Below are 111,381 nucleotides of genomic sequence, written 5' to 3'. Positions count from 1 at the left end.
CGAACTGGACGAGCTGGCCACGGACTCGGGCCTGGCCGACACCGGCGCCGGCGGGGACCAGCAGATCGTGGCCCGGCTGGACGCGGCGACCCGCGCCCGGGAGGGACAGCCGATCGAGCTCCGCGTGGACCTGTCCAAGGCGCACGTCTTCGACCCGAAGAACGGCGCCAACCTCACCCACCCGGAGAACTGAGCCCTCTCCGTACGGATCGCGCCGTACCGACCGCGCCGTCCGGGCCGCCCCGCGAGGGAGGTCCGGACGGCGCGGCGCGGTCAGATCACGCAGCCCGCGTGCGCCAGCGCCTGCTTCAGCAGCACCCCGTGCCCGCCCGGCATCTCGCTCTGAACCGCCCGCGACACGGCCTCCTGCGGGGTGAACCACACCAGGTCCAGCGCGTCCTGCCGGGGCCGGCAGTCACCGGTCACCGGCACGATGTACGCCAGCGACACCGCGTGCTGCCGGGGGTCGTGGAACGGCGTGATGCCCTGGGTGGGGAAGTACTCCGCGACCGTGAACGGCTGCAACGACGCCGGGACCCGGGGCAGCGCCACCGGGCCGAGGTCCTTCTCCAGATGACGCAGCAGCGCGTCACGCACCCGCTCGTGGTGCAGCACCCGGCCGGAGACCAGGGTCCGGCTGACCGTCCCGTCGGGCCCGATGCGCAGCAGCAGACCGACACTGGTGACCTCACCACTGTCGTCCACACGCACGGGGACGGCCTCGACGTACAGGATCGGCATCTGGGCGCGTGCCTGCTCCAGATCGTCGGAGGACAGCCAGCCCGGCGTGGTCTCGGTCATGTCAGACATTGCTTGATCATACTTTCGAGGGTCAGGGCTTCACGGCCACCGCGCCGTACTGCGGCACCACCGGATCGGCGCCGGGTTCGGCGCGCCACTGCGAGCAGGAGACCAGACCGGGCTCGACCAGCTCCAGTCCGTCGAAGAACGCGGTGATGTCCGCCGCGCCGCGGGCGGTGATCGGGGGAGTGGCGTTCGCGTTCCAGAACTCCATCGCCGGCACCTGGAGTTCCCCGCCCACCTCGGGGTCGAACGTGGGGTGGGTGAGCACCAGGAAGCTGCCCGAGGGCACCTCCGCCATGATGCGGCGCACGATCTCCCGGGCCTTGTCCGTGTCCAGCACGAAGTTGAGGATGCCGAGCAGCATCACCGCGACCGGCTTCGAGAAGTCCAGCGTCGCGGACGCCCGCTCCACGATGGCGTCCGGGTCGTGGACGTCCGCGTCGATGTAGTCGGTGGCGCCCTCGGACGTGCCGGTCAGCAAGGTCCGGGCGTGGACGAGGACGATCGGGTCGTTGTCGACGTAGACGATCCGCGCGTCCGGCGCGATGCGCTGCGCGATCTCGTGGGTGTTGTCCGCCGTCGGCAGTCCCGTGCCGATGTCGAGGAACTGCCGCACCCCTCGCTCGCGCGTCAGGTACGTCACCGCGCGGCCCAGGAAGTCCCGGTCCGCGCGGGCGATGTCCCGGATCACCGGGTTGATGGACGCGACGTGGTCACCGACCTGCTGGTCGACCTCGTAGTTGTCCTTGCCGCCGATCCAGTAGTTCCACACGCGCGCGTTGTGCGCCACACCGGTGTTCAGTCTCGCCGAGCCGCTCGTCGGGGTGTGGCTCTCACTCACGGTCTCTCCCTCTCCCTCGCCCGCGTCCTGCCCGTACGGGCCGACCCGGCCATTGTGCATCGCGGTGATCACCTTGTCCCGGGAACGGACCGGGTCGCCCCGTGAACAGGGGCGACCCCGTACGGAAGCTGAGCGAGGGTCAGCGGGACTCCGCTCTGCGCAGGGTGTCCTCGACGACGTCCTTGTCGAGCGCCGCGCGCACCAGCGCCGAGGACAGCACGGCCGGTTCCGTCCGGCCCGCGAGGCCGAGCAGCCGGTCCGGGTCCTCCGGCAGCCCGAGCCGCCGGGCGCCCTGCAGCGCCTTGGCGTCCACAAGCGGGGCCGCCTCGGGCCACACCGCCTGCACCTCGCGCAGGAAGATGGCCGCTCCGGTCGGGCCGATGCCGGGGAACTCCTGGAGCAGACGGCGCAGTTCGTCCACGTCACCGTCGGCCTCCGCGCGCAGCCGGCGCAGGTCGCCGCCCCAGCGGTCCAGCAACAGCTCCGCGGCCTCGCCGAGTTGGGTGGCGGTGCGCTCGTCGTAGCGCCGGTAGCCGCCCCGGCCGAGGGCGTCGACCCGCTCCTGCCAACGCGCGTCGGCCATCCGGCGGGGGTCGCGCAGCCCCGCCTCGTGCAGGGCACGGGCGGTGGCCACGGCGACCGACCCCCGGATGCGCGCGCTGAGCAGATGGGCCAGCACCAGCAGCCGGTACAGCGGCTGGGGCGTGTTCCGCAGGGCGATGCCCGCCTCGTGCGCGTACGTCTCGCCGTGCGCGTCGACGAGGACGCGCACCACGGCCCGTTCGTCGTCGCGGCCGGCCACGGTCACGCCTTGAGCGGGTCGTGGCCCAGTGTCATCAGACGGTGGCGGCGTGCGGTGTCCCCGGCCACCGGCTCGTTCTCCGGGTCCGTCTCCTCGGCGACGGCGTCGACGACCTCCTCCATCACCCGCAGGTCGTCCTCGGTGAGGTCGGTGCGGCGCTTCTGCAGGATGGCCAGGACGTGCTGTCCCGTCTCGCTGCCCGCCCGGTCCGGCAGAGGCTCCGTCGTCTCGCCGGCGTCACCGACCCGCAGCCAGGCGGCCAGCTCCGCCGACGTCATGTTCACCGCGCGGTGGAAGTCCTCCCACAGCGCGTCCATTTCGAGGGCGTCGGTCATCGTGTGCCCCTTCGTCCGCGTGCGTCGTGCGTCCGGGGATCCCTCAGGACTCCCGGGGGTGGTTCTCCGCCTCGAACATCCAGCGCTGCTTCTCCAGGTCGGCGGTGACGGAGATCAGCAGGTCCTGCGTGACCAGGTCGGCCTTCTCGGTGGCGTCGATCCGCTCGCGCAGCCGCGTGATGGCCGCGCCGAGGGCGTCGGTCATCACCTCGACGGCCTCCGAGTCGCGCAGCCAGCCCTCCGCGGGCGCCGGCAGGGCGAAGACCTTGGCGATCGTCTCCGGGCGGCCGTCCGGCGGCACGCCGATGGCCGAGGCGCGCTCCGCCACCGTGTCGGCGTGCGTGCGCGCGGCCGAGACCACCTCGTCCAGCTGCAGGTGCACCGAGCGGAACCGCGGTCCCACGACGTTCCAGTGCGCCTGCTTGCCGATCAGGGACAGTCCGAGCAGGTCGATCAGGGTCTCCTGGAGGGCCTCGCCGGAAATGCGGCGGGCCTCGTCCGGAAGCGTGCTCCTCACGACGGTCATGAAGTGGTGTTCCTCCCAGTTGATGCGCTCGTGGCGCGAGGGCGGGGCCCCGCGGGCGACGCCGGCGCGGGCCGCGCTCCGCGACCACTCCGTGAACGCGCGGGTGCCCCCGGCCTTCCGGGACAAACCCGGCCGGCGGTACGGCGGGACCGGCCGTGACCTCCAGATCTTCCCCGGGAGGGGTGGCGCGGTCTATAGTCCGAAACTAGCGGTGCTAATTAAGTGGGCCGCCGATCGGCAGCCCGGCCGTCGGCTCACGGATCAGGAGTTCCCGTTGCGTCCCGTCCACTTCGCGGCCGCCCGCCGCACCCCCATCGGCAAACTGCGCGGAGCCCTCTCCGGCGTACGGCCCGACGACCTCGCCGCCGTGGTGATCCGCGGCCTGGTCGCGGACGTGCCCGCGCTGGACCCGGCCCGCGTCGACGACGTCTACTGGGGCGCCGCCAACCAGGCCGGCGAGGACAACCGCAACGTCGCCCGCATGGCCGCCCTGCTCGCCGGCCTTCCCGAGTCCGTCCCCGGCGCCACCGTCAACCGCCTCTGCGCCTCGGGCCTGGAGGCGGTCACCACCGCCGCCCGCACCATCGCGGCCGGCGAGGCCGACATCGTCATCGCCGGCGGCTCCGAGTCCATGAGCCGCGCCCCCTTCGTGCTGCCCCGCCCGGACGAGGCCCTCCCGCACCGCATCGAGACCTACGACACGCGTCTCGGCTGGCGGCTCGTCAACCCGGCGATGAAGGAACTCCACGGCCTGCTGGCGATGGGCGAGACCGCGGAGGAGGTCGCCGGACGGTACGGCATCTCGCGCGAGCGGCAGGACGAGTTCGCGCTGCGCAGCCACCGGCGCGCCGCCGAGGCCCGCAGACACGGCCACTTCGACGACGAACTGCTGCCGGTGACCCGCCCGGACGGCGTGGTCGTCGACGCCGACGAGTGCGTCCGGGAGGACACCTCCCTGGAGAAGCTCGGCCGGCTCAAGCCGGTGTTCCGCGCGGGCGGCTCGGTCACCGCGGGCAACGCCTCCCCGATGAACGACGGCGCCGCCGGGCTGATCCTCGTCAGCGAGGAGGCCCTCGACGACCTGGGCCTGGAGTCCCTCGGCCGCTACGTCGCCGGCGGCTCGGCGGGCGTCCACCCGGACGTCATGGGCATCGGCCCCGTCCCCGCCACCCGCAAGGTGCTCGCCCGCGCCGGCTGGGACATCGGGGACGTCCAGGAGGCCGAGTTCAACGAGGCGTTCGCCGCCCAGGCCCTGGCCTGCGTCGACCAGCTCGGCATCGACCCGGAGCGGGTGAACGCGGACGGCGGCGCCATCGCGCTCGGCCACCCGCTGGGCTGCTCCGGCGCCCGCATCCTCACCACCCTGCTGCACCGCATGCGCCGCACCGGCGCGGGACGGGGCCTCGCCACCATGTGCGTGGGTGTCGGCCAGGGCAGCGCGGTGCTGGTCGAACGCGACTGACGGGCGGCCGTCGCGGCGCCCGCCCGAGCGGTCACCAGGTGGGACACGCCTTACCGGCGGCCGATGCATGCACGTAGCATCGGTCGCCGCATGAACACCATGACCCTCTGGGACCTCACCGGCTGGCAATTCGCCGCGCTGGCCTTCGCGGCTCTGCTCGTCGGGTTCTCCAAGACCGCCGTCAGCGGCGCGAACACGGTGAGTCTCGCCGTGTTCGCCGCCGTCCTGCCCGCCCGCGCGTCCACCGGCGTGCTGTTGCCCATCCTGATCGCCGGGGACGTCCTCGCCGTGCTGACCTACCGGCGGCACGCCCACTGGCCCACCCTGTGGCGGCTGTTCCCCGCCGTCGCGGCGGGCGTGGCCGTCGGCACGGTCTTCCTCATGTGGGCGGACGACGGGATCGTACGGACCTCGATCGGGGCGATCCTGCTGCTGATGGCCGGGGTCACGGTGTGGCGGCGGCGCCGCGCCGACACCGAGGACGAACCCGACGGGGTGGTCACCCGGGCCGGCCGCGTCAAGGCCCGCTCCTACGGCGTCCTCGGCGGCTTCACCACCATGGTCGCCAACGCGGGCGGCCCGGTGATGTCGATGTACCTGCTCTCCGCGGGCTTCCGCAAGCTGGGCTTCCTGGGCACGTCGGCTTTCTTCTTCCTCATCGTCAACACGTCCAAGCTGCCCTTCAGCGCGGGCCTCGGCCTGATCGACGCCGACTCGCTGCTGCTGGACGCGGCGCTGGTGCTGTTCGTGGTGCCGGGGGCGCTGCTCGGCACATGGGCGGTGACGCGGATCAACCAGCGGCTGTTCGAACAACTGGTCATCGCGGCGACCGTGGTGGGGGGACTGCAGTTGTTGCTGCGCTGAGTGCCCGGGATCCCACCTGGGCGGCTGCCTTGTCCGGCTGGACGGCGCGGCTCACGGGCCGGCCGGGGGTGTGGTCTCCCGGTGGTCCTCCGGCCTCCGCGGCCTGTGGCGGGGCCTGTGGAGGTGGGAGGGGGCCGCCGTGCGGCCTACCGTCGCGGCCAGTTTGCGGAGGCGGCGCCAGTCCAGGCGGGGTGGGCCGGGGATGACGCCCGGGCGTTTGCGGGGGACCCGGACGCGGAGGGCGCCCGGGGCGATGCGGCAATGGACCGGCGCGGCCAGCACCATCGCCTCGCCGTCGACGCCCGCCTCGATCTCGTCCCGGTCCGCCTCGACGACCACCTCCGGCGCGGTCAGCACCGTCAGCCCCGCGGGATCCGGGTTCAGCAGCAGCGCGGCCGCGCTGATCGCGCCCTCCACCCTCACCCCGAGGACGCCCAGCGTCCCCGAGTCCAGCCGCTCGCGCCGCCCGAGCCCGAACGGATCGCCCGTGCGGTACGGGTTGTTGCTGACCAGCACCGCCTGCGGAGCCGTCAGCGTGGTGTCGCCGGCACGGGCCACCAGCCGGGGTCCCTGCTGACCGGTGAGCAGGTCCGGCAGCATCTCCAGACTCGTGCCGATCTTGTCGTCCCGGTACGCGGGACTCTGCACGATCGCCGCGTACGCGCCGAACGACGCGTTGTTCACGAAGGGCTGCTCCCCGGCGAACCCCAGGTCGACCCGGAGCTCCACGCCATCCGTCAGCGCGTCCAGACACGCCGCCGGGTTTCCCCGGTCCAGGCCCAGATCGAGCGCGAAGTGGTTGCGGGTGCCCGCGCTGATCACCAGGAACGGGACGTCGTGCTCCGCGGCCACGGCCGCGACCAGCGCCTGGGTGCCGTCGCCGCCCGCCGCACCCAGCAGGTCCGCGCCGTCCGCGACGGCACGCCGGGCCAGCTCGGTCACGTCGTGCTGCTGCCCCGGCTCCAGCAGCACCACCCGCGCGCCCAGCCGCTCCGCCTTCTCCCGCAGCCGGAACCGCCCCACCTTGCCGCCGCCCGAGCGCGGATTCATGATCAGCACCGGCTTCCGGGGCGGCGGCAGACGCCGCTCCCGCACCGGGGTGTGCCCGCCCGTGCCGCGCAGCGCGTACCTGCCGCTCCACACCGCCAGAACCCACAGCGCCAGCGACACCAGCAGCGCCCAGAACAGCGTCACCGCGAACAACGCCAGCAGCGCCGCCGGCACGCACACGGCGATGAGCGCGGCCCCCCACCGCAACGGCCCGCGCAACGTCAGCGTCCACCACACGGCGGCCGCGCTGAGCCCCAGCCCCACCGCGCCCAGCATCAGCAGCAGGAGTCCGCGCAGCCCGCCGTAGACCAACGGGGCCGCCACGGCGAGCGCCGCCGCGAGCAGCGCCCCCCGCGCCGCCCACCGCTGGGCGTGATAGCCACGCCTGCTCCAGTCCACGCCCATGACTCCTTAGGTCGCCCGGCGTCATCGTAGGGCGAACAGCACAGGAGTGCGGGCCGACGGCGATCGGGGCACGGGCCGCCGTCGGGTGCAGCGTCCCCTCCCCGTACGCTCGCCGCATGCCCCCGCACGTGCTGATCCTCGGCGGCACCACCGAGGCACGCCGGCTCGCCGCCGCGCTGGCCGCCCGCCCCGCGACCCGGGTCACGACCTCGCTCGCGGGACGCGTGACCCGGCCGGGCGCGCTCGACGGCGAGGTACGCGTCGGCGGCTTCGGCGGCCCCGACGGACTCGCGGCCTGGCTCCGCGAGCGGCGCGTGGACGCCGTCGTCGACGCGACCCACCCGTTCGCCGCGACGATCACCGCGAACGCGGCCACCGCCACCGCCGCCGCCCGGGTGCCCCTGCTGGTGCTGCGCCGCCCCGGCTGGCGGCCCGGACCCGGCGACCGCTGGCACCCGGTCCCCTCCCTGGAGGCGGCCGCCGCCGCGCTGCCCTCACTCGGGCGCCGGGTGTTCCTGACCACCGGGCGTCTCGGCCTCGCGGCCTTCGCCGGGCTCACGGAGACGGCCTTCGTCGTACGGTCGGTCGAGCCTCCCGAGCCGCCGCTGCCCCCGCACACGCATGTCCTGCTGGCACGGGGCCCGTTCACCGTGGCCGACGAGACGGCCCTGCTGCGCGAGCACCGCGTCGAGGTGCTGGTGACGAAGGACAGCGGCGGCGCGGCGACATCGGCGAAACTCACCGCCGCCCGCGACCTCGGCCTCCCCGTCGTGGTCGTCCGCCGCCCGCCCCTGCCGGAGGGCCTGACCGCGCTCCCGGACGTGCGGGGGGTGCTGGACCGGCTGGACGAGGTCCTCGCGGGACCCTCCGGGCAGGCCTGGCGCCCGTCCGACCGGACGCCGCCGATGTGCGCCGCAAGGCGCTGACGCCCGTCGTCCGGCTTGACCGCCGGGCAGGCGTCAGCGCTCGCCGGGGGAGCGGCGCAGCAGATAGGTGTCCATGATCCAGCCCTTGCGCTCCCGCGCCTCCGCCCGCAGCCGTTCGATGCGCGGGGCGGCCTCGGCGACCGGACCGGAGACCAGGATCTCGTCCGGGGTGCCGATGTACGCGCCCCAGTAGATGTCGACGTCCTCGTCGGCGAAGGCACGGAAGCGCTGATGCGCGTCCAGCATCACCACCACGTCGTCCACGCCCTCCGGGAAGCCCTCCTCCGCGAGCCGCCGTCCCGTGGTGATCTGCACCGGGCGCGCCACCCGGCTGAGGCCCGTGCGGTGCCGGGCGACGAGGGCCGAGACGCTGCTGACGCCCGGGACGACGTCGTATGCGAAGGCGACCGTGCCCCGCTCCCGCACCTCCTCGAGGATGCCGAGCGTGCTGTCGTACAGCGCCGGGTCGCCCCACACGAGGAACGCGCCGGTCTCCTGCTCGCCCAGCTCCTCGGAGATCAGCCGCTCGTAGATGTCGGCGCGGGCGCTGCGCCAGTCGCCGACGGCGGGGGAGTAGGCCGAGCCGCCCGCCGAACGGTCACGCTCCGGGTCACGCGCCTCCACGACGCGGTACGCCCGGTCCGCCAGATGCGTCTCCAGCATGTCCCTGCGCAGCCGCGTCAGGTCGGCCTTCGCCTCGCCCTTGTCGAGCAGGAAGAACACGTCCGTGTCCCGCATGGCCCTGACCGCCTGCAGGGTGAGCTGGTCGGGGTCGCCCGCGCCGATACCGATCACATGAAGAGTCCGCACGCCCCGAGTCTGCCGCACGCCTCCGGCCGCCCCGCACCCAGGTCAGGTGACGCCCCGCAGCCGAGGCGCCCGCGCGCCCGCGTCCACCGAAGCGCCCTCCCCGCGCTCCACGTCCGCCGCCAGCTCCCGCGCCCAGGCGATCACCGACGGCAGGTCGATCCCGTGCGGCCGTAGCTCACCGCCCGCCGCCCATTCCTCGGCCGCGCCCGCCCCGCGCCGCAGCAGCCGCGCCCCGCCGGTCACGTTGCCGCGCGCGGCGTGGGTGAGCCCCACCGCCATCTGGGCCAGCCCCCGCCACAGCTCCCGCTCCTCCTCGGGACCCGACTTCCAGGCGTCCTCGAACACTTCGTGCGCGTGGAACGGCTTGCCCTCGTCCAGCAGCCGCTGCGCCTCGGCGACGCTCTCCTCCGGCCGCCGCACCACCCCTTCCGGCTGCCGGGGCACGCCCTCCTCGCCGTACGGCAGGGGCCGCCCGAGTCCGTCCCGCGGACGGGCGTTGCGCGCCCGGCCCTCGTCGTCGCGGTCCCGTCCGGCGGCCGCGCGGCCGGTGGACCGGTTGCCGGTGGATGTGCTGTCCGTGGTGCCCATACGGCCGATTGTGCCCCGGCCCGGCGCGCCCGCCCATGCCCAGGCCCCGGCCCGGCTTCGGTCCGGCGCCGGGTGTGCGGTAAAGTGCTCATCGCGCGATCACGCGGTTCACCCGCGCGACGCGCACCGGGACGTGGCGCAGCTTGGTAGCGCACTTGACTGGGGGTCAAGGGGTCGCAGGTTCAAATCCTGTCGTCCCGACTTGCGACAGAGCAGGTCGTCGGGCCGTATCGGAGTTTCCGATACGGCCTTTTCGCGTCCGCGCCTCAGTCGAGCGCGATCCGGGCCCGCACCGGCAGGTGGTCGCTCCCCGTGGCGGGCAGGGTGCCGATCCCGGCCACCGTCGCCGAGCGGGCCATCACCTGGTCGATCCGCACCAGCGGCAGCCCCGCCGGGAAACTGAACGCGAACCCGCGCCGCGGCACCTCCAGCCGGGACGTCAGCGGCTCCAGACCCCGGTCGCCGACCGTGCCGTTCAGATCGCCCAGCAGGACCACCCGCCCCACCGGCTCCGCCGCCACCTCCCGCCCCAGCCGTACGGCGCTCTCGTCGCGCCGGCCGGACGTCATCCCGCGCGGCACGATCCGCACCGACGGCAGGTGCGCCACGTACACCGCGACCTCCCCGTGCGGTGTGGCGGCCACCGCCCGCAGTCCCCGGCTCCACGGCCCGGTCAGGTCGGCCGGCTTGATGTCCAGGGTCCGCGCGCCGCTCAGCGGATGGCGCGACCAGAGCCCGACGGTGCCCCGCACCACGTGGTGCGGATAGCGCGGGGCGAGGACCCGCTCGTACGCGGGCAGCGCGTCCGGCACCAGTTCCTCCAGCGCGATCAGGTCCGCGCCGGAGCCCGCGAGGGCGCGGGCCGTGTCCGCAGGGTCGGGGTTGATGTCGGAGACGTTGTGCTGCACCACGACCAGGTCGCGCGGCCCGGCCGGGTCCGCGGGCAGGAGCAGGTCACCGAAGAGACGCGTCCACGCCGCGACGGGCAGCAGTACGGCCACCAGGACGACGGGCGTACGGCGCACCAGGCCGTACAAGAGCAGGGGGACGACCGCCAGGCCGAGCCAGGGCAGGAACGACTCCAGCAGGCTCCCCACCCGGCCCGGCGTGTTCGGCACCGTCCGGTGGAACGCGAGCAGCCCCGCCGTCAGCACCGCGAGAACCGCGGGCACCCGCCCCCGCGACCGCACCCCTCGGCACCACGCTCCCGCGGACTGCGCGGCTGCTCGCTCCACCCGTGTCTCCCGTCCCCTCGACCCGTCGTCCAGGACGCATCACGGGGCGGATCAGTTGCCGACGGCTCGATGAGCCCCGAGAGCGCTTGACTTGGAGCGCTCTTCAAGAGGAAGACTCCCGGTCCGTGCCCCGGAAGCGGGGCGGGAAACGGGAGGGATCAGGCATGAAGTACCGCACCATCGGCACCGGCCCGAACCGCCGCGAGGTGAGCGTGCTCGCGCTCGGCGCGATGCTGTTCGGGTCGGTGACCGACGAGAAGACCTCCTTCGCCCTGCTCGACCGCTACGTCGAGGCCGGCGGGAACTTCATCGACACGTCCGACAACTACGCCTTCTGGACCGACGGCGGCCAGGGCGGGCAGAGCGAGGAACTGCTCGGCCGCTGGCGCCGCAGCCGCGGAGCCGGCGCCGAGATCGTCGTCGCGACCAAGCTCGGCGCCCGCCCCCTCGCCCCCGGCACGAGCTACACGGACAACCCCGAGGGCCTGTCCGCGAAGGTGATCCGGGAGTCCTCCGAACGCAGCCGGGAGAAACTCGGCATGGAGCGGCTGGACCTGCTGTACGCGCACATCGACGACCACACCGTCCCCCAGCGCGAGACCGTCGAGGGCTTCGGGGCCCTGGTCGCCGAGGGCACGGTGGGGCTGCTCGGCGTGAGCAACCAGGCCGTCTGGCGGGTGGAGCGGGCCCGCGCCCTCGCGGCGGCGGCCGGACTGCCCGGCTACGAGGTCCTGCAGTACCAGCACAGCTACCTGCGGCCCCGCGCCGACGTCCCCGACGACCTCTTCCCCGACGGGAGCCTCGGCCACGCGGGCGCCGAACTGGCCGGCTACCTGCGCGCCGAGCCCGCGCTGACCCTGGTCGCCTACTCGCCGCTGCTCAAGGGCGCCTACGCCCGCCCCGAACGCCTGCCCGGCGACTACGACCACCCGGGCACCCCCGCCCGCCTCGCGGTACTGCGTGACGTCGCCCGGGAGACCGGGGCGACTCCGGGCCAGGTGGTGCTGGCCTGGCAGATCGGTCACGAACTGCCGATTCTGCCGCTGACCGGCGTGTCGTCACTGGCTCAACTGGAGGAGAATCTGGCGGCGGTGGACCTGGAACTGTCGGAGGAGCAGCGGGCCCGGCTGGACGCCGCGCACTGACCCGCCGCCCCCGCCTCACGGTCTGACCAGCAACTGGAAGTCGAAGGAGTACCGGGACGCGCGGTAGATGTGGCTGCCGTACTCCACCGCCCGGCCCGTGTCGTCGTACGCGGTGCGCTGCATGGTGAGCAGCGCCGCGCCCTCCTCCTCGTCCAGGCGGGACGCCTCCTCCGCGGTCGCCGAGCGGGCGCCGACCCTCTGGCGGGCGCTGTGCAGGGTGATGCCCGCCGCGCGCATCATCCGGTACAGGCCGGTCGCCTGCAGGCGGTCGCCGTCCAGGTCGAGCAGGCCCGACGGCAGGTAGTTGCCGAGCAGGGCGACCGGCAGGCCGTGGGTGCGCCGCAGCCGCTCCAGGACGATCACCTCGGCGCCCTCGGGCAGCCCCAGGGCGGCGGCCACACCGGGCGGCGCCGGGACGGTCTCGTTGCGGACCACCTCCGTGGTCGGCGCCTGCCCGGCCGCCTCCAGGTCGTCGTAGAGGCTGGTCAGCTCCAGGGAGCGGCGCACCTGGCTGTGCACCACCTGCGTGCCAACCCCGCGCCGCCGGACCAGCAGCCCCTTGTCGACCAGGGACTGGATGGCCTGGCGGACGGTCGGCCGGGACAGTCCGAGACGCACCGAGAGGTCCACCTCGTTGCCCAGCAGGTCGCCGGGCGCGAGCACCCCGCTGGAGATCGCCGTCTCCAGCTGCTGGGCGAGCTGGTAGTACAACGGCACCGGACTGCCCCGGTCCAGGGCGAAGTCCAGGGAGTGCGTCGCCGGTCCGGCCGCGGCGCGTGCGGGGTCAACGGTCCTCGCCATGGACGTGCCTTCCTGTCGGGGCTCCCGGTCGGAGCGCGGGGACGGGTTCACAGGTGGCGGCGGCGCCCGGCGACCTGGGCGTCGTACCGTTCGCGGGCCCGGACGGCGGCCTCGCGGGTGGCGACCTCCGCCACCGGCACGTCCCACCACGCCTCGGCCGGGGGAGCGGTCGGCGCCGGGTCGGTCTCGACGTACACGCAGGTCGGACGGTCCGAGGCGCGGGCCTCGGCGAGCGCGGTGCGCAGCTCCCGCACCGTCTTGGCGCGCAGCACGTCCATGCCGAGGCTGGCCGCGTTCGCCGCGAGGTCCACCGGCAGCGGGGCGCCGGTGAAGGAGCCGTCGGCGGCGCGGTGGCGGTAGGCGGTGCCGTAGCGCTCGCCGCCGGTCTCCTCGGACAGGCCGCCGATGGAGGCGTAGCCGTGGTTCTGGACGAGCACGACGTTGACCGGCAGGCCCTCCTGGACGGCCGTGACGATCTCCGTGGGCATCATCAGATACGTGCCGTCGCCGACGAGCGCCCAGACGGGCGTGCCGGGCGCGGCCTGCTGGACGCCGAGCGAGGCCGGGATCTCGTAGCCCATGCAGGAGTAGCCGTACTCCAGGTGGTACTGGCGGGGGCTGCGGGCGCGCCACAGCTTGTGCAGGTCGCCGGGGAGCGAGCCGGCCGCGTTGATCACCACGTCGTCGTCGCCGACCACCGCGTCCAGCGCGCCCAGCACCTGCGTCTGGGTCGGCACGGCGGTGTCGTCGTCGGCGCGCAGGGCCGCCTCGACGACCTCGTCCCAGCGCTCCTTTCCCTCCCGGTACTCCGCCTCGTACCTCTCGTCCACGCGGTACCCGGCGAGCGCCTCCCTGAGCCGCTCCAGACCGGTGCGCGCGTCGCACACGAGGCTTCGGGCGGCGAGCTTGTGGGCGTCGAAGCCGGTGATGTTGAGGTTCACGAACGTGACGTCCGGGTTCCGGAACAGGGTGCCGGAGGCGGTGGTGAAGTCGGTGTAGCGGGTGCCGACACCGATCACCACGTCGGCGTCGCGGGCCAGCGCGTCGCTCACCGCGGTGCCGGTGTGGCCGATGCCGCCCAGGTCGGCGGGGTGGTCGTGGCGCAGGGAGCCCTTGCCGGCCTGGGTGGAGGCGACGGGGATGCCGGTGGCGTCCACCAGCGCCCGCAGCGCGTCCTCGGCCTCGCTGTGGTGCACCCCGCCGCCCGCGACGACCAGCGGCCGTCGTGCCGCCCGTACGGCCGCCACGGCCGCGTCCAGCTCCACCGGGTCCGGGGCGGGCCGCCGCACCGTCCACACCCGCTCGGCGAAGAACTCCTCCGGCCAGTCGTACGCCTCCGCCTGCACGTCCTGCGGCAGCGCGAGGGTGACGGCGCCGGTCTCGGCGGGGTCGGCGAGCACCCGCATCGCGTTCAGCGCGGACGCGATCAGCGCCTCCGGGCGGGTGATCCGGTCGAAGTAGCGGGAGACCGGGCGGAGCGTGTCGTTGACCGACACGTCGGCCTCGACGGGGTGCTCCAGCTGCTGGAGCAGCGGATCGGCCGCGCGGGAGGCGAAGTAGTCGCCGGGCAGCAGCAGCACCGGCAGCCGGTTGATGGTGGCGAGCGCGGCGCCCGTGACCAGGTTGGTCGCGCCGGGGCCGATGGACGTGGTCACCGCCTGCGCCGAGAGGCGGTTGAGCTGGCGGGCGTAGCCGACGGCCGCGTGCACCATCGACTGCTCGTTGCGTCCCTGGTGGTACGGCATCGCGTCGCGATACTCGACGAGCGCCTGCCCGAGACCGGCGACGTTGCCGTGGCCGAAGATGCCCCAGGTGCCCGCGATCAGCCGGCGGCGCACGCCGTCCCGCTCGGTGTACTGCGCGGACAGGAACCGCACCAGGGCCTGGGCGGTGGTCAGTCGGCGGGTGGTGGCGCTCATGCGGACCTCTCCGGTGCGGTGTAGAGGGGGAGTCGGGGGTCGACGGGCTGCTCGGGCCAGGTGTCGCGGATCCAGGCGTGGTCGGGGTGGTCGCAGATCAGCCAGGCCCGCTCGGCCTCGGGTCCCGCCATGACGTTCAGGTAGTACATGTGGTGGCCGGGCACCGCCATGGACGGGCCGTGCCAGCCGTCCGGGATGAGGACGACGTCGCCGTCGCGCACCTCCGCCAGCACGTCCGTGTCGCGGCCGGGTCCGGACGGGGAGACCCGCTGGTAGCCGAGGCCCGGCGTGCCGTCGTGGGGGGCGAACTCGAAGTAGTAGATCTCCTCCAGCACCGACTCCTCGCCCGGCCGGTGCTCGTCGTGCTTGTGCGGCGGGAACGACGACCAGTTGCCGCCCGGGGTGAGCACCTCCACCGCGATCAGCTTGTCGCACTCGAAGACGCTCGCCGCGCCGAAGTTGTTCACCTGGCGGGAGCAGTTCCCGGTGCCGCGCAGCTCCACCGGCACGTCCGAGGCCGGCCCGTACCGCGCGGGCAGCCGCCGCGAGCAGCGGGCGCCGGTCAGCGCGAACCGCCCGCCCTCCGCCGAGGACACGGTGACCCGGGCATCGCGCGGCACATAGGCGAAGTCGGTGACGCCGTCGAAGACGCTGGTGCGGCCCGTCAGCGCGAACTCCTCGTGGCCGAAGTCGTCGTCCGAGGCGACCGTGCACGCGCCGGCCAGCGGCAGCACGATCCACTCGCCGTCCCCGGTGTCGAAGGTGTGCGAGCCGCCCGGCTCCAGCCGCAGCACCCGCAGCGAGGAGTACCCCCAGCCGGCGCTGTCCGGGCTCACGTCCACGGCGTACGGGCCGGCGGCGGCCTTGCCCGCGGGAAGGTGATGGGTCATGCGTGCCTCCGTCTGCGTGCGTCGTCGTACGGGCTTGTCACAACAGGCCGACGGCCGTGTCCACCGCCGTCTCCACACTGCCCTCGGCCGGGTAGAGCAGTGAGCGGCCGACGACCATGCCCTGCACGGTGGGCAGCCGCAGCGCCTTGCCCCACCGCTCGTAGGCCGCCTCCTGGTCGCCGACCTCGCCGCCGAGCAGCACCACCGGCAGCGTCGAGGTGCGCAGCACGTCGTCCATGTCGTCGACGTTCTCGGTGACCGGAAGCTTCAGCCAGGTGTAGGCGGAGGTGCCGCCGAGCCCGGAGGCGATCGCGATGGAGCGGGTGACGGCCTCGGCGGACAGGTCGTTGCGGACCCGGCCGTCCACCCGGCGGGAGATGAACGGTTCCACGAACACCGGCAGCCGGCGCGCGGCCATCGCGTCGACGGCGCGGGCGGAGGCCTCCAGGGTGGTGAGCGAGCCGGGGTCGTCGTAGTCGATGCGGACCAGCAGCTTGCCCGCGTCGAAACCGAGCCGCTCGATGTCCTCGGCGCGGTGGCCGGTGAAGCGGTCGTCCATCTCGAAGGACGCACCGGCCAGGCCGCCGCGGTTCATCGACCCCATGACGACCTTGTTCTCCAGCGCGCCCAGCAGAAGCAGGTCCTCGAGGATGTCGGCGGTGGCCAGCACCCCGTCCACGCCCGGCCGGGACAGCGCGACGCACAGGCGTTCCAGCAGGTCGGCCCGGTCCGCCATGGCCAGGCGCCGGTCGCCTATGCCGAGCGCGCCCCGCGCGGGGTGGTCGGCGGCCACGATCATCAGCCGTCCGCTGTCGCCGATCAGCGGACGGCGGGCCCGGCGGGCGGCCGCCTCGGCGACGGCCTCGGGATGCCGGGCGCGGACCGTGGTGAGCTCGGGGATGCTGAGTTTCAAGGAAGGGCTCCGTTCAGGACTGGCTCGGCCGGCCGGCCGCGTCCGGCTGCGCGTCACGTGCGAGGAGGTCCGCGACCTCCGGCATGGTCGGCATCGCGGACGAGCAGGCGAGGCGCGAGGCGACGAGGGCGCCGGCCGCGTTGGCGTGGCGCATGGTCCGCTCCAGGTCCCAGCCGGAGAGCAGACCGTGGCAGAGCGAACCGCCGAAGGCGTCGCCGGCGCCGAGGCCGTTGACCACCTCGACCGGCACCGGCGGCACCTCGGCGCGGCTGCCGTCCCGGTGCACGGCCAGCACACCCCGGGGGCCCTGCTTGACCACGGCCAGCTCCACGCCCGCCGCCAGCAGCGCCTCGGCGCACGCCTCCGGCTCGCGCATCCCGGTGGCGACCTCGCACTCGTCGAGGTTGCCGACCGCGACCGTGGCATGGCGCAGCGCCTCGCGGTAGTACGGGCGGGCCTGGTCCGGGTCCTGCCAGAACATGGGGCGCCAGTCCAGGTCGAAGACGGTGGTGCCGGCCTTGGCGCGCGCCTCCAGGGCGGCCAGCGTGGCGGTGCGGCTGGGCTCCTCGCTCAGGCCGGTGCCGGTGATCCAGAAGATGCCGGCCGCGCGGATCGCCGGCAGATCCAGCTCGTGCGGGTGGATCTCCAGGTCGGGGGCCTTGGGGCGGCGGTAGAAGTAGAGGGGGAAGTCGTCCGGCGGGAAGATCTCGCAGAAGGTGACGGGGGTCGGGTAGGCGGCCACCGGGGTCACCCAGCGGTCGTCCACGCCGAAGTCCTTCAGCGCCTCGTGCAGATAGGCGCCGAAGGGGTCGTCCCCGGTGCGGGTGATCACCGCGGTCGAGCGGCCGAGCCGCGCCGCGGCGACCGCGACATTGGCGGCGGAGCCGCCCAGGAACTTCCCGAACGTCTCCACCTGCGACAACGGCACCCCGGTCTGGAGGGGATAAAGATCGACCCCGATGCGACCCATGGTCACCAGGTCGAAATACTGTGGTGTGTCGGCCATTGAGCGACGCTCCTCGAGCTGCTGGGGATGCGGGGCCCAGGACGCCCTGCCACGGTGGGGACGTGCTTCCGGGGACCTGCCGCTTCCCAGGTGTAGGTCTCGAGGGGCGGCGGTGTCAATAGTTTGTACTTACATTCGGACGAGCGCGTGAAATGATGTCTTAACAAAGTATTGACAGCAGGCGGTTTTCGGGGATTGGATCGCGTCCCAGCACAACCGCCGTGTGTGATGGCACACACCCCGGACTCCCGAGGTTCCGGGCACCGGACTCTCGGACTCCTCGCCCCCTTTTCCCCGTGAAGCACAGTGAGGTGCAGGACTGATGGACCGCTCTTCCCACCCCCGCTCCCGCAGAGTCGCCCCCTTCGTCGCGGCCGCGGCGGCAGCCGCCCTGGCCCTCGCCGGCTGCTCGAGCAGCAGTGGCGGCAAGAAGTCCGAGGAAGGCGGAGCGGACGCCTCGGCCGGCAAGGCCTCGACGCCGCAGATGACGGTTGCGCTGGTCACCCACCAGGCGCCCGGCGACACCTTCTGGGACATCGTGCGCAAGGGCGCGCAGACGGCCGCCGACAAGGACAACGTCAAGCTGATCTACTCGGCCGACCCGAACGCCGGCAACCAGGCCAACCTGGTGCAGAACGCCATCGACCAGAAGGTCGACGGCATCGCGGTCACCCTCGCCAAGCCGGACGCGCTCAAGGGCGTCATAGCCAAGGCCACGGCGGCCGGCATCCCGGTCGTCGGCCTGAACTCCGGACTGAGCGACTGGAAGGACCTCGGGCTGCTGGAGTTCTTCGGGCAGGACGAGACCGTGGCGGGCGAGGCGTTCGGCAAGAAGCTCAACGAGGTCGGCGCGAAGAACGCGGTCTGCGTCGTCCAGGAGCAGGGCAACATCGGTCTCACCCAGCGCTGCGCCGGCCTGGAACAGACCTTCGAGGGCAAGACGCAGGTCCTGAACGTCAACGGCACCGACATGCCGTCGGTGAAGTCGACCATCACCGCCAAGCTGAAGCAGGACTCCTCCATCGACTACGTCGTCACCCTCGGCGCGCCCTTCGCGCCGACCGCGGTGCAGTCCGTCGAGGAGGCCGGCAGCAAGGCCAAGGTCGCCACCTTCGACCTGAACAAGGAGCTGACCGGCGCCATCCAGGACGGCGACATCCAATTCGCGGTCGACCAGCAGCCCTACCTCCAGGGTTACCTCGCCGTCGACGGCCTGTGGCTCTACAAGAACAACGGCAACTACAGCGGCGGCGGCGAGCAGCCCGTCCTGACCGGTCCGGCGTTCGTCGACAAGTCCAACGTCGAGGCGGTCTCCCAGTTCGCCGCGAAGGGCACCCGGTGATGAGCATGGCCCAACAGGCTGAGCCGGCGGCGGCCACGCCGCCGGCCCCCGGCCCCGAGAAGCAGAAGGACGGACGCACCGCGCGGCGCCCGCTGGCGCTGCGGCTGCTCGCCCGGCCCGAGGTCGGCGTGTTCCTCGGCGCGGTGGCGGTCCTCGTGTTCTTCCTGTTCGCCGCCCCGCCGGTGCGCGACGGCAGCTCGATGGCGAACATCCTGTACCAGTCGTCGACCATCGGGATCATGGCGCTGCCCGTGGCGCTGCTGATGATCGGCGGCGAGTTCGACCTCTCGGCCGGCGTCGCCGTCGTCACCTCGGCGCTCACCGCGAGCATGCTGAGCTACCAGCTCACCCTGAACGTGTGGATGGGCGTGATCGTCGCCCTCGTGGTGTCCCTCGCCATCGGCTTCTTCAACGGCTGGATGCTGGTGAAGACCGGGCTGCCGAGCTTCCTCGTCACCCTGGGCACCTTCCTGATCCTCCAGGGCGTCAATCTCGCGGTGACCAAGCTCGTCACCGGCAACGTCGCCACCGACAGCATCGCCGACATGGACGGCTTCGACCAGGCCAAGGCGCTCTTCGCCTCCAGCTTCGAGGTCGGCGGCGTCCAGGTGAAGATCACCGTGGTCTGGTGGCTCGTCTTCGCCGCGCTGGCCACCTGGGTCCTGCTGCGCACCAAGTACGGCAACTGGATCTTCGCGGTCGGCGGCAACAAGGAGAGCGCCCGCGCGGTCGGCGTCCCCGTCACCTTCACCAAGATCTCCCTGTTCATGCTGGTCGGCCTCGGGGCCTGGTTCGTCGGCATGCACAACCTGTTCTCCTTCAACACCGTGCAGTCCGGCGAGGGCGTGGGCCAGGAGCTCATCTACATCGCCGCGGCGGTCATCGGCGGCTGTCTGCTGACCGGCGGCTACGGCTCGGCGATCGGACCGGTTTTCGGCGCCTTCATGTTCGGCATGGTGCAGCAGGGCATCGTCTACGCCGGCTGGAACCCCGACTGGTTCAAGGCCTTCCTCGGCGTGATGCTGCTCGGCGCCGTCCTCATCAATCTGTGGGTCCAGCGCACGGCGACCCGGAGGTGACCGCAATGACCGACAAGACGACCGGCACCGACGGTGCCGTCCGCACGGACACCCCGGCCGACGGGGACCGCCCCCTGGTCGAGCTCCGCGCCGCCGGCAAGTCCTACGGCAACATCCGCGCCCTGCACGGCGTCGACCTGACCGTCCACCCGGGCAAGGTGACGTGCGTCCTCGGCGACAACGGCGCCGGCAAGTCCACCCTCATCAAGATCATCTCGGGGCTGCACCAGCACACCGAGGGCGAGTTCCTCGTCGACGGCGAACCGGTGCGCTTCTCCACCCCGCGCGAGGCCCTCGACAAGGGCATCGCCACCGTCTACCAGGACCTCGCGGTCGTCCCGCTGATGCCGGTCTGGCGGAACTTCTTCCTCGGCTCCGAGATGACCAAGGGCCCCTGGCCCCTGCGCCGCCTCGACATCGAACGGATGAAGAGGACCGCCGACGAGGAACTGCGCAACATGGGCATCGTCCTGGACGACCTGGAGCAGCCCATCGGCACGCTCTCCGGCGGCCAGCGCCAGTGCGTCGCGATCGCCCGCGCCGTCTACTTCGGCGCCCGCGTCCTCATCCTCGACGAGCCCACCGCCGCCCTCGGCGTCAAGCAGTCCGGGGTCGTCCTGAAGTACATCGCCATGGCCCGCGACCGCGGCCTCGGCGTCATCTTCATCACCCACAACCCGCACCACGCCTACATGGTCGGCGACCACTTCAACGTGCTGCGCCTGGGCACCCTGGAGCTCAGCGCCGGCCGCAGCGAGGTCGGTCTCGAGGAGCTGACCAACCACATGGCGGGCGGCGCGGAACTGGCCGCGCTCAAGCACGAGCTGGCGCAGGTCCGCGGCGTCGACACGGAGGGCCTGCCGGAGTCCGGCGACCTCCGGGCACCCACGGCCGCAACCCCGGAAGGGAAGTCCTGACATGGCAGTCGCCCTCGACCGCATCCGGGTCGGTTCCGCGCCCGACTCCTGGGGCGTCTGGTTCCCCGACGACCCCCAGCAGGTGCCCTGGCAGCGCTTCCTCGACGAGGTCGCCGAGGCCGGCTACTCCTGGATCGAACTCGGTCCCTACGGCTATCTGCCGACCGACCCGGCCCGCCTCACCGACGAGGTGCAGAGCCGCGGCCTGAAGGTGTCCGCCGGCACCATCTTCTGCGGGCTGCACCGCGGACCGTCCGAATGGGACGCCACCTGGGAGCAGGTCAGCCGCGTCGCCGCGCTCACCCAGGCGATGGGCGCCGGCCACCTGGTCGTCATCCCGTCGTTCTGGCGGGACGACAAGACCGCCGAGATCCTGGAGCCCCCGGAGCTCACCACCGAGCAGTGGGGCCACCTCACCCGGGGCATGGAGCGCCTCGGCCGCGAGGTGAAGGAGACGTACGGGCTCGACATCGTCGTCCACCCGCACGCCGACACCCACATCGACACCGAGGAGCACGTCGAGCGCTTCCTCGACTCCACCGACCCGGGTCTGGTCAACCTCTGCCTCGACACCGGTCACTACGCCTACTGCGGCGGCGACAGCGTCAAGCTGATCGAGACCTACGGCGAGCGCATCGGCTACCTGCACCTCAAGCAGGTGGACCCGGAGATCCTCGCCGACGTCGTCAAGAACGAGATCCCCTTCGGGCCCGCCGTCCAGCGCGGGGTGATGTGCGAACCGCCGGCCGGTGTGCCGGAGCTGGGCCCGGTGCTGACGGCCGCGCAGAAGCTGGGCGTGGACCTGTTCGCGATCGTCGAGCAGGACATGTACCCGTGCGAGCCGGACAAGCCGCTGCCCATCGCGGTGCGCACCCGCAAGTTCCTCCGCTCCTGCGGCGCCTGACCACCACCCGGACCGGGAGGCGACACACATGAACCGGCGCGAGCCCCTCGGGATCGCCGTGATCGGCGCCGGCAGGATGGGCGCCGACCACGTGCGGCGGATCGACCGGGTGACCAGCGGGGCACGGGTCGCCGCGGTCGTCGACATCGACGAGGAACGGGCGAAGACCGTCGCGGCCGGAATCGACGGCTGCACCGCCCACACCGACGCGGACGAGGCGATGAGGTCGGCGGACGTCGACGCCGTGCTCATCGCCTCGTCCGGGCCCGCCCACGAGGAGGCGCTGCTCACCGCGTTCGCGCACGACCTGCCCGTCCTGTGCGAGAAGCCGCTCACCCCCGACGCGGCCTCCGCGCTGCGCGTCATGGAGGCCGAACAGGCCCTCGGCCACCGCCGGGTGCAGGTCGGCTTCATGCGCCGCTACGACACCGAGTACGTCCGCCTCAAGGCGCTGCTCGGAACCGGTCAGCTGGGCCGGCCGCTGATGCTGCACAACCGCCACCGCAACGTGGCCAGCCCGCCCTTCTTCACCAGCTCCATGCTGATCAGCGATTCGGTCGCCCATGAGGTCGACGTCACCCGCTGGTTGCTGGGCCACGAGATCGCCGCCGTGACGGTGCTGCGGCCGGCCCCGTCCTCCGGCGCCCCCGGCGGTCTGCGCGACCCGCAGTTCGTCGTGCTGGAGACCGACGGTGGCGCGCTCTCCGACGTCGAGATCTTCGTCAACTGCGGCTTCGGCTACCAGGTGCAGGCCGAGGCGGTCTGCGAACGCGGCACCGCCCGCATCGGCGACGGCCACCAGCTGGTCACCAACATGGCCGGACGCTGGGGCGGCACCATCGCCCAGGACTGGACCGAACGCTTCGCCCAGGCCTACGACGACGAGGTCCAGGCGTGGGTCGACGCCACCCGCCGCGGAGAGGTCACCGGACCCGGCGTGTGGGACGGTTACGCCGCTGCGGCCGTCTGTGAGGCGGGGGTCCGGTCGCTGGAGGAGGGTGGCCGGGTCGAGGTCGAGCTCGCGGAGAAGCCGCCGCTGTACGGGGCTGAGGTCTGACGCCTGCGGCGCATCGTTCTGTCCGGTGGGGGTTGCTGTAGCGCCTGGGGGCGGTGGGTGGTGCGGGGCCGGGGTGGGGGCGGGCGTCCTCGGTCCGGCGCGAGAGTGCCGGCTGGAGAGGTGCGGGGCGTTGACGCGCCGGCCGCTGCGGGCGCCCGCCCCCACCCCGTCCCCTCCCCGCCGCGGGCGGCTGCAGCGACACCGGTGGCGGGCGGCCGCCGCGGGCGGCTGCAGCGACACCGGTGGCGGGCGGCGGCCGCGTGGCGCCAGGTGCGCGAACGTCCCCGGCCCACACCGGCACCGGTGCCTGTTGTACTCAGCGCTCCGTACGGGGCCGTGGGCCCAGCCCGGCCGCCTCATAGCACGCGTCCACCAGACGCATCGTCTCCAGCGCGTCGTCCGCGGACAGAGGAAGCGGCGTCCCCAGGCGCACCCGTGCGGCGAACGCCTCCAGCTGGTAGGCGTGCGACGACCGCGTGCCCAGGTGCTCCGTGCGCTCGCCGTCGGCGGTGCGGACGACGACCCGGTCGTCCTGGTGCGGCAGCACGAAATTCGGGGCCGTCGCCTCGCCCCGCGTGCCGACGATCCGCAGGCTCATCTCCAACCGGTCGTACGCCATGTGGCACCGCGCCGTACCCGTCGCGCCGTCCACGGCCCGTGCAGCCCGTTGGCGAGGGGGTTGTAGACCACCTCGACCTCGGGGTCGGCGAGCAGCTCGGCGTACGAGCCGTGGGTCCGCTCCACACCGTGCGCGGCGGCGAAGGCGTCGGCGCGGGACCGGTCGCGGGCGGCCACCGCGACCAGGCGGTGCCCGCCGGACCGGGCCGGGGCGACGAGGGCGCGCCCGGTGATCCGCGCGGCCCCCAGGATGCCGATGCGCAGCGGCTGCGGAGCGGACTCGCTCATGCCTGCCGTACCTCCTCGAGGGTGACGGGACGGTGCTCGTGCAGCGACAGTGTGCACGCCTCGGCGATCCAGCCGGCCTCCAGGGCGTCCTCGATCGTGCACGGGGACGGTCGGGAACCCGCCACCACCTCGGTGAACGCCAGCAGTTCGGCGCGGTAGGCGTCGGTGAAGCGGTCCATGAAGAAGTCGTGCGGCACGCCCGCCGGGAAGGTGACGCCGGGTTCGACGGAGCGAAGCGGCAGCTTGTCCTCCAGGCCCACGGCGATGGAGTCGGTGAAGCCGTGGATCTCCATGCGGACGTCGTAACCCCGGGCGTTGTGGCGGCTGTTGGACACCACGGCGATGGTGCCGTCGTCCAGGGTGAGGATCGCGCCCGTGGTGTCGGCGTCCCCCGCCTCCTTGATGAAGTCGGCGCCCCGGTTGCCGCCGGCCGCGTACACCTCGGTCACCTCGCGCCCGGTCACCCAGCGGATGATGTCGAAGTCGTGCACCGAGCAGTCCCGGAAGATGCCCCCGGACGCGGCGATGTACGCGGCGGGCGGGGGCGCCGGGTCCAGTGTCGTCGAGCGTACGGTGTGGAGTTTGCCCAGCTCACCGGAGTGGACGGCCGCGCGGGCGGCGACGAAGCCGGCGTCGAAGCGGCGGTTGTAGCCGATCTGCACCGGCACGTCCCGGCCCGCGACGGCCTTCAGCACCTCGACGCCCTCGGTCATCGTGCGGGCGACGGGCTTCTCGCAGAAGACGGGAACGCCCGCGTCCACGCAGGCCGTGATCAGCCCCGGGTGGGCGTCGGTCGCGGCGGCGACGACCACGCCGTCCACGCCGGCCGCGAGCACCGCCTCGGGGGAGTCCGCGACCTGCGCGCCGAAGCGCTCCACGGCGGCCTTCGCGGCGTCCGCGAACGGGTCGGAGACAACGAGGGACTCGACGGCGTCGAGCCCGGACAGGGTCTCGGCGTGGAAGGCGCCGATGCGGCCGAGGCCGAGGATTCCGATGCGCATGAGGTGGTGCTCCTTGGGTGCGGGTGGTGGGGTGGGGGAAGGTCAGTCGAGGCCGCCCAGGACGTTCTGGTCCCAGTCGATGACGGACCCCGTGACCACCCCGGAGCGGTCGGAGAGCAGCAGGACCACGAAGTCGGCGATCTCGTCCGGCCGGCCGAGCCTGCCCATCGGCAGCCGGGCCGCGGCCCGCTCCCGCCAGTCGTCGCCGGCGCCGTGGAAGGTGCGCTGCGTGGCGTCCTCGCCCTCGGTCGCGGTCCAGCCGATGTTCAGGCCGTTGATGCGGATCCGGTCCCAGCGGTGGGCGTGCGCCGCGTTGCGGGTCAGGCCCATCAGGCCCGCCTTGGCGGCGACGTACGGGGCGAGGAACGGCTGTCCGCCGTGCGCCGAGGAGGTGATGATGTTGACGATCGTGCCGGGCTCGGCGCGCCGCACCATGTCCGCCACCGCCGCCTGCATGGCGAAGAACGGCGCCTTGAGGTTGATCGCGATGTGCTGGTCGAACAGGTCGGGCGTGGTGTCCAGGAGCGTCCCGCGTGAGGTCAGTCCGGCGGAGTTGACCAGGCAGTCGATACGGCCGTACGCCTGCACGACCTGGGCGACCGATCCCTTGGCCTGGTCGGGGTCCGCCAGGTCGGCCCGTACGAACATGGCCTTGCCGCCCTGCCCGGCCAGTTCGGCGACCAGCGCCTCGCCCGGCTCCGGGCGGCGGCCGCTGACCGCCACGACCGCGCCCTCGCGCACCGCGGCCCGTGCGACGGCGGCACCCACGCCCTGGCTGCCGCCGTTGACGAGGACGACCTTGTCGTCGAGGAGTCCCATGATGTCCTTCCGGTTCTTCAGGTCTTCGGGTCAGCTCGCGCGCCGGGCCGTGGCGGCCCGCAGTGCGTCGCGCAGGGTTCGGGGGGTCCAGCCCTCGCGCAGCGCCCTGCGCACCACGTCGGCCTGGGAGAGCGGGGCGAGTCCCTCGACCGGCGGGTCGTTGTCCAGGTTGGTGGGGAACGGGTAGCCCTCGGCGCTCGCCGCGATCACGTTCTCCAGCCACTGCTCCGAGGCGCCCTCGGTCTTGCGGGCCAGCAGCACCGGGTAGACGGCGCCGGCCACGGCCTCCCGGTCCACGGTCTCCATGGCCCGCCCGAAGGCCGAGGACACCTGGAGCAGGTTGGCCGCGCGCCGGATGTCCGCCGAGCGGTTGGCCCCGGCCGCGTGGAACAGCGCCGGGTTGAAGAACACCGCGTCGCCCTTGGTCAGGGGAAGCTGGATGTGGTGGTCGTCGAAGTACGCCTCGAACTCGGGCAACCGCCAGGCGAGGTAGCCCGCCTCGAACTTCTGCGAGTGCGGCAGGTACATCGTCGGCCCCGACTCCACCGGCATGTCGCAGTGCGCGACGGCGCCCTGGAGGGTGAGCACGGGGGAGAGGCGGTGCACGTGCGCCGGGTAGGCGGCGGCCGTCTCGGCGGAGAGGAAGCCCAGGTGGTAGTCGCGGTGCACGGTTTGCGCCGCGCCCCCCGGGTTCACGACGTTGACCTGGGAGGTCACCTGGTAGCCGGGGCCCAGCCAGGCCGTGGAGACCAGGGCGATCATGTCGTTCGCGTAGTAGTCGGCGAACGCCTCCGGGTCGTGCAGCGCGGTCTTCTCCAGGGCGTTCCACACCCGGTCGTTGGCGCCCGGCTTGGCGAAGTGGTCACCGGCGGTGGCGCCCGACGCCCGCTGCTGGGCGATCAGGGCGTCGAACACGGCCGTGGTCCGGTCCACCACCGAGGTGTCGGGGAAAGCGCCGCGGATCACCACGATGCCGGGACCGTCGGCGAGGGCGCGGACCAGCTCCGCCTGAGCGGTGCGGCGGTCGGCGAGCGCGAGCCGCTCGGCGTCGTAGAGCAGCACGTTCCGCTCGACGGCGGAGGCCAGCGGGTACGAGGAGGCGTCGGTCGGCTGCTCGACCAAGGCGCGGAAGGCGTCCAGATCACAGTCCCGCTCCGACAGCCAGGCGGCCGGCGCGGGGGTCTGCACGGAAGACGATGCGGACATGGAATCGTCCCTTCGGGTCACGGAGCGACGCGGGTGATGTCATTCTTGTCAGAACAAACCCCTCGCACCACCATCAGGAACCCATCAAAAACCCCTCAGGAGCAGTCGCATGGGGCACCCTTTCCCGATCCGCGAAATCGCACGTCAGGCCGGATTGAGCGAGGCCACCGTGGACCGGGTCCTCAACGGCCGGGGCGGGGTGCGGGAGAGCACCGCGCGTGAGGTGCACCGGGCCATCGCCGACCTGGACCGGCAGCGCACCCAGGTCCGCCTGGTCGGCCGGACGTTCATGGTGGACATCGTCATGCAGTCCCCGGAGCGCTTCTCCACGGCCGTCCGCGCCGCCCTCGAGGCCGAACTGCCGTCCCTGCACCCGGCGGTGGTGCGCTCCCGCTTCCACTTCCGGGAGACCGGCCCCGCGGAGGAACTGGTCGCGGTCCTCGACCGGATCGCCCGCCGCGGCTCGCAGGGCGTGCTCCTCAAGGCGCCCGACGTCCCCGAGGTCACCGCCGCCGTCGGGCGGCTCGCCGCGGCCGGCATACCGGTCGTCACGCTGGTGACCGACCTGCCGGTCAGCGCCCGCATCGGCCATGTCGGCAGCGACAACCGCGCGGCCGGGGCCACCGCCGCCTACCTCATGGGCCAGTGGCTCGGCGACCGGCCGGGCAACGTGCTCACCAGCCTCTCCAGCGGCTTCTTCCGCAACGAGGAGGAGCGCGAGATGGGCTTCCGCAGCACCATGCGCGCCCGCCGGCCCGGGCGCACCCTCGTAGAGATCGCCGAGGGCCAGGGTCTGGACGCCACCCAGTACGACCTCGTCCGCGCCGCCCTTGCACGCGACCCGGAGATCCGCGCGGTCTACTCGATCGGCGGCGGCAACATCGCCACCCTGCGCGCCTTCGAGGACGCCGGACGCGAGTGCGCCGTGTTCATCGCCCACGACCTCGACCACGACAACACCCGGCTGCTGCGCGAGCACCGGCTGTCCGCCGTCCTCCACCACGACCTGCGCCACGACCTGCGCGAGGCCTGCCACATGGTGATGCGCGCGCACGGAGCGCTGCCGCCCGCCGGACCCACTCTGCCGTCCGCGATCCAGGTGGTCACGCCCTACAACATGCCCGCACCGGCCGTGGCCGGGTGACCCGCCTGGCGTGTAGCGCCCCGCTCCCGGCCGGCCGTGCCTACCGTCGGGCGCATGAGGAAACCGACCACGGAAGGCGGGCCCGACCGGCTGCTGGCGCTCTCCGACGGCGTCTTCGCCATCGCCATCACCCTGCTGGTCCTCGACATCTCCGTGCCGCAGGACCTGGACCCGGCGCGTTTCCACCAGGCGCTCGCCGACACCCTGCCCAACCTGGGCGCCTACGCGGTCAGCCTGGCGGTGCTGGGCGGCTTCTGGCGCGACCACAGGGCCATCTTCCGCCCGGTGCGGCAGGTCGACCCCGATGTGATCGGACTGACCCTTCTCGGCCTGGGCCTCGCCGCACTGCTGCCCTTCCCCACCGCGCTGGTCTCCGAGTACGGCCACGAACGCGTCTCGGTCGTCATCTACTCGGCCACGGTGGCCGCTCTCGGCGCCGTCCACCTCGCACTCGCCGTCGTCGTGGCCCGCCGGCCCTGGCTGCGCGACGGCGCCGACCCCGTCCGGGACGAGTTCCTCTACGCCGTCGACCTGGGCGTCACGGTGGTGGTGTTTGTGGTGACCATTCCGCTGGCCCTGGTCGTGGGGCCCGCCGCCATGTGGTGGTGGCTGGTGCTCTTGCCGGTCAAGGTGTGGCTGGGACGGAAGGAGGACGCGGCGGCGGCCGAGTGAGGGTGCGAGGGCTCACGGACCGGTGTCACGCGGACGCGGGCGTCACGCGGACGCGGGCGTCACGCGGACGCGTCCACCGTCACCCACGCCCGGTCCTCCGCCGACCGCACCATCGCGTCCAGCACGGTCGCGCTGCGCACCGCGTCCGCGACGGTGGCGCCGTACGGGACGCCCTCGGCGACCGACCGCAGGAAGCGGTACGCCTCGATCACCTTCAGGTCGTCGTAGCCCATGGCGTTGGCCGCGCCGGGCTGGAACGCGCCGAACTCGCCGTCGCCCGGCCCGACGTACACCGTGCTCACCGGCTGGTCCTGGTAACCGGTGCCGCGGCTGACGCCCAGTTCGTTCATCCGGCGGAAGTCCCAGAACACCGCCCCCTCGGTGCCGTGCACCTCGAAGCCGTAGTTGTTCTGCTCGCCCACGGAGACGCGGCAGGCCTCCAGGACGCCCCGCGCGCCGGACGTGAACCGGAGCAGACAGCTCACGTAGTCCTCGTTCTCCACCGCGCCCAGCTCGCCGCCCGAGGCGCGGGAGTGACCGGCGGTGGCGCCGGCCGGGCGGGCGCGCTCGGGCAGGAAGACGGCCGTGTCGGCGGTCAGCGAGGCGATGTCGCCGAGCAGGAAGCGGGCCAGGTCGGCGCCGTGCGAGGCGAGGTCGCCCAGCACGCCGCTGCCGCCGCGCTCCCGTTCGTAGCGCCAGGTCAGCGCGCCCTCCGGGTGGGCCGCGTAGTCGCTGAACAGGCGGACGCGGGCGTGCGTGACCTTGCCGATCCCGCCGGAGGCGATCAGCTCACGGGCGGCCTCCACGGCGGGCGCGTTGCGGTAGTTGAAGCCGACCGCGCCCTGGACGCCGGCCTTGGCGACCGCGTCCGCGACCGCCCGGGCGTCCTGCGCGGTCAGCCCGACCGGCTTCTCGATCCAGATGTGCTTGCCGGCCTCGGCCATGGCCACGCCGATCTCGCGGTGCAGGAAGTTCGGCGCGGTGATGCTGACCGCGCCCACCCGGGGATCGGCGGCCACGTCACGCCAGTCGCGGGTCGTCGAGGCGAACCCGAACTGCGCGGCGGCCTCCTCCGCCCGCCCCGGCACCTCCTCGGCCACGGTGACCAGTTCCGGGCGCAGCGGCAGCCCGGGGAAGTGGTGCGCCACCCGGGCGTAGGCCTGGGTGTGCACCCGCCCCATCCAGCCGAATCCGACGACGGCGACGCCCAGCGCATCCACCATGACTGCCTCTCTCCGGCCTGGTCCTGTTCCGCCCGCCCACCTTCGGGCCCGGCACGGTGTCCTGTCAACCGTTTGACAGGACAAATGTAGCCTCGTCGGCCGCGAATCCCGGCTCGCTCGCGCCTCCGCATACGGTAGGGTTGACCTGCGAGATCACGCGGTTCGCCGCGGGAGCCGCATCGGGACGTGGCGCAGCTTGGTAGCGCACTTGACTGGGGGTCAAGGGGTCGCAGGTTCAAATCCTGTCGTCCCGACGATGCGAGGTCAGGGGCCCGCCGGACATCCGGCGGGCCCCTGACGCATGCACGGGGAATCCGGCGGCGGGTGACGGGTGTCGCGCAGGACGTGACGACGCGACCGGGACCTCGCCCCCCTTTCCGGTGAAGCCCTCTCACAGCGTGACCACCCCGGGACCGGCTGACGCGCGCCGTCCCGGCAGGATCACGCGGAGCCCTGCGCCGGACCAAGGTCGTCTTCTAGGGTCGTGCGTATGACGACCGACACGGGGACCACCACCGGCCTGCTCTTCGAGGCCCTGCGCGAGGGCGCGCTCACCAGTGCGGAACAGCTGCGCGAGCTGTACCCGCAGCCCAACGAGAACGCGGTCCGCAAGGAGATCGACCGTCTCACCGACGAGACACGGGCGTTGATCGCCTGTGCCTCGCTGGTCTTCGTCGGCAGCGCGGACGCCGAGGGCCGGGCGGACGTGACCCCGCGCGGCGGCCCGCCCGGGTTCGTCTCCGTGCTGGACGACCGGACGCTGGCGATTCCCGACGCGACGGGCAACAAGCGGCTCGACACCCTGCAGAACGTGGTGCAGACCGGGCAGATCGGCCTGCTCTTCGTCGTCCCCGGCCGTACGACCACGCTCCGCGTCAACGGGCGTGCCTTCGTCTCGGCCCGTCCCGAACTGCTCAACCAGCTCACCGCCGTGGGCAAGCCGCCCGTCTCCGCGATCGTGGTGCGGATCGAACAGGCCTACCCGCACTGCCCGAAGTCGCTGATGCGCGGCAACGCGTGGAAGCCGGAGAACTGGGTGCCCGCCGACGCCCAGCCGAGCAGCGCCCAGGTGACGCTGGCGCAGCTGAACCTGCCGGGTCTGACGGTCGAGCAGATCGAGGAGGTGGAGCGGGAGTCGCTGCGCACGCGCTACGAGTGAGCACGGGGCCGCCCGGCTTGCCCCGGGGTCAGGAGGGACGTTCCAGCAGGGGATCGGTGACCGCCCAGATCGCCACGGGGGTACGCGCGGCCGCTGCCGCTGCCGTTCCCGCCGGCCGTCGCGCCCGCGCGCCCACCCGGCGCTCCCCGCCGGCGCCCCGTGGAGGACCGAGAAACCCCAGCCGGCCCGTACGGACCCGCCCTCACGCCGCTCCGAACGCCGTGAAGGCCCACCCCGTCGCCCGGTGCAGGGCGTCGTCCGGCATCGCCGCCCGCGCGTCGCGGAGAGCCTCCGGGAGGGGAAGACCCGAGGCCAGGCCTTCGTGCAGGGCGAGCATCAGGGGGACGACCGCCGCGTCGTTGACCGGCGCGCTGCACGCCACCACGCCCGCCGTGCCCAACGGCAGCAACGCCGTGACCAGACCGAGGAGTTCGTCCGCGCCGACCGTGGCGAAGCGGGCCGTGTCGCAGCAGGACAGGATGATGCGGTACGGGCTGCGGCCGAGCCGTTCGAAGTCGTGCACGATCAGCGGGCCGTCCGCCATCCGCAGCGAGGAGAACATCGGACCGTCCGTGCGGAACGTGCCGTGCGCCGCGATGTGCGCGAGCCCCGCCCCGTCCAGCTCCGCGAGCACCCGCGGCACCGACGCGTCGCGGTGCTCCAGCACCGTCGCCCCGTCGTACCGGTCGGCCAGCCGGGTCACCTCCGCGCCGCCCGTGGCCAGACCGGGCCCGCGCACCAGCACCTTGCGTCCGCCCCACGGCGGCCGCGTCTCCCGCGCGCGCAGCCAACTGCCCGCCGACGGCGACACGCTGACGACCCGTTCCCGCAACGACGGCAGCAGCGCCCACGGCACCCGGTGCAGCCGCCCCGGCGGCACGATCACCACCGGCCCGTCGCCCAGGTGCGCCGCGGCGGGCCCCAGCAGCAGCTCCTCGAGACGGCGGCCCGCCGCCTCCACCACCGGCAGCCGCGCCTCTGCCCCCGGATGGGCCAGCCGTCGCAGCCCCGCCTGGACATGCTCGGCCTCCGTCTCGGCCGCCGCCAGCCACCCCGCCTCGAACCTGCGCACCCGGCCCTGCCCGCACAGCAGCACCTGCACCCGCCCGTCGACCACCGCCAGCTCCACCAGACGTACACCGTCGCCCAGTTCCTCCAGCAGCCGGCCCGCGTCGAAGCGGGTGTCGTCCCCGTGCGCCTCACCCCGCATGTGCAGGGTGCGGGAACGGATCGCCTGCTCCAGACGGCGCTGCTCCCGCTCCAGCGCCGGCACCGGCCTGCCCTCCATCCGGGTCTCCTCGGCGCGTGCCGCGATCTCCCGGTACGCGGTCATGTGGCTCAGCAGCTCCGGGTCGGCGGGCGGTCGCGTCGGCGGCGCGGACAGCGCGGTGGCCCGCCAGCGTTCGCTCCACACCAGCAGCCGCCGCGGCCCGCCCGACCGCAGGGCGGCCTGCTGCGCCAGCGCCGCCAGCTCCGCGCCCTGTGCCGTGGCGCGCGCCCGCAGCTCCGACGCGCCCAGCGTCATCCGGTGGTCGTCCAGCACGCCCAGCCCGCGCCGGCACGCCTCCAGCACGCCCCGCGTGGAACCGGCCGCCCGCGCGCGCAGGGCCTGCGCCGCCCAGCCCGTCATGCGCGCGAGCGGAGGCCCGTTGTGCCGGCTGCGCGCGGCCACCGCCAGATGCCGCTCGGCGTCCGCGGTCCTGCCCAGGTCCAGCGCGATCCGCCCGGCCAGCAGGAACGCCTCGGGGGCGGCCGGCGCGCCGAGCTCCGCCAGCCGCTCCGCCACCGCCGCCGCGTCCCGGACCAGCCGGCCCGACCTCTTCCCCGCCGCGTGCCGGGCCCCGATCAGCACCAGCCGGGCGTGCGCCTCCCACCAGGTGCGCCGCTGCCCCGCGAAGAGCCGCACGGCCAGCCCCGCCCGCGCCGTCGCCGTCGCCGGGTCGTCCGCCTGCCGCGCGGCCCGCGCCGCTGCCAGCAGCAGCTCCGCCTTCCGCGTCGACTGGCCGCCGATGGAGTCCAGTTCGGCGATCGCCGTGTCCGCCTCGGCCAGCGCCTCCGCCGCGAGACCCGCGGCCATCAGCACCTCGCAGCGCCGGATGCTCAGCATGAACGTCGGCGTGCCCAGCTTCGCGTACCGCTCCTCCGCCTCGTCCAGCAGCCGCAGCGCCGCCGGGACGTCACCGGAGCGGTAGGCGGCCAGACCGCGGCTCTCCACCGCGTCGGCCTTGTCGTGCTCCTGGTCCGTGACCGCCCACAGATCCTCCGCCGACGCGAAGTCCGCCTCCGCCCGCTCCACCGCGCCCAGCGCCAGATGCACCGTCGCCCGCAGCGTCAGCGCCCGGGCCGTCCAGATCACGTCCCCCGCCTGCCGCAGCACCGGCACGGCCCGCCGTACGTCCTCCAGCGCCTCCTTGTGATGGCCCAGCACCCACCACGAGTACGCCCGCCGGAACAGCACCCGGGCCCGGGTGTGGCCGGTGCCGCGCCGTACGCCCCGCCCCAGGGCGTCCAGGCCCTGCCGCGTGCGCCCCGAATGCACCAACGCGACCCCGAGGGTGGCGAGGACGTCCGCCTCCCGGTCCGCCGAACCCGCCCGCGCCGCCCAGTCACGCGCCCTGCGCAGATGACGCAGGGCGAGCCGCATGTCCCCGAAGTCCCGCTGCCAGATGCCGATCACCTGATGCGCCACCGAGGCGTGCAGGGGCTCGGGGCGGTGCCTCAGCACGGACTCCGCCTTCGTCAACGCCTCGTTCGGGGCGGCGAACACCAGCGGAAGGAGGTCCTGCACCGCGTCGCTTCCCGCTGTCACCTCCACGATGGTAGTGGTCCGCAACCACACCTCACAGGGACGGCGTTGTATCAAAGGAGCACCCGGAAGCTCTCCATCACGACAGCTCCGCGGCTCCGGCCCCGTCGCCCCAGTGGAGGACCACGCCATGCCACCCCAGCGCTTCCGTGAGCAGTTCCGGCAGATCCAGCGCTCCATGCCCGACGTGCCGCTGGCCATGGGACCCGACGACGCGGGGGAGTTCCTCTACGAGAAGGGCGTCGTCCTCGCCCGCGAGGGGGAGGAGGCGCAGGTCGTCGAGGACACCGTGCGCGGTCACTTCCGCACCTTCGCCGCCGGAGCCCCGGAGGGCGTGCGCCGCCTCGGCCCCGCCGGCAACCGCTCCGGCGTCGTGCGCATCCGGGTGTCCGATCCCGGCGAGGGCGACGCCGGCGGCGACCCGGCCGTCGCCGGGGCGCTGCGCTCACTCGCCGCGGTGGAGGGGCGCGCCGGACGTCGCATGGTCAGCCGCAACCATGTGGTTCACATCGCCGTCAACGCCTGCCCCGGCGACGAGCCGGTGCCCGTGGCACGCGACGCCCGGCCCAACCCGGCCGTCGCCGAGACCGACGGCGAACCCGGCGAGGACGCCGCCCGGGTCCTGGTCGTCGACACCGGCCTGATGCGGGACTACCGCTCCTACGCGCCGCTCGCCCGCACCCACGGGGACGCGCAGGTCGCCGAGTGCGACGACGACGGGATCCTCCAGCAGTACTGCGGACACGGCACGTTCATCGCCGGACTGGTCGCCGCCGTCGCCCCGCACACCGACATCACCGTCAGCGGCGCCCTCAACGACGCGGGGGCGGTGCTGGAGCACGAGTTCGGCGAAAAGCTCTTCGACGCCGTCGACGCGGGCGGCTGGCCGGACGTCCTCAGCCTCTCCGCCGGCACGTCCAACGGCCGCACCGACGGGCTCCTCGGCGTCGACGCCTTCATGCGCGAACTGCGCGAGCAGCGCACGCTCCTGGTCGCGTGCGCGGGCAACAACGGCAGCGCCACGCCGTTCTGGCCCGCCGCCTACGCCGACCTGCCCGGCTACGAGGACGCCGTGCTGTCGGTCGGCGCGCTGCGCGCGGACGGCGAGTCCGTCGCCTGCTTCTCCAACCACGGCGGCTGGGTGAAGGCGTACGCGCCCGGCGAGCGGCTCACCAGCGCCCTCACGGGCTTCGAGACGCCCGTCCCGTACGTGTACCAGCACTCCACCTACGACACCTGCCGCTACGGCTTCAGCTACGCCTGCACCTGCCACCACCCGCGTCACACCGGCGTGCTGAGCGAGGACGGCGGGTCCGCCAAGCCGGACCAGGTGATGTTCGAGGGGCTCGCCCAGTGGAGCGGCACCTCGTTCGCGGCCCCCGTCGCGGTCGGCATGGTCGCCTCCTTCATGGCGGCGCGCGGGGAGCGCGACCCGCGCGCGGCCCGACGGCAGCTGATCGACGCCGTCGACGAGTTCGTGGACGTACGCGGGGCCCACAAGCCCGCGCTGCTGCCCCCCACCTGGCGTCCCGTGCGCGTCCCCGCGCCCACCGCGCGGCCATGACGACCGGAACCATCCCCTCCACGGCGTACCATGACGTGCCGTACACGAGGGGTGGCACCGTGGAGCGTTCGGAAGTCGGCGCGTTGGTCCGGTCCGCTGTCGACGGAGACGCGGCGGCCTGGAAGGCGATCGTGGAGGGCCTGGGCCCGCTCGTCTGGTCCGTGGTGCGCGCGCACCGGCTGTCCGACGCCGACGCCCACGAGGTGTACCAGACCGTCTGGTTCCGCTTCACCCAGCACCTGGACCGCATCCGGGAGCCGGAGAAGGCGGGCTCCTGGCTGGCCAGCACCGCGCGCCACGAGTGCCTGAAGGTGCATCGCCAGGCGCGGCGGCTGGTCCTGACGGACGACCCGCAGATGCTCGACACGGTCAGCGAGGACGGAGGGCCCGAACAGACGCTGCTGGAGACGGAGGACGCCGCCGCGCAGGGGGAGCGGGTGCGGCGGCTGTGGCAGGCGTTCGAGGAACTGGGCGAGCGGTGCCGGCAGTTGCTGCGCGTACTGATCGCGTCCCCGCCGCCCAGTTATCAGGAGGTGTCCGCCGCGCTCGACATCGCGGTGGGCAGCATCGGGCCGATGCGCCAGCGCTGTCTGCGCCGGTTGCGGGCCCGGCTGGAGGCACGGGGGACGGTATGAGTGACGACATCAGCGGCGGCACGGGCTTCGACGACGGTCCCGGCGTCGAGGAGGAACTGCTGGAGGAGGAGCTGCGGCAGGCCGCATCCCTCCTGGACCCGGTGCCCCCGGCACTGCTCCAGACCGCCGTCGACGCGTTCGCACTGCGCGACCTGGAGGCGCGGGTCGCCGCACTGACCTTCGACTCGCTCGTCGACGCGATTCCCGTGCGGGGCGCGGCGGCGGCCCCGCGCATGCTGACGTTCGGCGCGGGCGGGACGACGCTGGACGTCGAGCTCACGGACGAGGGCCTGATCGGCCAGGTCCTCCCCCCGTCCCCCGCCCGCATCGAGATCCTCACGGGCCCCCACCCGGCCACGACGACCACGGCCGACGACATGGGCCGTTTCACGGCGGCGGTGACTCCGTCGGGCCCCTTCGCCCTGCGCCTGCACACGACGGACGAGGTCGTGATGACGGAGTGGCTCCGCGCCTGACGCACTCGCCCGTGCGGGGGCTTCACACCGGGCGCCCGCGCCGACGGGAACGGGTCGACCCGGCCGGCTTCCGCCGGGCCGTCCTCTCGGAGGCACGCCGCAGTCCAGGCCCCCGGGCCGCGCAGGGCCTCACCGCCATGCGGCCCGCAGTCGTCTCACACCGCGTCGATCAGCGACGCCAGCGCCGACGCCAGACGCGTCACGCCGTCGTGGGCCGGACCGCCCGGTTCCGTCATGTACGTGTCGCGGCGGATCTCCACCATCAGGGCCGTCACCTCCGCCCGCTCGCCGTAGTACCTCAGCGGGACGTACGTGCCCGCGAACGGGCTGTCCAGGCCCGTCCCGCCGCACCGGGCGAACGCCTTCCGCGCCGCGTCGAGGAGGGCGGACGGGGTGTGGAAGGGGTCCGTGCCGAGGCACACCGGGGGGCGGGGGCCGTCGGCGTGGAGTTCGTAGGGGAGCGGCGAGGCCGGGTACGAGTGCACGTCGACGATCACGCAGCGTCCCGTCGCCGCGAGCCGGTCCGTCACCGCCTCCGTCATCGCCGACGCGTAGGGGTGGAAGTACCGCTCGATCAGAGGGCCGGCGTCGAAGCCGTCGGGGCGGAGCACGTCCTTGTGCGTGGTCCGCGTGTAGACCGCGCCCATGCCGACGGCGAGCATCTCCTCCCGCTCGTCCGGGAACCGCTCGGGATCCACGACGAGCCGCGACAGCCGGTTCACGAACCGCCACGGCGTGGCCCCGGCCGCCCGGGCCGCCTCCTCGGCGATCACCGCGGTGTGCGCGTCGGTGATGTGGTCCAGCTCGCGCTGCAGCGCGGCGTCGTCCAGGACGATCCCGGACCGCACGTCGTCCGGGATCTCCCGCGCCGAGTGCGGCACATGGAGGATCACGGGGGAGGCGGGGTCGCCGGGGAGGAGGTCGAACGAGGGCGGCACGACGGTCATGCGCTGCTCCAAAGGTGCTGTCGGTGAAGTACGACGATCAAGGTGCCACACCCCACTGACAACGGCCCCGGACGCCCCCGTCAGGCTCCCGGACACGGCTCCGCCCCGGCCGGGCAGGTTGCCGGCCGGGGCGGAGCTCACGGTCGTCCGGTTCAGCTCAGGGACGCCAGTGCCTCGTTCCACGTGGTGGACGGGCGCATGACCGCGGAGGCCTTCGCCGGGTCGGGCTGGTAGTAGCCGCCGATGTCGGCCGGCTTGCCCTGGGCGGCGATCAGCTCCTCGACGATCTTCGCCTCGTTGGCCGCGAGGGTCTCGGCGAGCGGCGCGAACGCCTTCGCGAGGCCTGCGTCCTCGGTCTGCGCGGCCAGCTCCTGCGCCCAGTACAGGGACAGGTAGAAGTGGCTGCCGCGGTTGTCGATGCCGCCGACGCGACGGGTCGGGGACTTGTCCTCGTTGAGGAAGGTCGCCGTGGCGCGGTCGAGGGTGTCGGCGAGCACCTTGGCGTGCGCGTTGCCCGTGGTGGCGGCGTACTGCTCGAACGACGGCACCAGCGCGAAGAACTCACCGAGGGAGTCCCAGCGCAGGTAGTTCTCCTTGACGAGCTGCTGCACGTGCTTCGGCGCCGAGCCGCCCGCGCCCGTCTCGAAGAGGCCGCCGCCCGCCATCAGCGGGACGACCGACAGCATCTTGGCGCTGGTGCCCAGCTCCAGGATCGGGAACAGGTCGGTCAGGTAGTCGCGCAGCACGTTGCCGGTGACCGAGATGGTGTTCTCGCCGCGGCGGATGCGCTCCACCGACAGCTTGGTCGCCTCCACCGGGTTGAGGATCCGGATGTCCAGGCCCTCGGTGTCGTGCTCCGGCAGGTACTGCTTGACCTTGGCGATCAGGTTGGCGTCGTGCGCGCGGGTCTCGTCCAGCCAGAAGACGGCAGGGTCGCCGGTCGCGCGGGCCCGGGTGACGGCCAGCTTCACCCAGTCGCGGATCGGGGCGTCCTTGGTCTGGCAGGCGCGGAAGATGTCACCGGCGGACACGGCCTGCTCGATGACGACGTCGCCGTTCCGGTCGACGAGGCGGACGGTGCCGGTGACGGGGATCTCGAAGGTCTTGTCGTGGCTGCCGTACTCCTCGGCCTTCTGCGCCATCAGACCGACGTTCGGGACCGAGCCCATGGTGGACGGGTCGTAGGCGCCGTTGGCGCGGCAGTCCTCGATCACGGCCTGGTAGACGCCCGCGTAGGAGGAGTCCGGGAGCACCGCGAGGGTGTCGGCCTCCTGGCCGTCGGGGCCCCACATGTGACCGGAGGTGCGGATCATGGCCGGCATGGAGGCGTCCACGATGACGTCCGACGGGACGTGCAGGTTGGTGATGCCCTTGTCGGAGTCGACCATCGCCAGGTCCGGGCCCTCGGCGAGCTCGGCGTCGAAGGACGCCTTGATCTCCGCGCCCTCGGGCAGGCTCTCCAGGCCCTTGTAGATGCCGCCCAGACCGTCGTTCGGGGTCAGACCGGCGGCGGCCAGCTTGTCGCCGTACTTCGCGAACGTCTTCGGGAAGAAGGCGCGCACCACGTGGCCGAAGATGATCGGGTCGGAGACCTTCATCATCGTGGCCTTCAGGTGCACGGAGAACAGCACGCCCTCCTGCTTGGCGCGGGCGACCTGCTGGGTCAGGAACTCGCGCAGCGCGGCGACGCGCATCACGGAGGCGTCCACGACCTCGCCCTTGAGCACCGGCACCGACTCGCGCAGCACGGTGGTGGAGCCGTCGTCGCCCTTGAGCTCGATGCGCAGCGCGCCGTCCTCGGCGATCACGACGGACTTCTCGGTGGAGCGGAAGTCGTCCTGGCCCATGGTGGCGACGTTCGTCCTGGACTCGGGGGTCCAGGCGCCCATGCGGTGCGGGTGGGCCTTGGCGTAGTTCTTCACCGAGGCGGGGGCGCGGCGGTCGGAGTTGCCCTCACGCAGGACCGGGTTCACGGCCGAGCCCTTGACCTTGTCGTAGCGGGCCTGGATCTCCCGCTCCTCGTCGGTCTTCGGGTCGTCCGGGTAGTCCGGCAGCGCGTAGCCCTTGCCCTGCAGCTCGGCGATCGCGGCCTTGAGCTGCGGGATCGACGCCGAGATGTTCGGCAGCTTGACGATGTTGGCCGAGGGCGTCTTCGCCAGCTCACCGAGCTCGGCGAGGGCGTCCGGGATGCGCTGGTCCTCGGTGAGGTACTCCGGGAACACGGCGATGATGCGCCCGGCGAGCGAGATGTCCCGCGTCTCCACGGCGACACCCGCCTGCGAGGCATACGCCTGGACCACCGGCAGGAAGGAATACGTCGCCAGGGCCGGGGCCTCGTCAGTGTGCGTATAGATGATGGTCGAGTCAGTCACCGGGTGCTCCGCTCCACGTCTGCAACATTGCTCGACATCAAGATATCTTGTGGCGGCCCCATGCTCGACAGGGGTCCACGCCCGGGCCCGGCAGGAGCGCCCCACAGGGGCGCGGGGAACTGCGCGAACGGGGCCCGGGGCGGAGCCCCGAAAACCCGCCGAAGGCGGGTGCGCCGGGCCGCTGCCACGGCCCGCCGCCGACCGTCAGACCGGCCGCCCGGTGGTCATGTCGTCCACCGCCGCCGCCCCGTCCCGCTGGGACGGAATCAGCACCGTCCCCTGCTGTAGGGCGACCGTCCGCGCCGGAGACGGGATCCGGATGCCCTCCTCGCGGTAGCGCCGGTGCAGCCGCTTGATGAACTCGTGCTTGATCCGGTACTGGTCGCTGAACTCCGCCACGCCCAGGATCACGGTGAACCCGATGCGCGAGTCGCCGAAGGTGTGGAACCGCACCGCCGGCTCGTGCTCCGGCACCGCCCCGGTGATCTCGGTCATCACCTCCGCTACGACCTCCTTCGTCACCCGCTCCACGTGCTCCAGGTCGCTGTCGTACGACACGCCGACCTGGACCAGGATGGTCAGCTGCTGCTGGGGCCGCATGAAGTTGGTCATGTTCGTCTTGGCGAGCTGGCCGTTGGGGATGACCACCAGGTTGTTGGACAGCTCACGGACGGTCGTCTGGCGCCAGTTGATGTCCTCGACGTAGCCCTCCTCGCCACTGCTCAGGCGGATGTAGTCGCCCGGCTGCACGGTCTTGGAGGCGAGGATGTGGATGCCCGCGAAGAGGTTCGCGAGCGTGTCCTGGAGCGCCAGCGCGACCGCCAGACCGCCCACGCCGAGGGCGGTCAGCAGCGGGGCGATGGAGATGCCCAGCGTCTGCAGCCCGATGAGGAAGCCGATCGCGAGGACCAGGATCCGGGTGATGTTCACGAAGATCGTCGCCGAGCCGGCCACGCCGGACCGGGACTGGGTGACCGAGCGCACCAGGTCCGCCACCACCCGGGCGCTCGCCACGGTCGCGACGAAAATCACCAGAAGGGTCAGCACCTGATTGGTCGTGTGCTGCACGGCCCGGGTCAGCGGCAGCGCCGCCGCCGCCGAGGCCGCCCCGCCCGCGACGGCCGCCCACGGAACCACCGTGCGCAGCGCCTCCACCATGATGTCGTCGCCGCGCCACGCGGTGCGCTCGGCGTGCCGCGCCAGCCAGCGCAGCAGCATGCGGAGCAGGAACGCCGCCAGCAGGCCGGCGGCGAGGGCGATTCCGGCGTGCACCAGGTCGTCCACGGTGAGGGAGCGGGTCACCGCCCACCTCCCGGGCACCCCTGGGCCGACGGCCGTCTCTCCTGGGCCGAGAGCCGTATGTGAAGTCGTGTCACGTGAAGTCACCTGCTCGAGGTATACGGGATCCACCGGTGCCGCACCCGCGTCGACCTGCGGGGGCACCGTCGCTCATCCTGCCGTATCCCGGGGGGCCGTTCGTACCACGCGGGACGCCGCGAGCGGTGACGCGCGCCATGCCGTACGCCCGACTCCCGCACGGACGGGGTGGTTTCACGTTCCGTCGAACGCCCCGTGCCGCCCCGCCCCGGACGCGAACCGGGCCGCTCCCTCCAGGCTCTCTGCCAACACGGCCGCGCCGTGCCGGAGTTCGGCCGCCAGCGCCTCCTCCTCGCCCAGCCCCTCCTGCTCCAGCACCGACGCGCGGTCGGACCGCAGGCACGCCTGCGGGAACCGGGCCAGGGAGGCGGCCAGTTCCTCCGCCTCCGCGCGGGCCCGCCCCACCGGCACCACCCGGTTGGCCAGTCCCATCGCGTACGCCTCGGCGGCCGGCACCGGGCGTCCGGTGAGGATCATGTCCATCGCCCTGCTCGTACCGATCAGCCGGGGCAGCCGTACCGTGCCGCCGTCGATCAGCGGCACGCCCCAGCGGCGGCAGAACACGCCGAACACGGCGTCCTCCTCGGCCACCCGAAGGTCGCACCAGAGCGCCAGTTCCAGACCGCCCGCCACGGCGTGCCCCGACACCGCCGCGATCACCGGCTTGGACAGCCGCAGCCGGGTCGGGCCCATCGGTCCGTCGCCGTCCTCGGCGACCCGGTTGGCGCGGTCCGTGCCCAGCGCCTTCAGGTCGGCGCCCGCGCAGAACGTGCCGCCCTCGCCCCACAGCACCGCCGCCCGCGCCTCGTCGTCGGCCTCGAAGGCGCGGAAGGCGTCGGCGAGTTCGGCGGCCGTCGGCCCGTCCACCGCGTTGCGCGCCCCGGGGCGGGAGAGCACCACCGTGGTGACGGCTCCCTGCCGTTCGATCCGTACCGGCATGACACGGTCCCTTCCGTGATGGGACCGGGACCCTACCCGCCGGACCGGCTGCCTCACCCCCTCACGCGCCGCCTCACCCGTCCCGCAGGTCAGATCACCTTCATCCGCACCAGTGCCGCCAGCGTCAGCGCGCCCGGCAGCAGCGGCAGCCACACCGTGAGCAGCCGGAACACCACCACGACCGCCGTGGCCGGCGCCGCCGCCCCGCCGGCCGCCACCAGTGCCACGACCAGCGCCGCCTCCACCGAGCCGATCCCGCCCGGCGTGGGCACCAGCGCCACCGCCACCGTCGCCGCCAGGTACGCCACCGCCAGGTGCGCGGACGGGACCGCGAGGCCGAACGCCCGCGCCACCAGCACGAGTACGCCCGCCTGGAGCGCCGGGAAGACCAGTGCCCCGCCCCACAGCGCCAGCGCCCGCGCGGGCCTGGCGTGCACCGACCGCGCCTCGCCCAGCGCCGTCCGCAGGAACCCGGCCACCACCGTCCGCACCCGCCGTACGGCGGCGAGCCCGCCCACCGCCGGCACCAGCACCGCACCCGCCACGAGCAACGCCCCGACCGGCGCCCCGTCCGGCAGCAGCGACCCGAACGGCAGCGCGTCGGGAAACGCCACCAGCAGCGCGGCAAGCAACCCCACCCGCCCGACGCTCTCCGCCAGCAGATACAGCGCCAGCGCGGCCGAGGACCGGGCCGTGCTCAGCCCGCACACCGTCATGAACCGCAGGTTGACCGCGCTCGCCCCGAGCCCCGTGGGCAGCAGATGGTTCGCCGCGCCCGCCGCGAACTGCGCGGCCACCAGCCGCCGGCCCGGCAGCCGTTCGAGCACGGCGCCCTGACGGGTGCACGCGGCGGCCGGCCAGGTCAGACACGTCAGACCGGCAGCGGCCAGCAGCCACGGCCACCGGGCGGTCGTCACCAGCCCCAGCCCCTCGGCCAGCACCTCCCGCTGCCGCACGGCGACCACGGCCACGAGCAGCAGCGGCAGCACGCACAGCACCCGGCGGATCGTCACCGTCATGTCCACGCAGGATGAACGACGCGCGCGAACGGAGAGTTGCGACGAGCCGGACACGGGGCGACGGCCGCGGCCCGCGGGCCGGGGCGGCGGAACGGGAGCGTCCTTGACCTCAATCATGGTTGAGGTCCTAGCGTCTCCGTCATGAGCATGGAGACCACCGCGTGGGCGCAACTGCGCAGCGTCATGACCGCCGAGACCGAGCGCCGGCCCGTCACCCGGGACACGCTGCGCCGCATCGGCGCCTTCGCCCGCCCGCACCGCCGCACGCTGATCCTTTCCCTGCTGCTCGGCACGGCGACCGCGGCGCTCGCCGTGGCCACTCCCGTGCTCGCCGGTCGGGTGGTGAACACGATCGTGTCCGGCGGCGACCCGGACGCGGTGGTGCGTCTCGCGCTGCTCATCGCGCTGATCGCGGTGGTGGAGGCGGCCCTCGGAGTGCTGGGCCGCCGGTTGTCGGCGGCGCTCGGCGAGGATCTCATCCTGGGGCTGCGGACGGCGGTCTTCGACCACGTGCAGCGGATGCCGGTCGCGTTCTTCACACGCACCCGTACGGGAGCGCTCGTCTCCCGTCTCAACAACGACGTCATCGGAGCCCAGCGGGCGTTCAGTTCCACCCTGTCGACCGTGGTCGCCAACGTCGTCACGCTGGTCCTGACCCTCGGCGTGATGCTCACCCTGTCCTGGCAGATCACCCTTCTGGCGCTGGTCCTGCTCCCCGTCTTCGGGATCCCGGCGCGGCGGATGGGCCGCCGGATGGCCGGCCTCCAGCGTGAGGCCGCCACGCTCAACGCGGCCATGGGGACGCGGATGACGGAGCGGTTCTCGGCGCCCGGCGCCACCCTGGTGAAGCTGTTCGGGCGGCCCGAGGAGGAGTCCGAGGAGTTCGCGGTACGGGCACGGCGGGTGCGGGACATCGGCGTACGGACCGCCACCGCACAGACGGTGTTCATCACCGCCCTCACCCTGGTCTCCGCCCTCGCCCTCGCGCTGGTCTACGGCCTCGGCGGCCGGCTCGCCCTCTCCGGCGCCCTCGACGCCGGCGCGGTGGTCGCGCTCGCCCTGCTCCTCACCCGCCTCTACGCGCCGCTCACCTCGCTGGCCGGGGCGCGGGTGGAGGTCATGAGCGCGCTGGTGAGCTTCGAGCGGGTCTTCGAGGTGCTGGACCTCGACCCGCTGATCCGGGAGAGGCCGGACGCCCGAGAGGTGCCCGAGGGGCCGGTCGCCGTGGAGTTCGACGACGTCCGCTTCGGCTATCCGTCCGCCGACAAGGTCTCCCTCGCCTCCCTGGAGGAGGTCGCCGCCCTCGACACGCGCGGCGGCGAGGAAGTGCTGCACGGCGTCTCCTTCCGCGCCGAACCCGGTCGGACCGTCGCCCTCGTCGGCTCCTCGGGCGCCGGCAAGTCGACGATCGCGTCCCTGCTGCCGCGGCTGTACGACGTGGACGCGGGGGCGGTCCGCGTGGGCGGGGTCGACGTACGGGACCTGAGCGCGTCGTCGCTGCGGGCCACGGTCGGGATGGTGACGCAGGACGGTCACCTCTTCCACGACACGGTCCGCGCGAATCTGCTGCTGGCGCGGCCGGACGCGGCCGAGGAGGAACTGTGGGACGCGCTGCGCCGGGCGCGCCTGGACGCGCTGGTGCGGGCGCTGCCCGACGGGCTCGACACGGTCGTGGGGGAGCGGGGGTACCGGCTCTCCGGCGGGGAGCGGCAGCGGATGACGATCGCACGGCTGCTGCTGGCCCGGCAGCGGGTCGTCGTCCTCGACGAGGCGACGGCCCACCTGGACAACACGTCCGAGGCGGCGGTGCAGGAGGCGTTGGGGGAGGCGCTGGAGGGAAGGACGGCGCTGGTGATCGCGCACCGGCTGTCTACCGTGCGGGCCGCCGACCTGATCCTCGTGGTCGAGGGTGGGCGTGTGGTGGAGCGGGGGACGCACGAGGAGCTGCTGGCGACCGGCGGGCGGTACGCGGAGCTGTACCGGACGCAGTTCGAGGAGGAGGACGCGCTGGCGCCGACCGGCCTGTGACGGGTACGCCCTGACTGCTCCCGCCGCGACGGAACGGGCCGCCGACCTCTCGGCGGCCCGTCACGCGGCCGGCGAAGCCGGCGGCTCCTCACGCGGCGGCGAGGTCAGCGGATCTCCGGCGGGAATCCCTGAGGGGCCGCGACCGGGGTGATCACGGAGGTGGCCCTGTCCATCTGCATGTAGCTCGCCGAGTACTCGACCCCCTCGGGCACGAGGTACTCGAGTTCGGCCGGATCGGCCGACATGCGCCCGTAGGTGCCGACGGTGAAGGCAACGCCGTACCAGACGGGCGAACTCGCGTTCGTCTGCGCGTGGTTCGCGCACGCCCACAGCATTCTCTTCAGCGGCTCCTCGAACCGGCGGTTGAAGTTCTGGTTCGTGCTGTCGGTCATGGGCGTCAGGTTCTCCGACACGCCGTGGCCGCCCAGGTTGTCGTTCCAGAGGTGCCCCTTGATCCAGCCGCCGCCGTCCCGCGCGTTCAGCTCGTTGACGAGCGTGCACTCGCCGGCGCCCGGGCGTGAACCCCCGTACGAGTTCGCCGGCGCGAGGACGCTCGGTCCCAGGGTCACCGTGACGCTGGTTCCGCCCATGCGCTTGAGGGGGCCGTTGTGCGCCGCAGGGCCGAAGCGGGCCTGCTCCCACACCGGGGGCTGCCGGTCCCAGGCCGGCAGCGGCAGGCTTCCCGTGGCGCCCCGTGTCGCCACGCGCTGGAGCGGAACATCCGTGTGCCGGCCTGTCCTCGTGTGCTCCTCCACCGGCGCCTCGGACCTCGCGGGCCCGTTCATCGCCCGGACGGCACTGGCCTCGGCCTCCCGCTCGAAGCGGTCGTCGGGGTCGGAGACCTTGAGGCCGTCGCCGTGGTCCGTGCCGGCGACCGGACCCCGGCGCTGCTGGATGACGTGGGTCAGCTCGTGGGCGAGGGTGTGCGGGTCACCGCCGCCCTGGCCGATCACGATGTGGTTGCCGCTGGTGTAGGCGCGGGCACCCACCTCGGCCGCGGAGGTGCGGGCGGCCGTGTCGTCGTGGATGCGGACGTCGGAGAAGTCCGCGCCGAGCCGGGCCTCCATGTCGGTGCGCGTGGGGGCGTCCAGGGGCCGTCCGGGCGCGCGCAGCACGTCGTGCACGGCGGAACGCTGCACCGTGGCTGCCGCCTCATTCCGCTCGTGGCCGCAGCCCGCGGTGTGCTGGTGCTGTTCCTGAGCCCAGGGGTGTCCTGCCTGCCGGAGCATCTGGACGACGGCGGCGTTGCCGGCGGCGGCCCGCAGCCCCTGCGGCGCGGGCCGCTGTGTGGGGCGCACGGCCCTGCGGCCGTTCCCGGTGTCCCGGCTGTTCTCCTGATCACGCAAGGGGGCCTCGCCTCCGGTGTGCTTCCTCGACCCCTCGTGCATACGCGGTACCGGGCCGCCGGCACCAGGTCCGCAGGGGCAAGGTCCCCCGCCCGACCGGGCAGGGCGGGGGGCCGGCGGGGTAGCACGGGGACGCTCTCCTCCGACGAACGCACGGGGCGCCCGCCGTGGCCGCCGACGGCCCGAACCGCGCCCGCGGCCTGGCGCACGCACCGCGCATCAGGGCAGGGGCTACCGTCACACGCCTGAGCCGCGTTCCCGCGCGCTGCTGGGACGATACGGGCCGGCTTTCCCCGGCAGGGACATCGCCGCCGGCCGGACCGCGCACCCGCCGCGGCCCGGACAGAGCGCGCGGGGTTCCTGGCAGGGACACCGCCGCGGCGCGAGCTGGCCCGACCGCGCACTCGCGGCCGCGCAGGCTGGGCGCGTGGGTCCTCCGGGGCGGGCACCCCGTCGGCCCGAGCCGCGCCCCCGCCCGTCGCCCGGGCAGGGCGCGCCGGGCTCCCGGCCAGGAACGCCGCCGCGGCTCCGGGCCGCGGCGGCGTTCCGCGGTGTCACGGGCGGCGCCCGCTCGTCGCCGTCGTCTCCTTGCGGCCGCCCGGGTCGGCCGGGGTTCGGCGGGACGGGACTCGGCCACGGGGACGGCCGCCCGTCCTCGCGTCCAGCTCGATCGCGAGGGGCGACGCGGTGAGGACGGAGGAGTACGTGCCGACGACCATCCCGATGAGCAGCGCCAGCGCGAAGTCCGTCAGGGAGTCACCGCCCAGCAGGGCCAGCGCGGCCAGGATGAAGATCACGCCGATGCCCGTGTTCACCGTCCGCGGGACCGTCTGCAGGATCGCCCGGTTGGTGACCTGCGCGAGCGGCGCCTTCGCGTCCTTGCGCCACAGTTCGCGGATGCGGTCGAAGACCACCACGGAGTCGTTCACCGAATAGCCGATGACGGTGAGCAGCGCCGCCAGGAACACGCCGTCGATCGGCTTGCCCAGCCAGGCGAAGATCCCGGTGAGGATCACCACGTCGTGCGCCAGCGCGGCCACCGCGCCCGCGCCGAACATCCACCGGAACCGCACGGCGAGATACAGCAGCTGGGCGAGGAGGGCGAGGCCGAGCGCGAGCAGCGCGTTGCGCCGCAGCTCGTCGCCGAGGCTCGGGCCGATCAGCTCGTCGCGGACCTTCTCCGCGCCGCCGCCGACCTCGGCGACGGTCTCGGCGACCTCCACCGCCTCCTCGTTGGTCAGCTCCTCGGTGCGCACGGTCAGGCCGTTGTCGCCGGAGGACTGCACGACGGCCTGCGGGAAACCGGCGTCGGCGAGCGCGGCACGGGCCCGGTCGGGGTCGACGGTCTGCTCCGTGGAGTACTCGATCAGCCGGCCGCCGGTGAACTCCACGCCGAAGTTCAGGCCCCGTACGACCGTGCCCGCGGCGGCGACGGCCAGGACGACCGCCGACACGGCAAGCCAGCGGCGGGGCCGCCGCATCAGCTGCGGGTCACGGCGGGTGAGGTAGGCGCGGACCCGGCCCACGGAGGCCAGGCCCGTGACTGCGGGACGCCGGTGCACCCAGCGGCGCGCCACCGCGAACTCGGCGAGCACCCGGGTGATGACCAGGGCGCTGATCATGGACGCCAGCACACCGATGCCGAGCGTGACGCCGAAGCCCTTCACCGGGCCGGACGCCAGCACGAACAGCAGCGCCGCCGCGATCAGCGTGGTCACGTTGGAGTCCGCGATCGCGCTGAACGCGCCCTTGAAACCGGCGGTCAGGGCCGAGCGGCCGCTGGGCCGGTTGCGCTTGGCGTACTCCTCCCGGGCGCGTTCGAAGACCAGCACGTTCGCGTCCACGGCCATGCCGATGGCCAGCACGAAACCGGCGAGGCCGGGCAGCGTCAGCGTCGCGCCGAGGGCGGCGAGACCGGCGTAGGAGATCAGGCCGTAGCAGAGCAGGGCCACGATGGCGAGGAGGCCCATGAGGCGGTAGACGACGATGACGAACAGCGCCGTGAGGGCGGTGCCGACGACGGCGGCCCAGGCGCTGGCGCGGATGGCCTCGGCGCCCAGCGTCGGACCGACGGTCCGCTGCTCCACCGTCTCCACCGGCACCGGGAGCGCGCCGCCGTGCACCAGCAGCGCGAGCTCCTTCGCCTCGTCGCTGGTGAAGGAGCCGGTGATCTGCGTGGACCCGCCGGTGATGCCCGCGCCGCACGCCACGGACGGGTCGACCTGCGGCGAGGAGATGATCTTGTTGTCGAGGACGATGGCGACGCGGCGCTGCGGGTCGCCCGCCGGGTGGCAGGCGGCCTCACCGGTCAGCCGGGCCCAGCCTTTTCCGTCCTCGAAGTCGACGGTGACGTGCCAGCCGGCTCCGCTCTGCGGGTCGAAGCGGGACTCGGCGCTCTTGACGTCCTGGCCGCTCAGCGCGGCCTCGCCGAGGTGCAGCCGCTCGCCGGACTCGTCGGGCAGCACCCGCTCACCCTGCGGCAGCTTCTTCGCGTCCCCCGTGCCGGGCCCCTTCACCGGGTGCACGGAGAGCTGCGCGGTGCGGCCCAGCACGTCGGCGGCCTTCCGCGGGTCCTGCACGCCCGGCAGCTCGACGATGATCCGCTGGTCGCCGGAGCGGACGATGGTCGGCTCGGCGACGCCGAGGGCGTCGATCCGGCCGCGCAGCACCTCCAGGGTGCGGTCGGTGGCCTCGGCGTCGGCCTTCAGGGTCTCGGTGGAACGGGTCTCCAGCACGATCTGGGTGCCGCCCCGCAGATCCAGTCCGAGACGGACCGGGACGGTGACGGCGACGAACACGGACACGGCGATCACGGCGAGCGCGAACAACGCCCTGACGCGGGCGGGACGTTTCACAGATGCCTCCAGCAAGGCACACGTGCCCGTCGGCGGGCACGCGGAAAGGGGGAAATGGACGGCTCAGGTGCTGGAGGCGGCGGGCGGCGCACGTCCCAGGTCCGCCGGGACGTGCGCGGCGGCGGGCGGCGCGTGACCGGCCGAGGGCGCGGGGCGCGCGGGCCGGGGCGGGACGCGCGGGGTGTGCGCGGGCGTGAACAGGAGGGGACCGGCGGCCGTGTCCTGTCTGCCGGTGTCCCGCTCCGGCCGGGCGAGCACCGTACGGGCGGCGACGTACGCCTCGTCGCTGTGCGGCTGCGTCCCGGAGGAGTACGTCGGCGTGCCGGGGGACGCCGGGACGTAGGCGGGCGGCGACGGGAACCGGGCGGGGGCGGCCGGGCCCGCCGCGACGGCCGACGCGGGAGCCGCGCCGGAGGTGAAACCAAGGGTCAGCAGCACGGCCGCGAACGCGGCCAGGACGGCCGCGGCGGCCCTCAGCGGAAGCCGGGCCGTACGGCCCGGGGCGCGGGTGGTCAAGGCTCCACGAGCCCCGCGCGGATGGCGTACCGGGTCAGCTCGAGCCGGTCCCGCAGCCCCAGCTTGTGCAGCAGGTTCTCCCGGTGCCTCTGCACCGTCTTGACGCTGATGAACAGCAGCTCCGCGATCTCCTTCGAGGAGTGCCCCTCGGCGACCAGCTTCAGCACCTCCTCCTCGCGCGGGGTGAGCAGCTGCTCGGGCGCCTCCTCGCCGTGCCGTACCCGGTCCAGGTAGTTGCGGATCAGGGCGGTCACCGCCCCCGGGTACAGGAACGGCTCGTCCCGCATGGCCGCCCGGCAGGCGGCGACCAGGTCACGGTCGGCGACGGACTTCAGGACGTAGCCGCCCGCCCCGGCCTTCAGCGCCTGGAACAGGTACTGCTCGTTGTCGTGCATCGTCAGCATCAGGATGCGCAGCCCCGGCCTCAGGGCGGTCAGCTCCCGCGCCGCCTGCAGACCGGTGAGCCGCGGCATGGCGATGTCGAGCACGGCGAGGTCCACGTCGTGGGTGCGGGCCATGGCGATCGCCTCGGCCCCGTCGCCGGCCTCCGCGACCACCTCCAGGTCCGGTTCCCGGTCGAGGATGAGGCGGACGCCGCGCCGCACCAGCGCGTGGTCGTCGGCGAGGAGGATGCGGATCTTCTCCGCGTGGCGGTCGGCGTGGATGTCCTGGTCGTTCATGACTGCTTCCTGACGGCCGGCACGGTCAGCCGGATGCGGGTACCGGTTCCTGTCGCGGAGACCTCGTCCGGGCTCCAGATGTCCAGCGTGGCCCCGATCAGCAGCGCCCGCTCACGCATTCCGCGAAGTCCCGCTCCCTCCCGGGCGGCGCCGATGCCGCGCCCGTCGTCGGCCACCTCCAGCACGACGGCGTCCTCGGCGGCGCGCAGGGTCACCTCCACCCGGCGGGCCTCGGCGTGCCGGGCCGCGTTGGTGAGGCCCTCCTGAGCCACCCGGTAGATCACCAGCTCCGCCTCCTGGTCCAGGGCGGGCAGGTCGGGGTCGAAGCGGCGCACCACACGCAGCCCGGTGTGCGTGGAGAACTCCGTCGCCAGCGACGTCACCGCGCTCACCAGACCGAGGTCGTCCAGCACGCCGGGGCGCAGCCTGCGCACCAGCCGCCGCACGTCGTCCAGGCTGCCCCGGGTGATCTCCTGGGCCTGCAGCAGCTCCTCGCGCAGCGGCTCCGACGCCTCGTCGGACGCCCGCTTCAGGGCCAGCAGGACGGCCGTCATGCTCTGCCCCACCTCGTCGTGCAACTCCTGGGCGATACGGCGCCGCTCACCCTCCTGGGCGAGGATCGCGCGGGCGCTGCTCGATGCGCGTTCCCCCTCCAGGCGCTCCAGCATCGCGTTGAAGGCGCTCACCAACCCGCCCACCTCGCCGCCGCCGCGCACGGGCAGCCGCTGCCCGGGGCGCAGCAGGTCGACGGTGGTCATCAGCCGGGTCACGCGGTCCAGCGGGGCGAGTCCGATGCGCAGCAGCGCCGCGTTGGCGACGAGCATCACGACGAGACCGCCGACGAGGATCACCGCCTCCGTCAGCAGCACCGGCACGGACACGGTCACCGGAGCCCACAGCAGCAGCGCCGTGGCGCTGCCGAGCACCACGGCGTTCAGACCGAAGATCCGCCAGTACAGGGACACGGAGGTCACGCCTTCCTCTTTCTCGTCTGCCTCTACTGTCGGTCACCGCGGCCCGTGATGCGGCAGCGACCCCCTGTCCCGGGCGGACACCGGCCAGCCTGCCCCGCCCGCCCCGGCCCGGTCGATGGGCCCCGCGCCCCATTTCCCGTCGGCCGGCGGACCCATGCCGCACGGGGTGGGTCCTCGGACCCCGGGGAGATGGGTCCCGCGCCCGATGGGAAGGCGGGCGGCCCCGGGCCATGGTGGAAGCGTCATCCCGTACGTCTCCCACGTCACCCATGTCTCCCAGGAGGAACACGTGTCGCTCGACCTGCCCCGCACCGACCCCCGCGCCGCGAACCTCGCCGCGGACGAGGTCCGCCGGCGTCTGGAGCACGCCCGAACGACCAGGCTCGCGCAACTCAAGGCGCTGGACGAAACGGGGGCCGCCCCGGGCGACCACCTGATGTCGAACCAGAAGGACGCCATCAAGCGGGTCCTGCGGGAGATCGACGAGGCCTTCGCACGCGTGGAGGACGGCAGCTACGGCACCTGCCTGGGCTGCTCGAAGCCGGTGCCGCCGGAGCGGCTGGAGATCCTGCCGCACACCCGGTACTGCGTCGGCTGCCAGCGCGCGGCCTGACCAACACCCCCGTCCGTCCGCCCCGCTCTGCCCGAGAGGTGCAGTGGTGACCCATCAGACCATCGGCGAGCACGACGAGATCCTCAGCGCCGAGGACCTCGCCGCGCTCCGTGAGAACCTGCACGAACAGCTGCTGTTCCGCCGGGAACAGCTGCGGCAGTTCGCCACGGCGAGCCGCGCCGACGACCGCCGCGTCCGCGAGGACGCCGCGCAGGTCGAGGTCGGCGTCAAGCTCGCCGCGTCGGCCCGCATGGTGCTCGCCGACGTCGAGGAGGCGCTGTCCCGGATGGACTCCGGTACGTACGGCGTCTGTCACCTCTGCCGTCGCCCGGTGGAACGCCACCGCCTGCTGATCGTCCCCCAGGCCCGCTACTGCGGGCGCTGCCAGCAGGTGCGCGAGGCCGGCCGGTGACCGTGATCCGGCACCCCCGGCCGGCTTCCCTGCGGTACCGGCACCGGACGCTGTGCAGGCGCTGCCCAGGTCTCGCCCTAGAACTGGGCAGCGCCCGCACCCGCGCGTTCGTCGCCGGACGGGGCATGGTCCTGGACGTGCCCACCGTGACGTTCCCCGGCTCGGGCGCCGTCCACCCCGTCCAGCGCGGCACCATCGTCGACGCCCCAGGCACCGCCCGCATGCTGGAGCGGCTGCTCGGCCACCGTCTGCCGAGGATCGGCCGCCCGCTGGTCGTCGTCACCTCCCCGGTGCTCGGCGGTCCCGCGTTCCGCGCCGCGGCCCGTACGGCCGTGGAGGTGCTCCGTCCGCGCGCCGTCCTGACGGTCCCCGGCGCGCGGGCGGTCGCGCTGGCCGCCGGCGCCGACCACGTCCGGCCGCTGCTGGTGGTCGACGTCGGCGCGCACCTCACCGAGGTGGTGCTCCTCGCCGACGGCGCGGTCACCGACGCCCGGCGCACCGCTCTGGGCACCGCCGACCTGTCCGACGGCACACCGCCCGAGCTGATCACCGAGGCGGTGATCGGCATGGTGACGGAGATGCTGCGGCAGGACCGCACCTCCCTCACCCGCACGGCGCTGCGCCGCGGCGTGCTGCTGGCCGGCGGGGGAGCGCTGCGTCCCGACATCACCGGCGGACTGCCGGGCGGACTCAACTGCGCGGTGCGGCCCGTGCCGTCCCCGCACACCGCCGCCGTCCGCGGCGCGGCGGGACTGCTGATCGCCGCGCACCGGCACCCGTCCGCCGACGGCGTGCTCTGAGCGACCTGTCACCGGCCGGCCTGTGTCCGGCCGCCCGGCCTGTTCCTGGCCGGCCGGTCTGTGTCCCGGCCGGCACACCTCCGCCTGCGACCGCTACCGGAAGGAGACGTGACGTGGCGGGCACCGTACCCGCGCCGCAGCCGCCCCCCGGACCGCCGCCGCGCCCCCTGTTCTGGCCCTGGCGTCCCAACCCGCTGCGCCGCCGCACCGACACCGCGCGGGCCTGGCTGGGGCTCGGCGTGCTGCTCGCCGTCCTGGCCGTGGCGCCCTTGGCCGGTGCCCTGGTGGGCGACGCCGCCCACCGCCACTACCAGGACGTCGCACGTCACCAGCAGCAGACGCGCCACCTCACCGACGCGACCCTCCTCCACGACGCGCCCCGGCACCCGGAGCCGGGCTCGGACGAGGAGAAGAAGACGCGCTACCCGGTCGAGGTCCGGGTCGTCACCCGCGAGGGACGGACCCGCACCACCCGCGCGGAGGTCCCGCCCGGCCTGACCGCCGACAGCGTCGTCGGCGTCTGGATCGACTCCGACGGCGAGGCGACCGACGCGCCCCTGACCGGCAAGGAGGTCCGCAGCCGCGCCGCCGGCTGGGCACTCCTCGCCGCGATCGGCGTCGCTCTCGCGGGGGCCGCCGTGCACGCCGTCACGGGTTTCGTGCTGCACCGCCGCAACCTCGCCCGCTGGGCCGCCGCTTGGGCGGAGACGGCTCCGCGCTGGACGACTCCGACGTGATACGAAACTTTCGTCTGCGTTTGATCGATCTTCGATGAGACGGCAAGCGACCTGTCATTGCATCGCAGCTCAACAATCTTGATGCGTCTGCTGAGCTGCTGGAACAGTGAAGTCTCGCAATTTTCGATCACGCGAACTTTTCGAAACTATCACCGAAACTGTTGACGCTTGACGCGCTCAGACCAACACTGTCACGGCATCGACCTCCCCGACGAGCCGTAACAGGAGGCGTCACCCATGCTTGTGTCCGCACCCCCCGGCGGCCGCAGACGCGGCCGACTGATCATGAGCGTGAAGAGCGTCTGGACGATCGCTCTCGCCGCGCTCACCGCCCTGCTCCTCACCGCCGGCACCGCGACCGCCGCCCCCGTCATCTCCACCAACCAGACCGGCACCAACAACGGCTGGTGGTACTCCTTCTGGACCGACTCCCAGGGCACGGTCTCCATGGACCTGGGCTCCGGCGGCAGTTACAGCACCCAGTGGCGGAACACCGGCAACTTCGTGGCCGGCAAGGGCTGGAGCACCGGCGGCCGCAAGACCGTCAACTACTCCGGCAGCTTCAACCCGTCCGGCAACGCGTACCTCACGCTGTACGGCTGGACCACCAGCCCCCTGATCGAGTACTACATCGTCGACAACTGGGGCACGTACCGGCCCACGGGTGAGTACAAGGGCACGGTCACCACCGACGGCGGCACGTACGACATCTACAAGACCACCCGGTACAACGCCCCCTCCATCGAAGGCACCCGCACCTTCGACCAGTACTGGAGCGTGCGGCAGCAGAAGCGCACCGGCGGCACCATCACCAGCGGCAACCACTTCGACGCCTGGGCCGGCAAGGGCATGAACCTGGGCAACCACAACTACATGATCATGGCCACCGAGGGCTACCAGAGCAGCGGCAGCTCCAACATCACCGTGAGCGAGGGTTCCGGCGGTGGCGGCGGTGGCGGCGGTGGTGGAGGCGGTGGCGGCGGCAACGGCGGCTGCACCGCGACCCTGTCGGCCGGCCAGCAGTGGGGCGACCGTTACAACCTCAACGTCTCCGTGAGCGGCTCGAGCAACTGGACCGTGACCATGCGGGTCCCGTCCCCCGCCAAGGTCTCCGCCACCTGGAACGTGAGCGCTTCCTACCCCGACGGGCAGACCCTCGTCGCGCGGCCCAACGGCAGCGGCAACAACTGGGGCGCGACGATCCAGACCAACGGCAACTGGAACTGGCCCACGGTTTCCTGCAGCGCAGGCTGACACCCCCCTACGAGGAGGACCCCCACACATGAGCACCGGAAAGCGCCGGACCGGCACCCGGCACCTGGTCCCGGGCGTGGTCGCCGCCGCACTGACCGTGGCCGCGACCCTGACCACGGGCGTCGGCGCCGCCCCCGCCGAGGCGGCCGCCTGCAACGGCTACGTCGCCCTCACCTTCGACGACGGCCCGTCGACCGGCAGCACCATGAACCTGCTCAACGCGCTGAAGCAGAACGGCCTGCGGGCCACCATGTTCAACACGGGCCAGAACGCCGCCGCCAACCCCTCGCTGGTCAAGGCCCAGGTGGACGCGGGGATGTGGGTCGCCAACCACAGCTACACCCACCCGCACATGACCCAGCTGAGCCAGGCCCAGATGGAGTCGGAGATCTCCCGCACCCAGCAGGCGATCGCGAGCGCCGGGGGCGGCACACCCAAGCTGTTCCGCCCGCCCTACGGCGAGACCAACTCCACCCTGCGCTCGGTGGAGGCCAAGTACGGTCTGACCGAGGTCATCTGGGACGTCGACTCGCAGGACTGGAACAACGCGAGCACCGACGCCATCGTGCAGGCCGCCTCCCGGCTGAACGCCGGACAGGTCATGCTGATGCACGACTGGCCGGCGAACACCATCGCCGCCGTCCCGCGCATCGCGCAGAACCTCGCCTCGCGCGGGCTGTGCGCCGGCATGATCTCCCCGCAGACCGGCCGCGCGGTGGCCCCCGACGGCTCCGGCGGCGGGGGCGGCGGAGGCGGCGGCAACGGTTCCTGCACCGCCACCCTGTCCGCGGGCAGCAGCTGGGGCGACCGGTACAACCTCAACGTCGCGGTGAACGGCTCCGACAACTGGACCGTGACGATGAACGTGCCGTCCCCGGCGAAGGTGCTGAGCACCTGGAACGTCAGCGCCTCCTACCCCAACAGCCAGACGCTCGTCGCCAGGCCGAACGGGAGCGGGAACAACTGGGGGGTGACGATCCAGACCAACGGCAACCGGAACTGGCCCACGGTCTCCTGCAGCACGAGCTGAGCACCTCGGGCGAGCCGCGCCGGCCCTCCCGGCGCGGCTCGCCGCCCTCACGTCAGATGCTCGCCGAACCACCCGGCGGCCAGCTCCGCGACCCGCTCCAGCGCGCCCGGCTCGCCGAACAGGTGCGTGGCGCCGGGCACCACGTCCAGCCGGTGCGGCGCGGACAGCCGCCGCGCGGCCTCATGGTTGAGGTCCAGCACCTGCTTGTCCGCACCGCCCACCACCAGCAGCACCGGGCACGCCACCAAGGGCAGCGCGTCACCCGCCAGGTCGGGGCGTCCGCCCCGCGAGACGACCGCCGACACCCGCCGCGGCCGCTCCGTCGCCGCGACCAGGGCCGCCGCCGCTCCCGTACTGGCCCCGAACAGGCCCACCGACAGGTCCACCGCGTCCGTCCGGTCCTCCAGCCAGTCCACGGCGTGCGCCAGGCGGCCCGCCAGCAGACCGATGTCGAAGCGGTGCCGGCCCGTCGCCGCGTCCTCGTCCTCCTCCGCCGCGGTCAGCAGGTCCAGCAGCAGCGTGCCGAACCCCGCCCTGCGCAGCACTCCGGCGACGGCCCGGTTGCGCGGGCTGAGCCGCGAACTGCCGCTGCCGTGCGCGAACAGCACCACACCGCGCGCCCCCACGGGGATCTCCAGATCACCGCGCAGGGCCGCGGCTCCCGACGGAACCGTCACCGACGCGCTCACCATGCCCGGCCACCTCCTCCGGCCACTGAGGTCCGGCCCACCGGGTACCCGTGCGGGACGGGTCGAGACGACAGCGGTTTGCCGGCCGCCACGGGGTTACCCGGTCCGGGACACGAGGTGAAGGAGGTGCGTGGACGTGCCCGACAGCCGTACCGGCTCCTCGCCCCACGAGCCTCGCGCCGGCTCCGGCGGCCGCGAGCCGGTCCCCCGTGCCCGCTCGGGGATGGTCGGCCGCAGGTACCCGCGGACCGGCACCGAGCCGGTCACCGCGCGCAGCCCGCTCGGGCTGCGGCTGCTGCTGGCCTCCGTCTTCCTGCCCCTCTTCGTCGCGGGCACCGTGCTGTTCGCCGTGTGGGCGGCGGGTTCCGACGAGGGGGACAGCCCCGGCAGCGGTCCGCTGACGCTCCTCGCCGTGGTCTGCGGTGTGCTCGCCCTGACGGCCGCGCTGGACCTGGCTGTCGTGGTGCGCCGCCTGCGCCGGGAGCGCGGCTCCGCGCAGTGACTCGCGATTCGCCCACCGGACCCTGCCCGTCGTGTCGAGGCCCGGCGCGGTGAAGGGCGTCAGGGCTCCAGCGGAGCCGTACTCTGCCGCACCACCAGATGTGTGGCCAACTCGATCCGCTGGGCCGAGGCGCCCGGGTCGTCCGGGCGCAGCAGCATGCGGGAGGCCTCCTCGGCCATGTGCCGCAGCGGCTGGTGGACGGTGGTGAGCGGAGGGCTGGACCACTGCGCGAGCGGTACGTCGTCGTAACCGACCACCGACAGGTCCTCCGGCACCCGGAGCCCCTTGACGCGGGCCGCCTCCAGCACGCCCAAGGCCTGCAGGTCGCTGCCGGCGAAGATCGCCGTGGGCCGGTCGGGGCCCTCCAGCAGCTCCATGGCCTGCTCGAAACCGCCCTGGACGTGGAAGTCGCCGAAGCGCGTCAGCCGCGGGTCCGCCTCCAGGCCCGCCATCGCCATGGCCGAGCGGTAGCCGTCGAGGCGCGCCAGCGAGCACAGCATGTCGCCCGGGCCGGTGATGATGGCGATGCGCCGGTGGCCGCGCTCGGTGAGGTGGCGGGTGGCGGCGAGGCCGCCGGCCCAGTTGGCGGAGCCGACCGAGGGCACGTCCGGGTCGGGGTCGCCTGCCGGGTCGATGACGACGAACGGGATGGCGGCCGCCCGCAGTTGGCGCTTGATGTCCTGCGGCAGGCTGGAGAAGACCAGCACCACGCCCAGCGGCCGGCGCTGCAGCACGCCCGGCAGCCAGTCCGGGTCGGGGGTGTGCCGGGTGCCGCTCTCGGTGAGCACGACCGTCGCGCGATTTTCCTTTGCGACGTTCTCCACGCCCCGTATCAGCTCCATCGCCCACACGCTCTCCAGCTCGTGGAACACGATCTCGATGAGCGGATAGCGGGTGGCGGGCTGCACCCGTCGCCGGTAGCCGTGCAGGTCGAGCAGCCTCTCCACCTTCGCACGCGTCGCGCGTGAGACATCCGAACGGCCGTTGAGCACCTTCGAAACTGTCGGCATCGAAACCCCGGCCTCTTTCGCTACCGCAGCCAGGGTGACACGCCCGGTCGCCTCGTCGTCTTCACGCATACCCGCAGGATAGAGCACCGCGTGTCGATAACGTTTCGGGCGAGTTGCGACCCGACCGTTGACCCCAACTCCCGTCTGACCTACTGTCCCTCGGCATGGACTTTCGGCGATGATGCCGAAACTTTCGAAAGGCGAACGATGAAGACACGTGCGCGCTTGCCCAGACTGATCGCCACCGGTGCGACACTGGCCCTGGCCCTGAGCCTGTCCGCCTGCGGTGACGGCAACGGCGGGGCGTCGGCGGACGACGGCAAGATCCATATCCTTGTCTACGGGGACGCCACCAACAAGATCGAGAAGCAGGTCGTCGACAAGTTCAACGAGACGTCCGACGTCAAGGCGGTCCTCGACACCATCCCCGGTGCCGACTACCAGAAGAAGCTTCAGACGATCATCAGCACCCCGCAGGCCCCGGACGTCTTCTTCAACTGGGGCGGCGGCAGCATCAAGCCCTTCGTCAAGGCGGACCTGCTGCTCCCGCTGGACGACTTCATCAAGAAGAACCCGGAGCTGGAGAGCAAGTTCCTCCCGTCCGTCTTCAACAACGCCGTGGTCGACGGCAAGCCGTACGGCATCCCCATGCGCGGCACGCAGCCGGTGCTGCTGTTCCACAACAAGAACGTCCTCAAGAAGGCGGGCGTCCAGCCGCCGAAGACCTGGGACGACCTGCTCGACGCCGTCGAGAAGCTGAAGGACGAGGGCGTCACCCCGATCGCGCTCGGCGGCGGCGACGTCTGGCCCACCCAGATGTGGTTCCAGTACCTCTACGACCGCATAGCCGGCCCGGAGCTCTTCGCGAAGGCCCTCGAAGGCGACAAGAGCGCCTGGGAGGCCCCGGAGAGCAAGAAGGCCCTGAAGATGATCAGGGAGCTGGTCGACGCCGGCGCCTTCGGCAAGAACTACGACTCCGTCAAGTACACCAACGGCGGCTCGGTCGCGCTGGTCGCCCAGGGCAAGGCCGGCTTCGAGCTGATGGGCTCCTGGTACTACTCCCAGCAGCTCACCGACCACCCGGACTTCGCGGAGAAGGGCCTCGGCTACTCCGCCTTCCCGGCCGTCGCGGGCGGCAAGGGCGACCCGAAGAACGTCGCCGGCAACACCAACAACTACTACTCGGTGCTGAAGAAGACCAAGCACCCCGAGGCCGTCGCCAAGTTCCTCGAGCTCATGTACTCCGACGAGTTCGTCAAGGCGCAGCTCGACGTCGGCAACCTCACCACCACGACCAACACCGACGAGTTCATCGAGACGTCCGCGACGCCCGAGTACTCCCGCTTCCAGTACGACCTGGTGGCAGACGCCCCGTCGTTCCAGCTCTCCTGGGACCAGGCGTACCCGCAGTCGGCGGCCTCGGACATGCACAAGGCCATCCAGCAGTTCTTCAACGGACAGCTCGACGCGGACGGCTTCATCAAGGCCATGCAGGCCCTCCCGACCGAGTGACGAACGGCTCATGACCACAAAGATCACGAGCGCCCCGCCCGCCGCCGGGCTCCGCAAGGAGTCCCGGCGGCGGCCGGCCGCCTCCCCCTCCATATCCACGGTGGGCCGCCCCGGCTTCGCCTGGGCGCTGCCCGCCGCCGTGTTCTTCACGCTCTTCGCCATCGTCCCGCTCGTGATGGTCGCGGTGCTGTCCTTCATGAGCTGGAACGGTCTCGGCTCGCCCCAGTGGGTCGGCACCGACAACTGGTCGCGCCTGTGGGACGACCCGGTGATGCTGAAGAGCGTCTGGCTCACCCTGCTGCTGACCGTGCTCGGCGTGGTCATCCAGACCCCGCTGAGCATCCTGCTCGGCGTCTGGGCGGCCGGCTACCAGCGCAACCGCGCGGTGCTGTCCGTCATCTACTTCATCCCGCTGCTGCTGTCCGCCACCGCCGTCTCCGTGCTGTGGCGCGCGCTGCTCGACCCGAACTTCGGCATACCGGCCGACGCCTCCTGGCTGTTCGGCGACGGCAACCTGTTCGGCGAACAGACCACCGCCATCGGCGTACTGGCGTTCGTCAGCACCTGGCAGTTCACGCCGTTCCACACGCTGATCTACCAGGGCGCCGCCCGCTCCATCCCGCAGGTCCTCTACCAGGCCGCGGAGATCGACGGCGCGGGCCGCTACCGGCAGTTCTTCCACATCACGCTGCCGCAGCTCCGCAACTCGATGATCACGTCGATGATCCTGATGATCGTCGGTGGCCTCACCACCTTCGAGACCGTCCTCATCCTCACCCAGGGCGGCCCCGGCACCGACACCACCATCAGCGCCTACTACATGTACGACAAGGCCTTCAAGGGCTTCGACTTCGGCGCCGGCTCCGCCATCGCCCTCGCCCTGGTCGTCGCCGCCACCGTCATCTCCCTGGTCGTGGTGAAGGTCTCCGGCTACGACAAGATGCGCAGCTCCATGGAAGGTGTGTCATGAGGCGCCGCCCCAACTACCTGGCCGGCGCCGGGTCGATGGTCTGGCTGTTCCTGGTCGGCCTGCCGCTGTACGTGATGCTCGCGGCGACCCTGCGCACCCGGCAGGACTACGCCCAGAACGGCCCGGTGTCGTTCCCGGACACCTTCACCCTGGACAACTTCACCGGCGCCTTCGACTCGGGCTTCGGCCGGTACTTCCTCAACACGCTCGTCGTCACCGCCTGCGTGATCGGCATCGTGCTGCTGCTGGTCCCGCCGCTCGCCTACGCCATCGTGCGCAGCCGGGGCAGGACCACGTCGGCGATCTTCCGGCTGTTCCTGCTCGGCCTGGCGATCCCCGCCCAGGCCGTCATCGTGCCGATGTTCTACCTGATCAGCGAAGCCGGGCTGTACGACAACCTGCTCGGCGTCATCCTGCCCACGGCCGCGTTCTGCCTGCCGATGTCCGCGCTCATCCTCAGCGGCGCCATGCGCGACATCTCCCCGGAGCTGTACGAGGCCATGGCCATGGACGGCGCCACCCCGCGCCGGATGTTCTTCCAGCTCGTGCTGCCGCTGTCCCGGGGCGGACTGTCCACCATCGTGGTCTTCTCCGCGCTCCAGGCATGGAACGGCTTCCTGTTCCCGCTCGTACTGACCCAGTCCGACGCCACCAAGGTCGTCACCCTGGGCCTGTACGACTTCCAGACCGAACACGGCATCGACATCCCCGGGCTGCTGGGAGCCGTGGTGCTGTCCATGGTGCCCATCCTGCTCGTCTACCTGTTCGCCCGTCGCGCCCTGGTCCAGGGTCTGATGGGCGTCGGAGGAAAGTGACCGCGAACGTGGCCGTAGAGACCACCCCCGAAATCCCCCTCTGGAACGACCCCTCCCACCCCGTCTCCGCCCGGGTCGACGCACTGATCGGCGCCATGACCCTCCAGGAGAAGATCGCCCAGCTGTACGGCGTGTGGGTCGGCGCCTCCGCCGACGGCGGCGAGGTCGCCCCGCACCAGCACGACATGGAGGAGGCCGTCGAGCTCGACGAGCTCCTGCCGTCCGGCCTGGGCCAGCTCACCCGCCCCTTCGGCACCGCCCCCGTGGACCCGGCGCTCGGCGCGCTGTCCCTGCTGCGCACCCAGACCCGCATCACCTCCGCGAACCGCTTCGGCATCCCCGCCGTCGCGCACGAGGAGTGCCTGGCCGGCTTCGCCGCCTGGGGTGCCACCGCCTATCCCGTCCCGCTGTCCTGGGGCGCCACCTTCGACCCGGACGTGATCCGCAGGATGGCCGCCGCCATCGGCCGCGACATGCGGTCCGTCGGCGTCCACCAGGGCCTCGCGCCCGTCCTGGACGTGGTGCGCGACGCCCGCTGGGGCCGTGTCGAGGAGACCATCGGCGAGGACCCGTACCTCGTCGGCACCATCGGCACCGCCTACGTCCAGGGCCTGGAGTCCGCCGGGATCGTCGCCACCCTCAAGCACTTCGTCGGCTACTCGGCCTCCCGCGCCGGACGCAACCTCGCCCCCTCGTCCGTGGGGCCGCGTGAACGCGCCGACGTGCTGCTGCCGCCGTTCGAGATGGCCGTCCACGAGGGCGGCGCGCGCTCCGTCATGCACGCCTACACCGACATCGACGGCGTGCCCTCCGCGGCGGACGAAAGCCTGCTCACCGGGCTGCTCCGCGACACGTGGGGCTTCGACGGCACGGTCGTCGCCGACTACTTCGGCATCGCGTTCCTCAAGACGCTGCACGGCGTCGCGGGCGACTTCGCCGACGCGGCCGGGGCCGCGCTGAAGGCGGGCGTCGACATCGAACTGCCGACGGTCAAGACGTTCGGCGCCCCGCTCCTGGAGGCCGTCGCCGAGGGCCGGGTGCCGGAGTCCCTGATCGACCGCGCCCTGCGCCGCGTCCTCACCCAGAAGGCGGAGCTGGGCCTGCTCGACCGTGACTGGAGCCCGGTGCCGCCCGTGTTCGACGGCGCCGACCTGGACGACCCCGACGCCCTGCGCGGCAAGGTCGACCTCGACGGACCCGAGAACCGCGACCTGGCCCGCGAGATCGCCGAGAAGGCGGTCGTCCTGCTCAGCAACGACGGCACCCTGCCGCTGGACCGGCCCCGCCGGATCGCGCTCGTCGGCCCCAACGCCACCGAGCCGTCGGCCGTCCTGGGCTGCTACTCCTTCCCGCAGCACGTGGGAGTGAAGTACCCGGACATCCCCGTCGGCATCGAACTGCCCGACCTGCGCGAGAGCCTGACCGCCGAGTTCCCCGACGCCGAGATCACCGTCGTCCGCGGCACCGGAGTCGACGACGGCGACCTCTCCGGCATCGCGGAGGCCGTGGACACCGCGCGTGACGCCGACATCGTCGTCGTGGCGCTCGGTGACCGCGCCGGCCTGTTCGGCCGCGGCACCAGCGGCGAGGGCTGCGACGCGGAGTCCCTGTCGCTGCCGGGCGCCCAGCAGCAACTGCTGGACGCGCTGCTGGACTCCGGCACCCCGGTGGTGACGGTCCTGCTCGCGGGCCGCCCCTACGCGCTGGGCCGCGCGGTGTCGGAAGCGGCGGCGATCGTGCAGTCGTTCTTCCCGGGCGTCGCGGGCACCCGCGCCATCGCCGGCGTGCTCAGCGGCCGTACGGCCCCCTCCGGCCGCCTCCCGGTCAGCGTCCCGCGCACCCCCGGCTCCCAGCCGACCACGTACCTCGGCGCCCGGCTCGCCCAGGCCAGCGAGGTGTCCAACCTCGACCCGACGCCGGCGTTCGGCTTCGGACACGGCCTCACGTACACCACGTTCGCGTGGAGCGACCTGACCGTGGACGCCGAAGAGGCGGCGACGGACGGGGAGTTCACCGCGTCCCTCACCGTGCGCAACGCGGGGGAGAGGGCCGGCACGGAGGTCGTCCAGCTCTACCTGCACGACCCGGTCGCCTCCGTGGTCCAGCCGGTCCAGCGCCTGGTCGGCTACGCCCGCCTGAACCTGGAGCCGGGCGAGGAGCGCAGGGTGCGGGTCACGGTCCCGGCGGACGTGGCGTCCTTCACCGGCCGCGACGGCCGCCGGATCGTCGAACCGGGCGAGCTGGAACTGCGCCTGGCGGCGTCCAGCACGGACACCCGCCTGACGGCCACGGTCACCCTGACGGGGCCGGTGAGGGAGGTGGACCACACGCGGCGGTTCCACGCGGAGTTCTCGGTGGAGTAGCCGCACAGTGCGGGGGAGAGGGCGGTGCGGGACCCGGAGTCGGGTCCCGCACCGCCCTCGTTCCCCGAGGAGGGTGACAGCGGATCCAGCCGTGTGCCCTACCACCGGTCCCGGTGCACCACCTCCGCGACCGATCGCCGCCGGACCGGGCCGAACGTCCCCAGCGGCCACCCCACCGGGATCGCCGCGAACGTGTTCATGTCCTCCGGGATGCCGAGTGCCGCCTTCCACTCCGTCTCGAGGAACAGGTGCCAGATGGTGATGTTGGCCGCCAGGCCCAGCCCGCGCGCGGCGAGCAGCAGGTTCTGGACGCCCGGGTAGACGCAGGAGCCCTCCGCGAGGGCGGAGAACCGCTCCTGGATGCGGCCCATCCGCTCCGTCGCCTCCGCGCCCAGCGCCTCTGCGTAGATCCGCAGGCCCTCCTCCTCGATCCGCGGCGGCGGGAACTGGTAGCAGGGGATGATCAGCGCGGGGGTGTCGGCGAAGTGGTCGCGCTGGTACTCGATGGCGGCGACCATGCGTCCGTACGCGGCCTCGTCCATGCCCTCGGGCGCGTACTTGCCGGTCGTGGCCAGGTACGCGTCCACGCACCGCTTCCACAGCGGCGCCAGCTCGGCCATCACCGCCCGGTCGGTGACGACGACGTACTCGTAGCGCTGCATGTTGCCGCCGCTGGGGCCCCATACGGCCGCCTGTATCAGCCGGTCGAGCAGCTCGTCCGGCACAGGGTCGGGCCGCAGGCGGCGCATCGCCCGCATCGTGGACATGGTCGCGAAGAGGGACGGCTCGCCGGTGGCGTCGGCCACGGCCCCGGCGGGACGGGTTTCAGTTGTCATGATCGGGAGTGTAGGGACTGTGAACTTCCCGTGGAGCGGCTCTAGTTGAATGCGAGACCATCGGCGCCGCATTTCCCGCGCATGACGCTCCGCCCGGCGCGGTACTCGGCCCGCACTGCGGAAGGGAGCGGATCATGGCGATCTGTGAAGTGTGCGGGAACGACTACAGCCTCTCCTTCGAGGTGCACACGGTCGACGGCTCCGTCCATACGTTCGACAGTATCGAGTGCGCCGCCCACAAACTGGCGCCCATCTGCGACAACTGCGGCTGCAAGGTGCTCGGCCACGGTCACCAAGTCAGCGGCCAGTTCTTCTGTTGCGCCCACTGCGCCCGCGCCCAGGGGCACGCCGAGCTGGCGGACAGCGCCTGACCGTTACGCTCCGTGAGAGTAGCGGGGCGCCATACGGCTGCCCGACCCGGCGCGCAGGTTCAGCTCCGCCTCCGCCAGCCGGGCCAAGGCCTCTGCGTCCCTCAGGCCGGGCACGCACACCACCTCACCGACCTCCAGCCCGGCCAGGGACGCGGTCACCACGTCCGCCGCGGGCATGCCGCCCTCGTCGTGGACGCGCCGCTCCCCGCTCACCGGGGTGTCCCCGGCGCCCAGGTGGAACTCGGTCGCCGTGAGCCCGGGGCACACGACCTGCACCCGAACCGGAGTGCCGGCCAGCTCGGCGGCCAGGGTGCGGGTGAACGTCACCGCGTACCCCTTGGTCCCGGCGTAGACGGCCCGCCGGGGGAGCGGGTCCGGCGGCAGGTCACCGGCGAAGGCCAGCAGCGACGCCACATTGACCACCGCGCCCCGGCCGCGCGCCAGCATGCCGGGCACGGCGGCACGGGTGAGCGCCGTGAGCGCCACGACGTTCACGTTCACCACCCGGGTGAGGAGGTCCGGGTCCACCTCGGCGAACGTGCCGTAACCGTTGATGCCCGCGTTGTTGATCACGAGGTCCACGTCGCCCCCGGACGCCCGCTCCACGACACGGGAGAGGTCCTCAGGGCTCCCCAGGTCCGCCACCAGCGTCTCGACGCCCGCCGCGCCCTCCTTGAGCGCCTCTTTCGCGAGGACGTCCAGCCGCTCGGCCCGCCGGGCGACCAGCACCAGCCCCCAGCCCTGCCCCGCCAGCCGGGCCGCGTACTCCCACCCGATACCGGACGAGGCCCCCGTGACGACGGCCGTGCCGGGTGCGTCGTGCGAGGTCATGAGCCTGATCCCTCCGTCGCCGTGTGCTGCCGGAAGGCACCGCCGTCCGACCTGCGCCGGGTGTCCCGGCGGAGCGCGCACGAAACGCGGTGACAGCCGTCCGGCGGGCGTCACAAAAGGCATGGAACGGCACCGTGCCTCCCCCCTACGCTGACCCCCATGCCTCCCGCCAAGACCTCCTTCGTCTGCCTGCCGTGCCGGGCCTCCTACAAGCAGCCGCATCCGGCGCGGACGCGGGACGGCGAGACCGAGCGGCGGGTCTGCCCGCGCTGTGCCGGCACGCTGATCCACGCCGGCTCCGCCTTCGCCCCGCCGCCGCGCCGGCACACCGAGGGCTGGAGGGTGCTGTCCGTGCTGTTGCACGCCGGTGTCCGCTTCCACAAGAGCTGCTGCTCCGGGCCGGGGTACCGTCCGCGCACGCTCCGCGAGGTGCGCGAGCGCATGGCGTACGCCCGGCGTACGGGAGAGCCGATCGCGAAGGCGCTGGTACGTCCCGACCTGCCCTGACGCCGCCGCGGACGCGCCCGTACCGCCACGGGAGGGGCGTGGGAGGCTGGAGGTATGGACACGGGACGGGCGGCGCGCTCCGCCGGCGAGGCGATACCGGCACCGGTACTGGGTGGTGGCCGTGCGCTCCGTACCGAGCGCGCCGACCCCGTGCCGTTCACCCCGGACACCCTCCTCTGGGACATGGCCGGCGACATCCGCGTCCTGCTGTACCTCCCCGCCGCCCTCGTCCTCCAGGTCGCGCACCCGGCCGTCGGCGCCGGGGTCGACGAGCACTCCGTGTTCCGCACCGACCCCTGGGGCCGCGCCCGCCGCTCGCTGGACTCGCTGCAGCTGTGGGTCTACGGCGGTGACCGCGCCGTCGAGGAGGGGCGCCGGCTGCGCCGGCTGCACCGGGACATCAAGGGCACCGACACCCGGGGGCGGCCGTACCACGCGCTGACGCCCGCCCCCTACGCCTGGGTGCACGCCACCGGCTTCCCCGTCTTCCTGCGGGCCGCCGAGTATCTGTTCCGCCCGTTCGACGAGGCGGGGGAGCGCCGGCTGCACGCGGAGGCGCGGCGGCTCGGGCGCATCCTCGGCATCCGGGAGCGCGACATGCCGGGCTCCGTGCAGGAGTTCTGGCTCTACTTCGACGCCGTCGTCCGCGACGAGCTGGAACGGACCGTCGTCGTCGAGGAGTTGCTCGATCCGCGCCGGTCCGTGCCGCCGCCGGACGGGGCGGGGGCGGTGCTGAGGCTGCTCTGGCCCGTTCTGCGTCCCGCCCTCCTGCGGCTCCAGGTCTTCGTCACCAAAGGGTTGTTGCCGTCCGTCGCCCGTGAGCGGCTGGACGTTCCCTGGACACCACGTGACGAGCGGCGGCTGCGGCTGCTGGGCCGCGTCGTCCGCACCGTCGTTCCGCGCCTGCCGGAACGGCTCCGCTACCTGCCCGCCGCCTACGCCGCCCGCCGCGCCGCCCGCGCCTGACACGGTCGTCCTCGGCGGCGTTCGGGCCGCCGACGCCTGGCCCGGCCCCCGGCCAGGCACCTCCGTCAACCCGCTGATCGGCCAGGCGATGGTGCGGCCGCTCACAGGGGTCCGGTGCGTGGTACGGTGACGCTTTTGCCGGGCCTTCCTCGGCACGTCCCCTGCGGAAGGCTCCCCCGATGACCCACCCCGAAGCCGTGACGCCCGCCCCCGCGCCGGACGGCTCCTTCGCCGCCCTGGGGCTGCCGGAGAGCGTGCTGCGTACCCTGGACCGGCTCGGAGTGCGTGAGCCCTTCCCCATCCAGGCCGCCACGCTGCCCGACGCCCTCCGCGGACGCCACGTCCTGGGGCGCGGACGCACCGGCTCCGGCAAGACGCTCGCCTTCGGCCTCCCCCTGCTGACCCGCACGGCGGGGCGCCGCGCCGAACCCAAGCAGCCCCTCGCCCTGGTCCTGGTACCCACCCGCGAGCTGGCCCAGCAGGTCACCCAGGCCCTGGAGCCGTACGCCGAGGCGCTTCGGCTGCGCATGGCGACCGTCGTCGGAGGCCTGTCGATCAGCCGCCAGATCGCCGCGCTGCGCCAGGGGGCCGAGGTGGTCGTCGCCACCCCGGGGCGTCTGCACGACCTCGTCGAGCGCAGCGCCTGCCGGCTGGGACGGGTGAGGATCACCGTCCTGGACGAGGCCGACCAGATGTGCGACCTGGGCTTCCTCCCGCAGGTGTCCGGACTGCTCGCCCAGGTGCGTCCCGACGGTCAGCGCATGCTGTTCTCGGCCACCCTGGACGGCGACGTCGGGCAGCTGGTCCGCGACCACCTCCACGACCCCGTCGTCCACTCCGTCGACCCGGCCGGCGCCGCCGTCGCCGGCATGGAGCACCACCTCCTCGTCGTCCACGGCCCCGACCGCTACGCCGTCACCACCGAGATCGCCGCCCGCGACGGCCGCGTCCTGCTGTTCCTGGAGACGAAGCACGCCGTCGACCGGCTCACCCGTCACCTGCGGGGGAGCGGGGTGCGTGCCGGGGCCCTGCACAGCGGCAAGTCCCAGCCGCAGCGCACCAAGACCCTGGCCCAGTTCAAGGAGGGCGGCCTCACTGTCCTCGTCGCGACCGACGTCGCCGCCCGAGGCCTGCACGTCGACGACCTCGACCTCGTCGTCAACGTCGATCCGCCCGCCGACGCCAGGGACTACGTGCACCGGGCGGGCCGCACCGCCCGCGCCGGCGCGTCCGGCCGCGTGGTCACGCTCGTCGCGTCGGGCGGGCGCCGCGAGACGCTCCACATGCTGGCCGAGGCCGGCATCAAGGCCACCGTCACCCCGGTGCGCTCCGGCGAGGCGGCACTGACCCGCATCACCGGGGCCAAGGCCCCCTCCGGCGTCCCCCTCGACGGCGGACCCGCCGCGCCCCGCCCGAAGAACGTCAACGCGCCTTTCCGCGGCCTGGGCACCAGCAAGGGCGCCCCCCGCGGCGGCTCCGGCGGCAAGTCCCGCAAGGCCGGCGAGGCGCGCAAGCTTGCCGAGGCACGCCGGGCCGCGCAGGTGCGCCGCGGCGGCTGAGCGGCACCGCGCCGCGATATTCGCTGCCCGCACGGTGCCCGGCGTGACAAGCTGTGCTCGCCCGTCCGTCCCCGAACCCAGGAGGTCACCATGACCGCAGAACCCCCCGCCACGGAAGGTTCGGAGCCGGCCGACGCCGCGACGCCCCCGGTCACACCGGAGGCCGACGGCACCTACGACCTCAAGCGCAAGTTCCGCGAGGCGCTGGAGCGCAAGCGCGGCGCGCAGGCGGAGGCGTCCGAGGCCGCCGGCAACCCGAACGCGTCCAAGGTGCGTGCCACGCACGGACCGGCGACGAGCCAGCGTTCCTTCCGCCGCAAGAGCGGCTGAGCCAGGTCCGTCCCGTCCGGCCCGTGACGCCTGCGCGTCACGGGCCGGACGCGCTCACCACCGGTTGCGGGCCTCCTCCGCCCAGCCGGTGAGCACCCCTGCGCACCTCACCCCTGCGCGACCACCGCCGCGAACATCCCCGCCTGGTACGAGCCGCCCTTCTGGTGGGTGATGACCGCCAGCCGGTTCGCCGCGTTGATCATCCCGACCAGGCAGACCAGCGCGGCCGTCTGGTCGTCGTCGTAGTGCTTGCGCACCAGCGCCCAGGTCTCGTCGGACACGCCCTGGTGGGCGTCGGCGAGGCGGGTGCCCTCCTCGGCGAGCGCGAGGGCGGCCCGCTCCGCCTCCGTGAAGACGGTGGTCTCGCGCCACACGGCGACCAGGTGCAGCCGGACATCGCTCTCCCCGGCCGCGGCGGCCTCCTTGACGTGCATGTCGACGCAGTGGCCGCAGCCGTTGATCTGGCTGGCGCGCAACGACACCAGCTCCTGCACGGACTTCGACAGCGGCGAGTCGTGGAGCACCAGCGCCGCGCCGGCGAACCGCTTGGCGAAACGGGAGGCGATGTCGTTCTCGAACAGGTTGAAACGGGCGTCCATCGTGAAGTCCTCACTCGTGGTCGTGTTCGGGACACCCACCAGATGCCGGACGGCCGTACCGTGTGACGGGCTGCCGGAGTGAGGTGGACCACACGCCGCCGCTGTCACAGAACCGGGCCGGCCGGCGTCCTGTGCGTATGACTGTGATCGGGAGCCGGGACCAGGGAGCGGATGTGACCAGCGGGGACGGAAGCGGCGGCGGGCGAGTCAGGGGAGCGGGGCCCGCCACCGAGGACTTCCTCGCCCATCGGAACCTGCTGTTCACCGTCGCCTACGAGATGCTCGGCTCGGCCGCCGACGCCGAGGACGTCCTGCAGGAGACCTGGATGCGCTGGGCCGGCGTCGACCTCGCCGAGGTGCGGGACAGGCGCGCGTACCTGGTGCGCATCACCACCCGCCAGGCCCTGACCCGGCTGCGCACGCTGGGCCGCCGCAAGGAGTCCTACGTCGGCTCCTGGCTGCCCGAGCCGCTGCTCACCTCGCCCGACGTCGCCGAGGACGTCGAACTGGCCGACAGCGTGTCGATGGCGATGATGCTGGTGATGGAGACCCTCGCGCCGACCGAGCGCGCCGTGTTCGTGCTGCGCGAGGTGTTCGACGTCGGCTACGACGAGATCGCGGAGGCCGTCGGCAGGTCCCCGTCGGCGGTGCGGCAGATCGCGCACCGGGCCCGCGCCCATGTGGCGGCCAGGCGCCCGCGCGGGGACGGTTCGCCGGAACGCACCCGTGACGCCCTGGACGCGTTCCGGCGGGCCGTGGAAACAGGCGATCTGCAGGAGCTCCTGGACGTCCTCGCGCCGGACGTCGTCCTGCTCGGCGACGGCGGGGGGATCAAACAGGCGGTGCTGCGGCCCGTCGTCGGCGCGGACAAGGTGGCCCGGCTGCTCGAGGGCGGGCTGCGGAAGGTCCCCGCCGAGGTGACGCTGCGGCCGGCCCTCGTCAACGGCGGTCCCGCGCTGGTGCTGCACCTGGACGGCGAGCTCGACAGCGTGCTCGCCGTCCGCGTCGACGACGGCCTCGTCACCGGCCTGTACGCGGTGCGCAACCCGGAGAAGCTGTCGCACATGGACCGGGAGACGGTGCTGCGCCGGTGAGCACGGCCGCCTTCAGGAACTGCGGCCGTCAGGCCTGCTCGCGCTCCGCCCTGCGGGCGCCCTTGCGGCGCAGCCGCAGCGGCAGCACGTACCAGCACAGCCCGAACCACAGCATGACGCCGCCCACCAGGACCTCGGCGAGCACGCCCGGCACCACGAACCGCAGGATCAGCAGCAGCGTGCAGCCGATGGTGAGCGCGAGCAGCACCATCCCGCACATCATCAGACGTCCGGCCGTCTTCACCACCTCGTCCTTCATCCGCTGCCCCGACAGGAAGCGGTGGATGGAAACGGGCGCTATCAGCGACCCGGTGGCGGAGGCGCCGAACACCACGGTCATCACGTAGATGACCTTGTCCGGAGTCTCCAGCTCACGGAACAGCGGGGTGAACGCCACGCTCAGCAGGAAGCCGAAGAGGATCTGGACACCGGTCTGGGTGACACGCGTCTCCTGAAGCACCTCGTTCCAGCGGCGGTTGACCCGCTCACGCGCCGGCTCGGGCGGCTCCGCGCCGGGCCGCCCGGCATGGTCCTCGTGGCGCGCGCAGCAGGCGCCCTCCTTCTCCCTCGGCTCGGCCGGCTGCTCCGTCATCGTCATGGTGTCCTCCCCGGTTCCAGGCGAACCGTTTGCCCCGATCAGCGCCGGTCATGCCGCAGCCGGGACGGACGAGGGCGAACACACGGGCCCGCTCCCGGGGGTCGTCACACGGCGACCGACGTGTGGTCGGCCGCCGGGGACACCTCGGCCAGCGCGCGCAGCAGCGCCCGGGCCACCGCGTCGTTCTGCCGGAAGCCCGGCGAGTCGGTGCGGGGCCGGGCGAACGCGGCGACGGCACGGCTGTTGGTGGGCGCCCCCAGCGCGACCCGCCGCGGGTGCGGTGCGCCCAGTGACGGGTCGACGAGCCGCCCGTCCGTGGGGGAGACGGTGAGCAGTCCCGAGCGGTGGGTGAACGCCGGGTCCCTGACGACCTCTTCGGCGAGCGACCCCGAGCGGTGCAGGTCGCGCAGCAAGGGGTCCTCGGTGCGGTCGAGGCTGGGGCCCGGCAGGTACGCCTCGATCAGGGCGGTGGCACGGGTGGTGTGGCCGGGGACGGTGGGGCTGGTCGCGGTGAAGGTGCCGGTGGACTCGTCGGCGGCGATCCGGACGTCCGCGCCGAGGAAACGGACCACGCCCGCCTCGGACAGCGCGAGGAGCTGACGCAGCCGGAAGCCGGGCGGGCCCGAGGCGAGGAAGCTGAAGAAGCCCTGCCACCACCCGTCGAGCTGCTCCGCCACGGACCGCGCGGTCAGCCGGCCCGACTCCACCAGCCGCGGCAGCTGCCCGTAGAGGGACAGCAGGGCGAGGAACGCGCCGAGGTCGGCGCTGAACTGCGGGTTCTCGCGGCGGGCGACGTCCCTTGCGATGTACGTCCGCAAGTGGTCCTGGAAGGCGTCCGGTGACGCGAAGGCCAGTCCGTCCAGCGGCCGGTCCAGCGCCTCGAAGTCCAGCCGGTCCGCCGGGTCCGGCACCGCCGAGGCGACGAGCTGCGTCATCTCGAGGTCGTACCAGCCGAGTCGGTCGTAGGCGCCGGCGAAGTCCGCCCAGGGGAGCGCGGTCCGGCCGGGGTGGGCGTGGAACAGTTCGTGGTAGTGGCCGTAGCCGATCTCCTTCGCCATCAGCGGCCACACGTCCCGACGCAGGTCCAGCGGGCGGTCCTCGGCGAGCAGCGCGTCCACCGCTCCGGGGCCGAAGTACCGGGGCAGCGCGGGGCGCGGCCCCTGGAGCCGGTAGCGGGTCTTGGAGTGGTACGGCACGCCGCGACGCGACCCGACGTGCAGCACGGGTTCCCGGCCCGACGGCAGGTAGTGGAGACTGCCGTCGGGACGGGTGCGGAACCGGCCGCCGCGCCCCTCCGTGAGCAGGGACATCAGGTCGACGAAGGCCAGCCCGAAGCCACGCAGCAGGACGTGCTCGCCGGGCCGCAGCCCGGACAGGTCGGCGTCGGCGGAGAACTCCGGCGGCAGGTGGAAGCGGCCGTGCCGGCGGGCGAAACCGGCGAACGCGCGGTGCTCCGCGGCCGGTTCGGCGCCGATGTGCCCCTGGGCGAGGACGACCAGGTCGGCGGTGAGCGGAGCGTCCCTCCCGTCCAGGCGCACCCGCTGCGGGCCGTCCGGGGGGCCGGTGACCGACGTCGCCGTGGTGCGGTGCCACTCGACGGTGACCGACGGCGGCAGCTCGGTCAGCACCCGGCGGAACACCCAGTCCAGGTAGGCGCTCTGGGCGCGGCGGGTGGGGAAGTCGGCGGGATCCAGCGCGCGCAGCTCGGCGAGCACCTCCGGGTCGGCGGGCTCGGCGTACGGCGCGTGGCGCGGGCCCCGGCCGGAGAACTGGGCCGCCCACTCGGCCAGCGACGGGCCGGGCCGCACCGGGCCTTCGACGGTGGACGACTCGTCGGTGAACATCGTGACGTCCTCCGCCATCGAGTTCATCCGCAGCAGCCCCGACTGCTCGTGCCGCCATATCCGCCCCGGACCCGGCGGATGCGGGTCGATGAGATGGATGTGCAACGCCCGGGCGCCGTCCCAGAGTTCGGGCGCGTTGGCGGCGATGCGCTCCAGCAGTCCGGTGGCGCGCGGCCCCGCGCCGACGACGGCCAGCACCGCGGGCGCGGAGGTGCCGCTCACCGGTCACCGCCGATCGCCGGGCGGGCGTCGGCCGCGGTCGCCCTGCGCAGCCACAGGCGCAGCGCGGTCAGCCGGCGGCGCAGCCGTTGCAGCGGAGTGGGCGGCAGGGAACGGGAGCCGCCGCGCGCGTAGTGCCGCTCGACGTAGAACTGGGCGATGCTCAGCGCCGTGGTGACCGCGATGTACCACAGGGTGGCGACCATCAGCAGCGGGATGATCTGGTACGTCTGGTTGTAGATCAGCTGCACCGAGTACAGCAGGTCGTGCACGGCGAGCACGCTGACGATGCTCGTGCCCTTCAGGGTGCCGATCAGCATGTTGCCCGCGGTGGGCACGATGGAGCGCATGGCCTGCGGTACCACGATCCGGCGCAGCGTACGGCGCCGGCTCAGCCCCAGGGCCTGGGCTGCCTCGGTCTGCCCGGAGTCCACCGACAGGATGCCGCCGCGCACCACCTCGGCCGCGTACGCGCTCTCGTGGAGGGTCAGCCCGATCACGGCGGTCAGCGTGGGTCCGAGCAGGTTGACCGTCTGCACGGTGACGAACTGCGGGCCGAACGGGATGCCGAGGCCGAGCGTCGGGTAGAGCGCGCCGATGTTGAACCAGAACAGCAGCTGCACCAGCAGCGGCGTGGACCGGAAGATCCATATGTAGCCCCAGCTGAGCGTGCGCAGCACCGGGTTGCCGGAGAGCCGCATCACCGCCAGCACGGTGCCGGTCAGGAACCCCAGCACCATCACCACGGCGGTCAGCCACAGCGACAGCAGCAGTCCGTCCAGCACGGCGGAGGTGGTGAAGTACCGCCCCACCACGCTCCATTGGAAGGCGTCGTTGCGGACGACGGAGTTGAGGAGCATCGCGAACAGCAGCAGGGCGAGGCCGGCGCCGATCCATCGGCCGACGTTCCGGCGCGGCACGATCCGCGGGGCGTCCGTGTCGGGGGCGGGGGAGGGGGCGGGGGCGTCCGGCTGTTTTCTCGGCGGGACCGCGGCAGGGGCCGGCGTGACGCCGGAAGGCATGACCATCGAAGGAATCTCCGGGGGAGGGGCGCGGGCGTGGATGACGGCCCGGCGGCACCTCTGGCCCAGGGCGCGGCAGTGGCTGTCCGCGCGGGCACGGTGCGCCGGGGTCCGGCGTCGTCACATGCGCCGCGTCCCTCAACGCGGCCGGAGCGGACACCCGTTTTACACGGGCGGTCCGTCCGCCGCCGATCGTAAGCGCCCGTGGCCACGCCGTGTCAACAGCGCGTCCCGATGCCCGCCGGCGGTGTCCCGGCATCCGGGCGCCGCTTGACGTGCGGCGCGATGTACTGCTCAATAAGTCGCATGAATGCCCAGCAGCGCTTGGTGTCGCGCGATCACATCGACTTCGGTCGAGTGTGGTCCGCCGCGTGTTGCGCCTGACTCGGCAGCGGGCCGTCTGACCGGCCCTTCCCTCCCTCGGTGACCCCGTCGCGGGCCGAGCTCTTCTCCCACGCGCGCTGCCGCACCCCCGTATCTCCCGACGCCCGGCGTCGTCACGCATCCCTTCACCCGTCCGTCTGACGGTTCGTCATGCCCAGTCGCCACGCCGTGGTTCAGCCATGCGCGTGTGCGGCCGGGAAGCCCCGAGAGGTCACGCCCATTTTCGCCCAAGTGACGCCTGAAGAAGCCGAGTTCACGTTCGTCGAAGTGCCGGTGTCCGACCCCCGGGTGCGCCCGCTGCTGCGGGAACTCGGCGACGAGTACTCCTCCCGCTACGGCCGCGACGCCCACGCCGAGCTGTCCCGCTACCCCGACGAGGAGTTCACCGCGCCGCACGGCGGCGTTCTGCTGCTGCTCCTGGAGCGGGGCGAGCCGGTCGCCGGCGGCGCCTTCCGCCGCTACGACGCGCACACCGCCGAACTCAAGCGCATCTGGACGCACTCCGCCCACCGCCGCCGCGGCCTCGCCCGCCGCGTGGTCGGCGAGCTGGAGCGCGTCGCCCGCGCCCGCGGCTACCGGCGCGTCCACCTCACCACCGGACCGCGCCAGCCCGAGGCCCGCGGCCTCTATCTGGCCACCGGATACACGCCCCTGTTCGACACGGACGCCGACCCGGAAACCATCGGCCCGCTGCCCTTCGAGAAACACCTCGCCCACCCGGCACGCCCCGAGCGCGCCGCGACCCCGCCGCACACCCGAAAGGCCTCCCGCCCGTGAAACTCGGAACCCGACTCCGCCGCGCCGCCGCGCTCGCCCTGCTTCCGCTGCTGGCCCTCACCGCCTGCGGCTCCGGCGACACCGACGGCACGGCCCCGGCGGGCGCCCAGGCCGCTCCGAAGGACGACCCCGTCGCCGACGTCCGCAAGGTCGACGCGGTCGCCGCCCTGCTGCCCGCCGACGTCCGCAAGGCCGGCACGCTCCGCGTCGGCAGCTCCGTCGGCTTCCCGCCCGGCGCCTACTACCCCAACGGAACCGACAAGGACCCCGAGGGCCAGGACATCGACATCGCCGACGCCGTCGCCAAGGTGCTCGGCGTCGAACTCGAGCGGCAGGACGCCTCCTTCGAGACGATCCTGCCCGCCCTCGGCAGCGGCAAGTACGACGTGGGCACCGGCAACTTCGGCGTCACCGCGGAACGCCTCAAGACCATCGACTTCGTCACCTACATCAACGACGGCCAGGGCTTCGCCGTCCGCAAGGGTGACACCGAGCTCGGCAAGAAGAAGATCACCGACCTGGTCCAGCTGTGCGGCCTGACCATCGGCACCGGCGCCGGCACCACCTTCGAGGCCACCCTCACCGCCGAGAAGGGCGTCTGCGCCAAGGCCGGCAAGAAGCCGTACGACGTGAAGGTCTACGCCGAGAACGCCGCCACCCTCACCGCGCTCCAGCAGGGCCGCATCGACGTCATCATGTCGACCATCAACGGCCTGCGCCACCAGGCGTCGCAGCCCGCCTCGCAGACCGAGTTCCTCGGCGAGTTCCACCGTCTCGACGTCGGCTTCGCCTTCACGAAGGGCTCCCCGCTCACCAAGGCGTTCCAGGCCGCCGTCAACCAACTGATCAAGGACGGCACGTACACCCGGATCCTCGAGAAGTGGGGCACCACCGCCTCGGCGATCGACGCGTCCGAGATCAACCCGCGCGCACACCTCTGAGCCGAGCAGGAACCCCGCCATGGCATCCACCACCGACACCGCGCCACCCGGCCCGGCCGCCCCCGGCGCCCCGGCCCCGCCCGTACCGGACGACCCGGCCACGCTGAAGGTCGTCCCCGCCCGTCACTACGCCCGCTGGGTCGCGGCCGCCGCCGTGGTCGTGCTGGTCGCCCAGTTCACCCACGGCCTGGCCACCAACCCCGTATGGGAATGGCACGTCTTCCGGGACTACGTGCTGTCCGAGACGATCGTCCGGGCGGTGTGGGTGACACTCCAGCTCACCGCCTACGCCACCGTCCTCGGCTTCCTGCTCGGCACCGTCCTCGCCTTCATGCGGCTGTCCCGGAGCCCCGTGCTGCAGACCGTCGCCTGGACCTACATCTGGATCTTCCGGTCCATCCCGATGATCGTGCAGCTGGTGTTCTGGTTCAACCTGAGCGCCCTCTACGACCGGCTGGGCCTCGGCATCCCCTTCGGCCCGGTGTTCTGGTCCGTCGACAGCAACAGCATCATCGGCACCATCGGCGCCGCCGTCATCGGACTGACCCTCCACCAGGCCGCCTACGCCGCCGAGATCGTGCGCGGCGGCGTCCTCGCCGTCGACGAGGGCCAGCTGCAGGCGGCGGCCGCGCTCGGCATCCCCCGCCTGCGGCAGATCCGGCGCATCGTCCTCCCGCAGGCCATGCGCGCCATCCTGCCCACCGCCGGCAACGAGATCATCGGCCTGCTCAAGGGCACCTCGGTGGTCTACGTGATGTCCATCGGGGAGCTCTTCTACCAGGTGCAGGTCATCTACGGCCGCAACGGCCGGGTGATCCCCCTGCTGCTGGTCGCCACCGCCTGGTACGTCGTCCTGACCTCCCTGCTGTCGGTCGCCCAGTACTACGTGGAACGCCGCTACGCCCGCGGCGCCGACCGCACCCCGCCGCCCACCCCGCTGCGGCGCGCCCGCCGCTTCGTCCGCACCCTGCGCACGGCCGCGGCGCAGCGCCACCGGCCCGTTGTACCGATCAAGCCCCTGGGAGACATCCGATGAGCGACGTCATGGTGGACGTGCGCGGCGTCCACAAGAGCTTCGGCCCGCTGGAGGTGCTGCGCGGCGTCGACCTGAGGGTCCGGGCCGGCGAGGTCACCGTCGTCCTCGGCCCGTCCGGGTCCGGCAAGTCCACACTCCTGCGCACCATCAACCACCTGGAGAAGGTCGACCGGGGCTGGATCAGCATCGACGGCGAGCTCATCGGCTACCGCCGCTCCGGCGACCGGCTGCACGAGCTGAAGGAGAAGGACGTACTGAAGCAGCGGACCCACATCGGGTTCGTCTTCCAGAACTTCAACCTCTTCCCGCACCTCACCGTGCTCGACAACCTCGTCGAAGCGCCCGTCGCAGCCCTGCGCCGCCCGCGCAAGGAGGCCCTGGAGACGGCCCGGCGGCTGCTCGCCCGCGTCGGTCTCGCCGACAAGGCCGACGCCTACCCGCGGCAGCTCTCCGGCGGACAGCAGCAGCGTGTCGCCATCGCCCGCGCACTCGCCCTGGAGCCGAAGGTGCTGCTGTTCGACGAGCCCACCTCGGCCCTCGACCCGGAGCTGGTCGGCGAAGTCCTCGACGTCATCAAGGACCTGGCCCGCACCGGCACCACCATGATCGTCGTGACCCACGAGATCGGCTTCGCCCGCGAGGTCGCCGACACCGTGGTCTTCATGGACGGCGGAGTCGTCGTGGAGCAGGGGCCGCCCTCGGCCGTCCTGGACGAGCCGCAGCACGAGCGCACCCGCGCCTTCCTCTCCAAGGTCCTCTGACCGCCCCGCCCGTCCCTCACGCACGCAAGGAGCACCCCTGTGTCCCTCTCGACCCTCCGCCGCACCGCCGCCGCGCTCGCCCTGACCTCCGCCCTCGCCCTCTCCGCGTGCGGCAACCCCGACGACGGAGGCACCACCGAGGTCGACTCCGGCAACGGCGGCAAGACGAAGATCAACCTGACCGCCGACCAGGACCGCGTCCGCACCGGCAAGGTCGACGCCATCGCCGCCGAGGTCCCGGCGGAGGTACGCAGGAGAGGCACCCTGGAGGTGGTGAACTCCTCCGGCTCGGCCGCGCCGCTCACCTTCGTCGCCACCGACAACAAGACCGTCATCGGCGTCGAACCCGACATCGCCTCCCTGGTCGCCGACGTGCTCGGCCTGGAGCTGCGGCTCAACCCCGTCTCCTGGGAGAACATCTTCGTCGGCCTCGACAGCGGCAAGTACGACGCCGGCTTCAGCAACATCACCGTCACCGAGGAACGCAAGGAGAAGTACGACTTCGCCACCTACCGCGAGGACAACCTCGGCTTCGAGGCGAAGAAGGGCAGCGGACTGAAGATCGACGGCCCCGAGGACGTGGCAGGACTGACCGTCGCGGTCAGCAGCGGCACCAACCAGGAGAAGCTGCTCGTCGAGTGGAGCAAGGAGAACGAGCGGGCCGGCCGCGAACCGGTGGACATCAAGTACTACCAGAACGACAGCGACACCTATCTCGCCCTCCAGTCCGGCCGCATCGACGTCTACCTCGGCCCCAACCCCACCGCCGCCCACCACGCGGCGACCACCGGCAGGACCGAGGTCGTCGGGACGTACTCCGGCGCCGGCGCCGACCTCCAGGGCCTCATCGCCGCCACCACCAAGAAGGACAGCGGACTGGTCGAACCCCTCGCCGACGCGATCGACCACGTCATCGAGAACGGCACCTACGCCGAGGTCCTGAAGCGCTGGGGCCTGTCCGACGAGGCCGTCACCACCTCCGAGATCAACCCGCCCGGTCTGCCCAGGACCGCCGGCTGACCACCCCGGACCCGCTGCGCTGGGACGGCGCTCCCCGCCGTCCCCGCGCCCCTCACCCCGCCGCCGTCACGGACTTCCTGGAAGGCACCGACGTGTCCCCGACACCCGCATCACCCCTGCACCTCGCCGTCGCCCTGGAGGGCACCGGCTGGCACCCCGCCTCCTGGCGGGAGCCGGTGTCCCGCCCCCGCGAGCTGTTCACCGCCCGCTACTGGGCCGACCTGGTCGCGGAGGCCGAACGCGGCCTGCTCGACTTCGTCACCCTGGAGGACGGGCTCGGCCTTCAAACCTCCCGCTTCCTCGAACCCGACGACCGCACCGACCAGGTGCGCGGCCGCCTCGACGCCGTCCTCACCGCCGCCCGGATCGCCCCCCTGACCCGGCACATCGGCCTCGTCCCGACCGCGGTCGTCACCCACACCGAGCCGTTCCACCTCTCCAAGGCGATCGCCACCCTCGACCACGTCAGCACCGGCCGGGCCGGCGTGCGCGTGCAGATCACCGCCCGCCCCGACGAGGCCGCCCACTTCGGCCGCCGCCACATTCCGCGGATCGACGCCTATGACGGGCCGGCCGCACGGGAGACGGTGACCGACCTGTTCGACGAGGCCGCCGACTACGTCGAAGTGCTGCGCCGGCTCTGGGACAGCTGGGAGGACGACGCCGAGATCCGCGACGTCGCCACCGGACGCTTCATCGACCGGGACAAACTCCATTACATCCACTTCGAGGGACGGCACTTCAGCGTCAAGGGCCCCTCCATCACGCCCCGTCCGCCCCAGGGCCAGCCCCTGGTCACCGCCCTCGCCCATGACACGATCCCCTACCGCCTGGTCGCCCGCGCCGCCGACGTCGGCTACGTCACCCCGCACGATGCCGACCAGGCCCGGGACATCGTCGCCACCGTCCGGGAGGAGCAGGAGGCGGCCGGACGCGCCGGGGAGCCCCTGCACGTCTTCGGCGACCTCACCGTCTTCCTCGACGACGACCCGGCCGAGGCCACCGCCCGCCGCGCCCGCCTCGACGGCCTCGCCGGGGATCCGTACACGGCCGACGCCCGCGTCTTCACCGGCACCCCCGCCCAACTCGCCGACCTGCTGCTGGAGTTCCAGGCGGCCGGCCTCACCGGGTTCCGGCTGCGGCCCGCCGTCGTCGGCCACGACCTCCCGGCGATCACCCGCGGCCTCGTCCCCGAACTCCAGCGCCGCGGCGCCTTCCGCCGCGCCTACGAGGCCGGCACCCTGCGCGGCCTGCTGGGTCTGCCCCGGCCCGCCAACCGCTACGCCACCGCCTGAGCCGGAGGAACGACCACCGCCATGAGCAAGCCGCTGAAGCAGATCCACCTCGCCGCCCACTTCCCGGGCGTCAACAACACCACCGTGTGGAGCGACCCCGCGTCCGGCAGCCACATCGAGTTCAGCTCCTTCGCGCACTTCGCCCGCACCGCCGAACGCGCCAAGTTCGACTTCCTGTTCCTCGCCGAAGGGCTCCGGCTGCGCGAACAGGGCGGCAGGATCTACGACCTGGACGTGGTCGGCCGCCCCGACACCTTCACCGTGCTGTCCGCCCTCGCCGCCGTCACCGACCACCTCGGACTGACCGGGACCATCAACTCCACCTTCAACGAGCCCTACGAGGTGGCCCGCCAGTTCGCGAGTCTCGACCACCTCTCCGGCGGCCGCGCCGCCTGGAACGTGGTCACCTCCTGGGACGCCTTCACCGGCGAGAACTTCCGGCGCGGCGGCTTCCTGCCACAGGAGGAGCGCTACTCCCGCGCCAAGGAGTTCCTGGCCACCGCCCACGAACTCTTCGACTCCTGGCACGGCGACGAGATCCTGGCCGACCAGGGGACCGGCGTCTTCCTCCGCGACGCCAAGGCCGGCGCCTTCGTCCACCGGGGACAGCACTTCGACATCCACGGCCGGTTCAACGTCCCGCGCTCCCCGCAGGGCCGCCCCGTCATCTTCCAGGCCGGCGACTCCGACGAAGGACGCGAGTTCGCCGCGTCCGACGCCGACGCCATCTTCAGCCGCCACGCCACCCTCGAAGCCGGCCGCGCCTTCTACACCGACGTCAAGCGCCGCCTCGCGAAGTACGGCCGCCGCCCCGACCAGCTGCTCATCCTGCCCGCCGCCACCTTCACCCTCGCCGACACGGACGAAGAGGCGCAGGAGCTGGCGAAGGCGGTGCGCCGCCGGCAGGTGAGCGGCGCCACCGCCCTGCGCCACCTGGAGTTCGTCTGGAACCGGGACCTCTCCGGCTACGACCCCGACGGGCCGCTGCCCGACATCGACCCGGACGTCAGCAGCCGCCACATCGCCGAGGGCCGCGCCCAGGTCCGCATGTACCGCGACCCGCTGGCCACCGCCCGCGAGTGGCGCGAACTCGCAGCCGCCCACAACTGGTCCATCCGCGACCTCGTCATCGAGACCGGCAACCGGCAGAACTTCATCGGCTCCGCCGAGACCATCGCCCGCACGATCGACGAGTACGTCCAGAGCGACGCCGCCGACGGCTTCATCCTCGTCCCGCACATCACCCCCGGCGGCCTCGACGAGTTCGCCGACAAGGTCGTGCCGCTGCTCCAGGAGCGCGGCGTCTTCCGCACCGACTACGAGGGCCCCACCCTCCGCCACCATCTGGGCCTCGCCCACCCGGACGACCTCGGCGACCGGCGGGCCGCCTCATGAGGTTCCTCGCGGTCACCCTGATCGTCCACCGCCCCGACCCCGTCACCGGCGTGCTGAAACCGACGCACGACCGCTTCCGCGAGGTCCTCGACAACGCCGTCCTCGCCGAGGAGCTGGGCTTCGACGGCTTCGGCGTGGGGGAGCGGCACGAGCGGCCCTTCCTCTCCTCCGCGCCCGCCGTCGTCCTCAGCCACATCGCGGCCCTGACCCGCCGCATCCGCCTGTTCACCGCGGTCACCACGCTCAGCCTGCTCGACCCGGTGCGCGCCTACGAGGACTACGCCACCCTCGACCACCTCTCCGAGGGCCGCCTCGACCTCATCATCGGCAAGGGCAACGGCACCGCCCAGCGAGAGCTGTTCCAGGTCACCCCCGAGGACCAGTGGGACCGCAACGCCGAGAGCCACGACGTCCTCCGCCGGATCTGGCGGCAGGACAGGATCACCGCCGACACCCGCTTCCGTCCGCCGCTGAAGGACGCCGAGGTCTGGCCGCGCCCCTACCAGCGGCCCGTCCGCGTCTGGCACGGCAGCGCCACCAGCAAGGAGTCCGTCGACCTGGCCGCCCGCCACGGCGACCCGCTGTTCTCCGCGAACGTCACCCACCCGATCGAGCCCTACGCCGAGCTGATCGACCACTACCGGGAACGCTGGGCGCATTACGGCCACGACCCGGCGAAGCTCACGGTCGGCGCCGGCACGGCAGGGCTGCTGGTGGCCCGCACCTCCCAGGAGGCCGTCGAGGCGTACCGGCCGGTCTTCGAGGCCGACCTGGCCTTCCAGAAGGAGTCCGGGCTGCCGGTGGTCTTCGAGACGGTGGAGGACTTCGTCGAGCGCAGCTCCGCCCTGATCGGCAGCCCGCAGCAGATCGTCGACAAGGTGCACCGCTACCACGAACGGTTCGGGCACAGCGTGCTCCATGTGCACGCCGACGCGGGCGGACTGCCCGAGTCCGTGCACCGCGACTCCCTCGAACGCTTCCAGTCCGAGGTGGCCCCCGCCCTCCGGCACGCCCTGCCGGACCCGCCGTTCCCGTGGGAGCCGGTCCACCCGGTCCCGTAGAACCCCGTGACATGACGCGACCCCTCCGGCATCCGCGCGCCGGAGGGGTCGCCGTCGTGCCGTGCTCAGGCCGCGGCGGACTTCCGCTCGTACGGGATCGTCTCGCCGGCCTCGACCGCGACCGGGAGCCGGTTCTCGGCCGGCGGGAGGGGGCAGGTCGCGAAGTCGGTGTAGGCGCACGGCAGGTTGGTGGCCCGGTTGAAGTCCAGCACCACACGGCCGTCCGGACCCGGCGCGTCGATCTTCAGCGCCCGGTTGGCGGCGTACGTGGTCACGCCGGACGTCGCGTCGGTGAACAGCACCAGCAGGCCGCCCGGCGCGCCCGACTCGAACGCGGTCAGCTCCAGCTCCTGCCCGTCGACCTCGAAGCGGACCTTGCCGGGGGCGTCGTAGACGTGCTCGAGCCCCTCGACGGCGGCGCCCACCGTGGTGGGACGCGGCTCCGGGAACGGCAGGTACGTGCCGGTGATCCGCCAGCGCGGGTCCGGCGCGTAGGCGGGGGTGCCGGTGAACGCGGTACGCAGCGGGTGGTCGGGGTGACGCGGCCGGACCACGTCCTGGCCGCCCCGGCGGGCGATCTCGATCACCGCGTCACCCCAGACGGCGTTGACGGAGGCGCGCTCCTCGAGGACACCGAAGCGGTGCCGGCCGCGCACCGTGACGCCGTCGACGACCAGCTTCTCCCCGTCGTCCAGCTCGACGGTGACCCCGTCGTCGCCGGCCGACCAGACGCCGGGCGCACCGGGGAACCGCTGCGGCTCGGAGTCCGGCCAGTACAGGCCGGTCACGGCGAGGAATCCGTGCTCGTGGGCGAGCGCGGCGTCCTTGTGCCGGTGCCACTCCTGCCACTCGGTGACGAACGCGTCGGTGCTCGCGGGTGATTCCTGAACGGTCATGTGCACTCCTGCGGTGGAGAGTCGGTGTCAGGGACGGGTGGGAAGCGGGGTGCCCCAGGTGTGGGCGAAGAACGTCTCCGCGCCGGGGCGCCGCTCACGGACGGCGGTCTCCCGCTCGCGCAGCTTCGGCGGCAGCAGGTCCGCCGGGGCCGGCGCGCCCACGGCGACGACGGACAGCGGCCGGAAACCGTCCGGCACGCCCAGCGACGTGCGCAAGGCGTCGGCGTCGAAGCCGGACATCTGATGGGCGTGCAGCCCCAACGCCTCTGCCTGCAACACGAGTTGGGCCACCGAGAGCCCGGTGTCGTACGCAGGGCCGTGCTGGAGCACGCCGTTCTCGACGCGTTCCTCCGCCACCGCCGCCACCAGCAGCGAACCGGTGCGCGCCCACTCCCGGTTGAAGGGGACGAGCGCGTCCAGGATGCGCAGATACGTGATGTCGCCGCGCCGGCCGACGAGGAACCGCCACGGCTGGGCGTTGTAGGCGGAGGGCGCCCAGCGGGCCGCCTCCAGCAGGGTGGCCAGCTCCTCGTCGCCCAGTGTGTGCGCGGCGTCGAACGACCGGGGGCTCCAGCGGTCGGCGAGCAGCGGATGGACGGCCGCGGCGGTGGTCGCGGTGTGGGGTGACATCGGGGGGAGTCCTCACTCGTCAGGGGTGTGGGCGGTGACGTCCCGGCGTCCGCGCCGGGACCGGGGGAGCGGCGGGCAGGAGTTCGCGCACCAGCGCGGCGACCTGCTCCACCTCGATCAGGAAGCCGTCATGGCCGTACGGCGACTCCACGACACGCGGCGCGTCCGCCGTGGGGATGCCGGCCGCCAGCTCCGCCTGCTGGGCCAGCGGGTAGAGCCGGTCGGAGTCCACGCCGGCCACCAGCGTGGGGGCGGTCACCCGGCCGAGGGCCGCCCGTACGCCGCCGCGACCGCGGCCGACGTCGTGGCTGTTCATCGCCTCCGAGAGCACCACGTAGCTGCCCGCGTCGAAGCGGCGCACCAGCTTGTCCGCGTGATGGTCCAGGTAGGAGGCGACCTGGTAGCGGCCGCCGCGCCAGGGGTCCTCCGTGTCCTGGGGGCTGCGTCCGAAGCGGCTCTGCAGCTCCGGCTCGCTGCGGTAGGTGATGTGGGCGATGCGCCGGGCCAGGCCGAGTCCGGCGTGCGGTCCGCGCCCGGAGTCGTGGTAGTGGCCGCCGTGCCAGTGCGGGTCGGAGCGGATGGCGTGCACCTGTGTGGAGGCCCACGCGATCTGTTCCGCGCTCGCCGCCGCCGTGGTCGCCAGCAGCAGGAGTGCGCCGGTCCGCTCCGGGTACGACACGGCCCACTCCACGGCCCGCATCCCGCCCATCGAACCGCCGACGACCAGCGCCCAGCGGTCGACGCCCAGCGCGTCGGCGACGGCGGCCTCGGCGGCGACCTGGTCGCGCTGGGTGAGGAACGGGAAGTCGCCGCCCCAACGCCGCCCGGACGGGGTGCGCGAGGACGGGCCGGTGCTGCCCTGGCAGCCGCCGAGGACGTTCGGCGCGACCACGAACCAGCGGTCCGTGTCGAGCGCCCGCCCCGGCCCGACGAGTCCGTCCCACCAGCCGGGCGTGGGATGCCCCGGCCCGGCGGGACCGGTGACATGGCTGTCGCCGGTGAGGGCGTGCAGCACCAGCACCGCGTTGGACCGGTCCGGCGCGAGCCGCCCCCACGTCTCGAACGCCAGCCGCACGCCCGGAAGTTCACCGCCGGCTTCCAGCGGGAGCGGCTCCGGGTGCGCGTACCACTGCCGCCGCCCGGGCGGGTCCCCCTCCCGCCAGGCCCCGGAGGCCGGCGGGAGGGGGACCGGGGACGGCGTCAGAACGGTGTTCAGGACGCGCCCTTCGCCGCGCGGAACCCGGCCTCCAGGTCGGCCTTGAGGTCGTCGAGGGCCTCGATGCCGACGGACAGCCGCACCAGCCCGGGCGAGGTGCCGGTGGCGGCGAGCTGCCGCTCGTCGAGCTGGCTGTGGGTGGTGGACGCCGGATGGATGATCAGGCTGCGCACGTCGCCGATGTTGGCGAGGTGACTGAACAGCCGTACGGCGTCCACGAACCGCTTCCCGGCCTCGACGCCGTCCCGCAGCTCGAACGAGACGATCGCGCCCGCACCGCGCGGCAGGTACCTCCGCCCCGCCTCGTACCAGGGGCTGGACGGCAGGCCCGCGTAGTGCACGGCGGCCACTTCGTCGCGCTGCTCCAGCCACTCGGCGAGCGCCTGCGCGTTCGAGGAGTGCCGCTCGATGCGCAGGCTGAGCGTCTCCACGCCCTGCAGCAGCAGGAACGCCGAGTGCGGGGAGAGCGCGGGACCGAGGTCGCGCAGCAGCTGCACCCGCAGCTTCACCGCGAACGCGCCCGGACCGAGCGCCGGCCAGTAGCGCAGGCCGTGGTAGCTCGGGTCGGGCTCGCTGAAGTCGGGGAACCGGTCGGCGTGCGCACCGAAGTCGAAGGTTCCGCCGTCGACGACCACACCCGCGACGGCCGTGCCGTGACCGCCCAGGAACTTGGTCGCCGAGTGCACCACGACGTCCGCGCCGTGCTCGAGCGGACGCAGCAGGTACGGCGTCGGCACCGTGTTGTCCACGATCAGCGGCACACCCGCCGCGTGCGCCACGTCCGCGACCGCCCGCACGTCGAGGACGTTGCCGCGCGGATTGCCCAGCGACTCCGCGAAGAGCGCCTTGGTGTTCGGGCGGATCGCCGCCCGCCACGCCTCCGGGTCGTCCGGGTCGTCCACGAAGGACACCTCGACGCCGAACTTCGGCAGCGTGTGCCGGAACAGGTTGTACGTGCCGCCGTACAGGGAGGTGCTGGACACGATGTGGTCGCCGGCGCTCGCCACGGTCAGGAGCGCCAGCGTCTCCGCGGCCTGCCCCGACGACAGCGCCACGGCCGCGACACCGCCCTCCAGCGCGGCGATCCGCTGCTCGAAGACGTCCTGGGTCGGGTTGTGGATGCGGGTGTAGATGTTGCCGGGCTCGGCCAGGGCGAACAGGTCGGCGGCGTGCTGCGTGTCGCGGAACACGAACGACGTCGTCTGGTAGATCGGCGTCGCGCGCGCCCCGGTCGTCGGGTCGGGCTCCGCACCCGCGTGGACCTGCTTGGTCTCGAAGGACCAGGCGGGCGTGGTGTCCGCGGCGGATTCCCCGTCGGGGGTGTGGCCCGCGGTGACGGAGTCGATGGGCTGGCTGCTCATAAGGGTGCTCCCTGGCAGGGAAAGAGAGGAAGGGGTCATGCCTGAGGACGCCACGGCGCCACGCACCACGGCCCCGGACACAGAGGGGCGGTGGCCGGCGCGGTGCGGTACGGCGAGAGGGAGAGAAGAGAGGCCGGACTACGGCCGGGCGCGCGGCGTCAGCTCGCGGCGGAACAGCCCGTGGTGGTGACACGCACGTAATCGACGTGGCGGCGGGTCACGAGCACGGTCATGCGTTCAGGTAACCACACGCCGGCGGGGCCGCGCCAGATCGACGGACGCCGTCTCACCCGCCGGGACGACGTCCCGGGCGCGGACCGGCGTGAAGGCCGCCCGTCCAACAGGCCCGCGGACAAGGGCTCTCAGCATGTGGAACGACGTCCGGGCGTTCTTGACCCGTGTCACCGACCGCTGCTTTGATCGACGCCATGAAGCGACAGGACCTCACGCGGCGACGCCATGTCGACCTCGCGCGTGTCTCCAGCTCCTGCTGTCGCCGTCACGCCTGAGCGCACCCGAGGGACACCCTCGCACCCCGCGCCTTTCCTCTTCCCACGGTTTCCGGCCGTTCCGCCGACGCCTGCTGCCGGCGATGCGCCGCGGCCCGACGCTCCCTCACCGCGTTCCCCTGCCGTTCGGTCACGCGGCAGGCGCCGCCTGCCCCGCCCTCGTCCGTGAACCGGGCTGCTGCCTGCCCCTCCTTCGTCCATGAACGGGCAGGAACCGCCGCCTGCCGCCGCCCGACCCGCCCCGCACCGATCCCCGGAAGGTCCTCGCATGGCCACCATCCTGTCCGTCTCCGGAAGCCCCTCCGCCACCTCCCGCACCGCCCGGCTGCTGCGCCACCTCGACCAGCGGCTCGTCGCCCAGGGACACGAGGTCGTACCGCTCGACGTGCGCACCCTCCCGCCCGAAGCCCTGCTCCACGCCGACTTCCGCCATCCGGCGATCGCCGAGGCCACCGCCCTGTTCCAGCGCGCCGACGGCGTCGTCATCGGCACCCCCGTCTACAAGGCCGCCTACTCCGGACTGCTCAAGGCCCTGCTCGACCTGCTCCCGCAGTACGCGCTCACCGGCAAGACCGTCCTGCCGCTGGCCACCGGCGGCACCACCGCGCACGTCCTGGCCATCGACTACGCGCTGCGTCCCGTGCTCAACTCCATGGGCCCCGCCCACATCACGCCCGGCTGGTTCACCCTCGACAAGGAGATCACCGTCGGCGACGACGGCGCCCTGACCGTCGCCCCCGCCGCCGCGGAGGCCCTCGCCCAGGTCACCGACCAGTTCTCCCGCGCGCTCGGCGGCCGCACGACCCTGCTGGCGGCCACCGGTTGAGCGCCGCCGTGATCGCGGGCGACGCCGAGGCCCTGGCCGTCGCACGCGGCCTCGCCGACGAGTCCCGCAAGGGGGCCGCCGAGCCGGACGCCGGCTCCCGCACCAGGAACTGGAGCGGCTGTCCACGTCCGGGCCGCTCGGCGTCACAGTGCCCGCCGAGTTCGGCGGCGCGGACGTGGACGCGGGCACCCACGCGTGCCCGCCGGAAGGTCCAGCACATCGGCCGTTAGGTGCTCAGCGGCACCCGGCCGCCCCGCCACGGCCTCCTCTGACGACGCACTCCCCGAAGGAGCCCTTCCGTGTCCCTCACCTTCCACTGGTTCCTGCCCACCAACGGCGACAGCCGGCACGTCGTCGGCGGCGGCCACGGCACCCCGGCCACGGCGTCCGGCCGGGACCGGCCGCCCACGGTCGCCTACCTCAGCCAGATCGCCCGCGCCGCCGAGGACCTGGGCTTCACCGGCGCGCTCACCCCGACCGGCGCGTGGTGCGAGGACGCCTGGCTGACCACCGCCATGGTCAGCCAGAACACCGAGCGGCTGAAGTTCCTCGTCGCCTTCCGCCCCGGCTTCGTCTCACCCACCCTCGCCGCGCAGATGGCGTCCACCTTCCAGCGGCAGAGCGGCGGACGGCTGCTGCTCAACGTCGTCACCGGCGGCGAGAGCCACGAGCAGCGCGCCTACGGCGACTTCCTCGACAAGGACGACCGTTACCGCCGCACCGACGAGTTCCTGACCATCGTGCGGGAGCTGTGGCAGGGCAAGACGGTGGATCTGGAGGGCGACCACCTCCGCGTGGCGGACGCGAAGCTGGCGCGCGTGCCCGACCCGGTTCCGGAGGTGTACTTCGGCGGGTCCTCGCCGATCGCCGGCCGGGTCGCGGCCAGACACGTCGACGTCTACCTCACCTGGGGCGAACCGCCCGCCGCCGTCGCCGAGAAGATCGCCTGGGTCCGCCGCCTGGCCGCCGGGGAGGGCCGCACCCTGCGCTTCGGCATCCGGCTGCACGTCATCACCCGCGACACCTCCGAGCAGGCGTGGGCCGAGGCCGACCGCCTGCTGGCCGGCTTCGACCCGGAGACGGTCCGCTCGGTCCAGGCCGGCCTCGCCCGCAGCGAGTCGGAGGGCCAGCAGCGGATGCTCGCCCTGCACGGCGGCAACCGTGACGGCCTGGAGATCCACCCCAACCTGTGGGCGGGCATCGGCCTGGTGCGCGGCGGCGCGGGCACGGCCCTGGTGGGCAGCCACGAGGAGGTCGCCGAGCGGATCAAGGAGTACCACGCCCTCGGCATCGACGAGTTCGTCCTCTCCGGCTACCCGCACCTGGAGGAGGCGTACCGGTTCGGCGAGGGGGTGCTGCCGCGGCTGGAGACGGAGGGCCTGTGGACCCATCCGTTCCGGTCCGGGGCCGGCCAACCGGCGGCCACACAGGTCCCGTTCGCGGCGACGCTCCGCTGACCGCCGCCGGGCGCCCTGCGTCACCACCCCGACGGCCCTTCACCGTCTCATCACAATCGGGTACCGGCCCGGAATTATGGCTTCCATCACAGCCGCCGTGATCTTACTCCTGGTGAGATCACCGGATGCTCGGTTTCCTCGTCCGTCTCCTTCCCTTCTGGATCCGCGAACCGCTGATCATCCTTGTCGGGACGGTGTTCGGCGTACGCATCCTCCACATGGCCCTCTTCGACGGTGAGGGATGGGTGCCGGCCGTCATCGGTGCGGTGTTCCTGCTGGGGGCGGCGCTGCGCGTGCGCCTGGTCGTCCACGCCCTGCGCGCCCGCCGGCGCCCGGCTCCTCCGGCGGACGAGGTGACGGAGCCCGCTCCGTCGGCGCCCGTCGTCCCCCCGGTGCGGCGCCCCGCCGAGAAGAAGCCCAACGCCTTCGTCCAGGCCTCCTTGGCCATCGGTCTCTTCGCGGTGATCGGGGGCGCCCTCTGGATCGAGGGCAAGCTCCCCGAGGACGGCACCGCCGCCACCGGCGCCTCCCGTCCCGCCGCGTGCCGGCTCGACGAGGACGAGAAGCTGCCCAGTGCGTACCGGAGCACGCCCGAGGCCGTCACCGGCGCGGACCTGTGCCGCGCGCTCAACCTGCCCGAACTGCCCGAACTCCTCGGCACCCCCGCCGAGAGGTCGGTCTACGCCTCCGGTACCGACAACACCGCCCCGCTGACCGACCGCAAGGTCGCCCAGCCCGAGACCAGGGTCGAGTTCGAGACGTACACCGTGGAGCTCTCGGCCACGTACAACAAGCTGACGGTCGCCCAGTACGCGAAGCTGACGACGTACGGGGACGGCGGGGACGTCAGGAAGCTCACCGTGCTGGGGCGGCCCGCGCTGCTCACCTCGGACCACATGATGAAGATCCAGTTCGACCTGGGGAGCGGCGAGGGAGCGAGCGGTCCGGTGGAGCAGGGGCCGCTCGCCCGGACGCTGACCGTGGCCTTCGACGGGAAGGACCGGGGCGGCTCCTACGACCTCACCGTGTGGAGCGAGTCCGGGCTCCTCCCGGACGACAGCGCCCTCGTCGACATCGCGGAGGCGGTCCTGCCCAGGATCACGCAGGGGGCTCGGGACCAGGGCTGAGGTTCAGGCCTTCTTGGCCACCCCCGCCACGGAGACGTCGGGGGCGCCCGCCACGTCGTCGCCGGGATTTGGACGCCAGGAGGCCGTGGCGACGACACCCGGCTCCACCAGGTCGAGTCCGGCGAACCAGAAGGCGATGTCCTCCGGCGACCGCAGATGGTAGGTGTGGGCCGACTGCTGGTTGTAGGCCTCGACCGCCCGGGTCAGCGCCTCGTCGGTGTCCGTGCCGTCGCTCAGCGCCAGGTAACTGCCCGGCGGCAGCGCGGACAGCAGGGCGCTCACCAGCTCGGCCGGGCGGTCGGCCTCGGACATCTGCCCCATGATCCCCAGCATGGTGAGAGCGACCGGCCGGCTGAGGTCCAGCGTCGTGGCCGCCTCGGCGAGAATTCGCTCCGGGTCGCGGACGTCGGCGTCGACGTACGCGCAGGCGCCCTCGGGGCTGCTGGCGAGCAGCGGGGAGTCCCGCGCCCAGGTCCAGGAACTGCCGGATGCCGGCCTCCCGCACCAGGAAACGCACGGCCCGCGCGAGGAACCGCCGCTGCAGCCGGGCGACGGCGGCGAACTCCGGGAACGCCGACAGGACGGCGTCGCCGGCCTGGCTGTCGACGAGGACCTCACGTGCGAGTGCCCCGTTGACGTCCGCGCCCGGACGGACCTACATTCTATTGGAATGTCGATTCTAGAAGAGTCGTTCACGCGGCATGAACCACACCCGACCACCCAGGAGCGGCACACCATGAGCGAAGCCCGGCCCACGGCCCTCGTCATCGCCGGCAGCAGTGGCATCGGTGCCGCGTCGGCCCGTGCGCTGGCGGCGCGCGGTCACCGGGTTGCAGTGCTGGCCCGTGGCGAAGGGGCGGACGTGCTGGCCGAGGAGCTCGGCGGTCTCGCAGTCCGGGGGGACTACACCGAGGCCGGTGTCGTCGAGGGAGTCGTGGACCGGGTGCTCTCCGCGTGGGGGAGGCTCGACGTGCTGGTCAACAGCGCGGGCCACGGTCCGAAGGGGAAGCTCGAGGAGCTGACCGACGAGGACTGGGCCGCCGGGTTCGACCTGTACTTCTACAACGTGGTGCGGGCCTGCCGCGCCGCGCTGGCCCCGATGCGCGCCCAGGGCGGCGGCAGCATCGTCAACATCTCCTCGGCCAGCCCCTCCGAGCCTTCGCCGCGCTTCCCCACCTCCATGGTCGCCCGGGCCGCCATGACCACCTGGACCAAACTGTGGGCGGACGAGGTCGCCGCGGACGGCATTCGGATCAACAACGTGCTCCCCGGGTACACCGTCGCCGACCCGGAGGCCGTGCCCGCCGCATGGACGTCCGCCATCCCCCTGGGACGGGCCGCCGCCTACGAGGAGGTCGCGCGGACCGTGGCTCACCTGGCGTGCGACGCCACCTACACCACTGGGCAGAACGTGCGCGTGGACGGCGGACTGACGCGAGCCGTGTGACCCCGTACGGCGCGGGAGACCGTGGCCGGCCTTTACTTCCGCTCCTCGGCGGCCCTGCGGGCGTAGTCGTCCACCAGGCTCTCCAGGGCCCGCGCCGCCATGTCCGCGTACTCGGCGAAGTCCAGCTCCAGGTGCACGTCGGAGTTGGCGTGCACGTAGAAGCCGTCGGTCAACGCCAGGCTCAGCACGGTGAGTTTGGTGGGCAGGTCCGGGAACCGCGCGACGACGCCGGCGGGGACGGACTCGGTGATCCGCTCGACGTCCACCTTGAACATCTCCACCCGCATCCGCAGGTACGCCGCCCGGACCTCGTTGTCCTCGCCCAGGCCGCCCAGCTGCCTGCTCAGTGCCCAGACCGCCGCGGCCTTGAGCAGCGCCTCCTCCTTCGTGTAGTGCTCGGGATCGGCGCCGGACAGGCCGGCGATGCCGCGTGACAGCTTGCGGCGCAGCCCCTCAGGACCGGAGTGGAGCTCCATCCAGGCCTTGTAGCAGTGTTCCAGCAGAGCGACGAAGAGCTGTTCCTTGCTCTTGAAGTGCCAGTAGACCGAGCCGATCGGCAGGCCCGAGGACGCGCTGACCGCTGCCATGGTCGTGCCCTGGTAGCCGTGCTCCAGCGCCAGGTCCAGCGCCGCCAGCAGGATCTGTTCCCGGCTCCTGTCCGAGCGTGCCTGCCGCGTGCCCTTCGTACCCTCGCCCCGCCGTGTGCTCCGCGTCATGCCGCCACCCTGTCGCCGTCAGTCGTCCGTACCCGTGTCACCAGCACGATCATTCCAGAACCGCGATACCAGCGACTGGCCGGCGCGGGACCGAAGTGGCCGCACACCACGGCCCACTTCGGTCCCGCCCGGTTCTCCGGCGTCCCGCCCTCACCGCGTCACACGGCGCAGGCGGCCTCCAGGACGCGCGCCACGACGTCGTCGAGCTCCTGCGTCAGGCATTCGGCGGCGATCACATGGTCGGGGCGCAGGACCACGGCCCCCACCGGCCGCGCGTCGAACCATGCCTGGAGGCTCGCCTCGCCCCCGAGGTCGCCGACGACGGTGACGCCGGCCGTGGCCCGCCTGCGTGCCCACGGCAGTTGTGGCTTCGGCACCACCTGCACGAGACGGGCGCCGAGCCGGTCCAGCGCCGCGCGCCGTTCGGCGGAGAGGAACACCGTCGGGTCGTTGTGCCAGGTGAGGACGCGCCAGCCCTGACCGGTCGCGTCGTCGAGAAGCATCTCGGCGCCGTCCGCGTCGGTGGCCTTCGGCTGCGGGAAGATCGTGCCCGCCAGCCGGGGCACGTCGCGGACGGGCAGCGACTTGGACACCGGCAGCGCGGTGTGCACCACCACCCCCTGGTCGAACTTCGGCTGGGGCTTGAACGCCTGCCGCTTCTGCGCCTCCCGCTCCTCGGGGGTGCGGGCGGCGGCGATCCGGTCGCGTTCGGCGGCCTTCTCGGGGTCGTGGTCGGTCATCTCCTTCGCCATCTGGAGGGAGACCGCCACCATCTGCGTGACATGGCCGAGCCGTTCCGTCTCGTACGTGTCCAGCAGACCGTCGGCCGACAGCCCCTTGACGACGGCGGCGAGCTTCCATCCGAGGTTGAAGGCGTCCCGGATACCGGAGTTCCAGCCCTGCCCGCCGACCACGGGCATGACATGGGCGGCGTCACCGGCGAGGAAGATCCGCCCGTGCCGGAACCGGCCCGCGATCCGGGCGTGGTGGCGGTAGACGCGGCGGCGGATGATGTCCAGCTTCGACGGGTCCGGCACATGGGGCGCGAGCAGACCGAAGACGAACGCGTCGTCCTCGACATCGGCCTCGCCCTCGTCCTCGAAGAGGGTGAACTCCCAGCGGCGGATGCCGTGCGGCAGCGCGATGGAGGCGTAACTGCGGGCGGGGTCACCGCCGAAGACCGCGTGGGGCGTGCCGATCGGGTCGTTGGCGACGTCGATCACGATGCCGTCGGTCGGCCGGGTCTCGCCCTCGAACGAGATGCCGAGACGCTTGCGGGTGGGGGAGGACCCTCCTTCGGCGGCGACGGCGTACCGCGCGCGCACCGTCCCGCCGTCCGCGAGCGTGGCGACCACGCCGTCGGCGTCCTCGGTCAGGTCCACGACCTCGGCGCCGAAGCGCACGGCTGTGCCGGGGAAGCGGTCGAGGCCGGCGAGCAGCACCCGGTCGACCAGCGGCTGCACGAAGCCGTTGCGGCGCGGCCAGCCGAACTCGCGTGTCGTCGGGTTCACTTCGGACAGGATCGCCCCGGCTCCGTTGATCATGTAGATCTTCTGGTCCGGGATGGTGTGCGGGAGCACCTCGTCGACCAGGCCGGCGGTCTGCATCGCGCGCAGTGCCTCGTCGTCGATGCCCACGGCCCGGGGGTAGTCGACGAGTTCATGCTCCCGCTCGACGACGAGGACGTCGACGCCCTGCTGCCCCAGCAGGTTGGCCAGGGTCAGACCGACCGGACCAGCCCCGACGACGAGGACGTCGCAGGCCTTGTTCATGTGGTGCTCCGTGCGGATCGGGCCGGGCCCAGCCCGGCGATGGTGTCGCCGAACGCGCGGTTCAGCAGGACGAGATCGATGCCGAGGCCGACGTAGTCGACGAGGCCGTCGGCGAGGAGGCCGGCCGCGTACTCGGGACGGCCGGAGTAGATGCCGAGGGTGACGCCGTGCGCGCGCGTCACCTCGCGGACGTGGGAGATCGCCTCGCGCACCGGACCCTCGTCCCAGTCGCCGCGCCCGGGCAGGCCGTAGGAGACGGCGAGGTCGGCCGGGCCGATGTAGATCGAGTCCAGGCCGGGCGTCGAGACGATCTCCTCGGCCCGGTCGACCCCGGTGCTCGTCTCGATCTGCGCGACGGCCGACACCGCCCGGTTGCCCGCCTCGGTGTACGAGTCACCCGGGTACAGCGCGGGCCGGGAGGGGCCCAGGCTGCGGTTGCCGGCCGGCGGGTACTTGACGGCGGCGACCAGGGCCTCGGCCTGGGACCGGGACTCGACGGTGGGCGCGACGATCCCGCGCGCCCCGCTGTCGAGGAGCCGCAGGACCGGCGCGGGGTCCGGCGAGCCCACCCGGGTGTAGGCGTAGGCGTTGTCCCGGGGGATCGAGCGCAGGATCCCGCAGGCCGCCTCCAGCCCCAGTTCCCCGTGCTGCAGGTCCAGGATCACGCCGTCGTACCCGGCGGCCACCGCCCACTCCGGCATCGAGAACGACGGAACCGTCTGGTGGTACAGCACCGGGCGCCTGTCGCCGCCGAGAGCGTCCCGCTTCACCGCGCCGGCCCTTCCTGTGCGGCCACGCGCGCCGCGTGGGCCGCGGCGGCCCGGCCGCCGAAGACCGGCACGATCTCCCGGCGGGCGAACAGCCACCGGCCGTCCACCTTGCGGTAGCGCTCGCGGAACTCTCCGACCGACGCGGGCAGCGTCTGCGGATCGCTCGTGTCGCGGAAGGTCAGGTACTGCACGGTGCCCTCGACCTCGTCGCCGTCCGCGGCCCACACCAGACGGATCCCGCCGATGTGGTGACGGCCGACGACGTCGGTCTGCCGGGCCCGCCTGGCGCCCCACGCCTTCATGGCCTCGCGGTCCATGTCGCCCATCGGGCCGGCGGAGACGCCGTCCTCGGTGTACAGCTCCCAGGTGGTGTCCGCCCGGTTGTGGTCCAGGCGGTAGAGCATCTCCGCTATGAGCTGCTCGATCTCGACGCGCGTGGCCGCGTCGACGGGGCGGTGGTCACTCATGTTCAGCCTTTCGAATCCGCGGTCGCGACCACGCGGCCCAGCCCGGTGACGGTGGCGACGCACTCGACGTCGGCGGGCCACGGCTCGATGTAGCCGATGGACCCGGACAGCAGTACTTCTCCGGCGCGCAGCGGCTCGCCCGTGCGGATAGCGGTCTCCGCCAGCCAGGCGACCGCGTTGACCGGGTCCCCCAGCACGTTGCTGCCGACACCCCGGGTGATCTCCTTGCCGCCACCCGTGATGACCATCTCGACCTGGGTCAGGTCGACCTCGCCGTACGGGTGCCGCTCCTCGCCGAGGACCACTCCGCTGCAGCCGGCGTTGTCGGCGATGGTGTCGACGATCTGCCCGACGGAACCGGCGTAACGGAAGTCGACGACCTCGAACGCGGGCGTCACGTAGTCGATCGCGGCCTCCACACTCGCGCGGGAGGCATCCGTGACGTCGCTCTTCAGCACGAACGCGACCTCCGCCTCGATCAGCAGGCGGTTGTACGCGGACAGCGGCAGGCGTGTGCCCGAGGCGTGCACCATGTCGTCGTGGATGATCCCGTAGTCCGGCTCGTCGATGCCCACGCGCCGCTGCACCAGGGCGTTGGTCAGGCCGACTTTGCGGCCCACCCGTCTCACCCCCAGTTCACGCTCGCGCAGGGCGGCGAACTCGGCGGAGATCGCGTAGGCGGAGTCGAGGTCGCGCTCGGGCAGCCGGGGGCTCACGTACGGCACGGTGTACACGCCGCGCTTGGCCTCGAACAGCTCGCGTGCGATCTCGCTGATGGTCTCCCGGGTGACGCTCACTCCGGTCCTTTCGTCAGGCGTGCTTCTCGTCGTCACGCGTGCTTCCGCAGGAACGTGACGGCCGCGGCGTTGAACTCGGCGGATCCCTCCCACTGCGGCCAGTGCGCGGCGCCGCGCACCAGCAGGTACTCGCCGTCCGGGATGAGCCCGCACAGACGTGCGCCCTCGGCCTCGTCGCCGGTCGGCTCGTTGTCGGTCCACACCATCAGGGCGGGGACCGGTACGGCCGCGAAGTCGTCGTCGGTCACGCGGTTGCGCCACCGCCGCTCCGGCTCCCGCAGCGCGGAGACGTGCGCCATGCTGAACCCGTCGCGGGCGTAGATCGCCCGGCGGACGCGGACCAGCTCGTCGGTGATGTTCCGCGGGTCGTGGATCACGACCTGGAGACGCTTCTTCACGTTCTCGAAGGTCGGCTCGCTCACCGCCTTCGCGCTCACCGACTGGGTGCGGTCCAGCTGCGGTTCGCCGATCACCCGGCCGCCCGGCGCGGACAGGATCACCGTCCGCAGGCGCTCGGGGTGCTTCGGCGCGAACTTCAGCGCCAGCCAGCCGCCGAGCGACTCGCCGGCGAGGTGCACCCGGTCCAGGCCCAGCGCGTCGAGCAGCGCCAGCAGGTGCTCCTCGTAGTCGCGGATCTCCAGCGGGTGGTCGGCGAGCGCGGTGTACCCGTGGCCCGGGTAGTCGTAGCCGACCACCCGGAAACCGGCCTCGGCGAACGCGCGGACGTTCTGCGTCCACGCCTCGATGTGGCCGCTGGTGCCGCTGGCCAGGACGACCGTCTGCGCGTCCGGAGACGCCCCGGCGATGTCGAGGACCCGGGTGCGGTAACCGCCCGCGTCCACGTACCGCAGCGTGTGCTCCAGGTCCGCGATCTCTTCCCACAGGGTCGCCAGGTGCGCCCTCTCCGCGCCGCTCACGCCGTCACCGCCGCCTGCACGGCGAAGCCCGCGCCCCACTTCTCGACCGCCCAGTAGCGGTCGACGGCGAAGCGGTAGGGTCCGGCCGTCGACAGGGCCGCGTAGGCCGCGATCCAGCTGCGCATCTCGTGCGCGGCCGAGCCGCCCTCCGCCACGAACCAGCCGTTCTCCCAGCCGTCGGCCGGGGTGAGGTCGCCGGAGCGGAACGTGTCGAGGACGAGCTTGTCCCACTCCTCGTTCAGCGGGTCGCTCGGCGCCTTGCCGTCGGCGATCGCCTGGATGCCCCGCACGATCATCTGTTCGCGCTCGTGCCGCTCCTCGGGGGACGGCGCGTAGGCGATCAGACGTTCCCGCACGGTGCCGGGCGCGCCGTCCCAGCGGGGGATCGGCGGGTTGTGGGAGATGCCGCCCGAGGCCAGGAACAGCACCTTCCTGTCCAGGGCCCGGGCGGCCCGGCCGAACGCCTCGCCCATCAGGCGCACCCGCCGCATGGGGGTGAGGGGCAGGCCGATCGCGTTCACGAACACCGGGACGATCGGCTGCGCGAAGTCCTTGCCGAACACGAAGTCCAGGGGCTGGACGATGCCGTGGTCGACCGCCATCCGCTCGCTGCGGCCGATGTCGATGCCCTCGCCCAGTACGGCGGCGTGCAGGGCCCGGGCGGCGTCGGCGTCGACGGGAAGCGGCCCCGCGGTGGTGCCGTAGTCCCCGACGCCCTCGGCGGCCGCCCCGATGACCCACGGGGTGATCAGCGAGTAGAGCTGGCCGTTGAAGTGGTCGGGCCCGAACACCACGACGAGATCGGGATCGTACGCGGAGACGAACTCCCTGACCTCGTCGATGGCGGCGTTGATCTCGGCGAACGTCTCCCCGCCCGGGTCGACGTTGCCGAAGGACGGCGCGTGGGAGAGCGCTGCGACGGCCAGCGGCATGGAACTGGTTCCTTTCTGGGAGGGTGCGGACGGCCCGCTACGCGGACGTACCGGAGAGAGCGGGCTCGGGGCGCTGGACCTCGGCCGCCTCGGAACGGCGCTGGGCGAGGTGGAGGACGATGATGCTGACGCCGGCGAGCAGCATCGGCAGGGAGAAGACGCTGAAGGCCACGCCCATGCCCCAGCCGGCGTCGAAGGCCGCGCCGCCGATGACCGGGGCGGCGATGCCGCCGAACCGGCCGACGCCGATGACCACACCGAAGCCGGTCGAGCGGGCCAGCGTCGGGTAGAGCGTCGGGACGATCGTGTAGAAGGCCGCGGTGCCCGAGCAGACGAAGAAGGAGGCGGCGAACAGGGTCCACCAGGCGGTGGGCATCTGGGAGCCGACGATGCCGAACAGCGACAGGGTGAAGGTGGCCAGGAGCAGGAAGACCGGGGCGAGGACGCGGACGCCGACCCTGCCGCCCAGGTAGCCGAAGAGGACGTTGCCGAGGATGCCGCCGATGCTGAAGGCGGCGACGAGCTGCGGGGCCAGCGCGGGGTTGTCGTTGGCCGAGGCCACGCTGCTGGGGGCCCAGTTGGTCATGAAGTAGAAGCTGAGCATGTAGGCGACGTAGCCGACGATCATCAGCAGGGTGTAGGCGCCGGTCCGGCCGGTGAAGACGGTACGCAGCGAGCCCTTCGCCTTGACCCCCGTGGACTCCGGCTCGGGAAGCGCCGTGAGCGCGGGCCGGCGCATCTTCGCGAGCAGCGCGTTGAGCCGCTGCAGGGAGTCGGGGCGGCGGCCCTCGGAGAGCCAGGCCAGCGACTCGGGCAGCAGCGCGTACGTGGCGACCGCGGCGATGGCGCTGAGAGCGAACCCGATCCACCAGCCGAACTGCCAGCCCCGCGCGTCCAGCATCGGGCCGACGATCATCGATCCGAGCAGTCCGCCGATGTTGATGGCGGCGGCGTAGACGGCCATGACCAGGGCGTACACCCGCTTGCCCGTGTACTCGGCGAGGATGACGCCGACCACGGCGACCAGACAGCCGACGCCGACGCCGGTGACGACGCGGCTCAGGACCAGGGGCCAGGTCCCGGTCTCCGGAGTGGCGAACGGGCCGATGAACATGCCGACCGCGATCGTCGTGGTGGCGATGACGCCCATCTTGCGCCGGCCGATGCGGTCGGCGAGCGGCGCGACGATGATCGAGCCCACGAGCATGCCGATCAGGGCGCCGGACATGACCAGTCCGAGCTCCGCCTTCGAGACGCCGAAGCCCCTTTCGATGTAGGGCGCGGCGAACGACGTGAGGGAGACGTCGTAACCGTCGAGCACCACGAGGGTGATCGCGATGACGACGGCGCGTTTCTGCAGCCCGCTCATTCTCTCCTGCGGGATGTGGTCGGTGATCCTCATGCGAGTTCCCCTGTTCCGGGACAGAGCGGACCTGCGCCGGGGCGGCGGCCCGCAAGGGAGGAGGCGGAACGCTGACCAGCCGCGTTCCATCGACGAAAACTAGAAGTTACGTTCTAGAATCGTCATTACAGTGACGAGCGGCCGGGGGTGGTGTCAAGGGGTGGCGTGAGATCGGCCGGGAGGGGCGGGCCGGGGTGCGGAAAGGTGCCGACACGCGTGTCGGCAACATTCGATAGGATGCCGACGCTCGTGTCGTCAAGTACGAGTAAAGGGCGTGCGCGCCCGGCGCAGCGCCCCCTCACCCCCGTCGCCCGGAGTTCCCGTGTTCCTTGCCCTACGCGATCTGCGCTTCGCCCGCGGCCGCTTCGCCCTGATGGTCGCCGTGGTCGCCCTCATCGCCGTCCTCGGCGTCCTCCTCTCGGCGCTCGCCTCCGGACTGGCGGACGCCGGTATCTCCGGCCTGCGCGCGCTGCCCGTGACCCACGTGGCCTTCGACGAGAAGGCGACCGGCGAACAGTTCTCCCGTTCCACCGTGGAGCAGGAGGACTGGGAGGCCTGGGCCGAGGCCCCCGGCGTGGTGCGCGCCGAGCCGTTCGGCAACACCCTGGTCAACGCGCAGGTGGCCCAGGGCGGGCAGAAGGGCGAGCAGGTCAACCTCGCCGTCTTCGGTATGGAGCCCGACTCGCCCCTGGCCCCGAGCCCCGACGAGGGGAAGGGACTGAAGGACGGCGGTGGCGGCATCGTCATCACCCAGGAGATCGCCGACCTGGGCGTGCGCGTCGGGGACGTCCTGACCGCCGACAAGAGCGAGGTCCGGCTCACGGTGACCGGCCTCGTCGACGACACCGTCTCCTACGGCCACATCGGCGTCGCCTACGCCGACCTGGACACCTGGCGCCACCTGCACTACGGCCTGCCCGGCGCGCTGCCCGAGGCCGCGCAGCGCCAGGCCACCGCCGTCGCCCTCACCCTGGAGGACGGCGCCGACGTCACCGCCGTCGAAAAGGCCACCGGCACCCGCGCCGACGACAAGGAGACCACCTACGGCGCGTCCCCCGGCTACACCGCCGAGTCGAGCACCATGGCGCTCATCAAGGGCTTCCTGTACGCCATCTCCGCCCTCGTCGTCGGCGCCTTCTTCACGGTCTGGACCGTGCAGCGCAAGCCGGAGATCGCCCTGCTGAAGGCGCTGGGCGCCCCCACCCGCTACATCCTGCGCGACGCGCTCGCCCAGGTCGTCGCCGTCCTCGTCGTCGCCACCGCCGCCGGCACCGCCGTCGGACTGGCCCTGGGCGGCGCGATGATCGGCAAGGCACCGTTCTCCCTGTCCGCGCCCGCCATCGCCACCTCCGCCGGCCTGCTCATCGGCCTGGGGGCCGTGGGCGCCGCCGTCGCCGTCCGCCGTATCACCGCCGTCGACCCCCTGACCGCCCTGGGAGCCACCCGATGACCACGCCCTCCACCGATCACCGGACCACCCCGGACGACGCCGGCACCGACGGGCTGCGCCTGCACGACGTCTGCCTCACCCTCGGTGACGGCGACACCGCAGTCACCGCGCTCGACCACGTCGAACTGGCCGTCGCGCCGGGTGACTTCGTCGCCGTCGTGGGCCCGTCCGGCTCCGGCAAGTCCAGCCTCCTCGCCGTCGCCGGCGGCCTTCAGCGGCCCACCTCCGGCACGGTGCACATCGCCGGCACGGAACTGACCGCCCTGTCCGACAAGGAGCGCACCGCGGCCCGCCGGCGCCACATCGGTTTTGTCTTCCAGCAGTCGAACCTGCTCCCGTCCCTGACCGTCCGGGAACAGCTCCTGCTGCCCCTGCACATCGACGGACGGCTCGACGCCGCCGCCCGCGACCGGGCCGACGAGCTCATCGAGGCGGTCGGCCTGGCCCACCGCACCGGGTCCCGCCCGCACCAGCTGTCCGGCGGCGAACGCCAGCGCGCCGGCCTGGCCCGGGCGCTGATGACCTCGCCCGCCGTCCTGCTGGTGGACGAGCCCACCTCCGCCCTGGACCGGGTGCGCTCGGCCGAGGCCGTCCGGCTGATCGCCGAGCAGACCCACCGGCACGGCACCGCGACCGTCATGGTCACGCACGACACGGCGATAATGGACGCCGCCGACCGGGTGCACGAGATGGTCGACGGCCGGCTGTCCTGACCGGGGACGGCGGCCGGCGCCTCACCCCCCGGCACCGTCCTTCCCCCAGGAGCTCCGCCCGCATGCCGAAGATCAACGCCTCAACCGTCGCCGAACACCGCGCGCAGCAGCGCGAGGCGCTGATCGGGGCGGCGATCGACATCCTGGTCGCCGAGGGCGCCGCCGCCGTCACCCCCGCGGCGGTCGGCGCCCGCGCGGGTCTGGCCCGCTCCAGCGTCTACCAGTACTTCGACTCCTCGGCTGCCCTGCTGGCCACGGTCACCGAGGAGGCGTTCCGGCGCTCCAACGAGGCCCTCACCCGCGCGACCGCCGCAGCGCGGGGTCCGGTGGAGCGGGTCGAGGCGTTCTTCCGGGAGAGCCTGCGCCTCGGCGCCGAGGGCGCGCACCGCCCGGCCGCCGCTCTCATGAACGCGGGCCTCCCGCCCGCCTGTCTGGAACGCCTGACGGAACTGCACCGGGAGCAGGTCGAGCCGTTCCGCGCCGCCGTCCGCGAGCTCGGCACCCCGGAGCCGGAGCTCACGGCGGACCTGATCGCCGGGATGCTGCACACGGCCCTCGCGGCCGTCGAGTCCGGCGCCCCGCTGGAGACCGTCACGCGGCGCACCCTGGCCCTGGTGCGGCGCTGCCTCGTGGCTCGGGACGGCACGGAGGAGATCCCGGAAGGCGGGCGCTGAGCGCAGCGGTGCGGCGGTCCGGGCCTCACGCCCGGACCGCCGCACCGGCTCCCCCTCGGAAACGGTCTTGTCGTACGGCCCGGTCAGCGCCGCAGCGTCAGCAGACCCGGGCGGTAGGGCAGCAGGCCGTAGTCACCGCCGGAGTTGGGGCTGCGGCCCTGGTACAGCAGCTGCAGGTTGCAGGGGTCCACGGTCATCGTCTGGTCGGCGCTGGTGCGCAGCAGCTCGCCGTGGCTGATGTCGTTCGTCCAGGTGGCGCCGCTGTTGGCCTTGCCGGCGAAGGGGTTGCTCTCGGTGGCCGCCTGGGGCGTCCACGTGCCGTCGAGGCTGGTCGCGGTGAACGAGCGGAAGTACCGGCCCTGGGAGCCGATCGCCTCGACGATCATCAGGTAGCGGTTCTGGTCCTTCAGCTTGTAGACCTGCGGCGCCTCGAACAGGTTGTTCGTCGTGTCGCTCATGACGACGGTCGAGTTAGAGCCGAAGCTGCCGGGGAAGTTCCCGATCGGCATGCTCGCCCGGTAGATCTTGCCGTTGTCGCCGGCGAAGAACAGGTACATGTTCCTGTCGTCACCGATGAGCGTCTGGTCGATCGGGCCCGTGGAGGAACCGGAGATGCTCCCGGAGAACAGCACCTGCTCGGACGACCAGCCGTTGGGGTTCGTCGGGTCCGTCGACGTGCGGTACGAGAAGGCGGTCCCGCCCCATTGGTAGGCCAGCACCCAGATGTTCTTCGGCGCGAAGTAGAAGAGGCTGGGCGCGACCGTGGAGCTGTTCATCGCGTTCTGAGGTGCCGAGGCCATCTCCGACCAGGCGCCGAACAGACCGAAGTTCATCGACCCCCACCGCGTCCCGGTGTCATGCGTGGTCGCGTAGACCAGCTGCTTGCCGTTGTAGGGGGCGACGGTGAAGTCCTTCAGGGACACCCACCCCGAGCGGGGCTGCGCCAGCGCGCCCGTCGACGACCAGCTGTAGCTCGACGGCAGCTGGCACGCGCCGGGGTTGTCGGAACCGCCGACCTTCACCAGCCGCCACTGCTGGTTCGTGCCGCCCCAGTCGTCGTACTGGACGACGTTGGCGTTGTCGGCGGTGGACGCGCCCTGCACCTCGAGCGCCTTGCCGCTGTTCCGGTTGATGAGACGGACGTGGCCGTCGGAGCTGTCGGCCAGCCGCCACTGCTGGTTGGCGGCGTTCAGATCGGTCCACTGCACGATCGACCCGCCGTTGGCGGTGGACCAGTTGTGGACGTCGAGCACCTTGCCGGAGTGGCGGGACTTGACGCGGTAGTAGCCGTTGCCGGAGTCGACGAACTGCCACTGCTGCTGGGCCTGGTCGTTCCTCGCCCACTGGGTGATCCGGGCGCCGTCGTTCGTGGCCAGGTTGTAGACGTCCAGCGCCTTGCCGCTGTTGCGGTTGACCAGCACGTACGAGGCGTTCGTGTCCACGGTCGCGGCCTCGGCCGGCTGGGCGCCGACGAACGCGGCCAGCAGCAACAGGGGGGCGAGCACGGCGAGCAGGCGTCTCGGACGGACCGGGAACGCGTGGCGGAGCCACATGTTGAACCTCCTGGAGGTGGGGGTGAGGTGTCGCCGGACAGGGGGGGAGCGGCAGTCGCACCGGATCGAACGTGTCGAATGTTTCGGATCAATCCTGGCCACGTGACGCCACAAGCTAGGGAGCCGGGAGCGGCCGGTCAAGGTCTGTGACCGGCCCGAGTGGCGATTCGAAACATTCGCTACAGAGGCAGAAACTGTTTCCGTCGAGGGACTTGACGGGTCGTCATCAACCCTCCACCATCTGTTTGGCAAACCGACCACCGTTCGATTCATCGAACACGCTCGCCCCGCGGATCCCGTGAGTCCCGCGTACCCGGCGAGTTCTCGAAGTCGCGCACGCCACGTGCGTGACGACGCCGCACCAGAGCCGCGGTGCGGTGCACGGTGAGTCCCTCTCCCCTGCCTTGGAGGCACAGTCATGGGCTTTCACGCCCTCCCCAGATCGGCCGGCCGGCCGAAGCTCCGCGCCCTGCTGCCCGCGCTGCTCGTCGGCGCCCTCGGCTTCGCCGGCGCGGTGGCCGCACCGCCGCCCCAGGCCCAGGCCGCCGAAAGCACCCTCGGCGCCGCCGCGGCGCAGAGCGGCCGCTACTTCGGTGTCGCCATCGCCGCGAACCGCCTCAGCGACTCGACGTACGCGTCGATCGCGAACCGCGAGTTCAACTCGGTGACGGCCGAGAACGAGATGAAGATCGACGCGACCGAGCCGCAGCGGGGGCAGTTCAACTTCCAGAACGCCGACCGCATCTACAACTGGGCCGTGCAGAACGGCAAGCAGGTGCGCGGTCACACCCTCGCCTGGCACTCCCAGCAGCCCGGCTGGATGCAGAGCCTCAGCGGCAGCGCCCTGCGCCAGGCGATGATCGACCACATCAACGGCGTGATGGCCCACTACAAGGGCAAGATCGCGCAGTGGGACGTGGTGAACGAAGCCTTCGCCGACGGCAGTTCGGGCGCCCGGCGCGACTCCAACCTGGAACGCACCGGCAGCGACTGGATCGAGGTGGCCTTCCGCACCGCGCGCGCCGCCGACCCCTCCGCCAAGCTCTGCTACAACGACTACAACGTCGAGAACTGGACCTGGGCGAAGACCCAGGCCATGTACCGCATGGTGAAGGACTTCAAGCAGCGCGGCGTGCCGATCGACTGCGTCGGCTTCCAGTCGCACTTCAACAGCGGAAGCCCGTACAACTCCAACTTCCGCACGACGCTGCAGGAGTTCGCCGCCCTCGGTGTCGACGTGGCGATCACCGAGCTGGACATCCAGGGCGCCTCGCCGAACACCTACGCCGCCGTGGTCAACGACTGCCTCGCCGTCTCCCGCTGCCTCGGCGTGACCGTCTGGGGCGTGCGCGACATGGACTCCTGGCGTTCGAGCGACACCCCTCTGCTGTTCAACAACGACGGCAGCAAGAAGCAGGCGTACAACGCCGTGCTGAACGCCCTCAACGCCGGCGACGGCGGCGGTGGCGACCCCGACCCGGAGCCCGGTGACGGCACCGCGATCAAGGGCGTCGGCTCGGGCCGCTGCCTGGACGTGCCGAACGCGAGCACCACGGACGGCACGCAGGTCCAGCTGTACGACTGCAACGGCCGCACCAACCAGCAGTGGGAGCTCACCTCCTCCGGTGAGCTGCGGGTCTACGGCAACAAGTGCCTGGACGCGGCCGGCACCGGAAACGGCGCCAAGGTCCAGATCTACAGCTGCTGGGGTGGCGACAACCAGAAGTGGCGTCTGAACTCCGACGGCACCATCGTCGGCGTGCAGTCCGGCCGCTGCCTCGACGCGGTCGGCGCGGGCACGGCCAACGGGACGCAGATCCAGCTGTACAGCTGCGGGGGCGGAAGCAACCAGCGCTGGTCCCGCGTGTGATCCACCCGTCCTCATGACCGTGAGGGTCACCGCCTCGTACGGGCGGTGGCCCTCACGACCGTCCTCCGTTCGCCGCCGGAGCGGTCAGCGGCGGTACGACAGACCGTGCCCGGCCGGGAACAGCACCCGCGCCGGGTCGTCGGCGCGCTGGACCGGGACGGGCAGCGTGCCGCGCGGATCGACCCGGCCGCTGATCACGCGCGCGGCGGCGCGCAGTTCGACCTCGGTCCAGCAGTAGGAGGCGAGGGAGGCCCGGACGCCGTCGAGGTGGGCGATGTCGTACGGGTTGCGCACGGCGAGATGGACGACGGGGACGCCGGCCGCGAGCAGCCGGGACACGAGGGTGCGCTGGGCGCTCGCCGGCCCGACGTTGTCGGTGGTGACGACCACCGCGTCCCGCCCCCGTGCGGCGGCCACGGCCGCGTCGATCGCGGCGGCGTCGGGCGTACGGCCGGTGACGAGGTGGGTGGTCCGGAAACCCAAGGCCTCGAACTCGGCGGCCAGTTCGGGCACCGTGCTCCGGGTGTCGTCCGTGGGGAAGGCCGGACTGGCGCCGACCACGAGCAGCTTCCGCTGTCCGCGCCGCAGCGGGAGCGTGCGGTCCTCGTGGACCAGCAGAGTGGTGGTCCTCTCCGCGATCCGGTCGGCGGCGATCCGGTGCGAGCGGGCGCCGACGACCCGGTCCACCTCCCGCGGCGAGGTGAAGGGGCTGCCGTCCAGCAGACCCACCTTGTCCTTCACCCGGAGGATGCGCAGGACCGACTCGTCGAGCCGCTCCTCGGTGATCTCCCCGTCGCGGACGGCGGCGAGGACGGCGTGGTAGGCGACGTCGATGTCCGGAGGGAACAGCAACTGGTCGGCCCCGGCCTTCAGCGCGAGCACGGGCACGCGGTCGTCGCCGTACTTGGTGCGCACGCCGGCCATGTTGAGCGCGTCGGTGACGATCACCCCGTCGAAGCCGAGCTCACCGCGCAGCACTCCCTGCAGGATCGTGGGCGACAGGGTGGCCGGGTCGTTGCTGGGGTCGAGCGCGGGAACCTGGAGATGCGCGGTCATGATCGAGTCGACGCCGGCGGCGATGGCGGCCCGGAAGGGCGGGGCGTCGACACGGTCCCACTCCTCGCGCGTGTGGGTGATCACGGGCAGCTCGGTGTGACTGTCCTGCCCCGTGTCCCCGTGCCCCGGGAAGTGCTTGGCGCAGGCGACGACGCCGGCCCGCTGGTAGCCGGTCACCTGGGCCGCCACCATGCGGCCCACCTCGCCGGGGTCGGCGCCGAAGGAGCGGATGTTGATGATGGGGTTGGCCGGATTGACGTTGACGTCGGCGACCGGCGCGAAGTTCTGGTGGATGCCGAGGGCGGCGAGTTCCGTACCGGAGATGCGTCCCGCGGTCCGGGCGTCGGACAGCGAGCCGCCCGCCCCGAGCGCCATCGCGCCCGGCAGCTGGGTGGCGCCGCTGCCGATGCGGACGTTGGCCCCGTGCTCCTGGTCGATGGAGATGAGGCAGGGGACGGGGGTGGGCAGTGCGAGTGAGGCCCTCTGCACACCGTTCGTCAGCTCGGCGACCTGACGGGGGTCGTGGATGTTGTTCGTCCAGCCCGAGAAGAGGATGACCCCGCCGAGGTGGTACTTGGCGACGAGCTCGGCGACGGTGCGGACGCCCAGTTCCCGCAGGTTGCGCTCCTGGTCGGCCTCGCTGGGGGAGGTCGCCGACGCACCGTAGAAGTAGGGCACGAAGAGCTGGCCGACCTTGGCCTCGAGGCTCATGCTCCCGACGATCTTCCGCAGGCGCTTGTCGCGGCCGTGCGCGGCGGCGGGGGCGCCCGCTGCGAGGCCGGTCACCCCTGCGGCGACCACGGTCGCGGAGGCGAGGACGGACCGCCTGGACAGACTCCGGCTCTGCATGCGGGCATGCTCCTTCCGGCCGTTGCGGCACGGGAGTTGAAGGGGGCGCGTGGGGCTCGGATCAGCGGGCAACGTAGCCCGCGGGGGAGGGGCGGGACAAGAGGTCTAGACAAAAACGGCTCTGGCCGGTTGTCACCTCTGGAGATCGCTCCCTCGTCGGCCAGACTTGTTGCCTCACGCCCCATGCGCACCGCTGCCGCGGTGGCCCGTGCCCGGGAGGCCCTGATGACGTCAGACACGAGGCCGGACGAAGACGGGGTGGTGGCCCCGACGGGAAGGCGACGGTCTCCCGGTGAACGCGTCGCGCTGCGCGGCGATCTGCGGGCCGCCCTGCCCGACGCCACGGCGGCGGTGGTGGTCACCGCGCTCGTGTTCGCCCTCCTGTGGGCGCGTATGGAGTCGGGGGCTTCGGACACCGTCGCGGTCATGCCGTTCATGGACGATCCCGGCACCTACTGGATGTACCTGCTCAGCCAGGCGTTCGGCTGGTCCGCCCTGCTGTGGGCCTGGGGCACGGTCGTGCTCGGACTGCTGCTGTCGGGGCCGCGCCCCGCCCGGCTGCCGGTCTCCCGCCAGGTGCTGGAGCGCTGGCACCGCACCACGAGTCTGACCACGACGGCGCTGATGTCCGCCCACGCGCTGATGTTCGCGGCGGAACTCGTCCGCTACGAGACGCAGGTGGACTGGGCGCAGCGGTTGTGGGTGGCCTTCGCCGACACCTTCGTGCCGGGCTGGTACGACTCCGGGACCGGCCGCATCGCCATCCCGATCGGACAGGGCGCCCTGTACCTGGCGATCCCGCTGGGGCTGTTGTTCTACGTCCGGCACCGCATCGGGGCGAACACCTGGCGCCGGCTGCACCGTTTCGTGATCGTCGTGTACGTGCTGAGCGTGTGGCACACACTCCTGTACGGGACCAACGTCTGGTACGGGGAGTGGCCGCGCACCGTTCTGTGGCTGCTCCAACTGCCGGTGGCGGTCCTGCTGTTGATGCGTCTGCTGCGGCCGGCCCGGCGGGCCGAGCGGCTGGGCACTCCCGGCGGGGGCGCGGCCCGGCCGGGATGGTGGCTGCGGGCGGCGGGACGGGTACTGGCCGGAGCCGTCGTCATCGGCCTGGTCGTCGTGGTGGTGTCCGGCCGTGACGGCGGACGGGACCGTCCCGCCCATCCGCCCGCGACGGCCCCCCACGCCCAGGAGACGGACTGACGGCGGACGCGTCTGCCGGACCCGCTGTCTCCGCCACCGCGCGCCGAACGGTGCGAAGCGGGGTGACCGCGGGCCGCCCGACGGCCGTGGGCAGCGACGGCAGCCCGAGGTGGGGCGCGCCGGGCCGCGACACGCTCCGCGTGGCGTCGACGCGGTCGGCCAGACCCAACAGTGTGCCGGGCGTGGACGGGGGACGGCGGCGTCGTCGACCCGGACGGAGTTTCACAGGGGGAGCGGGGCGAGGGACCGGGCCGGGTGACGCGGGCCGAGGAAGACGACGATGCCCTTGCCGCCGGGGGAGGGGTGGGTGGCCTGGGTCCACCCGTGGCGGCGGTAGAAGGCCAGGGCCCGTCCGTTGCGGACCGAGGTGAGCAGCCATGCCCGCCCCTCGGGCGCGTCCGTGGTCACCGCCTCGAGGAGCCGGCCCGCGAGACCGGTGCCGTGGGCGGCGGGCCGGACGGCGAGTTCGTCGATCTCGCGGCCCCCGCACAGCCAGTCGGCGGTGCGGTCGCGGCCGAGGCCGGCCGCCGCCTGGGGATAGCAGCGGTCGGTGGGGAAGGGCGCCGGTGTGGTCCACGCGGTGGCGAAACCGACGATCTCCCCGTCGCACACGGCGGTGGCGGCGGTGAACCCGGCACGCCGCACGTCCGCCGACAGCCGGGAGACGAACCCGGTCGCCCGCGCCTCGTCCTCGTGCCAGGGCGGGGCGCAGAAGGCGTCGACGTACACCGAACGCAGTGACTCGGTGTGCGCGAGTATCCCGGCGTCCCGGTGCACACGGATGTCGGCGGTCGTCAGGCGGCCACCACCATTCCCGAGCTTCATGGGCGCCCCCTTCTGCCAATGCTATGTTGTTGCAACCAGTGTGCAATAAGAACGAGCAGCTGCACAGTGCTCGCAATGACGTCGGAGGATCTTGGACATGGCGGTGTACACGCTCCCGGAGCTGCCCTACGACTACTCGGCGCTCGCCCCGGTCATCAGTCCGGAGATCATCGAGCTGCACCACGACAAGCACCACGCCGCGTACGTCAAGGGGGCCAACGACACGCTGGAGCAGCTCGCCGAGGCACGGGACAAGGAGCAGTGGGGCTCGATCAACGGCCTGGAGAAGAACCTGGCCTTCCATCTCTCCGGCCACATCCTGCACTCGATCTACTGGCACAACATGACCGGCGACGGCGGCGGCGAGCCCCTGGCCGCCGACGGTGTCGGTGACCTCGCCGACGCGATCGCCGAGTCCTTCGGCTCCTTCGCCGGCTTCAAGGCGCAGCTCACCAAGGCCGCGGCGACCACCCAGGGTTCGGGCTGGGGCGTCCTGGCGTACGAG

105 protein-coding genes, 2 tRNA genes and 2 pseudogenes (2 of these 109 only partly in view) are annotated in these 111,381 nt (G+C 72.7%); 55 read left to right on the top strand and 54 right to left on the bottom strand.

Features of this window, described 5'->3' with window-relative positions; all coding sequences use genetic code 11:
* Positions 1–193, top strand: partial view of an ABC transporter ATP-binding protein gene (locus ELQ39_RS04355; protein WP_242591064.1) — the end only. Its footprint begins 986 nt before the window's first position; only the last 193 of its 1,179 coding nucleotides appear in the window; its start codon lies off the left edge, out of view; its stop codon occupies positions 191–193.
* A gap of 80 nt (positions 194–273) precedes the next feature.
* Here the strand turns inward: ELQ39_RS04355 and ELQ39_RS04350 are convergent, their stop codons facing one another.
* The 5 genes from ELQ39_RS04350 to ELQ39_RS04330 all read right to left on the bottom strand — a co-directional run bounded on the left by ELQ39_RS04350 (position 274) and on the right by ELQ39_RS04330 (position 3,308).
* The gene (locus ELQ39_RS04350) at positions 274–801 is read right to left on the bottom strand and encodes an NUDIX hydrolase family protein (RefSeq protein ID WP_006130344.1); all 528 of its coding nucleotides are present in this window, start codon (positions 799–801) and stop codon (positions 274–276) included.
* Between the two features lie 31 nt (positions 802–832).
* Complete coding sequence (locus tag ELQ39_RS04345) at positions 833–1,645, bottom strand: SAM-dependent methyltransferase (RefSeq protein ID WP_190001745.1); 813 nt, start codon at positions 1,643–1,645, stop codon at positions 833–835.
* Positions 1,646–1,784: 139 nt separating this feature from the next.
* Positions 1,785–2,447: an endonuclease gene (locus ELQ39_RS04340; protein WP_242595540.1), complete on the bottom strand. Its 663-nt coding sequence runs from the start codon at positions 2,445–2,447 to the stop codon at positions 1,785–1,787.
* 2 nt (positions 2,448–2,449) lie between these two features.
* Entirely contained in the window at positions 2,450–2,782 is a 333-nt protein-coding gene (locus tag ELQ39_RS04335) for a DUF3140 domain-containing protein (protein WP_190001746.1), read from the bottom strand.
* A 43-nt stretch (positions 2,783–2,825) separates the two neighbouring features.
* On the bottom strand, positions 2,826–3,308 hold the full coding sequence (locus tag ELQ39_RS04330; RefSeq protein ID WP_190001747.1) for a ferritin-like domain-containing protein: 483 nt from the start codon (positions 3,306–3,308) through the stop codon (positions 2,826–2,828).
* Positions 3,309–3,582: 274 nt separating this feature from the next.
* Here ELQ39_RS04330 and ELQ39_RS04325 point away from each other — a divergent pair, with 274 nt between their 5' ends.
* Both ELQ39_RS04325 and ELQ39_RS04320 read left to right on the top strand, forming a co-directional pair.
* Positions 3,583–4,770, top strand: coding sequence for a thiolase family protein (locus ELQ39_RS04325; protein WP_242591063.1), 1,188 nt, complete (start codon positions 3,583–3,585; stop codon positions 4,768–4,770).
* Between the two features lie 90 nt (positions 4,771–4,860).
* Positions 4,861–5,634 (top strand): sulfite exporter TauE/SafE family protein, encoded by a 774-nt coding sequence (locus ELQ39_RS04320; RefSeq protein ID WP_225629058.1) that lies wholly within the window; start codon positions 4,861–4,863, stop codon positions 5,632–5,634.
* Positions 5,635–5,685: 51 nt separating this feature from the next.
* On the opposite strand, the gene ELQ39_RS04315 is transcribed toward ELQ39_RS04320, so the two are convergent.
* Entirely contained in the window at positions 5,686–7,089 is a 1,404-nt protein-coding gene (locus tag ELQ39_RS04315; RefSeq protein WP_242591062.1) for a diacylglycerol/lipid kinase family protein, read from the bottom strand.
* A gap of 116 nt (positions 7,090–7,205) precedes the next feature.
* Between ELQ39_RS04315 and ELQ39_RS04310 the strand changes: the two genes are divergently transcribed.
* A complete protein-coding gene (locus ELQ39_RS04310; RefSeq protein WP_242591061.1) occupies positions 7,206–8,015 on the top strand; it encodes a cobalt-precorrin-6A reductase in 810 nt (269 codons plus the stop codon).
* A 33-nt stretch (positions 8,016–8,048) separates the two neighbouring features.
* On the opposite strand, the gene cobF is transcribed toward ELQ39_RS04310, so the two are convergent.
* Together cobF and ELQ39_RS04300 are read right to left on the bottom strand one after the other, a co-directional pair.
* A complete protein-coding gene (gene cobF, locus ELQ39_RS04305; protein ID WP_242591060.1) occupies positions 8,049–8,825 on the bottom strand; it encodes a precorrin-6A synthase (deacetylating) in 777 nt (258 codons plus the stop codon).
* Positions 8,826–8,867: 42 nt separating this feature from the next.
* A complete protein-coding gene (locus tag ELQ39_RS04300) occupies positions 8,868–9,413 on the bottom strand; it encodes a DUF309 domain-containing protein (RefSeq protein WP_242591059.1) in 546 nt (181 codons plus the stop codon).
* Between the two features lie 127 nt (positions 9,414–9,540).
* Here ELQ39_RS04300 and ELQ39_RS04295 point away from each other — a divergent pair.
* Positions 9,541–9,614: transfer RNA gene (locus tag ELQ39_RS04295), tRNA-Pro, on the top strand.
* 65 nt (positions 9,615–9,679) lie between these two features.
* Here ELQ39_RS04295 and ELQ39_RS04290 read toward each other — a convergent pair.
* On the bottom strand, positions 9,680–10,585 hold the full coding sequence (locus tag ELQ39_RS04290; RefSeq protein ID WP_443334329.1) for an endonuclease/exonuclease/phosphatase family protein: 906 nt from the start codon (positions 10,583–10,585) through the stop codon (positions 9,680–9,682).
* Between the two features lie 227 nt (positions 10,586–10,812).
* On the opposite strand from ELQ39_RS04290, the gene ELQ39_RS04285 reads away from it, so the two are divergent.
* The gene (locus tag ELQ39_RS04285) at positions 10,813–11,793 is read left to right on the top strand and encodes an aldo/keto reductase (protein WP_242591057.1); all 981 of its coding nucleotides are present in this window, start codon (positions 10,813–10,815) and stop codon (positions 11,791–11,793) included.
* A 15-nt stretch (positions 11,794–11,808) separates the two neighbouring features.
* On the opposite strand, the gene ELQ39_RS04280 is transcribed toward ELQ39_RS04285, so the two are convergent.
* The 5 genes from ELQ39_RS04280 to iolC are packed head-to-tail and all read right to left on the bottom strand — an operon-like array spanning position 11,809 to position 17,322.
* Positions 11,809–12,594: a GntR family transcriptional regulator gene (locus ELQ39_RS04280; RefSeq protein ID WP_242591056.1), complete on the bottom strand. Its 786-nt coding sequence runs from the start codon at positions 12,592–12,594 to the stop codon at positions 11,809–11,811.
* Positions 12,595–12,641: 47 nt separating this feature from the next.
* Complete coding sequence (gene iolD, locus ELQ39_RS04275) at positions 12,642–14,513, bottom strand: 3D-(3,5/4)-trihydroxycyclohexane-1,2-dione acylhydrolase (decyclizing) (protein WP_242591055.1); 1,872 nt, start codon at positions 14,511–14,513, stop codon at positions 12,642–12,644.
* Positions 14,510–15,403, bottom strand: coding sequence for a 5-deoxy-glucuronate isomerase (iolB, locus tag ELQ39_RS04270; protein ID WP_190001757.1), 894 nt, complete (start codon positions 15,401–15,403; stop codon positions 14,510–14,512). The genes iolD and iolB overlap by 4 nt, the downstream gene beginning before the upstream one ends.
* A gap of 37 nt (positions 15,404–15,440) precedes the next feature.
* Positions 15,441–16,316, bottom strand: coding sequence for a Cgl0159 family (beta/alpha)8-fold protein (locus ELQ39_RS04265; protein WP_190001758.1), 876 nt, complete (start codon positions 16,314–16,316; stop codon positions 15,441–15,443).
* A 13-nt stretch (positions 16,317–16,329) separates the two neighbouring features.
* Positions 16,330–17,322, bottom strand: a complete 993-nt coding sequence (gene iolC, locus ELQ39_RS04260; protein ID WP_242591054.1) for a 5-dehydro-2-deoxygluconokinase — start codon at positions 17,320–17,322, stop codon at positions 16,330–16,332.
* A 322-nt stretch (positions 17,323–17,644) separates the two neighbouring features.
* On the opposite strand from iolC, the gene ELQ39_RS04255 reads away from it, so the two are divergent.
* Genes ELQ39_RS04255 through ELQ39_RS04235 form a run of 5 tightly spaced genes read left to right on the top strand, consistent with a single transcriptional unit; the run spans position 17,645 to position 22,621 of the window.
* Positions 17,645–18,664 carry a sugar ABC transporter substrate-binding protein gene (locus ELQ39_RS04255; protein ID WP_242591053.1) on the top strand — a complete coding sequence of 340 codons (1,020 nt, stop codon included), beginning with the start codon at positions 17,645–17,647 and terminating at the stop codon, positions 18,662–18,664.
* Positions 18,664–19,743, top strand: coding sequence for an ABC transporter permease (locus ELQ39_RS04250; RefSeq protein WP_225640018.1), 1,080 nt, complete (start codon positions 18,664–18,666; stop codon positions 19,741–19,743). Before ELQ39_RS04255 ends, ELQ39_RS04250 begins: the two co-directional genes overlap by 1 nt.
* A 5-nt stretch (positions 19,744–19,748) precedes the next feature.
* Entirely contained in the window at positions 19,749–20,660 is a 912-nt protein-coding gene (locus tag ELQ39_RS04245; protein WP_190001762.1) for an ATP-binding cassette domain-containing protein, read from the top strand.
* Position 20,661: 1 nt separating this feature from the next.
* Positions 20,662–21,564 carry a sugar phosphate isomerase/epimerase family protein gene (locus tag ELQ39_RS04240; protein ID WP_225640017.1) on the top strand — a complete coding sequence of 301 codons (903 nt, stop codon included), beginning with the start codon at positions 20,662–20,664 and terminating at the stop codon, positions 21,562–21,564.
* A 28-nt stretch (positions 21,565–21,592) separates the two neighbouring features.
* The gene (locus tag ELQ39_RS04235) at positions 21,593–22,621 is read left to right on the top strand and encodes a Gfo/Idh/MocA family protein (RefSeq protein WP_242591052.1); all 1,029 of its coding nucleotides are present in this window, start codon (positions 21,593–21,595) and stop codon (positions 22,619–22,621) included.
* A gap of 316 nt (positions 22,622–22,937) precedes the next feature.
* Here ELQ39_RS04235 and ELQ39_RS04230 read toward each other — a convergent pair.
* The 4 genes and pseudogenes from ELQ39_RS04230 to ELQ39_RS04215 form a co-directional block, all read right to left on the bottom strand.
* Positions 22,938–23,527: pseudogene (locus tag ELQ39_RS04230) on the bottom strand (Gfo/Idh/MocA family oxidoreductase).
* Complete coding sequence (locus ELQ39_RS04225) at positions 23,524–24,528, bottom strand: Gfo/Idh/MocA family protein (RefSeq protein WP_242591051.1); 1,005 nt, start codon at positions 24,526–24,528, stop codon at positions 23,524–23,526. The pseudogene ELQ39_RS04230 and the gene ELQ39_RS04225 overlap by 4 nt, the downstream one beginning before the upstream one ends.
* Before the next feature lie 42 nt (positions 24,529–24,570).
* Positions 24,571–25,347 (bottom strand): SDR family oxidoreductase, encoded by a 777-nt coding sequence (locus tag ELQ39_RS04220; RefSeq protein ID WP_242591050.1) that lies wholly within the window; start codon positions 25,345–25,347, stop codon positions 24,571–24,573.
* Between the two features lie 30 nt (positions 25,348–25,377).
* Positions 25,378–26,553 carry a phytanoyl-CoA dioxygenase family protein gene (locus ELQ39_RS04215; RefSeq protein ID WP_242591049.1) on the bottom strand — a complete coding sequence of 392 codons (1,176 nt, stop codon included), beginning with the start codon at positions 26,551–26,553 and terminating at the stop codon, positions 25,378–25,380.
* Positions 26,554–26,662: 109 nt separating this feature from the next.
* On the opposite strand from ELQ39_RS04215, the gene ELQ39_RS04210 reads away from it, so the two are divergent.
* A complete protein-coding gene (locus ELQ39_RS04210) occupies positions 26,663–27,697 on the top strand; it encodes a LacI family DNA-binding transcriptional regulator (RefSeq protein WP_190001769.1) in 1,035 nt (344 codons plus the stop codon).
* A 93-nt stretch (positions 27,698–27,790) separates the two neighbouring features.
* On the top strand, positions 27,791–28,369 hold the full coding sequence (locus tag ELQ39_RS04205) for a TMEM175 family protein (protein WP_190002264.1): 579 nt from the start codon (positions 27,791–27,793) through the stop codon (positions 28,367–28,369).
* Between the two features lie 59 nt (positions 28,370–28,428).
* Here ELQ39_RS04205 and ELQ39_RS04200 read toward each other — a convergent pair whose 3' ends face one another.
* Positions 28,429–29,592: a Gfo/Idh/MocA family protein gene (locus tag ELQ39_RS04200; protein WP_242591048.1), complete on the bottom strand. Its 1,164-nt coding sequence runs from the start codon at positions 29,590–29,592 to the stop codon at positions 28,429–28,431.
* Positions 29,593–29,772: 180 nt separating this feature from the next.
* Between ELQ39_RS04200 and ELQ39_RS04195 the strand changes: the two genes are divergently transcribed.
* A tRNA-Pro gene (locus ELQ39_RS04195) sits at positions 29,773–29,846 on the top strand.
* Between the two features lie 236 nt (positions 29,847–30,082).
* Positions 30,083–30,751, top strand: coding sequence for an MSMEG_1061 family FMN-dependent PPOX-type flavoprotein (locus ELQ39_RS04190; protein WP_242591047.1), 669 nt, complete (start codon positions 30,083–30,085; stop codon positions 30,749–30,751).
* 202 nt (positions 30,752–30,953) lie between these two features.
* On the opposite strand, the gene ELQ39_RS04185 is transcribed toward ELQ39_RS04190, so the two are convergent.
* Positions 30,954–33,560 carry a CHAT domain-containing protein gene (locus tag ELQ39_RS04185; protein ID WP_242591046.1) on the bottom strand — a complete coding sequence of 869 codons (2,607 nt, stop codon included), beginning with the start codon at positions 33,558–33,560 and terminating at the stop codon, positions 30,954–30,956.
* Positions 33,561–33,687: 127 nt separating this feature from the next.
* Here ELQ39_RS04185 and ELQ39_RS04180 point away from each other — a divergent pair, with 127 nt between their 5' ends.
* The 3 genes from ELQ39_RS04180 to ELQ39_RS04170 are packed head-to-tail and all read left to right on the top strand — an operon-like array spanning position 33,688 to position 36,232.
* Positions 33,688–35,121: a S8/S53 family peptidase gene (locus ELQ39_RS04180; RefSeq protein ID WP_242591045.1), complete on the top strand. Its 1,434-nt coding sequence runs from the start codon at positions 33,688–33,690 to the stop codon at positions 35,119–35,121.
* Between the two features lie 59 nt (positions 35,122–35,180).
* Complete coding sequence (locus ELQ39_RS04175) at positions 35,181–35,756, top strand: RNA polymerase sigma factor (protein ID WP_242591044.1); 576 nt, start codon at positions 35,181–35,183, stop codon at positions 35,754–35,756.
* Positions 35,753–36,232 (top strand): hypothetical protein, encoded by a 480-nt coding sequence (locus ELQ39_RS04170; protein WP_242591043.1) that lies wholly within the window; start codon positions 35,753–35,755, stop codon positions 36,230–36,232. Before ELQ39_RS04175 ends, ELQ39_RS04170 begins: the two co-directional genes overlap by 4 nt.
* A 155-nt stretch (positions 36,233–36,387) precedes the next feature.
* On the opposite strand, the gene ELQ39_RS04165 is transcribed toward ELQ39_RS04170, so the two are convergent.
* From ELQ39_RS04165 to ELQ39_RS04140, 5 genes are all read right to left on the bottom strand, one after another.
* Complete coding sequence (locus ELQ39_RS04165) at positions 36,388–37,179, bottom strand: N-formylglutamate amidohydrolase (protein ID WP_225640008.1); 792 nt, start codon at positions 37,177–37,179, stop codon at positions 36,388–36,390.
* A gap of 152 nt (positions 37,180–37,331) precedes the next feature.
* Complete coding sequence (locus tag ELQ39_RS04160) at positions 37,332–39,551, bottom strand: NADP-dependent isocitrate dehydrogenase (protein WP_242591042.1); 2,220 nt, start codon at positions 39,549–39,551, stop codon at positions 37,332–37,334.
* 204 nt (positions 39,552–39,755) lie between these two features.
* Positions 39,756–40,853: a mechanosensitive ion channel family protein gene (locus ELQ39_RS04150; RefSeq protein WP_242591041.1), complete on the bottom strand. Its 1,098-nt coding sequence runs from the start codon at positions 40,851–40,853 to the stop codon at positions 39,756–39,758.
* Positions 40,854–41,102: 249 nt separating this feature from the next.
* On the bottom strand, positions 41,103–41,867 hold the full coding sequence (locus ELQ39_RS04145) for a crotonase/enoyl-CoA hydratase family protein (protein ID WP_242591040.1): 765 nt from the start codon (positions 41,865–41,867) through the stop codon (positions 41,103–41,105).
* 89 nt (positions 41,868–41,956) lie between these two features.
* On the bottom strand, positions 41,957–42,886 hold the full coding sequence (locus tag ELQ39_RS04140; protein ID WP_242591039.1) for a lysylphosphatidylglycerol synthase transmembrane domain-containing protein: 930 nt from the start codon (positions 42,884–42,886) through the stop codon (positions 41,957–41,959).
* A gap of 147 nt (positions 42,887–43,033) precedes the next feature.
* Here ELQ39_RS04140 and ELQ39_RS04135 point away from each other — a divergent pair, with 147 nt between their 5' ends.
* Positions 43,034–44,914 carry an ABC transporter ATP-binding protein gene (locus ELQ39_RS04135; protein ID WP_242595539.1) on the top strand — a complete coding sequence of 627 codons (1,881 nt, stop codon included), beginning with the start codon at positions 43,034–43,036 and terminating at the stop codon, positions 44,912–44,914.
* A 104-nt stretch (positions 44,915–45,018) separates the two neighbouring features.
* On the opposite strand, the gene ELQ39_RS04130 is transcribed toward ELQ39_RS04135, so the two are convergent.
* The 5 genes from ELQ39_RS04130 to ELQ39_RS04110 all read right to left on the bottom strand — a co-directional run bounded on the left by ELQ39_RS04130 (position 45,019) and on the right by ELQ39_RS04110 (position 51,285).
* Positions 45,019–46,260 carry an eCIS core domain-containing protein gene (locus ELQ39_RS04130; protein WP_443334328.1) on the bottom strand — a complete coding sequence of 414 codons (1,242 nt, stop codon included), beginning with the start codon at positions 46,258–46,260 and terminating at the stop codon, positions 45,019–45,021.
* A 554-nt stretch (positions 46,261–46,814) separates the two neighbouring features.
* Positions 46,815–49,115 (bottom strand): protein translocase subunit SecD, encoded by a 2,301-nt coding sequence (gene secD, locus ELQ39_RS04125; RefSeq protein WP_242591038.1) that lies wholly within the window; start codon positions 49,113–49,115, stop codon positions 46,815–46,817.
* Between the two features lie 63 nt (positions 49,116–49,178).
* Positions 49,179–49,631: a hypothetical protein gene (locus ELQ39_RS04120; protein WP_242591037.1), complete on the bottom strand. Its 453-nt coding sequence runs from the start codon at positions 49,629–49,631 to the stop codon at positions 49,179–49,181.
* Complete coding sequence (locus ELQ39_RS04115) at positions 49,628–50,311, bottom strand: response regulator (RefSeq protein ID WP_190001782.1); 684 nt, start codon at positions 50,309–50,311, stop codon at positions 49,628–49,630. Before ELQ39_RS04115 ends, ELQ39_RS04120 begins: the two co-directional genes overlap by 4 nt.
* On the bottom strand, positions 50,308–51,285 hold the full coding sequence (locus ELQ39_RS04110) for a HAMP domain-containing sensor histidine kinase (protein ID WP_242591036.1): 978 nt from the start codon (positions 51,283–51,285) through the stop codon (positions 50,308–50,310). The genes ELQ39_RS04115 and ELQ39_RS04110 overlap by 4 nt, the downstream gene beginning before the upstream one ends.
* A 289-nt stretch (positions 51,286–51,574) precedes the next feature.
* Between ELQ39_RS04110 and ELQ39_RS04105 the strand changes: the two genes are divergently transcribed.
* From ELQ39_RS04105 to ELQ39_RS04080, 6 genes are all read left to right on the top strand, one after another.
* Positions 51,575–51,898, top strand: a complete 324-nt coding sequence (locus ELQ39_RS04105; protein ID WP_190001784.1) for a TraR/DksA C4-type zinc finger protein — start codon at positions 51,575–51,577, stop codon at positions 51,896–51,898.
* A 43-nt stretch (positions 51,899–51,941) separates the two neighbouring features.
* Positions 51,942–52,310, top strand: coding sequence for a TraR/DksA family transcriptional regulator (locus tag ELQ39_RS04100; RefSeq protein WP_225628329.1), 369 nt, complete (start codon positions 51,942–51,944; stop codon positions 52,308–52,310).
* A complete protein-coding gene (locus ELQ39_RS04095) occupies positions 52,307–53,110 on the top strand; it encodes a rod shape-determining protein (protein ID WP_242591035.1) in 804 nt (267 codons plus the stop codon). Before ELQ39_RS04100 ends, ELQ39_RS04095 begins: the two co-directional genes overlap by 4 nt.
* Positions 53,111–53,223: 113 nt before the next feature.
* Positions 53,224–53,847 carry an Rv1733c family protein gene (locus ELQ39_RS04090; RefSeq protein ID WP_190001787.1) on the top strand — a complete coding sequence of 208 codons (624 nt, stop codon included), beginning with the start codon at positions 53,224–53,226 and terminating at the stop codon, positions 53,845–53,847.
* Between the two features lie 237 nt (positions 53,848–54,084).
* Entirely contained in the window at positions 54,085–55,101 is a 1,017-nt protein-coding gene (locus ELQ39_RS04085; protein ID WP_242591034.1) for a glycoside hydrolase family 11 protein, read from the top strand.
* A gap of 28 nt (positions 55,102–55,129) precedes the next feature.
* On the top strand, positions 55,130–56,131 hold the full coding sequence (locus ELQ39_RS04080) for a polysaccharide deacetylase family protein (protein WP_242591033.1): 1,002 nt from the start codon (positions 55,130–55,132) through the stop codon (positions 56,129–56,131).
* 47 nt (positions 56,132–56,178) lie between these two features.
* Here ELQ39_RS04080 and ELQ39_RS04075 read toward each other — a convergent pair whose 3' ends face one another.
* Positions 56,179–56,823 (bottom strand): dienelactone hydrolase family protein, encoded by a 645-nt coding sequence (locus ELQ39_RS04075; RefSeq protein WP_242591032.1) that lies wholly within the window; start codon positions 56,821–56,823, stop codon positions 56,179–56,181.
* Positions 56,824–56,956: 133 nt separating this feature from the next.
* Between ELQ39_RS04075 and ELQ39_RS04070 the strand changes: the two genes are divergently transcribed.
* Entirely contained in the window at positions 56,957–57,322 is a 366-nt protein-coding gene (locus ELQ39_RS04070) for a DUF6343 family protein (RefSeq protein ID WP_399699874.1), read from the top strand.
* 59 nt (positions 57,323–57,381) lie between these two features.
* On the opposite strand, the gene ELQ39_RS04065 is transcribed toward ELQ39_RS04070, so the two are convergent.
* Positions 57,382–58,401 (bottom strand): LacI family DNA-binding transcriptional regulator, encoded by a 1,020-nt coding sequence (locus tag ELQ39_RS04065; protein ID WP_242591031.1) that lies wholly within the window; start codon positions 58,399–58,401, stop codon positions 57,382–57,384.
* Between the two features lie 138 nt (positions 58,402–58,539).
* On the opposite strand from ELQ39_RS04065, the gene ELQ39_RS04060 reads away from it, so the two are divergent.
* The 4 genes from ELQ39_RS04060 to ELQ39_RS04045 are packed head-to-tail and all read left to right on the top strand — an operon-like array spanning position 58,540 to position 63,992.
* A complete protein-coding gene (locus ELQ39_RS04060) occupies positions 58,540–59,844 on the top strand; it encodes an extracellular solute-binding protein (RefSeq protein WP_190001791.1) in 1,305 nt (434 codons plus the stop codon).
* A gap of 10 nt (positions 59,845–59,854) precedes the next feature.
* Positions 59,855–60,814: a carbohydrate ABC transporter permease gene (locus ELQ39_RS04055; protein ID WP_225628337.1), complete on the top strand. Its 960-nt coding sequence runs from the start codon at positions 59,855–59,857 to the stop codon at positions 60,812–60,814.
* On the top strand, positions 60,811–61,629 hold the full coding sequence (locus ELQ39_RS04050) for a carbohydrate ABC transporter permease (RefSeq protein ID WP_190001793.1): 819 nt from the start codon (positions 60,811–60,813) through the stop codon (positions 61,627–61,629). The genes ELQ39_RS04055 and ELQ39_RS04050 overlap by 4 nt, the downstream gene beginning before the upstream one ends.
* Positions 61,626–63,992: a glycoside hydrolase family 3 N-terminal domain-containing protein gene (locus tag ELQ39_RS04045; protein ID WP_242591030.1), complete on the top strand. Its 2,367-nt coding sequence runs from the start codon at positions 61,626–61,628 to the stop codon at positions 63,990–63,992. The genes ELQ39_RS04050 and ELQ39_RS04045 overlap by 4 nt, the downstream gene beginning before the upstream one ends.
* Before the next feature lie 98 nt (positions 63,993–64,090).
* On the opposite strand, the gene ELQ39_RS04040 is transcribed toward ELQ39_RS04045, so the two are convergent.
* Positions 64,091–64,828 carry a nitroreductase family protein gene (locus ELQ39_RS04040; RefSeq protein WP_242591029.1) on the bottom strand — a complete coding sequence of 246 codons (738 nt, stop codon included), beginning with the start codon at positions 64,826–64,828 and terminating at the stop codon, positions 64,091–64,093.
* 134 nt (positions 64,829–64,962) lie between these two features.
* On the opposite strand from ELQ39_RS04040, the gene ELQ39_RS04035 reads away from it, so the two are divergent.
* Positions 64,963–65,199, top strand: a complete 237-nt coding sequence (locus ELQ39_RS04035) for a hypothetical protein (RefSeq protein ID WP_190001796.1) — start codon at positions 64,963–64,965, stop codon at positions 65,197–65,199.
* Between the two features lie 3 nt (positions 65,200–65,202).
* Here ELQ39_RS04035 and ELQ39_RS04030 read toward each other — a convergent pair whose 3' ends face one another.
* Positions 65,203–66,030, bottom strand: coding sequence for an SDR family NAD(P)-dependent oxidoreductase (locus ELQ39_RS04030; RefSeq protein ID WP_242591028.1), 828 nt, complete (start codon positions 66,028–66,030; stop codon positions 65,203–65,205).
* A 159-nt stretch (positions 66,031–66,189) separates the two neighbouring features.
* On the opposite strand from ELQ39_RS04030, the gene ELQ39_RS04025 reads away from it, so the two are divergent.
* From ELQ39_RS04025 to ELQ39_RS04010, 4 genes are all read left to right on the top strand, one after another.
* On the top strand, positions 66,190–66,537 hold the full coding sequence (locus ELQ39_RS04025; protein ID WP_225628344.1) for a deoxyxylulose-5-phosphate synthase: 348 nt from the start codon (positions 66,190–66,192) through the stop codon (positions 66,535–66,537).
* A 54-nt stretch (positions 66,538–66,591) separates the two neighbouring features.
* Complete coding sequence (locus ELQ39_RS04020; RefSeq protein ID WP_242591027.1) at positions 66,592–67,503, top strand: oxygenase MpaB family protein; 912 nt, start codon at positions 66,592–66,594, stop codon at positions 67,501–67,503.
* 179 nt (positions 67,504–67,682) lie between these two features.
* The gene (locus ELQ39_RS04015) at positions 67,683–69,062 is read left to right on the top strand and encodes a DEAD/DEAH box helicase (RefSeq protein WP_242591026.1); all 1,380 of its coding nucleotides are present in this window, start codon (positions 67,683–67,685) and stop codon (positions 69,060–69,062) included.
* A gap of 90 nt (positions 69,063–69,152) precedes the next feature.
* Positions 69,153–69,392 carry a DUF5302 domain-containing protein gene (locus ELQ39_RS04010; RefSeq protein WP_190001802.1) on the top strand — a complete coding sequence of 80 codons (240 nt, stop codon included), beginning with the start codon at positions 69,153–69,155 and terminating at the stop codon, positions 69,390–69,392.
* Positions 69,393–69,499: 107 nt separating this feature from the next.
* On the opposite strand, the gene ELQ39_RS04005 is transcribed toward ELQ39_RS04010, so the two are convergent.
* Positions 69,500–69,991 carry a carboxymuconolactone decarboxylase family protein gene (locus ELQ39_RS04005; protein ID WP_242591025.1) on the bottom strand — a complete coding sequence of 164 codons (492 nt, stop codon included), beginning with the start codon at positions 69,989–69,991 and terminating at the stop codon, positions 69,500–69,502.
* A 137-nt stretch (positions 69,992–70,128) separates the two neighbouring features.
* Between ELQ39_RS04005 and ELQ39_RS04000 the strand changes: the two genes are divergently transcribed.
* Complete coding sequence (locus ELQ39_RS04000) at positions 70,129–71,085, top strand: RNA polymerase sigma-70 factor (protein ID WP_443334327.1); 957 nt, start codon at positions 70,129–70,131, stop codon at positions 71,083–71,085.
* Positions 71,086–71,113: 28 nt separating this feature from the next.
* Here ELQ39_RS04000 and ELQ39_RS03995 read toward each other — a convergent pair whose 3' ends face one another.
* The 3 genes from ELQ39_RS03995 to ELQ39_RS03985 form a co-directional block, all read right to left on the bottom strand.
* Entirely contained in the window at positions 71,114–71,683 is a 570-nt protein-coding gene (locus ELQ39_RS03995) for a DUF6328 family protein (RefSeq protein WP_242591023.1), read from the bottom strand.
* Positions 71,684–71,787: 104 nt separating this feature from the next.
* Positions 71,788–73,749 (bottom strand): FAD/NAD(P)-binding protein, encoded by a 1,962-nt coding sequence (locus ELQ39_RS03990; protein WP_242591022.1) that lies wholly within the window; start codon positions 73,747–73,749, stop codon positions 71,788–71,790.
* Positions 73,746–74,774, bottom strand: coding sequence for an amino acid ABC transporter permease (locus tag ELQ39_RS03985; RefSeq protein ID WP_242591021.1), 1,029 nt, complete (start codon positions 74,772–74,774; stop codon positions 73,746–73,748). Before ELQ39_RS03985 ends, ELQ39_RS03990 begins: the two co-directional genes overlap by 4 nt.
* Before the next feature lie 609 nt (positions 74,775–75,383).
* On the opposite strand from ELQ39_RS03985, the gene ELQ39_RS03980 reads away from it, so the two are divergent.
* The 8 genes from ELQ39_RS03980 to ELQ39_RS03945 all read left to right on the top strand — a co-directional run bounded on the left by ELQ39_RS03980 (position 75,384) and on the right by ELQ39_RS03945 (position 83,438).
* Entirely contained in the window at positions 75,384–75,929 is a 546-nt protein-coding gene (locus ELQ39_RS03980) for a GNAT family N-acetyltransferase (protein ID WP_190001807.1), read from the top strand.
* On the top strand, positions 75,926–76,870 hold the full coding sequence (locus tag ELQ39_RS03975; RefSeq protein WP_242591020.1) for an ABC transporter substrate-binding protein: 945 nt from the start codon (positions 75,926–75,928) through the stop codon (positions 76,868–76,870). Before ELQ39_RS03980 ends, ELQ39_RS03975 begins: the two co-directional genes overlap by 4 nt.
* A gap of 19 nt (positions 76,871–76,889) precedes the next feature.
* Positions 76,890–77,906 (top strand): amino acid ABC transporter permease, encoded by a 1,017-nt coding sequence (locus ELQ39_RS03970; RefSeq protein ID WP_242591019.1) that lies wholly within the window; start codon positions 76,890–76,892, stop codon positions 77,904–77,906.
* On the top strand, positions 77,903–78,667 hold the full coding sequence (locus ELQ39_RS03965; protein WP_277994633.1) for an amino acid ABC transporter ATP-binding protein: 765 nt from the start codon (positions 77,903–77,905) through the stop codon (positions 78,665–78,667). The genes ELQ39_RS03970 and ELQ39_RS03965 overlap by 4 nt, the downstream gene beginning before the upstream one ends.
* 39 nt (positions 78,668–78,706) lie before the next feature.
* Positions 78,707–79,687, top strand: a complete 981-nt coding sequence (locus ELQ39_RS03960; RefSeq protein WP_225628361.1) for an ABC transporter substrate-binding protein — start codon at positions 78,707–78,709, stop codon at positions 79,685–79,687.
* 92 nt (positions 79,688–79,779) lie between these two features.
* The gene (locus ELQ39_RS03955) at positions 79,780–80,982 is read left to right on the top strand and encodes an LLM class flavin-dependent oxidoreductase (RefSeq protein ID WP_242591018.1); all 1,203 of its coding nucleotides are present in this window, start codon (positions 79,780–79,782) and stop codon (positions 80,980–80,982) included.
* Positions 80,983–81,003: 21 nt separating this feature from the next.
* Entirely contained in the window at positions 81,004–82,377 is a 1,374-nt protein-coding gene (locus ELQ39_RS03950) for an NtaA/DmoA family FMN-dependent monooxygenase (RefSeq protein ID WP_242591017.1), read from the top strand.
* Positions 82,374–83,438: an LLM class flavin-dependent oxidoreductase gene (locus ELQ39_RS03945; RefSeq protein ID WP_242591016.1), complete on the top strand. Its 1,065-nt coding sequence runs from the start codon at positions 82,374–82,376 to the stop codon at positions 83,436–83,438. The genes ELQ39_RS03950 and ELQ39_RS03945 overlap by 4 nt, the downstream gene beginning before the upstream one ends.
* Before the next feature lie 65 nt (positions 83,439–83,503).
* On the opposite strand, the gene ELQ39_RS03940 is transcribed toward ELQ39_RS03945, so the two are convergent.
* From ELQ39_RS03940 to ELQ39_RS03925, 4 genes are read right to left on the bottom strand one after another with little or no spacing between them, the layout of a single operon-like run.
* Positions 83,504–84,334 (bottom strand): DUF1684 domain-containing protein, encoded by an 831-nt coding sequence (locus ELQ39_RS03940; RefSeq protein ID WP_242591015.1) that lies wholly within the window; start codon positions 84,332–84,334, stop codon positions 83,504–83,506.
* Between the two features lie 27 nt (positions 84,335–84,361).
* The gene (locus ELQ39_RS03935; RefSeq protein WP_242591014.1) at positions 84,362–84,964 is read right to left on the bottom strand and encodes a nitroreductase family protein; all 603 of its coding nucleotides are present in this window, start codon (positions 84,962–84,964) and stop codon (positions 84,362–84,364) included.
* A 19-nt stretch (positions 84,965–84,983) separates the two neighbouring features.
* The gene (gene metX / locus ELQ39_RS03930) at positions 84,984–86,180 is read right to left on the bottom strand and encodes a homoserine O-acetyltransferase MetX (RefSeq protein WP_242595536.1); all 1,197 of its coding nucleotides are present in this window, start codon (positions 86,178–86,180) and stop codon (positions 84,984–84,986) included.
* Positions 86,177–87,541: a bifunctional o-acetylhomoserine/o-acetylserine sulfhydrylase gene (locus tag ELQ39_RS03925; protein ID WP_242591013.1), complete on the bottom strand. Its 1,365-nt coding sequence runs from the start codon at positions 87,539–87,541 to the stop codon at positions 86,177–86,179. The genes metX and ELQ39_RS03925 overlap by 4 nt, the downstream gene beginning before the upstream one ends.
* Before the next feature lie 428 nt (positions 87,542–87,969).
* On the opposite strand from ELQ39_RS03925, the gene ELQ39_RS32650 reads away from it, so the two are divergent.
* The 4 genes from ELQ39_RS32650 (at position 87,970) to ELQ39_RS03910 (ending at position 91,460) form a co-directional block, all read left to right on the top strand.
* Positions 87,970–88,050 carry a putative leader peptide gene (locus ELQ39_RS32650; protein WP_352055040.1) on the top strand — a complete coding sequence of 27 codons (81 nt, stop codon included), beginning with the start codon at positions 87,970–87,972 and terminating at the stop codon, positions 88,048–88,050.
* 268 nt (positions 88,051–88,318) lie between these two features.
* The gene (gene ssuE / locus ELQ39_RS03920) at positions 88,319–88,876 is read left to right on the top strand and encodes an NADPH-dependent FMN reductase (RefSeq protein WP_225628372.1); all 558 of its coding nucleotides are present in this window, start codon (positions 88,319–88,321) and stop codon (positions 88,874–88,876) included.
* A 299-nt stretch (positions 88,877–89,175) separates the two neighbouring features.
* Positions 89,176–90,333 (top strand): LLM class flavin-dependent oxidoreductase, encoded by a 1,158-nt coding sequence (locus tag ELQ39_RS03915; protein WP_242591012.1) that lies wholly within the window; start codon positions 89,176–89,178, stop codon positions 90,331–90,333.
* A 125-nt stretch (positions 90,334–90,458) separates the two neighbouring features.
* The gene (locus tag ELQ39_RS03910; RefSeq protein ID WP_242591011.1) at positions 90,459–91,460 is read left to right on the top strand and encodes a DUF6215 domain-containing protein; all 1,002 of its coding nucleotides are present in this window, start codon (positions 90,459–90,461) and stop codon (positions 91,458–91,460) included.
* Between the two features lie 3 nt (positions 91,461–91,463).
* Here the strand turns inward: ELQ39_RS03910 and ELQ39_RS03905 are convergent.
* Positions 91,464–92,067: pseudogene (locus tag ELQ39_RS03905) on the bottom strand (SAM-dependent methyltransferase); the annotation flags it as partial.
* Between the two features lie 63 nt (positions 92,068–92,130).
* On the opposite strand from ELQ39_RS03905, the gene ELQ39_RS03900 reads away from it, so the two are divergent.
* Positions 92,131–92,907, top strand: a complete 777-nt coding sequence (locus ELQ39_RS03900; protein WP_337662987.1) for an SDR family oxidoreductase — start codon at positions 92,131–92,133, stop codon at positions 92,905–92,907.
* Positions 92,908–92,939: 32 nt separating this feature from the next.
* On the opposite strand, the gene ELQ39_RS03895 is transcribed toward ELQ39_RS03900, so the two are convergent.
* The 8 genes from ELQ39_RS03895 to ELQ39_RS03860 all read right to left on the bottom strand — a co-directional run bounded on the left by ELQ39_RS03895 (position 92,940) and on the right by ELQ39_RS03860 (position 100,680).
* A complete protein-coding gene (locus ELQ39_RS03895; protein ID WP_242591009.1) occupies positions 92,940–93,623 on the bottom strand; it encodes a TetR family transcriptional regulator in 684 nt (227 codons plus the stop codon).
* Positions 93,624–93,781: 158 nt separating this feature from the next.
* Positions 93,782–95,395 (bottom strand): bifunctional 3-(3-hydroxy-phenyl)propionate/3-hydroxycinnamic acid hydroxylase MhpA, encoded by a 1,614-nt coding sequence (mhpA, locus tag ELQ39_RS03890; protein ID WP_242591008.1) that lies wholly within the window; start codon positions 95,393–95,395, stop codon positions 93,782–93,784.
* Positions 95,392–96,165: an HpcH/HpaI aldolase family protein gene (locus ELQ39_RS03885; protein WP_242591007.1), complete on the bottom strand. Its 774-nt coding sequence runs from the start codon at positions 96,163–96,165 to the stop codon at positions 95,392–95,394. Before ELQ39_RS03885 ends, mhpA begins: the two co-directional genes overlap by 4 nt.
* Positions 96,162–96,632 (bottom strand): nuclear transport factor 2 family protein, encoded by a 471-nt coding sequence (locus ELQ39_RS03880; protein ID WP_242591006.1) that lies wholly within the window; start codon positions 96,630–96,632, stop codon positions 96,162–96,164. The genes ELQ39_RS03885 and ELQ39_RS03880 overlap by 4 nt, the downstream gene beginning before the upstream one ends.
* A gap of 2 nt (positions 96,633–96,634) precedes the next feature.
* Positions 96,635–97,429 carry a 2-keto-4-pentenoate hydratase gene (locus tag ELQ39_RS03875; RefSeq protein WP_242591005.1) on the bottom strand — a complete coding sequence of 265 codons (795 nt, stop codon included), beginning with the start codon at positions 97,427–97,429 and terminating at the stop codon, positions 96,635–96,637.
* 32 nt (positions 97,430–97,461) lie between these two features.
* On the bottom strand, positions 97,462–98,346 hold the full coding sequence (locus tag ELQ39_RS03870; RefSeq protein WP_242591004.1) for an alpha/beta fold hydrolase: 885 nt from the start codon (positions 98,344–98,346) through the stop codon (positions 97,462–97,464).
* On the bottom strand, positions 98,343–99,278 hold the full coding sequence (locus ELQ39_RS03865; RefSeq protein ID WP_242591003.1) for a 3-carboxyethylcatechol 2,3-dioxygenase: 936 nt from the start codon (positions 99,276–99,278) through the stop codon (positions 98,343–98,345). Before ELQ39_RS03865 ends, ELQ39_RS03870 begins: the two co-directional genes overlap by 4 nt.
* A gap of 37 nt (positions 99,279–99,315) precedes the next feature.
* Positions 99,316–100,680 carry an MFS transporter gene (locus ELQ39_RS03860; RefSeq protein ID WP_242591002.1) on the bottom strand — a complete coding sequence of 455 codons (1,365 nt, stop codon included), beginning with the start codon at positions 100,678–100,680 and terminating at the stop codon, positions 99,316–99,318.
* A 322-nt stretch (positions 100,681–101,002) separates the two neighbouring features.
* Here ELQ39_RS03860 and ELQ39_RS03855 point away from each other — a divergent pair, with 322 nt between their 5' ends.
* The 3 genes from ELQ39_RS03855 to ELQ39_RS03845 all read left to right on the top strand — a co-directional run bounded on the left by ELQ39_RS03855 (position 101,003) and on the right by ELQ39_RS03845 (position 103,517).
* Positions 101,003–102,130 (top strand): ABC transporter permease, encoded by a 1,128-nt coding sequence (locus ELQ39_RS03855; protein WP_242591001.1) that lies wholly within the window; start codon positions 101,003–101,005, stop codon positions 102,128–102,130.
* Complete coding sequence (locus ELQ39_RS03850) at positions 102,127–102,843, top strand: ABC transporter ATP-binding protein (protein WP_242591000.1); 717 nt, start codon at positions 102,127–102,129, stop codon at positions 102,841–102,843. The genes ELQ39_RS03855 and ELQ39_RS03850 overlap by 4 nt, the downstream gene beginning before the upstream one ends.
* A 62-nt stretch (positions 102,844–102,905) precedes the next feature.
* Positions 102,906–103,517, top strand: a complete 612-nt coding sequence (locus ELQ39_RS03845; protein ID WP_242590999.1) for a TetR/AcrR family transcriptional regulator — start codon at positions 102,906–102,908, stop codon at positions 103,515–103,517.
* Positions 103,518–103,600: 83 nt separating this feature from the next.
* Here the strand turns inward: ELQ39_RS03845 and ELQ39_RS03840 are convergent, their stop codons facing one another.
* A complete protein-coding gene (locus ELQ39_RS03840; protein WP_242590998.1) occupies positions 103,601–105,070 on the bottom strand; it encodes a non-reducing end alpha-L-arabinofuranosidase family hydrolase in 1,470 nt (489 codons plus the stop codon).
* 418 nt (positions 105,071–105,488) lie between these two features.
* On the opposite strand from ELQ39_RS03840, the gene ELQ39_RS03835 reads away from it, so the two are divergent.
* The gene (locus ELQ39_RS03835) at positions 105,489–106,940 is read left to right on the top strand and encodes an endo-1,4-beta-xylanase (RefSeq protein ID WP_242590997.1); all 1,452 of its coding nucleotides are present in this window, start codon (positions 105,489–105,491) and stop codon (positions 106,938–106,940) included.
* A gap of 84 nt (positions 106,941–107,024) precedes the next feature.
* Here ELQ39_RS03835 and ELQ39_RS03830 read toward each other — a convergent pair whose 3' ends face one another.
* Entirely contained in the window at positions 107,025–108,845 is a 1,821-nt protein-coding gene (locus tag ELQ39_RS03830) for a glycoside hydrolase family 3 protein (RefSeq protein WP_225628381.1), read from the bottom strand.
* A 225-nt stretch (positions 108,846–109,070) separates the two neighbouring features.
* Here ELQ39_RS03830 and ELQ39_RS03825 point away from each other — a divergent pair, with 225 nt between their 5' ends.
* Positions 109,071–110,051, top strand: coding sequence for a ferric reductase-like transmembrane domain-containing protein (locus ELQ39_RS03825; protein ID WP_242590996.1), 981 nt, complete (start codon positions 109,071–109,073; stop codon positions 110,049–110,051).
* A gap of 222 nt (positions 110,052–110,273) precedes the next feature.
* Here the strand turns inward: ELQ39_RS03825 and ELQ39_RS03820 are convergent, their stop codons facing one another.
* Complete coding sequence (locus tag ELQ39_RS03820; protein WP_242590995.1) at positions 110,274–110,876, bottom strand: GNAT family N-acetyltransferase; 603 nt, start codon at positions 110,874–110,876, stop codon at positions 110,274–110,276.
* Positions 110,877–110,973: 97 nt separating this feature from the next.
* Between ELQ39_RS03820 and ELQ39_RS03815 the strand changes: the two genes are divergently transcribed.
* Positions 110,974–111,381, top strand: partial view of a superoxide dismutase gene (locus ELQ39_RS03815; protein WP_242590994.1) — the 5' portion only. It continues 234 nt past the right edge of the window; the window shows 408 of its 642 coding nt (coding positions 1–408); it begins with the start codon at positions 110,974–110,976; its stop codon lies beyond the right edge, outside the window.

Origin of the sequence: Streptomyces sp. GB4-14 (assembly GCF_022696125.1) — a bacterium.
Taxonomy (GTDB): domain Bacteria; phylum Actinomycetota; class Actinomycetes; order Streptomycetales; family Streptomycetaceae; genus Streptomyces; species Streptomyces werraensis.
This window is presented reverse-complemented; position numbering and strand designations above follow the sequence as displayed.

Coding starts and splice junctions, on each gene's coding strand:
- ELQ39_RS04350 (WP_006130344.1), bottom strand. CDS start 801: ATGACCGAGACCACGCCGGGCTGGCTGTCCTCCGACGATCTGGAGCAG.
- ELQ39_RS04335 (WP_190001746.1), bottom strand. CDS start 2,782: ATGACCGACGCCCTCGAAATGGACGCGCTGTGGGAGGACTTCCACCGC.
- ELQ39_RS04330 (WP_190001747.1), bottom strand. CDS start 3,308: ATGACCGTCGTGAGGAGCACGCTTCCGGACGAGGCCCGCCGCATTTCC.
- ELQ39_RS04320 (WP_225629058.1), top strand. CDS start 4,861: ATGAACACCATGACCCTCTGGGACCTCACCGGCTGGCAATTCGCCGCG.
- ELQ39_RS04315 (WP_242591062.1), bottom strand. CDS start 7,089: ATGGGCGTGGACTGGAGCAGGCGTGGCTATCACGCCCAGCGGTGGGCG.
- ELQ39_RS04310 (WP_242591061.1), top strand. CDS start 7,206: ATGCCCCCGCACGTGCTGATCCTCGGCGGCACCACCGAGGCACGCCGG.
- ELQ39_RS04300 (WP_242591059.1), bottom strand. CDS start 9,413: ATGGGCACCACGGACAGCACATCCACCGGCAACCGGTCCACCGGCCGC.
- ELQ39_RS04285 (WP_242591057.1), top strand. CDS start 10,813: ATGAAGTACCGCACCATCGGCACCGGCCCGAACCGCCGCGAGGTGAGC.
- ELQ39_RS04280 (WP_242591056.1), bottom strand. CDS start 12,594: ATGGCGAGGACCGTTGACCCCGCACGCGCCGCGGCCGGACCGGCGACG.
- iolD (WP_242591055.1), bottom strand. CDS start 14,513: ATGAGCGCCACCACCCGCCGACTGACCACCGCCCAGGCCCTGGTGCGG.
- iolB (WP_190001757.1), bottom strand. CDS start 15,403: ATGACCCATCACCTTCCCGCGGGCAAGGCCGCCGCCGGCCCGTACGCC.
- iolC (WP_242591054.1), bottom strand. CDS start 17,322: ATGGCCGACACACCACAGTATTTCGACCTGGTGACCATGGGTCGCATC.
- ELQ39_RS04255 (WP_242591053.1), top strand. CDS start 17,645: ATGGACCGCTCTTCCCACCCCCGCTCCCGCAGAGTCGCCCCCTTCGTC.
- ELQ39_RS04250 (WP_225640018.1), top strand. CDS start 18,664: ATGAGCATGGCCCAACAGGCTGAGCCGGCGGCGGCCACGCCGCCGGCC.
- ELQ39_RS04245 (WP_190001762.1), top strand. CDS start 19,749: ATGACCGACAAGACGACCGGCACCGACGGTGCCGTCCGCACGGACACC.
- ELQ39_RS04240 (WP_225640017.1), top strand. CDS start 20,662: ATGGCAGTCGCCCTCGACCGCATCCGGGTCGGTTCCGCGCCCGACTCC.
- ELQ39_RS04235 (WP_242591052.1), top strand. CDS start 21,593: ATGAACCGGCGCGAGCCCCTCGGGATCGCCGTGATCGGCGCCGGCAGG.
- ELQ39_RS04225 (WP_242591051.1), bottom strand. CDS start 24,528: ATGCGCATCGGAATCCTCGGCCTCGGCCGCATCGGCGCCTTCCACGCC.
- ELQ39_RS04220 (WP_242591050.1), bottom strand. CDS start 25,347: ATGGGACTCCTCGACGACAAGGTCGTCCTCGTCAACGGCGGCAGCCAG.
- ELQ39_RS04215 (WP_242591049.1), bottom strand. CDS start 26,553: ATGTCCGCATCGTCTTCCGTGCAGACCCCCGCGCCGGCCGCCTGGCTG.
- ELQ39_RS04210 (WP_190001769.1), top strand. CDS start 26,663: ATGGGGCACCCTTTCCCGATCCGCGAAATCGCACGTCAGGCCGGATTG.
- ELQ39_RS04200 (WP_242591048.1), bottom strand. CDS start 29,592: ATGGTGGATGCGCTGGGCGTCGCCGTCGTCGGATTCGGCTGGATGGGG.
- ELQ39_RS04190 (WP_242591047.1), top strand. CDS start 30,083: ATGACGACCGACACGGGGACCACCACCGGCCTGCTCTTCGAGGCCCTG.
- ELQ39_RS04180 (WP_242591045.1), top strand. CDS start 33,688: ATGCCACCCCAGCGCTTCCGTGAGCAGTTCCGGCAGATCCAGCGCTCC.
- ELQ39_RS04170 (WP_242591043.1), top strand. CDS start 35,753: ATGAGTGACGACATCAGCGGCGGCACGGGCTTCGACGACGGTCCCGGC.
- ELQ39_RS04165 (WP_225640008.1), bottom strand. CDS start 37,179: ATGACCGTCGTGCCGCCCTCGTTCGACCTCCTCCCCGGCGACCCCGCC.
- ELQ39_RS04145 (WP_242591040.1), bottom strand. CDS start 41,867: ATGCCGGTACGGATCGAACGGCAGGGAGCCGTCACCACGGTGGTGCTC.
- ELQ39_RS04140 (WP_242591039.1), bottom strand. CDS start 42,886: ATGACGGTGACGATCCGCCGGGTGCTGTGCGTGCTGCCGCTGCTGCTC.
- ELQ39_RS04135 (WP_242595539.1), top strand. CDS start 43,034: ATGGAGACCACCGCGTGGGCGCAACTGCGCAGCGTCATGACCGCCGAG.
- ELQ39_RS04115 (WP_190001782.1), bottom strand. CDS start 50,311: ATGAACGACCAGGACATCCACGCCGACCGCCACGCGGAGAAGATCCGC.
- ELQ39_RS04085 (WP_242591034.1), top strand. CDS start 54,085: ATGCTTGTGTCCGCACCCCCCGGCGGCCGCAGACGCGGCCGACTGATC.
- ELQ39_RS04080 (WP_242591033.1), top strand. CDS start 55,130: ATGAGCACCGGAAAGCGCCGGACCGGCACCCGGCACCTGGTCCCGGGC.
- ELQ39_RS04075 (WP_242591032.1), bottom strand. CDS start 56,823: ATGGTGAGCGCGTCGGTGACGGTTCCGTCGGGAGCCGCGGCCCTGCGC.
- ELQ39_RS04065 (WP_242591031.1), bottom strand. CDS start 58,401: ATGCGTGAAGACGACGAGGCGACCGGGCGTGTCACCCTGGCTGCGGTA.
- ELQ39_RS04060 (WP_190001791.1), top strand. CDS start 58,540: ATGAAGACACGTGCGCGCTTGCCCAGACTGATCGCCACCGGTGCGACA.
- ELQ39_RS04055 (WP_225628337.1), top strand. CDS start 59,855: ATGACCACAAAGATCACGAGCGCCCCGCCCGCCGCCGGGCTCCGCAAG.
- ELQ39_RS04050 (WP_190001793.1), top strand. CDS start 60,811: ATGAGGCGCCGCCCCAACTACCTGGCCGGCGCCGGGTCGATGGTCTGG.
- ELQ39_RS04040 (WP_242591029.1), bottom strand. CDS start 64,828: ATGACAACTGAAACCCGTCCCGCCGGGGCCGTGGCCGACGCCACCGGC.
- ELQ39_RS04035 (WP_190001796.1), top strand. CDS start 64,963: ATGGCGATCTGTGAAGTGTGCGGGAACGACTACAGCCTCTCCTTCGAG.
- ELQ39_RS04030 (WP_242591028.1), bottom strand. CDS start 66,030: ATGACCTCGCACGACGCACCCGGCACGGCCGTCGTCACGGGGGCCTCG.
- ELQ39_RS04025 (WP_225628344.1), top strand. CDS start 66,190: ATGCCTCCCGCCAAGACCTCCTTCGTCTGCCTGCCGTGCCGGGCCTCC.
- ELQ39_RS04020 (WP_242591027.1), top strand. CDS start 66,592: ATGGACACGGGACGGGCGGCGCGCTCCGCCGGCGAGGCGATACCGGCA.
- ELQ39_RS04015 (WP_242591026.1), top strand. CDS start 67,683: ATGACCCACCCCGAAGCCGTGACGCCCGCCCCCGCGCCGGACGGCTCC.
- ELQ39_RS04010 (WP_190001802.1), top strand. CDS start 69,153: ATGACCGCAGAACCCCCCGCCACGGAAGGTTCGGAGCCGGCCGACGCC.
- ELQ39_RS04005 (WP_242591025.1), bottom strand. CDS start 69,991: ATGGACGCCCGTTTCAACCTGTTCGAGAACGACATCGCCTCCCGTTTC.
- ELQ39_RS04000 (WP_443334327.1), top strand. CDS start 70,129: ATGACTGTGATCGGGAGCCGGGACCAGGGAGCGGATGTGACCAGCGGG.
- ELQ39_RS03995 (WP_242591023.1), bottom strand. CDS start 71,683: ATGACGATGACGGAGCAGCCGGCCGAGCCGAGGGAGAAGGAGGGCGCC.
- ELQ39_RS03985 (WP_242591021.1), bottom strand. CDS start 74,774: ATGGTCATGCCTTCCGGCGTCACGCCGGCCCCTGCCGCGGTCCCGCCG.
- ELQ39_RS03970 (WP_242591019.1), top strand. CDS start 76,890: ATGGCATCCACCACCGACACCGCGCCACCCGGCCCGGCCGCCCCCGGC.
- ELQ39_RS03965 (WP_277994633.1), top strand. CDS start 77,903: ATGAGCGACGTCATGGTGGACGTGCGCGGCGTCCACAAGAGCTTCGGC.
- ELQ39_RS03950 (WP_242591017.1), top strand. CDS start 81,004: ATGAGCAAGCCGCTGAAGCAGATCCACCTCGCCGCCCACTTCCCGGGC.
- ELQ39_RS03945 (WP_242591016.1), top strand. CDS start 82,374: ATGAGGTTCCTCGCGGTCACCCTGATCGTCCACCGCCCCGACCCCGTC.
- ELQ39_RS03940 (WP_242591015.1), bottom strand. CDS start 84,334: ATGACCGTTCAGGAATCACCCGCGAGCACCGACGCGTTCGTCACCGAG.
- ELQ39_RS03935 (WP_242591014.1), bottom strand. CDS start 84,964: ATGTCACCCCACACCGCGACCACCGCCGCGGCCGTCCATCCGCTGCTC.
- ELQ39_RS03925 (WP_242591013.1), bottom strand. CDS start 87,541: ATGAGCAGCCAGCCCATCGACTCCGTCACCGCGGGCCACACCCCCGAC.
- ELQ39_RS32650 (WP_352055040.1), top strand. CDS start 87,970: ATGAAGCGACAGGACCTCACGCGGCGACGCCATGTCGACCTCGCGCGT.
- ssuE (WP_225628372.1), top strand. CDS start 88,319: ATGGCCACCATCCTGTCCGTCTCCGGAAGCCCCTCCGCCACCTCCCGC.
- ELQ39_RS03910 (WP_242591011.1), top strand. CDS start 90,459: ATGCTCGGTTTCCTCGTCCGTCTCCTTCCCTTCTGGATCCGCGAACCG.
- ELQ39_RS03900 (WP_337662987.1), top strand. CDS start 92,131: ATGTCGATTCTAGAAGAGTCGTTCACGCGGCATGAACCACACCCGACC.
- ELQ39_RS03895 (WP_242591009.1), bottom strand. CDS start 93,623: ATGACGCGGAGCACACGGCGGGGCGAGGGTACGAAGGGCACGCGGCAG.
- mhpA (WP_242591008.1), bottom strand. CDS start 95,395: ATGAACAAGGCCTGCGACGTCCTCGTCGTCGGGGCTGGTCCGGTCGGT.
- ELQ39_RS03880 (WP_242591006.1), bottom strand. CDS start 96,632: ATGAGTGACCACCGCCCCGTCGACGCGGCCACGCGCGTCGAGATCGAG.
- ELQ39_RS03865 (WP_242591003.1), bottom strand. CDS start 99,278: ATGCCGCTGGCCGTCGCAGCGCTCTCCCACGCGCCGTCCTTCGGCAAC.
- ELQ39_RS03860 (WP_242591002.1), bottom strand. CDS start 100,680: ATGAGGATCACCGACCACATCCCGCAGGAGAGAATGAGCGGGCTGCAG.
- ELQ39_RS03850 (WP_242591000.1), top strand. CDS start 102,127: ATGACCACGCCCTCCACCGATCACCGGACCACCCCGGACGACGCCGGC.
- ELQ39_RS03845 (WP_242590999.1), top strand. CDS start 102,906: ATGCCGAAGATCAACGCCTCAACCGTCGCCGAACACCGCGCGCAGCAG.
- ELQ39_RS03840 (WP_242590998.1), bottom strand. CDS start 105,070: ATGTGGCTCCGCCACGCGTTCCCGGTCCGTCCGAGACGCCTGCTCGCC.
- ELQ39_RS03835 (WP_242590997.1), top strand. CDS start 105,489: ATGGGCTTTCACGCCCTCCCCAGATCGGCCGGCCGGCCGAAGCTCCGC.
- ELQ39_RS03830 (WP_225628381.1), bottom strand. CDS start 108,845: ATGCAGAGCCGGAGTCTGTCCAGGCGGTCCGTCCTCGCCTCCGCGACC.
- ELQ39_RS03825 (WP_242590996.1), top strand. CDS start 109,071: ATGACGTCAGACACGAGGCCGGACGAAGACGGGGTGGTGGCCCCGACG.
- ELQ39_RS03820 (WP_242590995.1), bottom strand. CDS start 110,876: ATGAAGCTCGGGAATGGTGGTGGCCGCCTGACGACCGCCGACATCCGT.